General features: G+C 61.8%; 114 protein-coding genes, 1 other RNA gene and 1 riboswitch. Of the genes, 65 read left to right on the top strand and 50 right to left on the bottom strand.

What is annotated here, in order from left to right:
* Positions 1 to 153: 153 nt before the first annotated feature.
* On the bottom strand, positions 154 to 1,431 hold the full coding sequence (locus PG896_RS01275; protein WP_103858557.1) for a cation:proton antiporter: 1,278 nt from the start codon (positions 1,429 to 1,431) through the stop codon (positions 154 to 156).
* Between the two features lie 204 nt (positions 1,432 to 1,635).
* Between PG896_RS01275 and metH the strand changes: the two genes are divergently transcribed.
* From metH to rimK, 4 genes are all read left to right on the top strand, one after another.
* Complete coding sequence (gene metH, locus PG896_RS01270; RefSeq protein ID WP_270835319.1) at positions 1,636 to 5,331, top strand: methionine synthase; 3,696 nt, start codon at positions 1,636 to 1,638, stop codon at positions 5,329 to 5,331.
* A gap of 67 nt (positions 5,332 to 5,398) precedes the next feature.
* Entirely contained in the window at positions 5,399 to 5,806 is a 408-nt protein-coding gene (locus tag PG896_RS01265) for a Gfo/Idh/MocA family oxidoreductase (protein ID WP_221413903.1), read from the top strand.
* Positions 5,807 to 5,878: 72 nt separating this feature from the next.
* Positions 5,879 to 6,466, top strand: coding sequence for a hypothetical protein (locus PG896_RS01260; protein WP_221413902.1), 588 nt, complete (start codon positions 5,879 to 5,881; stop codon positions 6,464 to 6,466).
* Positions 6,467 to 6,670: 204 nt separating this feature from the next.
* Complete coding sequence (gene rimK / locus PG896_RS01255; RefSeq protein WP_010672657.1) at positions 6,671 to 7,567, top strand: 30S ribosomal protein S6--L-glutamate ligase; 897 nt, start codon at positions 6,671 to 6,673, stop codon at positions 7,565 to 7,567.
* 151 nt (positions 7,568 to 7,718) lie between these two features.
* Here rimK and PG896_RS01250 read toward each other — a convergent pair whose 3' ends face one another.
* The gene (locus PG896_RS01250) at positions 7,719 to 8,975 is read right to left on the bottom strand and encodes a sensor histidine kinase (RefSeq protein ID WP_048208915.1); all 1,257 of its coding nucleotides are present in this window, start codon (positions 8,973 to 8,975) and stop codon (positions 7,719 to 7,721) included.
* Complete coding sequence (locus PG896_RS01245; RefSeq protein WP_010672659.1) at positions 8,972 to 9,640, bottom strand: response regulator transcription factor; 669 nt, start codon at positions 9,638 to 9,640, stop codon at positions 8,972 to 8,974. Before PG896_RS01245 ends, PG896_RS01250 begins: the two co-directional genes overlap by 4 nt.
* A gap of 90 nt (positions 9,641 to 9,730) precedes the next feature.
* Here PG896_RS01245 and PG896_RS01240 point away from each other — a divergent pair, with 90 nt between their 5' ends.
* The 9 genes from PG896_RS01240 (at position 9,731) to PG896_RS01200 (ending at position 19,063) form a co-directional block, all read left to right on the top strand.
* Entirely contained in the window at positions 9,731 to 10,159 is a 429-nt protein-coding gene (locus PG896_RS01240; RefSeq protein WP_039040447.1) for a hypothetical protein, read from the top strand.
* A gap of 78 nt (positions 10,160 to 10,237) precedes the next feature.
* Positions 10,238 to 10,726 carry a hypothetical protein gene (locus PG896_RS01235; protein ID WP_039040448.1) on the top strand — a complete coding sequence of 163 codons (489 nt, stop codon included), beginning with the start codon at positions 10,238 to 10,240 and terminating at the stop codon, positions 10,724 to 10,726.
* A gap of 62 nt (positions 10,727 to 10,788) precedes the next feature.
* Positions 10,789 to 10,902: riboswitch (TPP riboswitch) on the top strand.
* Between the two features lie 263 nt (positions 10,903 to 11,165).
* A complete protein-coding gene (gene thiC / locus PG896_RS01230; RefSeq protein WP_069785503.1) occupies positions 11,166 to 13,157 on the top strand; it encodes a phosphomethylpyrimidine synthase ThiC in 1,992 nt (663 codons plus the stop codon).
* Complete coding sequence (thiE, locus tag PG896_RS01225) at positions 13,154 to 14,761, top strand: thiamine phosphate synthase (protein WP_270835318.1); 1,608 nt, start codon at positions 13,154 to 13,156, stop codon at positions 14,759 to 14,761. Before thiC ends, thiE begins: the two co-directional genes overlap by 4 nt.
* Positions 14,751 to 15,530 carry a HesA/MoeB/ThiF family protein gene (locus PG896_RS01220; protein WP_201872587.1) on the top strand — a complete coding sequence of 260 codons (780 nt, stop codon included), beginning with the start codon at positions 14,751 to 14,753 and terminating at the stop codon, positions 15,528 to 15,530. Before thiE ends, PG896_RS01220 begins: the two co-directional genes overlap by 11 nt.
* A 2-nt stretch (positions 15,531 to 15,532) precedes the next feature.
* Entirely contained in the window at positions 15,533 to 15,733 is a 201-nt protein-coding gene (gene thiS, locus PG896_RS01215; RefSeq protein WP_039040452.1) for a sulfur carrier protein ThiS, read from the top strand.
* An 85-nt stretch (positions 15,734 to 15,818) separates the two neighbouring features.
* Entirely contained in the window at positions 15,819 to 16,586 is a 768-nt protein-coding gene (locus PG896_RS01210; protein ID WP_113978250.1) for a thiazole synthase, read from the top strand.
* Positions 16,583 to 17,854, top strand: a complete 1,272-nt coding sequence (gene thiH, locus PG896_RS01205) for a 2-iminoacetate synthase ThiH (RefSeq protein WP_270835317.1) — start codon at positions 16,583 to 16,585, stop codon at positions 17,852 to 17,854. The genes PG896_RS01210 and thiH overlap by 4 nt, the downstream gene beginning before the upstream one ends.
* A gap of 669 nt (positions 17,855 to 18,523) precedes the next feature.
* Positions 18,524 to 19,063, top strand: coding sequence for an REP-associated tyrosine transposase (locus PG896_RS01200; protein WP_201985583.1), 540 nt, complete (start codon positions 18,524 to 18,526; stop codon positions 19,061 to 19,063).
* Between the two features lie 118 nt (positions 19,064 to 19,181).
* Here PG896_RS01200 and PG896_RS01195 read toward each other — a convergent pair whose 3' ends face one another.
* The 6 genes from PG896_RS01195 to PG896_RS01170 form a co-directional block, all read right to left on the bottom strand.
* Positions 19,182 to 19,523 (bottom strand): hypothetical protein, encoded by a 342-nt coding sequence (locus PG896_RS01195; protein ID WP_270835316.1) that lies wholly within the window; start codon positions 19,521 to 19,523, stop codon positions 19,182 to 19,184.
* Positions 19,513 to 19,881, bottom strand: a complete 369-nt coding sequence (locus tag PG896_RS01190) for a hypothetical protein (protein WP_270835315.1) — start codon at positions 19,879 to 19,881, stop codon at positions 19,513 to 19,515. Before PG896_RS01190 ends, PG896_RS01195 begins: the two co-directional genes overlap by 11 nt.
* Before the next feature lie 207 nt (positions 19,882 to 20,088).
* Positions 20,089 to 20,637, bottom strand: a complete 549-nt coding sequence (locus PG896_RS01185) for a GNAT family N-acetyltransferase (protein WP_201985855.1) — start codon at positions 20,635 to 20,637, stop codon at positions 20,089 to 20,091.
* The gene (locus PG896_RS01180) at positions 20,637 to 21,053 is read right to left on the bottom strand and encodes a GNAT family N-acetyltransferase (RefSeq protein ID WP_270835314.1); all 417 of its coding nucleotides are present in this window, start codon (positions 21,051 to 21,053) and stop codon (positions 20,637 to 20,639) included. Before PG896_RS01180 ends, PG896_RS01185 begins: the two co-directional genes overlap by 1 nt.
* 156 nt (positions 21,054 to 21,209) lie before the next feature.
* Positions 21,210 to 21,647, bottom strand: coding sequence for a GNAT family N-acetyltransferase (locus tag PG896_RS01175; protein WP_270835313.1), 438 nt, complete (start codon positions 21,645 to 21,647; stop codon positions 21,210 to 21,212).
* 125 nt (positions 21,648 to 21,772) lie between these two features.
* Positions 21,773 to 22,405 (bottom strand): Vat family streptogramin A O-acetyltransferase, encoded by a 633-nt coding sequence (locus tag PG896_RS01170; protein WP_270835312.1) that lies wholly within the window; start codon positions 22,403 to 22,405, stop codon positions 21,773 to 21,775.
* Positions 22,406 to 22,627: 222 nt separating this feature from the next.
* Here PG896_RS01170 and PG896_RS01165 point away from each other — a divergent pair, with 222 nt between their 5' ends.
* Positions 22,628 to 23,212: a hypothetical protein gene (locus tag PG896_RS01165; RefSeq protein WP_010672673.1), complete on the top strand. Its 585-nt coding sequence runs from the start codon at positions 22,628 to 22,630 to the stop codon at positions 23,210 to 23,212.
* 328 nt (positions 23,213 to 23,540) lie between these two features.
* On the top strand, positions 23,541 to 24,431 hold the full coding sequence (locus PG896_RS01160) for a sensor domain-containing diguanylate cyclase (protein ID WP_042015352.1): 891 nt from the start codon (positions 23,541 to 23,543) through the stop codon (positions 24,429 to 24,431).
* Positions 24,432 to 24,494: 63 nt separating this feature from the next.
* On the opposite strand, the gene PG896_RS01155 is transcribed toward PG896_RS01160, so the two are convergent.
* Positions 24,495 to 25,133, bottom strand: coding sequence for an exopolysaccharide biosynthesis protein (locus tag PG896_RS01155; protein ID WP_010672675.1), 639 nt, complete (start codon positions 25,131 to 25,133; stop codon positions 24,495 to 24,497).
* A gap of 201 nt (positions 25,134 to 25,334) precedes the next feature.
* Between PG896_RS01155 and PG896_RS01150 the strand changes: the two genes are divergently transcribed.
* Complete coding sequence (locus tag PG896_RS01150; RefSeq protein ID WP_270835311.1) at positions 25,335 to 25,949, top strand: outer membrane beta-barrel protein; 615 nt, start codon at positions 25,335 to 25,337, stop codon at positions 25,947 to 25,949.
* Positions 25,950 to 25,994: 45 nt separating this feature from the next.
* On the top strand, positions 25,995 to 26,525 hold the full coding sequence (locus tag PG896_RS01145; RefSeq protein WP_041214334.1) for a GNAT family N-acetyltransferase: 531 nt from the start codon (positions 25,995 to 25,997) through the stop codon (positions 26,523 to 26,525).
* Here PG896_RS01145 and PG896_RS01140 read toward each other — a convergent pair.
* Positions 26,506 to 26,811, bottom strand: a complete 306-nt coding sequence (locus PG896_RS01140; RefSeq protein WP_039040460.1) for a monooxygenase — start codon at positions 26,809 to 26,811, stop codon at positions 26,506 to 26,508. The genes PG896_RS01145 and PG896_RS01140 overlap by 20 nt on opposite strands.
* Before the next feature lie 121 nt (positions 26,812 to 26,932).
* Here PG896_RS01140 and PG896_RS01135 point away from each other — a divergent pair, with 121 nt between their 5' ends.
* On the top strand, positions 26,933 to 27,295 hold the full coding sequence (locus PG896_RS01135) for a winged helix-turn-helix transcriptional regulator (RefSeq protein ID WP_270835310.1): 363 nt from the start codon (positions 26,933 to 26,935) through the stop codon (positions 27,293 to 27,295).
* Here PG896_RS01135 and PG896_RS01130 read toward each other — a convergent pair.
* The 4 genes from PG896_RS01130 to PG896_RS01115 form a co-directional block, all read right to left on the bottom strand.
* A complete protein-coding gene (locus PG896_RS01130; RefSeq protein WP_201957225.1) occupies positions 27,292 to 27,726 on the bottom strand; it encodes an N-acetyltransferase in 435 nt (144 codons plus the stop codon). The genes PG896_RS01135 and PG896_RS01130 overlap by 4 nt on opposite strands.
* Before the next feature lie 174 nt (positions 27,727 to 27,900).
* Complete coding sequence (locus tag PG896_RS01125; protein ID WP_201887976.1) at positions 27,901 to 28,938, bottom strand: acyltransferase; 1,038 nt, start codon at positions 28,936 to 28,938, stop codon at positions 27,901 to 27,903.
* Between the two features lie 176 nt (positions 28,939 to 29,114).
* Positions 29,115 to 29,735: a PepSY-associated TM helix domain-containing protein gene (locus PG896_RS01120; protein WP_270835309.1), complete on the bottom strand. Its 621-nt coding sequence runs from the start codon at positions 29,733 to 29,735 to the stop codon at positions 29,115 to 29,117.
* 65 nt (positions 29,736 to 29,800) lie between these two features.
* Positions 29,801 to 31,843, bottom strand: a complete 2,043-nt coding sequence (locus PG896_RS01115; RefSeq protein WP_270835308.1) for a TonB-dependent receptor — start codon at positions 31,841 to 31,843, stop codon at positions 29,801 to 29,803.
* 271 nt (positions 31,844 to 32,114) lie between these two features.
* Here PG896_RS01115 and PG896_RS01110 point away from each other — a divergent pair, with 271 nt between their 5' ends.
* Complete coding sequence (locus tag PG896_RS01110; protein ID WP_270835307.1) at positions 32,115 to 32,594, top strand: GNAT family N-acetyltransferase; 480 nt, start codon at positions 32,115 to 32,117, stop codon at positions 32,592 to 32,594.
* An 82-nt stretch (positions 32,595 to 32,676) separates the two neighbouring features.
* Here PG896_RS01110 and PG896_RS01105 read toward each other — a convergent pair whose 3' ends face one another.
* Positions 32,677 to 33,735: a porin gene (locus PG896_RS01105; RefSeq protein ID WP_029313567.1), complete on the bottom strand. Its 1,059-nt coding sequence runs from the start codon at positions 33,733 to 33,735 to the stop codon at positions 32,677 to 32,679.
* Positions 33,736 to 33,953: 218 nt separating this feature from the next.
* On the opposite strand from PG896_RS01105, the gene glpX reads away from it, so the two are divergent.
* Positions 33,954 to 34,964, top strand: a complete 1,011-nt coding sequence (gene glpX / locus PG896_RS01100) for a class II fructose-bisphosphatase (RefSeq protein WP_039040467.1) — start codon at positions 33,954 to 33,956, stop codon at positions 34,962 to 34,964.
* Between the two features lie 248 nt (positions 34,965 to 35,212).
* On the top strand, positions 35,213 to 35,464 hold the full coding sequence (locus tag PG896_RS01095; protein WP_010675884.1) for a YkgJ family cysteine cluster protein: 252 nt from the start codon (positions 35,213 to 35,215) through the stop codon (positions 35,462 to 35,464).
* Between the two features lie 163 nt (positions 35,465 to 35,627).
* On the opposite strand, the gene murA is transcribed toward PG896_RS01095, so the two are convergent.
* Genes murA through mlaF form a run of 7 tightly spaced genes read right to left on the bottom strand, consistent with a single transcriptional unit; the run spans position 35,628 to position 40,149 of the window.
* Entirely contained in the window at positions 35,628 to 36,884 is a 1,257-nt protein-coding gene (gene murA, locus PG896_RS01090; RefSeq protein ID WP_182955646.1) for a UDP-N-acetylglucosamine 1-carboxyvinyltransferase, read from the bottom strand.
* Positions 36,885 to 36,903: 19 nt separating this feature from the next.
* Entirely contained in the window at positions 36,904 to 37,161 is a 258-nt protein-coding gene (ibaG, locus tag PG896_RS01085; protein WP_182955630.1) for a BolA family iron metabolism protein IbaG, read from the bottom strand.
* The gene (locus tag PG896_RS01080; RefSeq protein WP_182955627.1) at positions 37,161 to 37,433 is read right to left on the bottom strand and encodes an STAS domain-containing protein; all 273 of its coding nucleotides are present in this window, start codon (positions 37,431 to 37,433) and stop codon (positions 37,161 to 37,163) included. Before PG896_RS01080 ends, ibaG begins: the two co-directional genes overlap by 1 nt.
* On the bottom strand, positions 37,430 to 38,062 hold the full coding sequence (mlaC, locus tag PG896_RS01075; protein ID WP_039040470.1) for a phospholipid-binding protein MlaC: 633 nt from the start codon (positions 38,060 to 38,062) through the stop codon (positions 37,430 to 37,432). Before mlaC ends, PG896_RS01080 begins: the two co-directional genes overlap by 4 nt.
* A 2-nt stretch (positions 38,063 to 38,064) precedes the next feature.
* Positions 38,065 to 38,562: an outer membrane lipid asymmetry maintenance protein MlaD gene (gene mlaD, locus PG896_RS01070; protein WP_010675879.1), complete on the bottom strand. Its 498-nt coding sequence runs from the start codon at positions 38,560 to 38,562 to the stop codon at positions 38,065 to 38,067.
* A 7-nt stretch (positions 38,563 to 38,569) separates the two neighbouring features.
* On the bottom strand, positions 38,570 to 39,349 hold the full coding sequence (gene mlaE / locus PG896_RS01065) for a lipid asymmetry maintenance ABC transporter permease subunit MlaE (protein WP_010675878.1): 780 nt from the start codon (positions 39,347 to 39,349) through the stop codon (positions 38,570 to 38,572).
* Positions 39,349 to 40,149 carry a phospholipid ABC transporter ATP-binding protein MlaF gene (mlaF, locus tag PG896_RS01060; protein ID WP_039040471.1) on the bottom strand — a complete coding sequence of 267 codons (801 nt, stop codon included), beginning with the start codon at positions 40,147 to 40,149 and terminating at the stop codon, positions 39,349 to 39,351. Before mlaF ends, mlaE begins: the two co-directional genes overlap by 1 nt.
* Before the next feature lie 206 nt (positions 40,150 to 40,355).
* Between mlaF and PG896_RS01055 the strand changes: the two genes are divergently transcribed.
* The 10 genes from PG896_RS01055 to npr all read left to right on the top strand — a co-directional run bounded on the left by PG896_RS01055 (position 40,356) and on the right by npr (position 47,167).
* Complete coding sequence (locus tag PG896_RS01055; protein ID WP_270835306.1) at positions 40,356 to 41,351, top strand: KpsF/GutQ family sugar-phosphate isomerase; 996 nt, start codon at positions 40,356 to 40,358, stop codon at positions 41,349 to 41,351.
* Positions 41,351 to 41,905 carry a 3-deoxy-manno-octulosonate-8-phosphatase KdsC gene (gene kdsC / locus PG896_RS01050; protein ID WP_049637178.1) on the top strand — a complete coding sequence of 185 codons (555 nt, stop codon included), beginning with the start codon at positions 41,351 to 41,353 and terminating at the stop codon, positions 41,903 to 41,905. The genes PG896_RS01055 and kdsC overlap by 1 nt, the downstream gene beginning before the upstream one ends.
* Entirely contained in the window at positions 41,902 to 42,462 is a 561-nt protein-coding gene (lptC, locus tag PG896_RS01045) for an LPS export ABC transporter periplasmic protein LptC (RefSeq protein ID WP_039040473.1), read from the top strand. Before kdsC ends, lptC begins: the two co-directional genes overlap by 4 nt.
* Positions 42,449 to 42,967, top strand: a complete 519-nt coding sequence (gene lptA / locus PG896_RS01040; protein ID WP_010675873.1) for a lipopolysaccharide transport periplasmic protein LptA — start codon at positions 42,449 to 42,451, stop codon at positions 42,965 to 42,967. The genes lptC and lptA overlap by 14 nt, the downstream gene beginning before the upstream one ends.
* A 12-nt stretch (positions 42,968 to 42,979) precedes the next feature.
* On the top strand, positions 42,980 to 43,705 hold the full coding sequence (gene lptB / locus PG896_RS01035) for an LPS export ABC transporter ATP-binding protein (protein WP_010675872.1): 726 nt from the start codon (positions 42,980 to 42,982) through the stop codon (positions 43,703 to 43,705).
* Positions 43,706 to 43,770: 65 nt separating this feature from the next.
* A complete protein-coding gene (locus tag PG896_RS01030; RefSeq protein WP_113978266.1) occupies positions 43,771 to 45,210 on the top strand; it encodes an RNA polymerase factor sigma-54 in 1,440 nt (479 codons plus the stop codon).
* Positions 45,211 to 45,230: 20 nt separating this feature from the next.
* Complete coding sequence (gene hpf, locus PG896_RS01025; RefSeq protein WP_005305957.1) at positions 45,231 to 45,518, top strand: ribosome hibernation promoting factor; 288 nt, start codon at positions 45,231 to 45,233, stop codon at positions 45,516 to 45,518.
* A gap of 2 nt (positions 45,519 to 45,520) precedes the next feature.
* Entirely contained in the window at positions 45,521 to 45,967 is a 447-nt protein-coding gene (gene ptsN, locus PG896_RS01020) for a PTS IIA-like nitrogen regulatory protein PtsN (protein ID WP_103858763.1), read from the top strand.
* Between the two features lie 40 nt (positions 45,968 to 46,007).
* Positions 46,008 to 46,874, top strand: a complete 867-nt coding sequence (gene rapZ, locus PG896_RS01015; protein ID WP_010675869.1) for an RNase adapter RapZ — start codon at positions 46,008 to 46,010, stop codon at positions 46,872 to 46,874.
* Between the two features lie 20 nt (positions 46,875 to 46,894).
* Positions 46,895 to 47,167 carry a PTS phosphocarrier protein NPr gene (gene npr, locus PG896_RS01010; protein WP_010675868.1) on the top strand — a complete coding sequence of 91 codons (273 nt, stop codon included), beginning with the start codon at positions 46,895 to 46,897 and terminating at the stop codon, positions 47,165 to 47,167.
* 15 nt (positions 47,168 to 47,182) lie between these two features.
* Here the strand turns inward: npr and PG896_RS01005 are convergent, their stop codons facing one another.
* From PG896_RS01005 to PG896_RS00950, 12 genes are all read right to left on the bottom strand, one after another.
* A complete protein-coding gene (locus PG896_RS01005; RefSeq protein ID WP_103858762.1) occupies positions 47,183 to 49,087 on the bottom strand; it encodes a BglG family transcription antiterminator in 1,905 nt (634 codons plus the stop codon).
* Positions 49,088 to 49,190: 103 nt separating this feature from the next.
* A complete protein-coding gene (dagF, locus tag PG896_RS01000; protein WP_041211846.1) occupies positions 49,191 to 49,931 on the bottom strand; it encodes a 2-dehydro-3-deoxy-phosphogluconate aldolase in 741 nt (246 codons plus the stop codon).
* Positions 49,931 to 51,046 carry a DgaE family pyridoxal phosphate-dependent ammonia lyase gene (locus PG896_RS00995; RefSeq protein WP_270835305.1) on the bottom strand — a complete coding sequence of 372 codons (1,116 nt, stop codon included), beginning with the start codon at positions 51,044 to 51,046 and terminating at the stop codon, positions 49,931 to 49,933. Before PG896_RS00995 ends, dagF begins: the two co-directional genes overlap by 1 nt.
* On the bottom strand, positions 51,030 to 52,169 hold the full coding sequence (locus PG896_RS00990; protein ID WP_270835304.1) for an amidohydrolase/deacetylase family metallohydrolase: 1,140 nt from the start codon (positions 52,167 to 52,169) through the stop codon (positions 51,030 to 51,032). The genes PG896_RS00995 and PG896_RS00990 overlap by 17 nt, the downstream gene beginning before the upstream one ends.
* Positions 52,170 to 52,311: 142 nt before the next feature.
* A complete protein-coding gene (locus PG896_RS00985; RefSeq protein WP_039040480.1) occupies positions 52,312 to 52,962 on the bottom strand; it encodes a DUF4310 family protein in 651 nt (216 codons plus the stop codon).
* Between the two features lie 11 nt (positions 52,963 to 52,973).
* Complete coding sequence (locus PG896_RS00980; RefSeq protein WP_049637183.1) at positions 52,974 to 53,750, bottom strand: DUF4311 domain-containing protein; 777 nt, start codon at positions 53,748 to 53,750, stop codon at positions 52,974 to 52,976.
* Positions 53,751 to 53,775: 25 nt separating this feature from the next.
* The gene (locus tag PG896_RS00975; protein ID WP_041211841.1) at positions 53,776 to 54,072 is read right to left on the bottom strand and encodes a DUF4312 family protein; all 297 of its coding nucleotides are present in this window, start codon (positions 54,070 to 54,072) and stop codon (positions 53,776 to 53,778) included.
* The gene (locus PG896_RS00970) at positions 54,072 to 54,437 is read right to left on the bottom strand and encodes an SFCGS family glycine-rich protein (RefSeq protein ID WP_049637185.1); all 366 of its coding nucleotides are present in this window, start codon (positions 54,435 to 54,437) and stop codon (positions 54,072 to 54,074) included. The genes PG896_RS00975 and PG896_RS00970 overlap by 1 nt, the downstream gene beginning before the upstream one ends.
* Positions 54,438 to 54,800: a transcriptional regulator gene (locus PG896_RS00965; protein WP_043154577.1), complete on the bottom strand. Its 363-nt coding sequence runs from the start codon at positions 54,798 to 54,800 to the stop codon at positions 54,438 to 54,440.
* 308 nt (positions 54,801 to 55,108) lie between these two features.
* On the bottom strand, positions 55,109 to 56,236 hold the full coding sequence (gene degS / locus PG896_RS00960; protein WP_010675858.1) for an outer membrane-stress sensor serine endopeptidase DegS: 1,128 nt from the start codon (positions 56,234 to 56,236) through the stop codon (positions 55,109 to 55,111).
* 89 nt (positions 56,237 to 56,325) lie between these two features.
* Positions 56,326 to 57,684, bottom strand: a complete 1,359-nt coding sequence (locus PG896_RS00955) for a Do family serine endopeptidase (RefSeq protein ID WP_042015057.1) — start codon at positions 57,682 to 57,684, stop codon at positions 56,326 to 56,328.
* 81 nt (positions 57,685 to 57,765) lie between these two features.
* Positions 57,766 to 58,146: a YhcB family protein gene (locus PG896_RS00950; RefSeq protein ID WP_010675856.1), complete on the bottom strand. Its 381-nt coding sequence runs from the start codon at positions 58,144 to 58,146 to the stop codon at positions 57,766 to 57,768.
* A 139-nt stretch (positions 58,147 to 58,285) separates the two neighbouring features.
* Here PG896_RS00950 and zapE point away from each other — a divergent pair, with 139 nt between their 5' ends.
* The 8 genes from zapE (at position 58,286) to PG896_RS00910 (ending at position 64,468) form a co-directional block, all read left to right on the top strand.
* Positions 58,286 to 59,380: a cell division protein ZapE gene (gene zapE / locus PG896_RS00945; RefSeq protein ID WP_262512580.1), complete on the top strand. Its 1,095-nt coding sequence runs from the start codon at positions 58,286 to 58,288 to the stop codon at positions 59,378 to 59,380.
* A gap of 266 nt (positions 59,381 to 59,646) precedes the next feature.
* The gene (rplM, locus tag PG896_RS00940; protein ID WP_005336289.1) at positions 59,647 to 60,075 is read left to right on the top strand and encodes a 50S ribosomal protein L13; all 429 of its coding nucleotides are present in this window, start codon (positions 59,647 to 59,649) and stop codon (positions 60,073 to 60,075) included.
* A 14-nt stretch (positions 60,076 to 60,089) separates the two neighbouring features.
* On the top strand, positions 60,090 to 60,482 hold the full coding sequence (gene rpsI, locus PG896_RS00935; protein WP_005336286.1) for a 30S ribosomal protein S9: 393 nt from the start codon (positions 60,090 to 60,092) through the stop codon (positions 60,480 to 60,482).
* Positions 60,483 to 60,781: 299 nt separating this feature from the next.
* A complete protein-coding gene (petA, locus tag PG896_RS00930) occupies positions 60,782 to 61,372 on the top strand; it encodes a ubiquinol-cytochrome c reductase iron-sulfur subunit (protein WP_010675854.1) in 591 nt (196 codons plus the stop codon).
* Positions 61,373 to 61,374: 2 nt separating this feature from the next.
* Positions 61,375 to 62,592, top strand: coding sequence for a cytochrome b (locus PG896_RS00925; protein WP_010675853.1), 1,218 nt, complete (start codon positions 61,375 to 61,377; stop codon positions 62,590 to 62,592).
* Entirely contained in the window at positions 62,589 to 63,323 is a 735-nt protein-coding gene (locus PG896_RS00920; protein WP_201872170.1) for a cytochrome c1, read from the top strand. The genes PG896_RS00925 and PG896_RS00920 overlap by 4 nt, the downstream gene beginning before the upstream one ends.
* A gap of 87 nt (positions 63,324 to 63,410) precedes the next feature.
* Entirely contained in the window at positions 63,411 to 64,040 is a 630-nt protein-coding gene (gene sspA, locus PG896_RS00915; RefSeq protein ID WP_039040485.1) for a stringent starvation protein SspA, read from the top strand.
* Positions 64,037 to 64,468, top strand: coding sequence for a ClpXP protease specificity-enhancing factor (locus tag PG896_RS00910; RefSeq protein WP_185367287.1), 432 nt, complete (start codon positions 64,037 to 64,039; stop codon positions 64,466 to 64,468). Before sspA ends, PG896_RS00910 begins: the two co-directional genes overlap by 4 nt.
* A gap of 43 nt (positions 64,469 to 64,511) precedes the next feature.
* Here PG896_RS00910 and dolP read toward each other — a convergent pair whose 3' ends face one another.
* From dolP to PG896_RS00890, 4 genes are read right to left on the bottom strand one after another with little or no spacing between them, the layout of a single operon-like run.
* Entirely contained in the window at positions 64,512 to 65,090 is a 579-nt protein-coding gene (dolP, locus tag PG896_RS00905; protein WP_103858098.1) for a division/outer membrane stress-associated lipid-binding lipoprotein, read from the bottom strand.
* Between the two features lie 4 nt (positions 65,091 to 65,094).
* Positions 65,095 to 65,685, bottom strand: coding sequence for a D-sedoheptulose-7-phosphate isomerase (locus tag PG896_RS00900; protein WP_010675848.1), 591 nt, complete (start codon positions 65,683 to 65,685; stop codon positions 65,095 to 65,097).
* Positions 65,686 to 65,694: 9 nt separating this feature from the next.
* On the bottom strand, positions 65,695 to 66,090 hold the full coding sequence (locus PG896_RS00895; protein WP_080770042.1) for a YraN family protein: 396 nt from the start codon (positions 66,088 to 66,090) through the stop codon (positions 65,695 to 65,697).
* Entirely contained in the window at positions 66,008 to 67,798 is a 1,791-nt protein-coding gene (locus tag PG896_RS00890; protein WP_223952598.1) for a penicillin-binding protein activator, read from the bottom strand. The genes PG896_RS00895 and PG896_RS00890 overlap by 83 nt, the downstream gene beginning before the upstream one ends.
* Positions 67,799 to 67,997: 199 nt before the next feature.
* On the opposite strand from PG896_RS00890, the gene rsmI reads away from it, so the two are divergent.
* The 21 genes from rsmI to mutT all read left to right on the top strand — a co-directional run bounded on the left by rsmI (position 67,998) and on the right by mutT (position 92,102).
* Positions 67,998 to 68,831 (top strand): 16S rRNA (cytidine(1402)-2'-O)-methyltransferase, encoded by an 834-nt coding sequence (gene rsmI / locus PG896_RS00885; RefSeq protein ID WP_270835303.1) that lies wholly within the window; start codon positions 67,998 to 68,000, stop codon positions 68,829 to 68,831.
* Positions 68,832 to 68,893: 62 nt separating this feature from the next.
* Positions 68,894 to 69,280: RNase P RNA component class A (gene rnpB, locus PG896_RS00880), an RNA gene on the top strand.
* A gap of 446 nt (positions 69,281 to 69,726) precedes the next feature.
* Positions 69,727 to 70,185 carry a division/cell wall cluster transcriptional repressor MraZ gene (gene mraZ, locus PG896_RS00875; RefSeq protein ID WP_039040489.1) on the top strand — a complete coding sequence of 153 codons (459 nt, stop codon included), beginning with the start codon at positions 69,727 to 69,729 and terminating at the stop codon, positions 70,183 to 70,185.
* Positions 70,186 to 71,124 carry a 16S rRNA (cytosine(1402)-N(4))-methyltransferase RsmH gene (rsmH, locus tag PG896_RS00870; protein WP_109421765.1) on the top strand — a complete coding sequence of 313 codons (939 nt, stop codon included), beginning with the start codon at positions 70,186 to 70,188 and terminating at the stop codon, positions 71,122 to 71,124.
* A 3-nt stretch (positions 71,125 to 71,127) separates the two neighbouring features.
* Entirely contained in the window at positions 71,128 to 71,442 is a 315-nt protein-coding gene (ftsL, locus tag PG896_RS00865; RefSeq protein WP_010675842.1) for a cell division protein FtsL, read from the top strand.
* Positions 71,439 to 73,205 (top strand): peptidoglycan glycosyltransferase FtsI, encoded by a 1,767-nt coding sequence (locus tag PG896_RS00860; RefSeq protein WP_010675841.1) that lies wholly within the window; start codon positions 71,439 to 71,441, stop codon positions 73,203 to 73,205. Before ftsL ends, PG896_RS00860 begins: the two co-directional genes overlap by 4 nt.
* 95 nt (positions 73,206 to 73,300) lie before the next feature.
* Positions 73,301 to 74,785, top strand: a complete 1,485-nt coding sequence (murE, locus tag PG896_RS00855; RefSeq protein WP_210555973.1) for a UDP-N-acetylmuramoyl-L-alanyl-D-glutamate--2,6-diaminopimelate ligase — start codon at positions 73,301 to 73,303, stop codon at positions 74,783 to 74,785.
* Entirely contained in the window at positions 74,782 to 76,137 is a 1,356-nt protein-coding gene (gene murF / locus PG896_RS00850) for a UDP-N-acetylmuramoyl-tripeptide--D-alanyl-D-alanine ligase (protein WP_180907142.1), read from the top strand. The genes murE and murF overlap by 4 nt, the downstream gene beginning before the upstream one ends.
* Positions 76,131 to 77,213: a phospho-N-acetylmuramoyl-pentapeptide-transferase gene (mraY, locus tag PG896_RS00845; RefSeq protein WP_010675838.1), complete on the top strand. Its 1,083-nt coding sequence runs from the start codon at positions 76,131 to 76,133 to the stop codon at positions 77,211 to 77,213. The genes murF and mraY overlap by 7 nt, the downstream gene beginning before the upstream one ends.
* A 3-nt stretch (positions 77,214 to 77,216) precedes the next feature.
* Entirely contained in the window at positions 77,217 to 78,500 is a 1,284-nt protein-coding gene (gene murD, locus PG896_RS00840) for a UDP-N-acetylmuramoyl-L-alanine--D-glutamate ligase (protein ID WP_041211794.1), read from the top strand.
* A complete protein-coding gene (ftsW, locus tag PG896_RS00835) occupies positions 78,497 to 79,681 on the top strand; it encodes a cell division protein FtsW (protein WP_010675836.1) in 1,185 nt (394 codons plus the stop codon). The genes murD and ftsW overlap by 4 nt, the downstream gene beginning before the upstream one ends.
* Positions 79,678 to 80,745: an undecaprenyldiphospho-muramoylpentapeptide beta-N-acetylglucosaminyltransferase gene (gene murG / locus PG896_RS00830; protein WP_270835302.1), complete on the top strand. Its 1,068-nt coding sequence runs from the start codon at positions 79,678 to 79,680 to the stop codon at positions 80,743 to 80,745. Before ftsW ends, murG begins: the two co-directional genes overlap by 4 nt.
* Before the next feature lie 108 nt (positions 80,746 to 80,853).
* Positions 80,854 to 82,308 carry a UDP-N-acetylmuramate--L-alanine ligase gene (gene murC / locus PG896_RS00825; protein WP_041211792.1) on the top strand — a complete coding sequence of 485 codons (1,455 nt, stop codon included), beginning with the start codon at positions 80,854 to 80,856 and terminating at the stop codon, positions 82,306 to 82,308.
* A gap of 97 nt (positions 82,309 to 82,405) precedes the next feature.
* A complete protein-coding gene (locus PG896_RS00820) occupies positions 82,406 to 83,158 on the top strand; it encodes a cell division protein FtsQ/DivIB (RefSeq protein WP_270835323.1) in 753 nt (250 codons plus the stop codon).
* Complete coding sequence (ftsA, locus tag PG896_RS00815) at positions 83,139 to 84,398, top strand: cell division protein FtsA (RefSeq protein ID WP_010675832.1); 1,260 nt, start codon at positions 83,139 to 83,141, stop codon at positions 84,396 to 84,398. Before PG896_RS00820 ends, ftsA begins: the two co-directional genes overlap by 20 nt.
* Positions 84,399 to 84,437: 39 nt before the next feature.
* Positions 84,438 to 85,589, top strand: coding sequence for a cell division protein FtsZ (gene ftsZ, locus PG896_RS00810; RefSeq protein WP_005305686.1), 1,152 nt, complete (start codon positions 84,438 to 84,440; stop codon positions 85,587 to 85,589).
* A 102-nt stretch (positions 85,590 to 85,691) separates the two neighbouring features.
* On the top strand, positions 85,692 to 86,615 hold the full coding sequence (lpxC, locus tag PG896_RS00805) for a UDP-3-O-acyl-N-acetylglucosamine deacetylase (RefSeq protein ID WP_010675831.1): 924 nt from the start codon (positions 85,692 to 85,694) through the stop codon (positions 86,613 to 86,615).
* A 140-nt stretch (positions 86,616 to 86,755) separates the two neighbouring features.
* Positions 86,756 to 87,661 carry a M23 family metallopeptidase gene (locus PG896_RS00800; protein ID WP_039040495.1) on the top strand — a complete coding sequence of 302 codons (906 nt, stop codon included), beginning with the start codon at positions 86,756 to 86,758 and terminating at the stop codon, positions 87,659 to 87,661.
* Positions 87,662 to 87,718: 57 nt separating this feature from the next.
* Positions 87,719 to 90,439 (top strand): preprotein translocase subunit SecA, encoded by a 2,721-nt coding sequence (gene secA, locus PG896_RS00795; RefSeq protein ID WP_041211791.1) that lies wholly within the window; start codon positions 87,719 to 87,721, stop codon positions 90,437 to 90,439.
* Between the two features lie 65 nt (positions 90,440 to 90,504).
* On the top strand, positions 90,505 to 91,689 hold the full coding sequence (locus tag PG896_RS00790; RefSeq protein ID WP_270835301.1) for a tetratricopeptide repeat protein: 1,185 nt from the start codon (positions 90,505 to 90,507) through the stop codon (positions 91,687 to 91,689).
* A gap of 8 nt (positions 91,690 to 91,697) precedes the next feature.
* Positions 91,698 to 92,102, top strand: coding sequence for an 8-oxo-dGTP diphosphatase MutT (gene mutT, locus PG896_RS00785; RefSeq protein ID WP_171864957.1), 405 nt, complete (start codon positions 91,698 to 91,700; stop codon positions 92,100 to 92,102).
* A gap of 55 nt (positions 92,103 to 92,157) precedes the next feature.
* On the opposite strand, the gene yacG is transcribed toward mutT, so the two are convergent.
* The 9 genes from yacG to PG896_RS00740 form a co-directional block, all read right to left on the bottom strand.
* A complete protein-coding gene (yacG, locus tag PG896_RS00780; protein WP_039040499.1) occupies positions 92,158 to 92,352 on the bottom strand; it encodes a DNA gyrase inhibitor YacG in 195 nt (64 codons plus the stop codon).
* Positions 92,353 to 92,362: 10 nt separating this feature from the next.
* The gene (zapD, locus tag PG896_RS00775) at positions 92,363 to 93,085 is read right to left on the bottom strand and encodes a cell division protein ZapD (RefSeq protein WP_270835300.1); all 723 of its coding nucleotides are present in this window, start codon (positions 93,083 to 93,085) and stop codon (positions 92,363 to 92,365) included.
* Between the two features lie 37 nt (positions 93,086 to 93,122).
* Positions 93,123 to 93,737 carry a dephospho-CoA kinase gene (gene coaE / locus PG896_RS00770; RefSeq protein WP_270835299.1) on the bottom strand — a complete coding sequence of 205 codons (615 nt, stop codon included), beginning with the start codon at positions 93,735 to 93,737 and terminating at the stop codon, positions 93,123 to 93,125.
* A gap of 18 nt (positions 93,738 to 93,755) precedes the next feature.
* Positions 93,756 to 94,631, bottom strand: coding sequence for a prepilin peptidase (locus PG896_RS00765; protein WP_119197036.1), 876 nt, complete (start codon positions 94,629 to 94,631; stop codon positions 93,756 to 93,758).
* 77 nt (positions 94,632 to 94,708) lie between these two features.
* A complete protein-coding gene (locus PG896_RS00760) occupies positions 94,709 to 95,950 on the bottom strand; it encodes a type II secretion system F family protein (protein ID WP_010675822.1) in 1,242 nt (413 codons plus the stop codon).
* A gap of 127 nt (positions 95,951 to 96,077) precedes the next feature.
* Positions 96,078 to 97,784, bottom strand: coding sequence for a PilB family type IVa pilus assembly ATPase TapB (gene tapB / locus PG896_RS00755; protein ID WP_041211787.1), 1,707 nt, complete (start codon positions 97,782 to 97,784; stop codon positions 96,078 to 96,080).
* A complete protein-coding gene (locus PG896_RS00750) occupies positions 97,784 to 98,218 on the bottom strand; it encodes a pilin (protein ID WP_282598094.1) in 435 nt (144 codons plus the stop codon). Before PG896_RS00750 ends, tapB begins: the two co-directional genes overlap by 1 nt.
* A gap of 311 nt (positions 98,219 to 98,529) precedes the next feature.
* Positions 98,530 to 99,393, bottom strand: a complete 864-nt coding sequence (nadC, locus tag PG896_RS00745) for a carboxylating nicotinate-nucleotide diphosphorylase (protein ID WP_270835298.1) — start codon at positions 99,391 to 99,393, stop codon at positions 98,530 to 98,532.
* A gap of 3 nt (positions 99,394 to 99,396) precedes the next feature.
* Positions 99,397 to 99,867 carry a retropepsin-like aspartic protease family protein gene (locus tag PG896_RS00740; protein ID WP_042015101.1) on the bottom strand — a complete coding sequence of 157 codons (471 nt, stop codon included), beginning with the start codon at positions 99,865 to 99,867 and terminating at the stop codon, positions 99,397 to 99,399.
* 128 nt (positions 99,868 to 99,995) lie between these two features.
* Between PG896_RS00740 and ampD the strand changes: the two genes are divergently transcribed.
* From ampD to lpdA, 5 genes are all read left to right on the top strand, one after another.
* Positions 99,996 to 100,568, top strand: coding sequence for a 1,6-anhydro-N-acetylmuramyl-L-alanine amidase AmpD (gene ampD / locus PG896_RS00735; RefSeq protein WP_039040507.1), 573 nt, complete (start codon positions 99,996 to 99,998; stop codon positions 100,566 to 100,568).
* 276 nt (positions 100,569 to 100,844) lie between these two features.
* A complete protein-coding gene (gene pdhR, locus PG896_RS00730; protein ID WP_010675815.1) occupies positions 100,845 to 101,609 on the top strand; it encodes a pyruvate dehydrogenase complex transcriptional repressor PdhR in 765 nt (254 codons plus the stop codon).
* 83 nt (positions 101,610 to 101,692) lie between these two features.
* Positions 101,693 to 104,353, top strand: coding sequence for a pyruvate dehydrogenase (acetyl-transferring), homodimeric type (gene aceE / locus PG896_RS00725; RefSeq protein ID WP_270835297.1), 2,661 nt, complete (start codon positions 101,693 to 101,695; stop codon positions 104,351 to 104,353).
* 120 nt (positions 104,354 to 104,473) lie between these two features.
* Positions 104,474 to 106,369, top strand: a complete 1,896-nt coding sequence (aceF, locus tag PG896_RS00720; protein ID WP_052814469.1) for a pyruvate dehydrogenase complex dihydrolipoyllysine-residue acetyltransferase — start codon at positions 104,474 to 104,476, stop codon at positions 106,367 to 106,369.
* 148 nt (positions 106,370 to 106,517) lie between these two features.
* Positions 106,518 to 107,945 (top strand): dihydrolipoyl dehydrogenase, encoded by a 1,428-nt coding sequence (gene lpdA, locus PG896_RS00715; protein ID WP_010675812.1) that lies wholly within the window; start codon positions 106,518 to 106,520, stop codon positions 107,943 to 107,945.
* Positions 107,946 to 108,018: 73 nt separating this feature from the next.
* On the opposite strand, the gene PG896_RS00710 is transcribed toward lpdA, so the two are convergent.
* Both PG896_RS00710 and PG896_RS00705 read right to left on the bottom strand, forming a co-directional pair.
* Positions 108,019 to 108,201, bottom strand: coding sequence for a hypothetical protein (locus PG896_RS00710; RefSeq protein WP_017779057.1), 183 nt, complete (start codon positions 108,199 to 108,201; stop codon positions 108,019 to 108,021).
* Positions 108,202 to 108,344: 143 nt separating this feature from the next.
* Positions 108,345 to 110,255: a methyl-accepting chemotaxis protein gene (locus PG896_RS00705; protein WP_043154121.1), complete on the bottom strand. Its 1,911-nt coding sequence runs from the start codon at positions 110,253 to 110,255 to the stop codon at positions 108,345 to 108,347.
* Positions 110,256 to 110,419 lie beyond the last annotated feature (164 nt).

Below are 110,419 nucleotides of genomic sequence, written 5' to 3'. Positions count from 1 at the left end.
CTGATTAACTAGCCGGCGCGCATTCTCTCCTCGAAATGTGTAAAAAGCAAACACTATTTGTGCGTTCACCCAGTCATTCCCTGTTTTTCACGGCCACGGGGACGGCAAAAGGGCTCCCGAGGGAGCCCTTTTCATTGCCGGTCAGGGACGGGCTCAGGCGTCGCCGCAGGCCTTCTTGGCGGCGGTGATCATGGGGGTAATGGTCATGCCCTGTACCACGATGGAGAACATCACCACCGAGTAGGTCATCACCAGGATCACCTGGCGCAGATCGACGTTGTGCTCCGGGATCATCATGACACCGGATGGCAGTGCCAGGGCCATGGCCATGGCCAGACCGCCACGCAGGCCGCCCCAGGTGAGGATGCGCACCGAGAAGGTGTTGTAGTTGCGGAACTTGCGGAACGCCACATAGGGCAGGGAGACGCTGATGAAGCGTGCAGCCAGGCAGAGCGGCACCGCGATGACCAGCAGGATCCAGTCGCGCCAGTCGAGGTCCAGCAGCACCAGTGCCAGACCGATCAGCAGGAACAGCAGGGCGTTGAGGAACTGATCCATCAACTCCCAGAAGTGATCCAGGTGGTGCTGGCTCTGCTCGGAGAAGCCGGAATGACGGGTCCAGTTGCCGATCATGATGCCGGTCACCACCATGGCCAGGGCGCCGGAGACGCCGATCATGTTGGCGAAGGCGAAGCCCGCGGTCGGGATGCAGAGGGTCAGCAGCAGCTCCAGGGAGCCGTCGTCGGTGGCGCTGATCATCACGTGGGCGATGAGACCCAGCACGGCCCCGAACAGGATGCCGCCGAGAGCCTCATGCAGGAACAGACCGGCCACGCTGCCGAAGGTGGGCTCCACGCCGCCAAAGGCCACGGCAAACACGGTGGCGAAGATGACCAGACCGACACCGTCGTTGAACAGGGATTCCCCCTCGATCTGGATGGCGATCTGGGGTGGCGCCTTCATCTTTTTGACGATGGCCAGTACGGCGATGGGGTCGGTGGGGGAGATCAGGGCACCGAACAACATGCAGTAGACCAGTGGCACATCCCAGCCCAGCAGCTTGGCGATGAACCAGAAGCCGTAGCCGATGAGGAAGGTGGAGAGCAGGGTGGCGGCTATGGCCAGAATGGTGATTTCCCACTTCTGGCTACGCAACGCCTTGAGGTTGATGCCAAGCCCGCCGGCGAACAGCAGGAAGCCCAGGATCCCCTTCAACAGGAAGTTCTGGAAGTCGATGCTCTCCATGGTCTTGATGGCGAGAGGCTCCAGATTGAACCAACCCAGTTTGCCAAACAGCACCAGCAGCGCGGAGATCAGCATGGAGCCCGCAGTGATGGCGATGGTGGTCTGGATCTTCACAACATACTGGTTGGCAAAGGCGATGAAGATCGCCAACGCTGCCAGGAAGCAGAGTGTGTAGTAGACGCTCATAGTTATTTTTCTCTTTGGTAAACAGCAAGCACGTATCCCTCTTGAGGACGGGCATAGGGTACTCCCGGGTTAGATCATGCTCATTACCTATTTATGGTTATATTTAATCGTCATCACGGACAGATAGACGGCTAGATTTCCATTTGATTTGATTGCTGCTAGGATGGGCATCACGCAGTTGCATGGATGTAAGGGGTACGAGCGGTGTCGAGCAGAGAGTCGAACAAGAAAGCGGATGTCACAACCAGGCTGGAAGCCTGTCTCAAGGAGCGGATCCTGATTATCGACGGGGCCATGGGCACCATGATCCAGGGTTACAAACTCGGTGAGGCGGACTATCGGGGGGAGCGGTTTGCCGACTGGCATACCGACATCAAGGGCAACAACGACCTGCTGGTGTTGAGCCGTCCCGCCGTCATTCGCGAGATCCACGACCAGTATTGTGCCGCCGGGGCCGATATCCTCGAGACCAACACCTTCAACGCCACCCGCATCGCCATGGCGGACTACGAGATGGAAGCGCTCTCGGCCGAGATAAACCGGGAGGCGGCCCGCCTGGCCCGCGCCGTGGCGGACGAGTGGACAGCCAAGGACCCGGCCAGGCCGCGCTTTGTGGCGGGGGTCCTGGGTCCCACCAACCGTACCGCCTCCATCTCGCCGGACGTGAACGACCCGGGCAAGCGCAACGTCACCTATGACGAGCTGGTGGCCGCCTACACCGAATCAACCCATGCCCTCATCGAGGGCGGTGCCGACATCATCCTGATCGAGACCATCTTCGACACCCTCAACGCCAAGGCGGCCGCCTTCGCGGTGGACCTGGTGTTCGAGGAGCTGGGTTACAGCCTGCCGGTGATGATCTCCGGCACCATCACGGACGCCTCCGGTCGTACCCTCTCGGGCCAGACCACCGAGGCCTTCTACCACTCCCTTCGCCACGTCAAACCGGTCTCCTTCGGCCTCAACTGTGCGCTGGGGCCGGACGAGCTGCGCCAGTACGTGGAGGAGCTCTCCCGCATCAGCGAGACCCATGTCAGCGCCCACCCCAACGCCGGTCTGCCCAATGCGTTTGGCGAGTACGATCTGGACGCGGTAGAGATGGCGGAGCATATCCGCGAGTGGGCCCAAAGCGGCTTTCTCAACCTAGTGGGCGGCTGCTGCGGCACCACCCCGACCCACATCCGCGCCATGGCGGACGCCGTGGCGGGCATCAAGCCCCGCGCCCTGCCGGATCTGCCGGTGGCCTGCCGGTTGTCGGGCCTGGAGCCTCTCATCATCACGGCGGACTCCATGTTCGTGAACGTGGGTGAGCGGACCAACGTCACCGGCTCGGCCAAGTTCAAGCGCTTGATAAAAGAAGGGCTCTACGACGAGGCCCTGGATGTGGCCAAGCAGCAGGTGGAAAACGGCGCCCAGATCATCGACATCAACATGGATGAGGGGATGCTGGACGCCGAGGCGGCCATGGTGCGCTTCCTGAACCTCATCGCCGGGGAACCGGACATCGCCCGGGTGCCGGTGATGATCGACTCCTCCAAGTGGGAGGTGCTGGAGGCGGGCCTCAAGTGCGTGCAGGGCAAGCCGGTGGTCAACTCCATCTCCATGAAGGAGGGGGAGGACAAATTCATCGAGCAGGCGAAACTGCTGCGTCGCTACGGCGCCGCCGTCATCGTCATGGCGTTCGACGAGGTGGGCCAGGCTGATACCCGTGCCCGCAAGTTCGAGATCTGCCAGCGCGCCTACCGCATTCTGGTGGACCGCGTCGGCTTCCCGCCGGAAGACATCATCTTCGACCCCAACATCTTCGCGGTGGCGACCGGCATCGACGAGCACAACAACTACGCGGTGGACTTCATCGAAGCGGTGAAGGACATCAAAACACACCTGCCCCACGCCATGATCTCCGGCGGCGTCTCCAACGTCTCCTTCTCCTTCCGTGGCAACGAGCCGGTGCGCGAAGCCATCCACGCTGTCTTCCTCTACCACGCCATCAGGAACGGCATGGACATGGGGATCGTCAACGCGGGCCAGCTTGCCATCTACGAAGACATCCCTGCCGAGCTCAAAGAGAAGGTCGAGGCGGTGGTGCTGAACCTCAACGACAACGCCACCGAGGCGCTGCTGGCCATCGCCGAGAAGTATCGCGGCGCGGGTGCCCAGGCGGAGGATCCGCGGGATCAGGAGTGGCGTAGCTGGCCGGTGGGCAAGCGGCTCGAACACGCCCTGGTCAAGGGGATCACCGACTTTATCGAGGAGGATACCGAGGAGGCGCGCGCCCAGGCCGAGAAGCCGCTGCACGTCATCGAGGGGCCGCTGATGGACGGCATGAACGTGGTGGGCGATCTGTTCGGCGCCGGCAAGATGTTCCTGCCCCAGGTGGTGAAGTCGGCCCGGGTGATGAAGCGGGCGGTGGCCTACCTGCAACCCTACATCGAGGCGGAGAAGTCCGGCGGTTCCAGCAACGGCAAAATCGTGCTGGCCACCGTCAAGGGTGACGTGCACGACATCGGCAAGAACATCGTCGGGGTGGTGCTCCAGTGCAACAACTTCGAGATCGTGGATCTCGGGGTCATGGTCTCCTGCGAGACCATCCTCAAGACGGCCCGGGAAGTGAACGCCGACATCATCGGCCTGTCGGGCCTCATCACTCCGTCCCTGGACGAGATGGTGCACGTGGCCAAAGAGATGGAGCGTCAGGGGTTCAAGCTGCCGCTGCTCATCGGCGGAGCCACCACTTCCAAGGCCCACACCGCGGTGAAGATAGAGCAGAACTACTCCGAGCCCGTGGTCTATGTCTCCAACGCCTCCCGCGCCGTGGGGGTGGCCCAGAGCCTGCTGAGCCCGGAGCTCAAGCCCGCCTTCGTCGCCCGCATCGACAAGGAGTACGAGATTGCCCGGGATCAGCATGCCCGCAAGCAGCCGCGCTCCAAGCCGGTCAGCCTGGCCCATGCCCGCGCCAACCGCCATCAGCTGGACTGGGTGGGCTATGAGCCCCCGGCGCCCCGGGAGCCCGGCGTGCAGACCTTCGAAAACGTGCCCATCTCTGTGCTGCGCCCCTACATCGACTGGACGCCGTTTTTCCTGAGCTGGGAGCTGGCGGGCAAGTTCCCCCGCATCCTGGAAGATGAGGTGGTGGGGGAGGAGGCGACGCGCCTCTACGCCGACGCCAACGCCATGCTGGACCAGCTGGAGAAGGATCAGAGCGTGCGTTGCGCCGGCATCGTCGGCCTGTTCCCCGCCAACGCCGTGGGGGACAGCATCGAGGTTTACACCGACGAGACCCGCACCCAGGTGCGCAAGGTGCTGCACCACCTACGCCAGCAGAGCGAGAAGCAGGGCTTCCCCAACTACTGTCTGGCGGACTATGTGGCGCCGAAAGAGAGCGGCAAGCCCGACTGGATCGGCGCCTTCGCGGTGACCGGCGGCATCGGCGAGGAGGCCATCGCCAAGGCCTACAAGGCGGACCACGACGACTACAACGCCATCCTCATCCAGGCGGTGTGCGATCGCCTCGCCGAGGCCTTTGCCGAATACCTCCACGAGCAGGTGCGCAAAGTGCACTGGGGCTATGCCCCGGACGAGGCGCTCAGCAACGAGGAACTGATTCGCGAAAATTACCAGGGGATACGTCCGGCGCCGGGCTACCCGGCCTGCCCGGAGCACACCGAGAAGGGGAGCATCTGGGAGCTGCTGGACGTGGAGCAGGCCATCGGCATGCAGCTTACCGAGTCCTACGCCATGTGGCCGGGGGCGGCGGTATCCGGCTGGTACTTCTCCCACCCTGAGAGCAAATACTTCGCCGTGGCCCAGATCCAGCAGGATCAGGTGGAAGACTACGCCATGCGCAAGGGGATGACCCTGGCAGAGGCCGAACGCTGGCTGGGGCCCAACCTGCATTGATCCCCGTCTGCCCCGCCTCACACGGTGCGGGGCAGACGCCGGGTACGCACGCCATATCGAGGTTGCCATGAAGATTGGATTTGTCGGTCTGGGGGCTGTGGTGCAGACAGCCTATCTGCCTGCACTCGCCGCACTGGCGGAAAATCCCAAGATATGGGGTTTTGATCCCGCCATCACCCTGCCCGGCGTCATGTCTGCGCCGACCCTGGAAGCCCTGCTGGCCGAACCCCTAGATCGGCTGGTGATCGCCACGCCTTCCCTGCTGCATCTGCCCGTGTTGGAGCAGGCACTGGCCAGCACCATTCCCCTCATCCTGGTGGAGAAACCCGTGGTGGCCACCCTGGCCCAGCGCGATCGCCTGCGCGCCCTGCTGGCGGACCCCGAGGTCGCAGCCAGGGTGCTGGCGCTGGATCACTGGATGGCCCGCAATGCCGTCCAGCAGTTGCTGCTGAGCGGCAAACTGGATGAAGGCTAGCAGCCTCGGGAATCAGACGGCGCCGGGGGCGGGCTGGCCACCCTCGCCGATATCAGCGCGGTGGAGGGCTTTTTGCTGGAACCCTGCGGCCTGGACGAGGCGGGGGAGCCCTATGCCCTCAACTTCGCCACAGGGGAGCCGGATCGGCGGGTCCTGCGCCATCCAGACGGGGTGATCCTCGACATCGGCACCCATCTGCTGGCGATGATCCGGGAGCTGCTGGTGGCCCTGGGTGGGGACGACCGCCTGCACCTGATCGCGGAGGGCGTCTGCGACCGGCTGGGGCAGCCCATCCGGCGCGGGGATCTGGAGACCGCCGAGGGGCGGGCCTGCCTGCGCGGCGAGGCGGCAGGGGTGCCCCTGACCCTCTGGCTCGACAAGTATGCCGGTCCCGGGGTGGAGAAGAAGGGGCTTTGCCTGCACTTCAAAGACGGGCGGCGCATCGAGCTGCTTCGCCGCGGCAACCTGGAGTGGCTGCACCATCACGACGTCGACGGGATGCGGGGCTGGCAACATGAGGGGCCCCTCTATCGCCACTGTATCGCCCAGACCCTGCTGGCCCCCGTGCCTTTGGGAGGCTGGGCCGGCACCACGGCGCGCCGTTTGCAGGAGGTCGCCCTGCTGCTTGAGTTGCAACAAGGGCTGCGCGGCCCCCATTGACGTCGCTGGCGCCATCGGACATGAGGGCTGGTGGCTGGCGCCGTCTTGCAGAGCGGTCCCTGGCTTTGGTCCGTTCTTGAGTGCGGCACCCTCGGTTTTTGCCCGTTCTTGCAGAACCGCGCATGGTGAGGGGAAAGGATTGGCGTTGCCAGTCGTTCATGGCACCTTATACTCTCCAGTCCGATTATCAGGTCTGCCATTTCCATGAATATTGCCATTTTATCCCGTGAGCCCAACAACTATTCCACCCGCCGTCTGGTCGAGGTGGCCCGGGCCCGTGGGCATCAGGTCGAGGTGCTCGACACCCTGCGCTGCTACATGAACATCGCCTCCCACAGCCCCTCCATCCATTACGAAGGACGGGAGCTGGAGAGCTATGACGCCGTGATCCCGCGCATCGGTGCCAGCATCACCTTCTATGGCACCGCCGTGCTGCGCCAGTTCGAGATGATGAGCACCATGGCCCTCAACAGCTCGGTGGCCATCTCCCGCTCCCGGGACAAGCTGCGCGCCATGCAGCTGCTCTCCCGTCACGGCATCGGCCTGCCGGTGACCGGCTATGCCCACAGCACCCACGACGTACCGGATCTCATCACCATGGTGGGGGGCGCCCCCCTGGTGGTGAAACTGCTGGAGGGCACCCAGGGGATTGGCGTGGTGCTGTGCGAGACCCAGAAGGCCGCCGAGAGCGTCATCGAGGCCTTTATCCAGACCAACAACAACATCCTGGTGCAGGAGTACATCCGCGAGGCCAACGGCGCCGATATCCGCTGCCTGGTGGTCAACGGCAAGGTGGTGGCCGCCATGCGCCGCCAGGCCCAGCCGGGGGAGTTTCGCTCCAACTTGCACCGGGGCGGCACCGCCGAAGCCATCAAGATCACGCCGGAAGAGCGTGCCACCGCCGTGCAGGCCGCCAAGATCATGGGGCTGGACGTGGCCGGGGTGGATATTCTGCGTAGCGCCCGCGGCCCGCTGGTGCTGGAGGTGAACTCCTCCCCCGGCCTGCAAGGGGTGGAAGCCGCCTCCGGCAAGGACGTGGCGGGCAAGATCATCGAGTTCCTCGAGCTCAAGGCGAGCCGCAAGCACAAGCCGGCGGAATGAGTCCCAAACGAGTGTCAGACAGGTAAACACAGGGCGCCCTCGGGCGCCTTGTTGCTATCTGGGGGGGCTGGAAGGCAGCGGGCTTGCCGGGAAGTGTCTCCCTTCTCCCACTCTGTTGAACAGCCGGGAAGAAGGGCCGGGAATGAGGGGGTTATGCCGCCCCGGGGGCGCCGGGGATCATCACCAGCCGGGCGCTGAAGACCCCCTCCACCAGATGGGTCTCAATCTGCCAGCCCAGCTTCTCGCAGATGCGCTGGATGATGGTGAGGCCGCAGCCGTAGCCGAGGATCTGATCCGGCGCGGCGGCGGTGGGGTTGCTGATGGTGAGCACCTGCTCATGCAGGGTGATCTCGATGTGGCCCTCGGCGTAGCTCAGGGCGTTTTTCAAGAGGTTGCCGAGGGCGATGGCGAGCAGGGAGAGGGGGGCCTGCACCTCGCTCTCCTCGTCCAGTTGCAGGCGAATGTCCAGCGTCTCCCGTTGCAGCAGGGGGGCGAGGCGGGTCAGCTCCCGGCGAATGAGCGGCGCCACCTGCTGGGGCGGGCGCTCCACGGCCTCCTTGCGTCCCAGCAGCAGGAAGGTTTCCGTGAGCAGGGCCATCTCGTCGGCGGCGGCGCGGATGCGGCTGACGGCGCGGGCTGCCGGGGCGGGCAGGTCATTCACCTTGCCGAGCAGGGCCGCGGATCCCTGGATCACCATGTTGGGGGTGCGCAGCTCGTGGCTGGCAAAGCGGCTGAACTCCTGTTCACGGGCAAACACGGCGGCCACCTCGTGCTTGCCCGCCAGCAGCGCCTGCTCTATCTCTCTCAGCTCCTGCCAGGGGGCATCGGGCACGAAGTCCCCCTGATCCGGGGTGAGGTGGGCGACCCGCTGGCGCAGCCGCTCCAGCGGCCTGGTGATGTGACGCACCAGCCAGATGCCGAAGGCGAGGCTCCCCAGCAGCAGGGCCAGGCCGATGAGGCGGGTCACCAGATGCAGCTTGGCTTCGTAAGGGTCGAGGTAGTCGTCCGCATCGTCGTTGAACACCAGATAGAGCAGCCCCTGACCCGAGGGGTGGGCGCGTACCAGGAAGTGCTTGTCTTCCCGGCCCAGCTGATGCTCGAAGAAGCCGGGGCTCTGGTAGGCCTTGAGCCAGGCGGGCAGGCGGCCCGCCTCTGTCCAGTAGCTGGAGAACTGGCGCGGGCTGGGGGCGGGGGCCGCCATCCCGAGGCGCAACCAGTCGTCGTCATAGCGGGTTGCCTCCGCCTCCAGCCAGTGGCGCAGGCTCAGCTCCTCCATCTTGTTCTCGGCCACCACCATCAGCAGGCTCAGGATCACCAGCAGCAGCAGACCGGCCCCTCCCAGCGCCAGCACCAGGCGCCGGCGCAGGCTCGGCAGGCCGGAGGCAAGGGGCGGCGTCGGGTTCGTCATGGGGTCACCAGCCGGTAGCCCTGGCCGTGCAGGGTCTCCAGCATGGGGGTGGGGAAGGGCTTGTCGAGGGCGCTGCGCAGGGCATAGATGTGGCTGCGCAGGGCGTCGGAGTCGGGCTCCTCGTCGCCCCAGACGGTGTCGAGCACCTCCTGGCGCGTCACCAGCTGGGGCGCGCGCTTCACCAGCAGGGTGAGGATCTGGAACGGGATCTTGCCGAGTTTGAGCTCCACCCCGGCGCGGGTGGCGCGGCCGCTGGCGGGATCCACCGTCAGATCGCCAAAGCAGAGCACGCCCATGTCCCCTCTGGGGCCACGCAGGCTGAGGGCCTCCAGGCGCACCTCCAGCTCCTCCATGGCGAACGGCTTGACCAGATAGTCGTCGCCCCCCGCCCGAAAGCCTGCCAGCTTGTCCTCCAGGCTGTCACGGGCGGTGAGAAAGAGCACCGGGGTCGCGATGCCGTCCGCACGCAGCCGCTCCACGGTACGCAGGCCGTCGAGGCGCGGCATCATGACGTCCATGATGATGACGTCGAAGCGCTCCTGGGCCAGCAGTTGCAGCGCGGCCTGGCCATGATAGGCGCAGTCCACCCTGTGCCCGGCCAGCGCCAGATAGTCCATGATGGTCTCCGCCACCTGGGGACTGTCTTCCACCACCAGTATTTTCATGCTCTGATCTCCTGGTCTGTGCCGCTATTTCACGGCCATTTCACACCGGATGGGTCATCCTGTGTGCCAGTGTAACCCCGAGGATCCCCGATGAAGAAGTCTCTCCGCGCCTTCTGGTTATTGATTCTATTGCCTTTTGGTCTGGTGCAGGCGGCCGAGTTCAAGCTCACGGGCCGCACCACCTGGCAGCTTGGCCAGTTGATGGTCAACGGCATTCCCTTCGTGATCGATGAGCGCACCCGCTTCAAGGATGGCCTGGATGAGGATGATCTCGGTGGGACCTGGGTCGATCTGGAAGGGGTCGTGCAGGAGACGGCGGCAGGGGCGCGGCGGCTCGTTCGCGAGGTGGAGGCGCTGGAAGAGGAGGACGAGATGGAACTGGAAGGGCCGGTGGAAGGGGGACGGATCTGGGGCTATGTCACCTCGGATGGGAGCCTCTCCCCGTTCGAGGGACGCTGGCTGGAGCTGGAGTGCAAGTTTGACGGCATGCGCCTGAGCCAGTGCCGGGAGGATGACTGACCGGTCAGGGCGGACCGGGAAAAATTGCCCGTCCGGGGCCATAGTTAAACCTCACCCCGTGACCCCGGACCGCCTGCCATGACCCGAACCGCACTCTGCCTGCTGCTGTTGCCCTTCTGCACCCTTGCCGACGACGCCGAGCTCTGGCTGGTGGAGCTGGAGCACAACGACGGGGTGCGCCTGCAATTCCAGGGGGCTGAGCTGGAGCTCGGCAGTGCCGAACTGCACGGCGTGGCGCAGCCGGACGGGCTCGTGCCCGGTATGCACCTCGCGATCCAGAGCCGCTACGGCGTCGCCGAGACGATCCGGGTGCTCGACGGGGCGCCGGATCCGGCGCTCGGGGCCAGCTGGCGGCGGGCGGAGGATCGACTGCTCACCCATAATCAGCAGGCATTGCTGCTACAGGATCTCGGTGTGCTGGTGTTTGATGCTGACACTCGCTGGATCAACGGCAGCGCCGCCGATCTGCAACCGGGTCGCCGCCTGGTGCTGAGCCGGGATGAAGAGGGCCGCCTCACCGATATCCTCATTCCTGACCCCGAGGATCCCCTCGACGCCGAAGAGTGAGACCTCTCTCCCTTTCCCCTTGTTAATGGCTTGTACTTTAAATTTCCCCACTTATACTGGCGCACATCTTGTCGGAGTGCTGACCGTCGAACGACGCTAAGCTGAGACCGTTAATTCGGGATCCGTGGAACCTGATCAGGTTAAGACCTGCGAAGGGAAACAAGGGTAACTTGCGGGTTACCGCGCCGGGGAAGGCACACCTTCCCGCCAGCCAGAGGCAGACCGCCTCTGGCTGGCACAGGCGCACAGGGGGAGGTTGTCCCGTCCGGTTGTCCTTAGGGCGCCGGGTTTCCAGACTAGGGAAACACCGGGACGGCAGAGCAGGGAAGATCCATGCCCGGCTCACTCCCCCCAGCACACCCCGCCGCAAGTTCATCTTCTCCTCGAACTCCAGACAAGCAAACACCCATAACTTCAACCAGTTAATGTGAGTTTTGCTATGTCTACCAATGTTTCTGATACCACCAAATCCAGCCGCCGCGAGCAGCGCTCCAGCGCCCAGACCTTTATCGACAACCTGAAGGGGATGGCTCACCCCAATTCCCGCCGTATCTTTATCCAGGGTTCTCGCCCCGACATCCGTGTGCCTCTGCGGGAGATCCAGTTGGCCGACACCTTCGTCGGCGGCACCAAGGAGGCTCCCCAGTTCGAGCCCAACGAGCCGGTGCCGGTTTACGATACCTCGGGCCCCTATGGGGAAGAGGCCGCCCCCATCGACGTGCGCCGCGGTCTGCCGCGCCTGCGCGAAGCCTGGGTGCTGGAGCGTGCTGACACCGACGCGCTGGACGGGCTGAGCTCCACCTTCACTCAGGAGCGGCTGGCGGACGAGGGGCTGGATCACCTGCGTTTCGAACATTTGCCGAGCGCCCGCCGCGCCAAGCCGGGCCGCCGGGTCACCCAGCTGCACTATGCCCGCCAAGGCATCGTCACCCCCGAGATGGAATTTATCGCCATCCGCGAGAACATGGGCCGCGAGCGAGTGCGCTCCGAGCTCCTGCGCACCCAGCATCCGGGTCAGGGCTTTGGCGCCAGACTGCCCCAGAACATCACCCCCGAGTTCGTGCGCGATGAAGTGGCCGCCGGTCGCGCCATCATCCCCAGCAACATCAACCACCCGGAAGCGGAGCCCATGATCATCGGCCGCAACTTCCTGGTGAAGATCAACGCCAACATCGGCAACTCGGCGGTCACCTCCAGCATCGAAGAGGAGGTGGAGAAGCTGGTCTGGTCCACCCGCTGGGGCGCCGACACCGTGATGGATCTCTCCACCGGCCGTTACATCCACGAGACCCGCGAGTGGATCCTGCGCAACAGCCCGGTGCCCATCGGTACCGTGCCCATCTATCAGGCGCTGGAGAAGACCAACGGCATCGCCGAAGACCTCACCTGGGAGCTGTTCCGCGATACCCTGCTGGAGCAGGCCGAGCAGGGGGTGGACTACTTCACCATCCACGCCGGCGTCTTGCTGCGCTTCGTGCCCATGACTGCCAAGCGCCTCACCGGCATCGTTTCGCGCGGTGGCAGCATCATGGCCAAGTGGTGCCTGTCGCACCACAAGGAGAACTTCCTCTACGAGCACTTCCGCGAGATCTGCGAGATCTGCGCCGCCTACGACGTGAGCTTGTCGCTGGGTGACGGTCTGCGTCCGGGCTCCGTCTATGACGCCAACGACGAGGCCCAGTTCGCCGAGCTGCGCACCCTGGGCGAGCTCACCAAAATTGCCTGGGAATACGACGTGCAGGTGATGATCGAGGGGCCCGGCCACGTACCCATGCACATGATCGAGCGCAACATGACCGAGCAGCTGGAGCACTGCCACGAGGCGCCCTTCTATACCCTGGGCCCGCTCACCACCGACATTGCCCCGGGGTACGATCACTTCACCTCCGGCATCGGCGCCGCGCTCATCGGCTGGTACGGCTGCGCCATGCTCTGCTACGTGACTCCCAAGGAACACCTGGGCCTGCCCAACAAGGAGGACGTGAAGCAGGGGCTCATTACCTACAAGATCGCCGCCCACGCGGCTGACCTTGCCAAGGGCCACCCGGGCGCCCAGATCCGCGACAACGCCATGTCCAAGGCGCGCTTCGAGTTCCGCTGGGAGGATCAATTCAACCTGGCCCTGGATCCCGACACCGCCCGCGCCTACCACGACGAGACCCTGCCTCAGGAGTCCGGCAAAGTGGCCCACTTCTGCTCCATGTGCGGGCCCAAGTTCTGCTCCATGAAGATCACCCAGGACGTGCGCGATTATGCGGCGAAACTGGAAGCCGTGGAGATCAAGCTGGTCGGCATGGACGGCCAGCAGGAGCGGGTGGTGGCCGAGGTGGAGAGCGGCATGGCCCGCATGGCGGAAACCTTCAAGGAGACCGGCGGCGAGATCTACCATCAGGCGGCGACCCTGAAGCAGGCCGCAGGGGAGGAGGCGTGAGCAGCGAGCGCGGGGCTGTCAGCCCCGCCGACCTGTCGCCTGTGACGCAGGCCCGCCCCGTGGTCTGGACCATCGCCGGGTCCGACTCCGGCGGCGGGGCCGGCATTCAGGCCGACTTGCACACGATGCATGACCTCGGCGTGCACGGCTGCTCCGTCATCTCCGCCATCACGGCCCAGAACTCGGTGGCGGTGAAGATGGTCGACCCCGTGCTGATGCAGACCTTCGCCGCCCAGATCGATGCCCTGGGGCTGGATCTGCCACCCGCCGCCATCAAGATCGGCCTGCTGCCGACCCGGCTGCATGTGGAGGTGCTGGCCCGTCGCCTGGCAGCCACCCCGGCCCCCTTCGTGGTCTACGACCCGGTGGCCATCGCCAGCACCGGCACCCCCATGGCGGAGCCCGGCATGCTGGTGGCGGTGCGCGAGCACCTGCTGCCACGTCTGTCGCTCATCACCCCCAACGGTCCCGAGCTGGAGGCCCTGACCGGCCTGCCCGCCACCAGTCCCGAGCTGGTGCGCCTCGCCGCCCGGCGGCTGTGCGAACTCGGCGCCCGTGCCGTGCTGGTCAAGGGGGGCCACCTTGAATGGGGCGGGGATCTCTGCCTCGACTACTACCAGGACGAGAGCCGCGAATTCTGGCTCGCCGCGCCGCGCCTCGATACCCGCCACGGTCACGGCACCGGTTGCGCTTACGCCAGCGCCATCGCCGCCGTGGTGGCGCAGGACTATCCGGTGGAGGACGCCATCACCCTGGCGCGCGCCTACCTGCAACAGGGCTTGGCGGCGGCGCAAGGGGTGGGGGCAGGCCCGGGGCCCATCGCCCATCTCGGCTGGCCTGCCGATCTTGCCCACTTCCCCCGTGCCGTGCTGGCGGGCTCACCGCTCGATCGCCGCTTTGGATTGTATGAAGCGAGCAGCGCCCGTCTGCCGCAGGGCCCCTTTGCGCCGACCGAACACAACCTCGGCCTCTATCCGGTGGTGGACTCGGTCAAGTGGCTCAAACGCCTGCTGGGGGCCGGGGTCAAGACCATCCAGCTGCGGATCAAGAATCTGCCCGCCACAGAGGTGGCGCCGGCCATTCGTGATGCGGTAGCGCTCGGTCGCCGCCATGGGGCGCGGCTCTTTATCAACGACTACTGGCAGCAAGCCATCGAGGCGGGCGCCTGGGGCGTGCATCTGGGGCAGGAGGATATGGAGACCGCCGATCTCGCCGCCATTCAGGCGGCGGGGCTGCGTCTTGGCATCTCCACCCACGGCTACTTCGAGCTGATGCGGGCCCGCGAGCTGGCCCCCTCCTATATCGCGCTGGGCCATATCTTCCCGACCAACACCAAAGCGATGCCTTCGCGCCCCCAGGGGCTGGCGCGGCTGCACCACTACCGCGCCCTGATGTGCGACTGGCCGACGGTGGCCATCGGTGGCATCAGCGAGGAGCGGGTGGCGGCGGTCAAGGCAAGCGGGGTCGGCAGCATTGCGCTGGTCTCGGCCATCACGGCGAGCGATGACTGGCAGGGCGCGACCGAGCGGCTGCTCGCTGCCGTGGGGGCGGGGGATGAACCGCGCTCGGCCTGCGTGATACGGGAGGCAGAACATGCGCTCTGATGCCGCTTCTCTTAGTGACAAAGAGTATCTGAGATACGGCCGCCAGCTGATGCTGGCGGAAGTGGGGGAAGCCGGTCAGGCGCGGCTGAAAGATAAGTCTGTGCTGATCGTGGGCCTCGGCGGGCTCGGCTCGCCGCTCGCCCTCTATCTGGCGGGGGCCGGGGTGGGCACTTTGTGGCTGGCCGATGGCGATACGGTGGACTCCAGCAATCTGCCGCGCCAGATCCTGTTCGATAGCGAGGCGGTCAACCACTCCAAGGCGGAGCTGGCCCGCGAGCGCTTGTCCGCCCACAACCCGCTGGTGGAGCTGATTGCCATCAATCAGCGACTCGATGCCGCCAGCCTGCCGGAGTTTGTGACCGAGGTGGATCTGGTTGTCGACTGCTGCGACAACCTCGCCACCCGCCAGGCCATCAACGCCGCCTGCGTGGCCCAGGGCAAGCCCTGGGTCTGTGCCGCCGCAGTGGGCTGGCAGGGGCAGCTGATGGCGCGCACCAGCAGTGAGCACGCCTGCTACGCCTGCCTCTATCCGCTGGATACCGAGATCAGGGAAAGCTGCGAGACCAGCGGCGTCACCGGCCCGCTGGTGGGGGTGATGGGCTCTTTGCAGGCGCTGGAGGCACTGAAACTGCTGCTCGGGATGCCGAGCCCGGTGGCGGGCACATTGCGCCGGTTTGATGCCCTGACCCATCAGTGGCAGACCCTCACGCTGGCTCCCGATCCCGATTGCCCGGTCTGCGGCAGCACCCACCCGGCCCTGGAGAATTAACCATGAAGATCCGATTGAACGATATCGAGCTGACGCTGCCCACCGGCCAGCGCCTGACTGAGCTGCTGGCGGTGCAGGAGATTCCCCCTCAGGGGGTAGCGGTGGCCCTCAACGGCGCCGTGCTGCCCCGTGGCCGCTGGGCCGAGACCCGTCTCAATGACGGGGACGAACTCCACCTCTTCACCGCCATTGCCGGAGGCTGACCCATGATGCTCGCAGTCCCATCTTCGCGCGCCCTGCCTTGCGGCGGGGCCTCATCTCTTCTTATCGCAGTGGCGGGAGGCTGACATGCTCAAGATTGCCGATCACACCTTCTCTTCGCGCCTCTTTACCGGCACCGGCAAGTTTGCCCGCCCGGAACTGATGGCCGCCGCCATCGAGGCGAGTGGCTCCCAGCTGGTCACCATGGCCATCAAGCGGCTCGAACCGGGCAAGGCCCACGACGATATCCTCACGCCCCTTCGGCAACTCGGGGTCAAGCTGCTGCCCAACACCTCGGGGGCCAAGACCGCCGCCGAGGCGGTATTTGCCGCCCACCTCGCCCGCGAGGCGCTGGGGACGAACTGGCTCAAGCTCGAGATCCACCCCGATCCGCGCTACCTCTTGCCCGATCCCATCGAGACGCTCAAAGCCGCCGAGCAGCTGGTGAAAGAGGGCTTTGTGGTGCTGCCCTACTGCGGCGCCGACCCCGTGCTGTGCAAGCGGCTCGAAGAGGTGGGTTGCGCCGCCGTGATGCCGCTGGGCGCCCCCATCGGTTCCAATCAAGGGCTGGTGACCCGGGAGTTTCTCTCCATCATCGTCGAGCAGGCCAATGTGCCCGTGGTGGTGGATGCGGGGATCGGTGCGCCGAGCCATGCCGCCGCCGCCTTTGAGCTGGGGGCCGATGCCGTGCTGGTCAACACCGCCATTGCCGTCAGTGGCGACCCGGTCGCCATGGGCCGCGCCTTTTCACTGGCCTGCACTGCCGGGCGCAGTGCCTATGAAGCCGGTCTCGGCGCCCGCGCCCTGCAGGCCCAAGCCTCCAGCCCGCTTACCGATTTTCTGGGGGCGTTATGAGTCAGCATGCCAATGACCCCACCCCGACCCTCCCCTTGCCAGGGGAGGGAGTGTCGACTCCGCCCTCTTGTGAAGTAGGAGATCGGGGGGGCGGATTAACACCTCCCCCTTGTGAAGGGGGAGGCCGGGAGGGGGTTGAGAGAAAGTCGGAGAGTTTTCTCGATAGATGGCTCGAGCTGGGGTGGGACGATATCGGCATGCAGATCCGCGCCAAAACAGCGGCAGATGTAGAGCGGGCGCTGACTACCTCCCGCCGCACCCTGGCGGACTTTATGGCGCTGATCTCCCCGGCCGCCGAGGCGTATCTGCCGCAGATGGCGGCCGAGGCCGAGCGGCTGACCCGCCAGCGCTTTGGCAACACCATCGGCTTCTATGTGCCGCTCTATCTGTCGAACCTGTGCGCCAACGACTGCACCTACTGCGGCTTCTCCATGAGCAACCGCTTGAAGCGCAAGACCTTGAATAGCGAGGAGATTGAGCGCGAGTGTCTGGCCATCAAGGCGCGCGGTTTTGACAGCGTGCTGCTGGTGACCGGCGAGCACGAGCACAAGGTGGGGCTCGCCTATTTTCGGCAGGTGTTGCCCATCATCCGCCGTCACTTCAGCACGGTGGGGATGGAGGTGCAGCCCCTCTCGCAGGATGAATATGCCGAGCTGAAGACCCTCGGCCTCGATTCGGTCATGGTCTATCAGGAGACCTACCACGCCCCCACCTACGCCCGCCATCACCTGCGCGGCAACAAGCGGGACATCGCATGGCGCCTCGCCACGCCGGATCGGCTCGGCCGCGCCGGTATCGACAAGATAGGGCTGGGGGCGCTCATCGGTCTCTCCTCGGACTGGCGTGCCGACAGCTACTTTGTCGCCGAGCACCTCGCCTGGCTTGAGCGCCACCACTGGCAGAGCCGCTACTCCCTCTCCTTCCCGCGCCTGCGCCCCTGCACCGGTGGGCTGGAACCTGAAGTGGTCATGTCGGATCGCCAGCTGGCCCAGCTTATCTGCGCCTGGCGCCTCTTCTCGCCCACGCTGGATTTGTCGCTCTCCACCCGCGAGTCGGCCACCTTTCGCAACGGCGCGGTGCGCCTTGGCATCACCCAGATGTCGGCCGAGTCGCGCACCCAGCCGGGTGGCTATGCCGAGGGGGATAAAGAGGAGCTGGAGCAGTTCGCCATCCACGACGACCGCCCGGTGGGGGAAGTGGCCGCTGTCGTGCGACAGGCGGGGTTGCAGCCGGTGTTCAAGGATTGGGAGCCCTTCCTGGGCCGATAGGGGCGGCCACGCCCCCCTTTACCGGCGGCGCCCGGTATAACGATTGGGCGCCGTTCGGCCACACACCTTGCTGGTGGCGACCCTTTGGCTCCCTCCCCTGCGAAGGGGAGGGCTGGGGAGGGGTCTTTATGCGGCATTTCATTGCCATCGTAGGGTCGATTAGCCGTCAGGCGTAATCGTCCGTTCCGAGGCATGGTGTTGGCGGCAGGAGCCGTTGTGTGGTGGCACGGCCTTGCCGTGCAGGACGCGAGGCCGCTGGCCTCGAAGGGGTTTCGCCCGCCCTTCGGGCTTGGGCGAGTGACTTTGGAAAGACCCAAAGTCACCAAAGGTCTTCTCCCCCGCCAATCCGACCGCTACGCGGTTTCCCTCGGGTCAGGAACAAGGTCGGACGGACCGCCGCAGACGGCACATCCCTGTGCCGGCTGCGTCTGCGCCATCATCCCTGATGGCGCTCCTGACCTTTCACCTTCCCCTCGGCGGATTGGAGGGGGAGCCCAAACCGTGCCCTCCATAACCTCAGGGCGTTGTCGTAGTCGTAGGGTGCAATAAGCGGAGCGCATTGCACCGCTATTGTGATGAGAGGTGCAATTCACTTCGTTCATTGCACCTTACGTTTTGCTTCGTTTGAACCACATTTAACAACATGGTTGATTGTCGGTTGGGCAAAGCATGGCGAATTACATACGGGCATGGCGACCGGGGGGAACCTGGTTTTTTACGGTCGTGCTGGCTGAACGCCAGAACAACCATCTACTGGTCGAACGGATCGATCTGTTGAGGAAGGTTGTCAGGGAGGTGCAAGAGAATCATCCATTCCGGATCCACGGCTGGGTTGTCTTGCCCGAACATCTGCATGCCTTGCTGGAATTGCCGGAAGGGGATACCAATTTTCCGTTGCGCTGGCGCCAAATAAAAAGCAAGTTTTCACGATCAATCCCCAATTCGGAGGCTCGCTCAGAATCTCGTTGGCAGCGTGGTGAGCGGGGTATTTGGCAGCGACGTTATTGGGAGCATTTGATCCGCGATCAGGAAGATTTCAATCATCATCTCGATTACATCCATATCAATCCCGTCAAACATGGATTGGTAACAGCCCCGAAAGATTGGCCATATTCCACCTTCCATCGCTGGGTACAACAGGGCCGGTATCCATTATCTTGGGGAGATACCGCCACGCCAGAAGATGCAATACCACATAACAATAAATAATCGGAATTAACGTGGTTAACGTAGGGTACAATAAGCGGAGCGCATTGCACCGCTTTCATTATGATAGTTGTGAAGATAGAGGTGCAATTCACTTCGTTCATTGCACCCTACGGTATTATCACTCATGTTCTTCTTTTCCCGTCTGCTGTGTTTTTGATATTTCATTAGCTATATCAAGAACTGCTTTTGCATCGTATGGTTGCAAGTAATCAATTAGTGTTAACTTTTTTGTGACACCATTTAATGAGGTTCCCATAACTATTCCTTTTTTGTTGTCTGCATCAAGCCAAAACCTATCATGAATTTCATCTGTTCTGATGTCTTTTATTATTATGTCTGAATTAATGGATTTTAATATGTTGTGCATGGCATTTGGGCTGCGCTTTTTAGCGTCTTTAGGTTTGGGCTCTTGAGTGAAAAATGTGATGCTTTGCAGTGAGTCAGATAGCTCAATTATCATTTTTTTTAAACAGATTCAGAACGCTTTCTTCGTTTGAGTAGAAGAATGCATCGATAATCATTAGGTTTTTCACACCTTTCAATGTACGGATAAATCCAAGAATTACGATCTCAACTTCATCTACAGTTATACCTGGGTGTAAGATAGAGTCACAGGTTATATGGTATCGGAATAACGATGATGGCCCATTCTTGATGAACTCTTCACGTAAAAGATCTTGAATGTGAGTGGTGTTTAGTCGAGTTAACATGAAATCTCGACTTAAATCTGGATTGTCATAAAAGCGTTGAAAAATATCTCTGCTATTAACTCCGTTGCTAGCGTGGCATGCAATGATTGTTATTTCCTTATCGCTCATAATGTCTCTTTTTAATAATTAATGTGGTAGTTTTGGTTGTTGGCTAGTGTACAGTCACCTTGGCAAAATTATCAAACTCTGAGTATTACATCGTGATAATTAGCGCGTCACGATATATCAGGGCTCAGGGGTTGTTGTGATAAAAATAGCCATAGTCTTCATCTGTTCACATGATAGAGAACGATAGTATTCGCTTTGCTACAGAAATCAGCCTGATGGCACAAGAGAATAAATAAGTGCATCAATAGGCTGGCCATGGAGGAATATACGGTTCCTTGCCCGACACTCAAAGGCGGCCCCGGCAGCGATGGCGACGTCTTCGCTGGCGCTGTTGCCAATTCCCATCACGATCTCCAGCCGAAATAGGCCCAACTGCTGAAAGCCAAAGTCACGGAGCAGGGCGACCGCCTGACGGGCGATGCCGCAGCCTTGGCGAGATTGCCTCACCCAATAGCCGATATTGCCGTAGCGATGATGGGGCGACAGCTGGTTGATACCTGCGCCACCCAGCAGTTGGCCGGTGGTGGCGCAGAAGATGCCCATGTCAAAGGCGCGTCCCGCCGCGCGATCCTGATCGCAGGTCGCAAACCATCCCATCGCCTGCTCCCGGTTGAACGAGGGAGTGCACCAGCTCATCCATTTGCCGACCGTCTCGATGGATTCGTGGGCCGCGCGGACAAACTCGTCGGCATCGCCCGCTTCGAATGGACGGATCATGAGTTTGGCGTTGGCATTGGCAAGACGCTGGAATGGCATCACTTATCCTGCTTCTTCAAGAAATAACTCACATGCCCCGGCGGCATATCGGGCAGCTGGCCAAAGACCTCGTAACCCTGCTTCTGGTAGAAGGGGAGGGCCTGAAAACTGGTGGTTTCCAGATGGTAGTTGGTGATGCCCTTGCTTTGGGCGTACTGCTCCATGGCGCTGAGCAGGCGGGCGCCCCAGCCGTCGCGGCGGATGCGTTCGTCGATCCAGAGCCAGTCGACGTGCAGCCAGCCCCACTTGATGTCGGCGATGATACCGCCCTGTACCTTGCCCTCTTCATCCTTGATAAAGCTGGCGATCCGCTCGCGCAGATGGGTGCCGGCGTGATCCTTGTTGTAGCCCGAGAGACCAATGCGCAGCGCTTCGATCTCATCGTCCTGAGGCGGTTGGGGTGGGGTGAGTTGCATGGTGCTTCCTGTTTGATGATGGCTGGGGGATGGCTTCCTGCACGGCTATCTGTCCGCGGCTGTTCAGTGTCACCTGCGGGCTGACCTGTGTCACCGGGCAGACAAGAAGGCGGATATCCCAACATGACAGTCCTGGGTATGAAGGTGATTGATTGGTCAGGACTTTTCGGCGGCAATCCGCTTAAGCCCCATACCAAGACTGGCAGGCGCCGTGAGCGAGAAACCGAATTGTTGATAGAGTCGGTAAGCCTCCCCATCTGCCAGCAAGCTGACATAGCCTGACTCCGGTACCTCGCGGGCGATATAGTCGGCGATCTCCGTCATGATCTTTTTGCCTACCCCTTGACCCTGATATTCAGGTAGCACTGCAATATCAACCACTTGATAAAATGTCCCGCCATCTCCGATGATGCGGCCCATGCCGATGGCGGTCTGGCCGCAAAACACCTGGACGGCAAACAGCGTATTGGGCAGACCACGCTCTGCGGCTTCAAGCGTCTTTGGGCTGAGCCCGGCAGCGGTTCGAAGATAGCGATAGGTTTCGACGGGCGGCGTTGAGTGGACGACAGTGAAAACGGGTGTTGGTGCGGTCATTCGGGTAACTCCATGTAGGGCCTGATTGTTTTAAATGCCCATGTAACGCACTGATCTGGTGATGGACCCGTGCTCTCCAGGGCTGTAGGGGGAGGTTCTTATCAATGTCTCCAGGTGGGCAGCCATCACCCCGCCCTCTCCAACTCGTCCATTTCCCCGCCGCCGATCAAGTTCAAATTCCGGCTGATCCGCTCCACCGGCCAGTCCCACCAGGCGAGGGCGCCCAAACGGGCGATGGTGTCGTCGTCAAAGCGATAGCGGATCACCTTGGCGGGGTTGCCGCCGACCACGGCGTAGTCGGGCACGTCCGTGGTGACCACGGAGCGGGCGGCGATGATGGCGCCGTTGCCGACCTTGACCCCCGGCATGATCAGGGCGTCATAGCCTATCCAGACATCGTTGCCGATGACGGTATCCCCCTTGTAGGGGAGGCTGCCCGGGGCAGGGGCGGCACTCTCCCAGCCGTTGCCGAAGATAAAGAAGGGGTAGGTGGAGAAGCCGGAGGTCTGGTGGTTGGCGCCGTTCATGATGAACTTGACCCCGCGGGCGATGGCGCAGAACTTGCCGATGATGAGCTTGTCGCCGATGAAGGGGAAGTGGTAGAGGACGTTGCGCTCGAAGCCCGCCGCATCCTCCGGGTCGTCGTAATAGGTGTAGTCACCCACCTCGATATTGGGCCCCTTGATGGTGTTCTTGATAAAGCACACCTGGGGGAAGCCGTTCATGGGGTGGGGGTTGGCGGGATCGGGTCCGTGCATGGGGGCTCCTCTGGGGTCCGGGCTCTGGCTACCCTAACGGAATCGGGTGGAGCCTTGCCACCCTTTTGTGCCCTCCGCTTCGCCAGTCTCTGTCGCCCCCTGCCCATGTGCGCATCGACCCGGGGCGGGTTTGTCTCTAGCATGGAGGGGCGGCGGAGTCTGGCTCCGTCAAAATGGATGATGGACGAAGTGCGCTTTGCACACTTCTGGCGGAGAGAAAAGATGAAGCTGCGTTCCTTGTTGATGGTGGGTGCCCTGCTGCTGGGCGGATGTGCGGTCAATCCCTATGGGGGGACGCCTGCGCCGGTCGGCGAGCCGGACAAGCCGGTGACCAAACCAGAGAAACCCGTGGCCGAGCCTGACAAGGCCGAGCCGGTGCCTGCTCCCAAACCCGTGGCACCGACGGGGCTGGCGGTCGCCCTGGCCGATGACTTCCTGAAGGCCGCCGATGTGCAGGCGCTGGCGGGCAGCAGCCCGGTACTGCTGCTGATGGCGCCCCAGAACGGTACAGGTGAGCCCTTCAGCACCCAGCCCCTGGCGGTGGCCATGATCCAGCGCATTCAGGCCAATAGCGGCTTTCGTTTCGCAGACCCGGGCCAGGTGGCGGCCATCACGGGTCAGCTCGAATACCAGCAGGGGGGCATGAACCCCGCCTCCCTGGTGCGTCTGGGTCGCCAGACCGGGGCGGGTTACATGCTCTACGGGGATCTCCTCTCTGAAGGGGGCCGCTACCGGCTCGCCATGAGCCTGATGGATCTCAAGAGCGGTGAACTGCTCTGGAATGCCAGCCGATCCGCTGCCCGCTGATGCCGGCTCGCCGGATCCCTCTTGACCGGGATCCGGCCTTGCCCCCCTTGTCCGGGGGCGGGAATACCCCTGTGGCGCCCCTGACGTCACAGGGGTTGGCATGTCGCACTGCCTGAAGGCAAAAAAACCTTCCTGACTGTCTGACAGCTCTGGTTCTGACAGCATCCCCGATTGCTACCATTCACTTTGCCGGAGGCTTGTCCGGTGAGCACGTCACCGACCGCATCCTTCCCGCCCGGCAGGCAGCTTTCTGCCCCTGTGCGATACTCCATGAGTCTTGTATAACAGGAGTACAGGGACCCACTCCCACGGATAGCAAGGAGCTCGGATGGCGCTCTCAGTGGCACAACTCTACGAAGTGATGGCCCAGTTGCCGGATCCCGTTTTCATCCTCAGCGAAGATGGCTACTACATCGAGTACATCGGCGGGATGGAGCAGCAGTCCTACCAGAACGGCAACCCGCTGATCGGCAGACAACTGCTGGACGTGCTGCCCGAGGACAAGGCGCAGTGGGTGATGGCGCAGGTGGCTCAGGCCCTCGCCAGCGGCCAGGTGCAGGTGGTGGAGTATGACCTCTCCCCCGCCGAGGTGGACGGCATCGACGCCGACGCCGGGCCCCAGGGAATGCAGCGTTTCGAGGGCAAGATAGCGCCCTTGCCCTCTTTATATGAGGGGAAGCGGGCGGTGGCCTGGATGACACGCAGCATCACCCGCCAGCACGAGCTGCAACAGCGGCTCAAGCGGCTCGGGGAGACGGATCAGCTCACCGGCCTCTACAACCGCCACTTCTTCTTCGACCAGTATCACCACAGGGTGCAGGGGCAGCATCTCACCGGCCTCATCATGCTGGATCTCGATCACTTCAAGCAGATCAACGATCGCTTCGGCCACCAGACCGGTGACAAGGTCTTGTGCCGGGTCTGCGAGTGCGTCTCTGCCCAGTTGCGGGGGGAGGATCTCTTCGTGCGCAGCGGTGGCGAGGAGTTTCTGATCCTGCTGCCGCAGATCGACGAGGGGATATTGCTGAAGGTGGCGGAGCGGATCCGCGCCGCAGTGGCGGCCATGGCGCCGGATCCCGCCCCGGTGACCGTGAGCCTGGGCACCACCCTGATCCGGCCGGGAGAGGATCTTGGCACCGTGCTGGCCCGGGCGGACGAGTGGCTCTATCGGGCCAAGCGGGGCGGGCGCAACCGGGTGGCCCACGATGGGGCACCCTGAGGGGCGCAGTGAACAGGAAAGAGGGCGACCCGGGGTCGCCCTCTTTCATTTGGCCTGGCCAGATCAGCCAAACAGGGTCGAGATATTCTGCCCCGCCATCAGCAGGCCGATGGCCAGGGCGCTGAACCAGACCAGGGTGGCGGCGACCAGAGCATAGCCGAGGGCGACGAAGAGCCCGTCCCGCTGCAACATGCCGATGGCCAGCAGCAGGATGGCCCAGGCGGGCATGGCGTTGGTGAAGGGAATGGCGCCCAGCGGCAGCATCAGCAGCAGGGCGGCCAGCATGATGAGCAGGCCGTTGCAACGGTTGATGGTCACGCTGCCGGTCAGGATGAGCAGGCGCGGGCGGATGAAGCGGTCGATGCGGGCCAGCAGATCCGCCCCCTTGTGCAGGGTCGGCTTGAGGTGCTCGGCGGCGAAGCGGCGCTCCATCAGGAAGGCGGGCAGCCAGGGCACCCGGTTGAGGGTGATGCCGATGCCGATGAAGAGGATCAGCAGGCCAAAGGGGGTGCTGACGCCGGGAATGGAGACCGGCAGCAGGAAGGGAACCGTGAGCAGCACGCAAAACAGCAGCATGCCCTGCTCGCCCACCAGGGCCAGCATCTGGCGCAGGCTGATGTGGCTCTCCTCGATGGCGTGGGCGGTGGCCCTCAGGGTATCGGAGAGCGTGCTTTGGGGGTCGTTGAGTTGCGCGGCAACCATTCCTGAGATCCTCGTCTGTTGATGCCACCGCTGTGGCGCTGCCAGCTTACGGGGGCGAGGTTAATCCCGGATGAATAACCCCGGGGAGCACAGATTTTTCCATCGGGAGCGGGGCAATGGGGCTGGTACAGCCCCCGTCCAGTGTGGGAGACGGGCGCTCTGATATGCTTTGCGCAGGTCTTTTCACCAAAGGATGAGCACATGAGAGGAGCGATGGGGATGGTGCCGGGGCTGCTGCTGCCCCTGGCGGGCTGGGCAGCCGAGCCCCCGGCGACGGGCTGGCAGCTGACTCCCTTTGCGGGATACAGCTCGGCCATCGACTTTCGGGCCATGGACGAGCCGGCCCCCACGCCGCACGGGAGCGACATCGACACCTTGCAAGGGGAGCGCTCCGGCAGTTGGGGGCTCTTCATCAGCAGGGAGGTGGATGACCCTGGCATGATAGAGCTGCTCTACAGCCACCAGTCGACCCGGGTGTCCCCCGAACTGCCCGACAGGCTGACGGTGGACACCCTGCAGTTTGCCGGGGCCCTGACTCTCTCGGACAACCTGATGGCCCCCTATATCGGTGCCGGGATAGGGGTCACCCGCTTCGATGCCTACGACAGCGAGACGGCCCCTTCCATGTCCCTGGCCCTCGGGGTGCAGCCGCGCCTGACCGAACATCTGGCTGTGCGGGCCGAGGTGCGCGGTTATGGTGCCCTGGTCAACGACGACAGCCAGTTTCTCTGCAACCCCGAGATCTGCGCCTTTCGGGTGCGAGGGGAGCTGATCACCCAGTGGCAGGCCAACATCGGCTTGACCCTGAGGTTCTGAGCCTCATGATAGGACTCCTTTGACCAGACAAGGCGATACGACTCCGTGCCATCCCTGCCCCGTGAACTGCCCGTACTGCTGACCCCAAGGGGGCGACTGCGCCCCTTCGATGGGCGGGATGCTGCCGATCTCTTCGCCATCTACGGGGATCCCCTGGTGATGCGCTTCGTCGGGGAGCCGCCGTTTCCCTCCCTTGCCACCGTGTCGCAGATGCTGGCTAGCGTCGAGCGGTTGCTGGCTGGCGGCGAGTCGCTGGAGTGGGGGCTGGTGTTACGCGGCAGCGGCCGCCTGGTGGGTACCTGCGGCTTGCACAGCTTTGCGGCCGGCGCCAGCCTGCGCCAGGCGGAGGTGGGCTGCATGCTGGCCCGCAGCCACTGGGGACAAGGTCTGATGGGGGAGGCGCTGAGCGCCCTGATCGCCTATGCCCGCCAGCTTGGCATCGTCACCCTGCTTGCGGATATCGAACCGGACAATCTGCCCAGCCAGCGGCTATTTGAGCGGCTGGGCTTCATCTGGCAGCAGGATACCTGCTACCGGTTGCTGCTGGGCGAGGAGATCACACCAGACCGCGCGTGACGCGGCTGAGGGGCTCGTTGACGTCGAACACCTTGTACTGCACCGCGCTGGCGCCCATGGCGAGCACCCGCTGCTCGTGCATGGTGGCGTAGGCGAGGGCACTCCCCTCATCCTCGAACAGATAGATGCCGCCCGCCTCGCCGGTGCGCGGGTTTTCGGTCCAGATCTTGGAGATGAAGCCCGGCTCCCGGGTGATGGAGTCGGCCAGCGGCATGGCCGCAGCAGTGAGGGCTGGTCCCATCATCTCGGCGGGGAAGTTGAAATGGATCTGCAGCAGGCTGGGCATGATAAACCTCTCGTGGGTGTTGATTGACGGAATCCGCATCATAGGAAGCCGGCATCTTGGCTGCAAGAAGGCACATTTTCGTGGCATAGTTACCGCAAAGTAACCACTCACGAGCCATACCGTGCCCTCACTGCCCTGTCCCGCCTATCAGGTATTGCGCCTGCTGACCGGCAAATGGAAGCCGGCCATTCTGTTTCATCTGCGCGAACAGACCCGGCGCTTCGGCGATCTGCGCCGCTGCCTGCCCGAGGTGAGCCAGAAGGTGCTCACCGCCCAGCTCAAGGAGCTGGAGAGCGACGGTGTCATCATCCGCACCCTCTACCCCGACGTACCGCCCAGGGTGGAGTACAGCCTGAGCCCCCTTGGCGTCGCCCTGATCCCCCTGCTCCAGCAGATGCACGATTTTGCGCTGAACCACGGCGACCTGCTGGTACTGAGTGACGCGGCGACGCGCAAAGAACCCCATCCCGCCGAGCCAAGTTAATTCCGCGCCGACCAGACCATTACCCACTCGGCGCAGCCGGTGTGGGGATCCACGGCGTCGGCCGTCACCTGAAATCCTTGCGAGCGATAGAAGTCGCACGCGGTCCGGTTCTGCTGATAAACCTGCAGCCGCAGGGTCGGCAACTGCCCCTTGGCGTGCTCGAGCAGGGCCTTGCCCAGCCCTTTCCCTTGCTGCGCGGGGGCCACGAAGAGCGCGGCCAGGGCGCCCTCGTGCAGGGAGTAGAAGCCAAGCAGCTGATCACCCAGGCAGAGTACCTGGCTGTCGGCGGCGGGCAGGTAGATCTCTCGCATCGGCGCCAGGTTGGTGTGCCAGTAGGCGGGCTCGATGAAGTGGTGGGCCTGCAGGGAGGCTTCGAGCCAGATGGCGAGGATGGCCTCGGTGTCGGCCGGGGTGAAGGGGCGGATTTGCATAGGTGTCTCGTCTGGATTCGTCAAAAGAGGGGCATGGTAGCAGCACAGGCCCCGTCGTCACCCGCCAGCGGGCAAAAGTGGACCCCTTGTAACAAAAAAGGCGACCCTAAGGTCGCCTGTTGCCGTGAGCCGGTGTAGGGGAGGGAGCTGCCTCCCTCCGATCCCTTGCCCCCTTCAGCGAGCCCGCAGCAACCAGCGGCTGAGGGCGGTGGCCGCCAGCAGTCGGTAGCCGAGCAGAGTGAGCGCCAGCAGCGCGGGTACCTTGAGGAGTTCCCACCACACCTGCTTGCCCTGGGGGCCGAAGATCATCAGCCACACCACCAGCATCATGTGCAGACAGTAGAGGCCGAGCACCTTGGGGGCCTGGCGCTCCAGCCAGCTGCCCTTGCCCCATGCCGGGTTGGCCAGCAGCAGGCCGAACAGCCCCAGTGCCCAGGGGAGCGAACCCAGCAGGAAATCGTGACGAGCGAGGGGGACGGCGGCAACGCGCAGCAGACCTGCGGCCTCCAGGGCGTAGAGCCCCATCCCCGCCATCATCATCAGGGCGCAGCGCCTGGCGTCCGGCTGCCAGGCACGCAGGCGCAGCTCGGCGCCAAGCGCCACGAACAGCAAGGAGAAGAAGGGGCCGTTGCGGGTCAGCAGGGCCCACTCGCCCCCCGGCAGCAGCGGGCCATAGGAGCCGCCGATCAGGGCCAGGGCGTAGAGCAGGGCCCCCAGCAGCAGGGCCAGCCTCGGCAGGCGGACCTGCTGGCAGAGCCCCAGGATCAGCACCGCCACCATCAGGGCGGGCAGGAACCAGAGGTGGATCATGCCGCCCACCCACCAGACGTTGAGCGGATCCCCGAGCTGCATCTGCCACTGGCCTGCCATGGCGGGCAGGTAGCCCTCGCTCACCGCCGCGAGCGGGTTGAACGGTATCAGCACGTAGAGCAGGCTCCACGCCAGCCAGAGCCCCAGCAGGGGTCGGCAGTAGCGCAGTGCGACCGTCAGCGGATGGCCAGCGGCGAGGGCGGGTTGCAAGAAGTAACCGGCGCACAGGAAGAACAGCGGCACCGCGAAGCGGCAGAGCTGGTTGATGACGGCCCCGACCAGAGGGTAGGGCGTGCCGTCCCACAGGGCGGGGTCGAAGGGGTTGCTGAAAGGGGAGAGATGGATGGTCATCACGGCCAGGATGGCCACCACTCGCCCGCATTCGATGCTGGAGATGCGCATGATTCCTCGCGGCGTTCGGGAGTTGGGCGCACCCTATCAGCCGCAGGCGTTCCCTATCCAGCCGCCTGGTCGCCAACTGTGACCCCCATCGGCGGCCGGTTACCCTTTGTTACCCGAGGTGCGGGCAAGGTTACCGCCGCCGGGAGCGGGATCCCGTTTTGGTGTCGGTAAAAGGGCTAGAGCAGGGCCACCAGCACGGTGACCAGGGCGCCCAGCAGCAGCAGGGTGATGCCGCGACCGGCGGGGCCGTGCAGCTTGTTCCACATCAGCAGGCTGGTGAGGGCCAGCAGCAGCATGGCCAGGGCCGCCAGATCTCCCACCAGTTGCCAGGGCTGGCCGGTGCCCATGCCACGGTGCAGCCGGTTGAGGCTGGCAGCGAAGTTGGCCTGCTGCAGCTCGGTGCGCACCAGCAGAGTGCCTTCCACATAGCTGGCGGTCACGCTCTGGCTGAGGGTGACGCCGCGCAGCTCCCAGCGGGCCGGCAGGGTGAGGGCGCCGGATGGTGTGGGCAGGGTCTGGGGCGGGGTGATCTGGGGTCGCCCCTCCTCGAACATGTCTGCATAACGCTGTTGCAGCAGGGCTTTCAGTTCATCCGGGCTGGCCAGCGGCGTGCTCAGTACTATCTCTTCGCTCGATTTGGCGGTGTGGGGACCGGGCAGGGGCAGCACGGCCCTGTGTTGCAGCCAGAGGCCGGTGAGGCCGTAGAGCAGCATCAGGGTGAGGGTGGCAAAGCCTGCCCAGGCGTGGATGCGGCGCACCCACTTGTTGTTGTGCAGGGGGAGTTTTCTGCGTGTCATCGTTCGGTGCTTCATAACAATCTGGCCAGCGAACGCTGGCCAGAGGGGTCGGTAAACAGGGAGGATCAGAAGCGGTAGGCGGCGGTCAGGTGCAGCTGACGGGGCGTGCCCGGCATGATCTGGGCCGCGCTGGTGGCGCTGACGAAGTAGTCGTGATCGGTCAGGTTCTCCACGCTCAACTGAGCTTCCCACTGGGGCCAGCGATAGCCGGCACGGGCGTCGAAGCGGGCGTAACCGGGCAAGGTGGTTGTGTTGGCGTTGTCGGCGAAGCGATCCCCCACCGCCGTCACCCCGGTCTCGCCGAACCAGCCCTGCTTGCCGCTCTGGTAGCCGGCGAACAGCTGGCCGTTCTGGCGGGAGACGTTCATCGGCCGCTTGCCTTGCAGGTCCGCGTCTGCCTTGACCTGCTCGGCATCCTGGATGGCGACGCCGCCGCGCAGATAGATCTCGTCGGTCAGCTGGGCACGGGCGCTCAGCTCGATGCCGTCGGTGCGCTGCAGACCGGTGAGGATCACCCGGGTGGGATCCAGCGGATCCTTGCTGCGCTTGTTGTACATCTCCAGCCGGTAGAGGGAGAGGGTGGTGGCGAGGCGGCCGTTCAGCCAGTCGCTCTTCACGCCCCCTTCATAGAGCCGGGTGTGCTGGGGATCCAGGTTGTTGTTCTTGTCCCCCGGGGTGATGCCGATAAGCTCACCGCCCACCGGGGTGAAGGTCTTGCTGTAGGAGGTGTAGAAGGCATGCTCCTCGATGGGGTTCCACACCAGGCCCAGGCGCGGACTCAGGCTGGTGACCGAGAGGGTCTCTTCCTTGTCGAGGTCGTTGCGGCGGCTGGTGACGGTGAAGTCGTCGCGGCGCAGGCCTGCCAGCAGGTGCCAGTCGCCCAGGCTGAGCTGATCCTGCACATAGAGGCCGACACCGCGCACCCTGTGATGGGCGTCGCTGGAGAGTTTCATGGCGCCGTCGTAGGTGGGCAGGGAGCCCGGATCATAGAGGTTGCCTGCCGGGATCGGGTTGGCGTTCTGGTAGAGCTTGGGGGTGCGATCCTGCCAGCCCTGCTCCAGACCCACCAGCAGACGATGGGCGATGGGGCCGGTTTGCAGCTGGCCTTCCGCCTCGGTGTTGCTGGTGAGGCTGCTGGCCTTGAGATCCTGCTGCCAGCGGGCGCGGGTCACCTTGTCACCCTTGACGCTGGTGACATAGGTATTGTCGAACTGGCTGTCGAGGGTGGTGTAGCCGAGCTGCTGGCGCAGTTGCCACTGATCGTTGATGTCCCAGGTGAAGCGGGAGCGGGTGGACTGGGCCACATCGTCGATGAAGTCGCGGCGTGTGTCGCTGTAGACGCTCTCGATGGGGACATCCGCCGGGCGACCATCGACGCCGGGAATGCCGCGATCCGGGGTGCGATCGTGCTCGTTGCGCTCGTATTGCACCAGCCAGTTCAGGGTGTCGGTGATCTCCCAGTTGACGGAGGGAGCCAGCAGGGTGCGCTTGCTGGTCACGTCGTCGCGAAAGCTGTCTTTGTCTTCCTGGGCCAGGTTCAGGCGCACCTGTACCCGCTCTCCTGCCTCGCCGTTGAGATCGGCGGCGAAGCGTCGGCTGTCGAAGCTGCCGACCTGGGCGCTGACGCTGGAGGCCTGCCCCTTCTGGGGAACCTTGCTGACCCGGTTGACGATGCCGCCCGTGCTGCCACGGCCGTAGAGCACGGCGGCGGGGCCCTTGAGCACTTCGACCCGTTCGATATTGCCAAGGTCGCGGGTGTATTGCATGTCGTCGCGCAGGCCGTCGAGGTAGAAGTCGTTGCTCGCGCTGAAACCGCGGATGGTGACGCCGTCAAAGCGGGTGTCGCCGCTGGCGTTGACGCCGGGGATGCCGGTCAGGGCTTCACTCAGGGTGGGCTGGCCGAAGGCGGTCAGCTCGCTTGCCTTGACGGTCTCGATGCTCTGGGGCACCAGCTTGGCCGGGGTGGCGGTGCGGGTCGCGGTGGCGACCTCTTCATGTTGGCTGCGTTTGCCGACCACGGTCAGGGTTTCGTCTTCGGCACGGGGGCTGGTGCAAACCGCCAGCAAGGCGACGCCCAGCAAGGCGCGCGGGGAGTTGGAATGGTTCATCTGGGTGTGACTCTTTGTCGACCAATCGGCCTGAACTTGTTGATTTAATTGTAATTATTGATTTCTCTCATCGAGAGAGGTTGCTAATGATATTGATTTTCATTTGCCTTGCAAGGAGAAGATGCAAGAAAAAGAGATCATTGGCGGCAGGCACTGAGGGGGCTGGAACCTCGGGGAAAAGGCCGGGGGAACCTTGGTTCGGTTCGGAGGGGACGCTACCATGGTGGCCTCGCGCCTTGGCGCACCATCCGGAACACACAGGGAGAGAAACATGGTCGAGATCATCAGGGCGGATCTGCACAACCCTCGCCACGGCGAGGCGCTGATCGCGATGCTGGACGAATACGCCAGGGACGAGATGGGGGGCGGCAATGCACTGGCGGACGAGGTGAAGGCGAATCTGGCCGACGCCCTGGCCGCGCGACCCGGTGCTCATGTGCTGCTGGCCTGGGTCGATGGGGAGCCCGCTGGCGTTGCCACCTGCTTCGAGGGTTTTTCGACCTTCGCCTGTCAGCCGCTGCTCAATATCCACGACATGGCGGTGCACCCTGCCCATCGCGGCCAGGGCATCGGCAAGCGGCTGTTGGCGGAGGCGGAGCGGCTCGCCCGGGAACTCGGTTGCTGCAAGCTGACCCTGGAGGTGCTGGAGGGGAACAAGGTGGCGCAGGCTGCCTATCGCGCCAGCGGCTTTGCGGGTTATGAGCTCGATCCCGAGGTGGGCCGAGCCATGTTCTGGCAGAAGAAGCTCTGAGCCTCAGTGACAACGCGATCATCCCAAATGAAAAACGGCGCGCAGAGGGATCTGCGCGCCGTGTCGTCAGGTGGTTGCCGACTTAGAAGTCGTAGCGGGCCGCCAGCTGGAAGTCATCCTTGGTGTTGAGCTTGCCGCTGTCATGGCTGTCGAGGTTGTTGATGCGGTACTCGCCGATGACGCGCAGGTTCTTGTTGAACTTGTACTGGGCACCCAGGGTGTAGTAGTCGATGGAGTCGTAGTCAGACTTGCCAGCCTGCTCCACCTTCTGCTTGTTCCACAGGGCCATCAGGCCGAAGCCGCTCTCGAAGTTGTAACCCAGCGCCCCTTCCCAGCCGGTGTGATCCTTGCCAGTGGCCAGGAAGTCGCTGCCGTCGGCATAGCTCAGGGCGGCGTAGAGGGCCTTGTTGTCGTACTTGGCGGAGAGCAGCCACAGCTTGGCATCCTCTTCACCGCTCTTGTCGCGGATGCCCACGTTGTAGGCGGTCCCCAGGGAGAGGTTGAACGGGAAGGTGTAGGCCACGGCGGCACCGTAGGCGGCATCGCTGTCCTTGCTGGAGGTTTCTTCGGTGTCACCGCCATCGAACTTGTAGCTGGTATCTACCTGGAAACCGTTGAACAGGCCGGAGTACTTCAGCACGGAGCCGGCGCGGTTGGTGGCGAAGGTGTCGGTCTTGGCGCCCAGTGCCTCGTTGCCGTAACCGTCGGAGAGGGAGACATCAGTCCAGTCCGCCAGGAAGCCAGGAGCCCCCTTCTGGCGACCGAAGGTGACGGTCCCCCAGTTGGCGCCGACACCGGCGAACGCCAGACGGGTACGCAGGTTGTCGGAGTTCTCGCTGACGGTCTTCTCGCTGTCGTTGATGTACATCTGCAGTTCGTACTGGGCCAGCGCCTTGAGACCCGGGTTGATCTCGCTCTCTACCTTGGCGCCCAGACGGACAAACTGGTTGGCCCCCTGCTTGTCGCTGTATTCGTTTTTGATGTCACCGTTGGCGTCCAGCTCTTTCTTCTCGCCGAAGAACTGGCCGGCGTAGATGCGGCCGTAGAGGTCGAGCAGGGTGCTCTCGTTTTTGTACACTTCGACGGCTTGAGCCTGGAAGGCGGCGGTAAGAGCCAATGCTACTACTGTCAGCTTTTTCATCATGATCCCTTGTGTTGCAAGCTTTTGTTTTAAAAGACGGGGCCATGCTAGAAGTGACAGATGACAGTCGGGTGACCGTGCAATGAACAAACCGTGTCGGTTCCATGTCAGCGGGATGAAAACCGGGATTTATGTGGCTGGTCGCCACTTTTACGCGCAAAGGTTTGCCCTTGTGGTAGAATGCCGCCCGTTTTCGAGCTCCTAAGGTTGGATATGCGATGAGACGTGAACTGGCAATCGAATTTTCCCGAGTGACGGAAGCGGCTGCACTGGCTGGCTACAAGTGGCTCGGACGTGGTGACAAGAATATCGCCGATGGCGCGGCCGTGGCGGCCATGCGTCACATCCTCAATCAGATCCAGATCGATGGCGAGATTGTGATCGGCGAAGGGGAGATCGACGAAGCCCCCATGCTCTACATCGGCGAGAAGGTGGGCACGGGTCAGGGCGACGCCGTGGACATCGCGGTCGACCCCATCGAGGGGACCCGCATGACCGCCATGGGTCAGGCCAATGCCCTGGCCGTGCTGGCGGTGGGCGACAAGGGTTCTTTCCTGAAAGCGCCTGATATGTACATGGAAAAGCTGATCGTGGGCCCCAAGGCGAGAGGCGCCATCGATCTCGATCAGGCCCTGGAGCTGAACCTCAAGGCCGTGGCCAAGGCGCTCGGCAAGCCCCTCTCCCGTCTGACCGTCATCACCCTGGCCAAGCCGCGTCATGACAAGGCGATCAAGGAGATGCAGGGCCTGGGGGTGCGGGTGTTCGCCATTCCCGACGGTGACGTGGCCGCCTCCATCCTCACCTGTCTGCCGGACAGCGAAGTGGACATGCTCTACGGCATCGGTGGCGCACCGGAAGGGGTGATCTCGGCGGCGGTGATCCGCGCCCTGGACGGTGACATGCAGGCTCGCCTGATCCCCCGCCACCAGGTCAAGGGTGACAGCCCCGAGGTTCGCGCCCTGGGTGAACAGGAGATCGCGCGCTGCGAGGAGCTGGGCATCGACGTGAGCAAGGTGCTCAAGCTCGAAGATCTGGCCAAGAATGACAACGTCATCTTCTCGGCCACCGGCATCACCAAGGGTGATCTGCTGGAAGGGATCACCAGCGACGGCGTCATGGCGACCACCGAGACCCTGCTGATCCGCGGCAAATCGCGCACCATCCGTCGTATCAAGTCGATCCACTTCCTGGATCGCAAGGACAGCGTGGTACGCGACATTATCCTGTAAGCCGGAGGATGGCGGTGGCGGCAAGTCACGTACTCTCATGCCGTCGCATCAAGTCGATCCACTTCCTGGATCGCAAGGACAGCGTGGTGCGCGACATCATCCTGTGATGTGCTGACTTCCGCAGCAAAAAGCCCGGCACTGCCGGGCTTTTTGCGCTCTGCAGGGCGCCAGGGTGCCCGGGCAGGGATAAGGCTTAGGAGAAACCGGACTCCTTGCTACACTGCGGTGCCCCACAGAGGAAAAATCACATGGAATGTCGTCAGGGATGCGGTGCCTGCTGCATCGCCCCCAGCATCAGCAGTGCCATTCCCGGCATGCCGGATGGCAAGCCCGCCGGTGTGCCCTGTGTGCAGCTCGATGCGCACCTGGGGTGCAAGATCTTCGGCCAGCCGGAGCGCCCGGCGGTGTGCGGCGGCTTTCGCCCCATGGCGGACGTGTGCGGCTCCCATCGCCAGGAGGCCATCTGGCTTATCGGCGAGCTGGAGCGGCTGACCGCCTGAGCCCTTGACCCTCTCCCTTGGGGAAAGGGTGTCTGCTTGTCCTCCTCATCCCCGCCCCTTCTCCCGCAAGGGGAGAAGGGGCTGCCGCCATTCGGAGTCATGAAAAAGGCCCCCTCGCCTGGCGAGGGGGCCTTTTTTATCGTCGGCTCATGGTGAAGCCAGCTTATTCCTTGATGCGCTCGATGCGACCACCCAGGCCTTGCAGCTTGTGCTCGATGTCTTCGTAGCCACGGTCGATGTGATAGATGCGATCGACGATGGTGGCCCCTTCGGCCACGAAGCCGGCCAGCACCAGGCTGGCGGAGGCGCGCAGATCGGTCGCCATCACCTGGGCACCCTTGAGCTGCTGGGTGTCGCGGCAGATGGCCACATTGCCCTGCAGTTCGATGTCGGCACCCATCCGTACCAGCTCGGGCACGTGCATGAAGCGGTTCTCGAAGATGGTCTCGGTGACCATGCCGGTGCCCTGGGCGACCGCGTTCAGCACGGTGAACTGGGCCTGCATGTCGGTCGGGAACGCCGGGTAGGGGGCGGTCTTGATGGTGACAGGTTTCAGGGTGCGACCTGTCATGTCGAGGGTGATCCAGTCGTTACCCTTTTCAATCAGGGCGCCAGCCTCTTCCAGTTTGACCAGTACGGCTTCCAGCAGGCTGGGGTCGGTGTTGCGGCAGGTGATCTTGCCACCGGTCACGGCGGCGCCCACCAGGAAGGTGCCGGTCTCGATGCGATCGGGCTGCACGCTGTAGCTGCCACCGTGCAGACGTTCTACGCCGTCGATGGTCAGGGTATCGGTGCCGGCGCCCTGGATCTTGGCGCCCAGCGCGTTGAGGAAGTTGGCCAGATCGACCACCTCCGGCTCACGGGCGGCGTTTTCGATCACGGTGCGACCGTCAGCCAGGGTGGCGGCCATCATCAGGTTCTCGGTACCGGTCACGGAAACCATGTCCATCAGGATGTGGGCACCTTTCAGGCGGCCGTCGACGCGGGCTTTGATGTAGCCCTCTTCGATGACGATCTTCGCGCCCATCAGCTCCAGGCCGTGGACATGCAGGTTGACCGGGCGGGCACCGATGGCACAGCCGCCGGGCAGGGAGACGTCTGCTGCACCGAAGCGGGCTGCCAGCGGGCCCAGGGCCAGGATGGAAGCACGCATGGTCTTCACCAGCTCGTAGGGGGCGACATGATTGTTTACCGCACCGGTCAGCACGGTCACGTTGCCGTTGACCTTGGTGGTGGCGCCCAGCATCTCCAGCAGCTTGAGGGTGGTACCCACGTCTTTCAGGCGCGGTACGTTGGAGAGTTGAACCTCTTCGTCACACAGCAGGGTGGCAAACAGGATGGGCAGGGCGGCATTCTTGGCGCCAGAGATGGTCACTTCACCGGAGAGGGTGCAGGGGCCGGTGATCTTGAATTTGTCCATGGTTTACTTCTTTACCAAATCAGGAGGGCAGCAGGAATTTACGCTCGCGTTTCCACTCGGCGTCGGTATAGGCCTTGATGGAGAGAGCGTGGATCTCGTTGGTGGCGATCTTGTCCATCAGCGGGGCATAGATGGCCTGTTGTTTCTTGACCCGGCTCATGCCGTCAAACATGTCGCCGACGGCGATCACCTGGTAGTGACTGCCGTCCCCTTTGACATGGACTTCGGACAATGGCAAAGCCTCGAGGAGTATCGCTTCAATTTCAGAGACTTGCATTATGAGTCCTCAGTTGTGAGCGGGGTTGAATGAAAGAGGCTGGCCACCCCGTAGAGGTTGGCCAGTGTATGGAAATCGTTGGAGGCACCCACCAGTGTCGGAGTGGCACCCCGTGCCAGTGCCGCCTTGGCCCACTTGACCAGCAGGGCAAGGCCGGCGGAATCCAGGGTAGTGACGGCACCGAGTTCGAGCCGGTCGTCCTGCCACCAGTCGGCGCGGCGTTGCCACAGATCGTTGACCTGCGGGGCCAGCAAGTCACCGCTCAGGATCATGACTTGATCACCAGCGGCTTGGCGTTGTGTTCACGCAGCTGGGCGATCACCGCATCGATGCCGTTCTGGCGAATGAGGCCGCCCAGCTCGTTCTGCTTGGCAGAGAGCAGGCTGATCCCTTCGGCAACCATGTCGAAGGCTTTCCACTCGCCGGTCTTGTTGTTCTTGCGCAGCTTGAACTCGAGGAAGATGTCCGGCTTGCCGGCCTCTTTCACGCTGACGTTGACGGCGGTGATGTTGCTCTCGGCGGCTTTGCCGGGCTGGACCTTGACGGTCTGCTTGTCAAAGTGTGCCAGGGCGTCGGCGTAGGAGCTCACCATGTACTCGGTGAAGACGTCCACAAAGGCGTCACGCTGGGCAGGGGTTGTCTGTTTGATCTGGTTGCCGAGCACCTTGTAGGCGGCGAAGCGGTTGTCCACGTAGGGCAGCAGCTCCTCGCGGATGATAACGCGCAGGTGATCTGGGTTGCTCTTTACCTGGGCCTGATCGGCTTTCAGGCGGGCAAAGGTCTGCTGGGCGGCCTGATCCACGAGGGCATAGGGGTCCGAAGTGTTGACATCCGCACGGGCGACGAGGGAGAACAGCATGCTGGTCATCAGACCCAGCATCAGGGCGATCTTCTTGAACATGGTTACTCCTTGGTTGCGGGTGTGTTGGCCGGAGAGGACTGGCTGTAGAGGAACTTGCCAATCAGATCTTCCAGCACGATGGCGGACTTGGTGTCTTCGATCATGTCGCCATCCTTGAGCATGCTGGTGCCCATCTCCTCATCGCTGAACCCCGGTGCCAGACCGATGTACTGCTCACCGAGCAGGCCAGAGGTCAGGATGGAGAGGGTGCTGGTCTCGGAGAACTCGCCGGCACTCTTCTGCATCTGCAGGGAAACGATGGGGACCTGGCTCTTGGGATCCAGGGTGATGTCGCTGACACGACCGACGACGACGCCGCCGACCTTGACCGGCGAGCGTACTTTCAGGCCGCCGATATTATCGAAATGGGCGCGCAGGGTATAGGTTTCTCCTTCCGGTTTGAAACTCAATCCCGCCACTTGCAGTGCCAATGCCAGAATGGCCGCGATGCCAGCCAGCATGAAGGCGCCAACCAGAAATTCTACTTTGCTGAACTTCATCTTTCCCTTATCCAAACATGACTGCGGTGAGTATAAAATCCAGACCGAGCACGGCCAGGGATGAGTGAACCACGGTACGGGTCGTCGCCTGACTGATCCCGGCCGAGGTCGGTTTGGCATCATAGCCGTTGAAGAGCGCTATCCAGGTCACCACCAGGGCGAAGATCAGGCTCTTGATAGCGCCTTGCATGATGTCGTCCTGCCAGTCGACGGAGGCCTGCATGGCGGACCAGAAACTGCCTTCGTCCACCCCCAGCCAGTCGACACCAACCAGCTTGCCGCCAAAGATGCCGATCAGGCTGAACATGAAGGCCAGCAGCGGCATGCTGATGACCCCGGCCCAGAAGCGGGGCGCCACGACCCGACGCAGCGGATCGACCGCCATCATCTCCAGGCTGGAGAGCTGCTCGGTGGCCTTCATCAGGCCGATCTCGGCGGTGAGGGCGGAGCCCGCACGACCGGCGAACAGCAGGGCGGTGACGACCGGGCCCAGCTCACGGAGCAGGGAGAGGGAAACCAGAGGCCCCAGGCTCTGCTCTGCGCCGAAATCCTTCAATACGTTGTAACCCTGCAGGGAGAGCACCATGCCGATGAAGAGGCCGGACACCAGTATGATGGCGACGGATTGCACTCCCACCACATACAGTTGCTGCACCAGCAGCGGGAAGTGCTTGCGTGGCTGGGGTCGTCCTGCCAGTGCATGAAACAGCATGATGGTTGCCCGGCCGACGGCGTTGATGAAACGCACACCGCTGCGGCCCAGCTTGCTTATCTGACTTGTCAACATCACAGATCCTGTAGCAGGTCGCCTGCCGGAAAATGAAACGGAACAGGACCGTCGGGCAATCCCTTGAGGAACTGCTCGACTTCGGGATTGTGCTCCTCGCGCAGCTGCTCCGGTGTGCCGTGTGCCACTACCTTGCGGTTGGCGATGATGTAGGCGTAGTCGGCGATGCTCAGCACCTCCTTCACGTCGTGGGTGACGATGACGGAGGTGATGCCGAGGGCATCGTTGAGCTCCTTGATGAGCTTCACCAGCACCGCCATGGTGATGGGGTCCTGCCCCACGAAGGGCTCGTCATACATGATGAGATCCGGATCCAGCGCGATGGATCTCGCCAGGGCCGCGCGACGCGCCATGCCACCGGAGAGCTCTGACGGCATCAGCTTGGCCGCCCCGCGCAGACCGACAGCCTGCAGTTTCATCATGACGATGGTGCGGATCAGCTCTTCCGGCAGGCCGGAGTGCTCCCGCAGCGGGAAGGCCACGTTGTCGAAGACGGTCATGCCGGTGAACAATGCGCCACTCTGGAACAGCATGCTCATCCGTTTCCGCACTTCATACAGGCGCGAACGGGAGAGAGTGGGAATGTCTTCCCCGTCAAACAGGATATGACCGGACTCAGGCTTGAGCTGGCCCCCGATCAGGCGCAGCAAGGTGGTCTTGCCGATCCCGCTCGGACCCATGACGGCGGTGACCTTGCCACGGGGAATGGTCAGGTTGATCCTGTCGTACAGCAGCCGATCCCCGTGACTGAAGGTCAGGTCGGAGATGGTGATCAGGTCATCGTTCAAACAATTGTCCATCCGGTATAAATGAAGAGCGAATTTTATGGGCTAGTCTAGGTCTAAGCAACAGCGAGGAACAACTATTGAGCGGGTTTCCCCCCCAAGTACGCGACAGTTTTATGTAACAACCTGCGTCAATGACCGCCCATTCCGCATCCGATTCGCTTATCTCGGCAGACTTTTTTATAATCCCGCAGCAAATTTCGGCCCGGAGCTGTGCCTTTATGTCTGTAAAGCCTGAAAAAGTGTCTGAATTGTTCGATTTCCGTCGCAGCGCCCGAGCGGTGCTGGACATAGAAAAACAAGCCATTGATGGACTCTACCAGTACCTTGACGAGGCGTTCGAGCGCGCCTGCGAGATGGTGCTGCGCTGTGGCGGCAAGATAGTGGTGACCGGCATGGGCAAGTCGGGTCATATCGGCAACAAGATTGCCGCGACCCTGGCCAGCACGGGAACGCCCGCCTTCTTCCTGCACCCGGGCGAGGCGAGCCACGGGGATCTCGGCATGATCTCAGCCGGGGATCTCATCATCGCCATTTCCAACTCCGGCGAGAGCGACGAGATCCTGGCCCTGCTGCCGGTGCTCAAGCGCCGCGGCATTCCACTCATCTGCATGACTGGCAATTCGGCTTCCACCATGGCGAAAGAGGCCAACGTGCACCTGTGCATCAAGGTGGAGAAAGAGGCCTGCCCCCTCGGTCTGGCCCCGACATCCAGCACTACCGCCACCCTGGTGATGGGGGACGCGCTGGCCGTGGCCCTACTGGAGGCCCGTGGCTTCACCGCCGATGACTTTGCGCTGTCGCATCCGGGCGGGTCCCTCGGCAAGCGGTTGCTGTTGCGAGTGGGCGATCTGATGCACAGCGGCGAGCTGTTGCCCAAGGTGGGGATAGATGCCACCATCAGCCAGGCGCTGCTGGAAGTGAGCCGCAAGGGGCTCGGCATGACGGCGGTGGTGGACGATCAAGGGCTGCTTGCCGGTCTGTTCACCGATGGTGACCTGCGCCGCATTCTGGACCTGCAGGTGGACATCCATCACACCCCCATCAGCCGTGTCATGACGGTGAACTGTGTTACCGTAGGGCCTGAGATGATGGCGGCCGAGGCCGTCAAGCTGATGGAAACCAGGAAAATCAACGGGTTGTTGGTTGTGGATGGAGAGAGACACCCGCTGGGTGCCTTCAACATGCATGACCTGCTGAAAGCCGGAGTAATTTGATGCAAGACGTACCGACCCTCTATGGTCTGGTGACGCGCAGCCAGTACGAGAAGGCGGCGCAGATCCGCCTGCTGGTGTGCGATGTGGATGGGGTGCTCTCCAACGGCTTCATCTATATGGGCAATAACGGCGAAGAGCTGAAGACTTTCTGCACCCGTGATGGTGCCGGCATGCGTGCCCTGCTCAATGCGGGCATCGAGATTGCCATCATCACGGGGCGAAACTCCCGCATCGTCAGCGATCGCATGAGGAGTCTGGGAGTCCAGCACCTGGTGCAGGGTGCAGACAAAAAGCTGCCCCACTTCGAGGCCTTGCTGACCAAGCTCGGGCTGGATGGATCGCAAGCCGCCTATATGGGAGATGACACCATCGATCTGCCGGTGATGCAGGCTTGCGGCCTGGGTATCGCCGTTGCCGACGCCCATCCGCTTGTGCTGGCGAAGGCGGATCTGGTGACGCGGCTTGGCGGTGGCGTCGGGGCCGTGCGCGAGGTGTGCGACCTGATCTTGCAGGCCCAGGGATTGGCTGACTATCAACCCGAGGCGTCGCGATGAACAAACAGACTGTGCTGTTCGGCCTGCTGTTTCTGGCTGCGCTGGCGGCCTGGCAGCTGGGGGAGATCGAGCTGGTCCCCGAGCCGACCACCAAGACGGAAAATTTTCAACCGGACTTCACCGCCAGAGAGTTGGTGACGACCCGCTTCAACGAGCAGGGCAAGCGCACCGAGCGGCTGGAATCCGAATATGCGGAGTACTACCAGGTGCTCGAGCAGGCCACTTTCACCAAGCCGGTGGTCTACATGTTCGATGACAAGGGCGCGGCCGAATGGAAGCTGACGGCCGAAACCGGGGTGCTCAACACCGATGACAATGTGATCCTCCGTGACAAGGTGCATCTGGACGGTCTGCTGCCCGCCTCCTTCATCTCCACGCTGGATACCTCCTATCTGGAGCTGGATCTGGTGACGCAGGGGATGAGAAGCAACCAGCACATCAGCATTGTGGGCCAGGAGTTCCAGACCGAGGGCGTTGGCCTCAAGGGTCACCTGGAACGTAAATATTTCGAGTTACTGGATAAAGGCCATGCCACTTATTTCAATGAAAAACGTTAATCTGGCCCTCACGGCCCTGTTGCTGTGCGGTTCCCTGAATGCCAAAGAGTCCGACTTTGCCGAGAAGGTCTATGTGGATGCGGTCAAGCAGGTGGCGGAGATGCAGGACAACCGCATTACCTTCAGCGAGGATGTCATCATCACCCAGGGCACCATCAAGATTAAGGCTGACAAGGTGGTGGTGATCCGCTCCGGCGACAAGGGCGCCGAGGTCATGACCGCGTATGGCAACCCAGCCACCTTCTTCCAGGTGCTGGACAACGGCAAACCGGTTAATGCCCATGGCAACAGCATCCGCTACGAGCTTAAGAACCGGCTGGTGACCATCACCGGCAATGGCCAGCTCAAGCAGGAAGACAGCCAGGTGACCGGCGATCTCATTCGCTACGACATCGTCAAGCAGAAGATGATTGCCGAGAGCAAGGGGCCCACCCAGCGCGTCAAGACGGTGTTCCTGCCGGATCAGGTGGAGAACTTTGACAAACCCGCCGATCAGAAGAAGTAGGAAACAACAGCCATGGCAGTGTTAAAAGCAACGGGTCTGCAAAAGAGCTACAAGCGCCGCATGGTGGTCAGCGATGTGAGCCTGGAGGTGGGAACGGGCCAGATCGTGGGCCTGCTCGGCCCGAACGGTGCGGGCAAGACGACCTCCTTCTACATGATCGTGGGCCTGGTGCAGCGAGATGCCGGCCTCATCACCATCGACGAGCAGGACATCAGCCTGCAGCCCATGCATATCCGTGCCCGCAATGGCATCGGCTATCTGCCTCAGGAGGCCTCCATCTTCCGGCGCCTGTCGGTGTTCGACAACTTGATGGGGGTCATGCAGACCCGCAAGGGGTTGAGCCGCGAAGAGCGGGAGGATAAGGTCGAACAGTTGCTGGAAGAGTTCAATATCACCCATATCCGCGACAGCCTGGGCCAGAGCCTCTCGGGTGGGGAGCGGCGCCGGGTGGAAATCGCCCGGGCGCTGGCGGCAGAACCGAGATTTATTCTGCTCGATGAGCCTTTCGCAGGTGTTGATCCTATTTCAGTCATCGATATCAAAAAGATCATCCAGCATCTGAAAGAGCGCGGGTTGGGTGTGCTGATTACGGACCACAACGTCAGAGAGACGCTGGATGTGTGCGAGAAGGCCTACATCGTCAGCCACGGCAAGATGATTGCCGAGGGCGCGCCGGCCGATATCCTCGCCGATGAGCAGGTCAAGCGCGTCTATTTGGGCGATCAATTCAGTCTATAGTAAGGGGGCACCCCTCATTTTTGTTAGGTGACTGCCTCGCTGAACATAAGGATATCCCGACGTAGATGAAGCCGACATTACAGTTGCGTCTCGGTCAGTCCCTGACCATGACGCCACAATTACAACAAGCGATTCGTCTGCTCCAGCTCTCCACCCTGGAACTCCAGCAGGAAATTCAGCAAGCGCTCGACAACAACCCTTTGCTGGAGCAAGAGGAGAACGAGGCGCAGGAAACCAGTCAGGCAGAGACACAGGACGCCAGTCAACTCGACTCCAGCGATGCCATGGCCCAGGAGAGCATGCCGGATGAACTGCCGGTGGACACCACCTGGGACGAGGTCTACTCGGCCGGTACAGCTCAGAGTGCAGGCCCCATCCATGACGGGGAAGACAGCGTCTATCAGGGGGAGACCACCGAGAACCTGCAGGACTACCTGCTGTGGCAGATGCGGCTCACCCCGTTCAGTGATGTGGATGCTGCCATCGCGCTTGCCATCATCGATGCCATCGACGAATCCGGGTATCTGACTGCCACCCTCGAGGATATTCAGGCTGCAGTCAGCAGCGAGGAGGTAGAAGTCGAACTGGATGAGATCGAAGCCGTGCTCAAGCGGGTGCAGCATTTCGATCCGGTCGGCATCGCCGCCCGTTCGGTGCAAGAGTGTCTGCTGATCCAGCTCGGCCAGTATTCGCCGGACCTGCCCTGGCTCGAGGAAGCCAGAGAGGTGATCCGCGAACACATGGACCTGCTCGGCAATCGCGACTACCGCACCCTGGCTCGCAAGACCCGCCTCAAGGAGAGCGATCTCAAGGAGGTGCTGGATCTCATCCAGCAACTGGAGCCCAGACCCGGCAACGGCATCATCCAGAGTGAATCCCAGTACGTGATCCCGGATGTGTCCGTGGTCAAGAAGGGCAGCAAGTGGGTGGTTGAACTCAATCCGGATTCTGCTCCGCGCATCCGTGTCAACGAGGCCTATGCGGCCATGGCGCGCAATGCCCGCAGCAGCACGGATACCCAGTTCATCCGTTCTCATTTGCAGGAGGCCAAGTGGTTCATCAAGAGCCTGGAGAGTCGTAACGACACCCTGCTCAAGGTGGCCAGCTGCATCGTCGAGCAGCAGCAGGGCTTTTTCGAGTACGGCGAAGAGGCCATGAAACCCATGGTACTCAACGACATCGCGGAAGCGGTGGAGATGCATGAGTCGACCATTTCACGGGTCACGACCCAGAAGTACATGCATACGCCCCGCGGCATTTTTGAACTGAAGTTTTTTTTCTCCAGTCACGTCAATACGGAGGGAGGAGGAGAGTGCTCATCGACCGCTATTCGCGCCCTGATCAAGAAGCTGGTGACGGCGGAAAACCCCGCCAAGCCGCTTAGTGATAGCAAGATCGCGGATTTGCTGGCCGAACAGGGTATTATGGTGGCGAGACGCACGATCGCAAAGTACCGTGAATCCTTGTTGATCCCGCCATCCAATCAGCGCAAACGCCTGGTTTAGGCAAACAAAAGGAAGACGTTATGCAAATTAACCTGACCGGACACCATGTCGAGATTACCGAAGCTCTGCGTGATTATGTGAACAACAAATTTGCCAAACTCGAGCGTCACTTTGACCATATCAACAACGTACACGTGGTGTTGAGCGTCGAAAAACTGAACCAGATCGCCGAAGCCAAGCTGCATGTCAGCGGGGGAGAGGTGTTCGCCAATTCGCAGCATGCCGACATGTATGCGGCGATTGATACCCTGCTGGATAAACTGGATCGGCAGATCATCAAGCACAAAGATAAGTTAAATCAAAAATAACTATGCAACTTGAACACATACTGAGTCGGGACTGCACCAAGAGTGCGGTCCCTTGTACCAGCAAGAAACGCGCGCTCGAGATCATCAGTGAACTGGCCGCAGAGCGCCTCGGCGCTTCCCGCCAGGTCCTGTTTGAAAGCCTGCTGGCGCGAGAAAAGATGGGCAGTACCGGGATCGGAGCCGGTATCGCCATCCCCCACGGCCGGATTGACGACGCCTTCGCGCCGACCGCCGTGTTGATGACCTTCTCCGAGCCCATCCCTTTCGATTCTATCGACAATCAACCGGTTGACCTGCTCTTTGCATTGCTGGTGCCGGAAAGCGAGTGCAAGCAGCACCTCAAGACTCTTTCCCTGATGGCATCCAAACTGGCTGACAAGGCCGTCTGCCGCCAGTTGCGCCAGGCGACCAGCGACGAAGAACTCTATCAGATCATGACGTCGGCCTGAGGCCGGGTCTGACACAGCCACGTTGGCGTGAGGGGACAAGATGCAGTTAATAGTAGTAAGCGGTCGTTCGGGCTCCGGCAAGACGGTGGCCCTGAGGGTGCTCGAGGATCTCGGGTACTACTGCGTGGACAACCTGCCGGTCAACCTGCTGCCCCAGTTGATCGTGTCGGTGGAGAGCCAGTATGACAAGCTGGCGGTCAGCATCGATGTGCGCAACCTGCCTGCCCAGGCAGACAGGCTGGAGAACCTGCTGAGCCAGGTGCGCAACGAGGGGCGAGTCAAGTTTTCGAGCTTCTTCTTCGATGCGGACAACGCGACCCTGCTCAAACGCTACGGTGAGAGCCGCCGTCTGCACCCTCTGTCCCGCAACAAGCTTTCGCTGGACGAGGCGATCCGGGAAGAGACCCACCTGCTGGCACCACTCTCCTCGACCGCCGACCTGCGCATCGACACCACCAACCTCAGCATCCACGATCTCAGCGAGCTCATCAAAACCCGGGTGCTCGGCAAGAAAGAGAACGAGCTGGTGCTGGTGTTCGAGTCGTTCGGTTTCAAGTACGGCATTCCCAAGGATGCGGACTTCGTGTTCGACGCCCGTTTCCTGCCCAACCCGCACTGGATCCCGGAGCTCAAGCCCTTCACCGGCAAGGATGAGCCCGTGGCCAACTACCTCTCCAGCCAGCCGGATGTCATGCTGTTCATCCAGCAGATCGAGAATATGCTGGGGACCTGGTTGCCCCACCTGGAGCGCAACAATCGCAGCTATGTGACCGTCGGGATTGGCTGTACCGGCGGACAACACCGCTCGGTGTTCATCGCCGAGCGGCTGGCCAGCGCATTCCGGTTGCTTGGCAAGAACGTGCAGATCCGCCATCGCACGTTGGACAAGCGTTCAAACCCCGCCTGACAGATCCACAGGATGCTCAGATGACCGTTTCCGCCTCGGTAGAAGTCAAAAACAAGTTAGGCATTCACGCCCGACCGGCCATGATGCTGTTCGAGCTGGTGCAGGGGTTCGATGCCCACGTGCTGCTGCGCAACGAAGAGGGAGTCGAGGCCGACGCGGACAGCGTGATCGGCCTGCTGATGTTGGACTCCGCCCAGGGCAAACAGGTGGAGGTGCAGGTGGAGGGCCCCGAAGAGGTGGAGGCCCTGGCCGCCGTGGTGGCGCTGTTCACCTCGGGCTTCAATGAGGAGTAATACGCCTCGGCGTGCTCAAGGTGCGCTGCGAGCCAGCGCCTTGAAAGCGGCAAAATCCCGACAAGCCAGCAGACTTCTGCTGGCTTTTTCGTTCATCAGTGCCAGAAACAGATCATAAAGTCCCATGGCTTCCTCATAATCCGCCTTGGCGATGGCCAGCACGAAGATGAGGGTAGCGCTCTCGCCGTTTCCCCAATCGATCCCCTGGGGGGCCAGCACGGTATAGACCAGGGTGCGGCGCGCCAGCAGGCCGAGGGAGTGGGGCAGAGCGATGCCGTCCCCCAGCAGGGTGGAGACGATCCGCTCCCGCTCCTGCAAGGATCCCCGGAATCCGCTCTGCACCAGATCCTCCGCCTCAAGCTGGCTGCAGATGCGATCAAACAGCATCCCCTGGCTGATGGGTTCATCAAGCACCATGAAGTGGTCGGCATCGAAATACTTGTCGAGCAGATAGGGACGGGTGCGATCGACGAGCACCAGCTTGCCGAGCTGCTCCAGCTGGTATTGGGTCGGGAAGGGGGAGACCTGTACCACGGGAGCATTCTTCTCGCTCACCTTGAGGGTGCTGATGACGAAATCCTGCTCGACTCGCACCAGTCCCTCATAGTCCCGCACCGACTCCAGCGTGGTCAGCTGCAGTTGGGGGTATTCCCGCCGGATGCGTGCTTCCAGCACCCGGAAGGTGGCGTTGCCCGCATCGCACAGCAGCAGCGCCTGGGGGCGCCGGGTGTAACCGATGTCGTAGTGGCGCTCCAGGCCGACTCCGATGTGGATCACCAGGTAGCCGATCTCGTGATGGGTCAACCGGTAGGGGGTCTGCCTGATCCACTCAGAGATGGCCGCCAGGGTGATGTCGTAGGCGAGGGGGTAATACTGCTTGATGTGGTCCGCCAGGGGATTGTGGCTACCAATCTGGTATTTGACCCGCAGCAGCATGGCGCCGATGTGGGTCTGCAGGTCGGCTCGCAATTGCGGGTCGCCGCGCAGGTCATAGGGGTAGTGCTGGTGGATGTAACCCAGCAGGTGCGCCGTCAGCTGCTCGCTCTCGGCCGCCATGGCCGGGCTGAGCAGGGGCGTCTCTGCAGTGAGGCGAGCCTGGATCTGGATGGCGAGACAGGCGATCTCTTCCTGCCCCGGTGAAGTCAGGGTCGGCAGCTCGGCATAGATGTCGCGGGCCACCACTGCCAGGGGCGGGGTGATGTCGTCGCTGGCAAACTGGCGCAACTCGTGACCAGACGCCTGGCGAAGCAGGGCGACGGCACAGTAGACGGTGACTTGCTGCAGGCTCTCGTCGGCCAGGCGCAGCTGATGGCGACCGAGTTGCTCGTGAATGTGGTTGCCCACTACCTCCAGCGTCTTGCTGGGGCAGAGGGTGGGCAACAGGCTCTGGAGCGGATGCTGGTGCAGCAGCTCCTGGCAGAGCAGTTGGGTGAGGCAGGCGCGGATCGCCATCTCGCTTCCCGCAATGCGCATCCCCACCCTGGGTTTGCTGTCGATGGTGAGCCCGAAGTGGGCGAGCCGCTCCCGCACCTCCGTCATGTCCCCTTGTAAAGCCGCCCGGCTTAGATACCAAGTGTCCGCCAGCTCGTCGAGTTTGATCCCCTGTTCCGCCGTCAGCAGCAAGACCTGGAGGTGCAGCACCCGCTCGCGGCTGGTGCGAGGCAGGGGGCTCTCCTGCCCCTGGGCGGCCAGCAGCGCATCGAACAGTCCCTGATTGTAGATCTTGAGCTGGTAACCGCTGCCCCGCTGATGGATCAGGTGGGCGCCCCGGGTGGCAATGAGCTCGTTCAGGGTCGCCACGTCGGTACGCACCGTGCGGGTGGAAACATTGAGACGGCGGGCCAGCTCCTCCTGTGGCAGAGGCTCGGCGTGAAGCAGGGCGAGCAGTTGCTGGAGTCTGGGGTGGGGCAGCTTGGTCATGAGGGGGTGAGGACTCCTGTCGCGCATGGTGGGTCGATGTTAACAAGGGGGTCATTAACAAGCCAGGCACCGCCCAGTGATCGGACCGGTGCCTGTGGGGTTGCTATGCCAGCAGTGCCTTCACCATGGCGAGGAGGGTACGCACATCCTCCGGCCGGGTCTGGCTGCTCTCGCTGTCGATGATGGAGCTGTAGACATGGGGGATCACCTTCTCGACTCCTGCCTCCAGCGCGATCCGCACTATCTCCTCGAAGTTCTCAAGATCGATGCCGCCGGTGGGCTCCAGCCAGAAGCCGTGTCGGGCACAGGCCTCGGCCACTGCCTGATACTCGGCGCGGCAGGCGAGTCCCCCCATGGGGAAGAATTTGACCGAGCTGCCGCCCATGTCCTTGAGCAGGGCAATGGCGGTATCGATGGGGACGATGCCGTCAGCCTGCTGCGCGCTGAGGGGGCCGGTGGAGATCTTCACCATCCCCGGCGTGCCGGTGGGGGAGACAAGGCCATTGATGAGGGTGTCAGCTTGACCGAGCAGCGCCCGGCTGGCCCCGACCCCGGTGAACACCTGATTGACATGCTGAGGCTGCAACTGGCGGGCCAGCTCGGCCACCATGGCGGACTGGCGCGGATCACCTGCTCCCAGCCCGATGGAGAGGGCGTTGTCGATAAGTTTGGCGTAGGCCTGCATGTCGGCGACGGCAGAGGGGATGTCCGGGTAGTTCTTGGAGAGCACACCGACCAGGACGTGGCCCTCGGCGGCCTCATAAATGTCGACGGCATTCTCTTTGGAACCTGCCAGCACGTTGAGGCAGACCCGATCGCGGTAGTAATTGGGGGTAAGAGACATCAGTTGTTCTCCTGAACGAGGTGGGCAATGGCGGAGTGGATCTGGTCGAGCTGGGGCAGGGTGACGCTGCGCACATCTATCTCGATGTGCCCCTCGTTGGCCTTGTAGCCGCGGCAGTAGATGGCGGGGGTACCCTGTTGCAGACGGGAGACCACCTGGACCGTGGTCATGCCGAGGCGCTCATGGTCGAAGGCGATGTCGGTGCGGGCGATGTCGCGCCCCGCGCTGTCCCACACCACCTTGGCGGTGACGCCGGGCAGCTGGTTGAGGCGCTCGATGAAGGGGGTCATCTTGGCGACCATGGCGGTGCCGCTCTCCTTCTCTTTGGCCAGGTAGCGCTCGATGGCGTGGGTCAGGCCGAGGATCCCCTCCTTGCCCACCTTCATGGCACGGCCGATGCCGCCCGCCTGCTGCTTGACCCACTCAACATACTGACGCCTGCCGAGCACCAGGCCGCTGGTGGGCCCTTCGATGGCCTTGGCGCCGCTGTAGATGACCAGATCTGCACCCTGGTTGTAGTAGAGACGCAGATCCTCTTCGGCCGCTGCATCGACGATGAGCGGGATCCCGTGGGCCTTGGCCACCTCGGCCGCCTCGGCCACCGACAGAATGCTCTTCTGCACGCAGTGGTGGGACTTGATGTAGAGGATGGCGGCGGTATTGGCATGGATGGCGGCGGCCAGCTGAGCGGGTGAGCACTCGTTGGCGTAGCCTGCCTCCACCACCCTGCCGCCCCCCAGGTTGACCATGGTGCCGACGGGGGCACCAAAGTTCACGTTGTGGCCCTTGGGCAGCACGATGTCGCTCGGCACGTCGTGGGCATGAGCATGCAACTGCTCGAGGCGATAGGGGTCGCCGCGCACGATCACGGCGGCCACCGACTGGGCGATGCCGGCGCTGGCGCAGGAGACCACTACCACATCTTCAACACCCAGCAGTTCGGCCAGGTAGGTGCCGGTCTTGTTGACCAGATCCTTCACCTCGAAGTAGTGGCCGAGGCCGAAGTTGACCGCATCGACCACCTCCTGCTCGGGGGTGGAGACGCCGAGGATGGTCATGCGCCCGGAGGCGTTGATCACCGGTTTGAGCCGGTATTTCTCATACACAGAAGGCATGGTGTGATTTCCCGTAGTGAGTCAGAACCAGTTCGCCGCCCACCAGGGCGGCGAGAGGGAGCAGTTGCCGGTCACCGTTGCGGGTGCCGGCCTCGGTATCGGTAAAGAGAGTGGGGCCGCAGCTCACCTCGAACAGGGTGATGTCTGCATCGGCGCCCACCTCGAGTCGCCCCTTGCCGAGCAGGCGCAGGGCATCGGCGGCCTGGTGAGTGACGCAGGCGAGCACCTGCTCCAGGGTCATGCCGATGGCGAAGAACTTCGACATCACGTGGGCCAGACTGTAGACGGGCCCCTTGATGCGGTTCTTGCAGTAGATGTCTGAACTGATGGTGTGGGGCAGGATCCCCTGAGCAATGGCCAGCTCCGCCACTTCGAAGCTGAAGCTGGCGCCGCCGTGGCCGATGTCGAGCAAGAGCCCCCGCCGCATCGCCTCACGCACCGCCTGGCGCAGTTCGCCGGCCGGGGTCAGGATGCGGTTGGGCTTGCCGTTGAAGCAGTGGGTCAGCAGATCGCCCTCCCCCAGCAGGGCGACGATCTCGTCCAGATCCGGCGGCGTGTTGCCCACGTGCACCATCAGCGGCAAGTTGCCATTGGCCTGCTGGATCTGCTTGGCCATGCGCAGGGGTTGCAGACCGCTTTCACCCACCACGCTGCCGCTCATGCGCGCCTTGATGCCGACGATGAAGCCGGGATGGCGCCGGATGGCCGCTTGGGCGAGGACGGGATCGATGTCTGCCGGATCCGCCAGCTCGTTCTGACGCAGCAGACCGATGCGGGAGATGTTGAGCAGGGCATGCACCCGGGTCTTGCAGGTGGCGGCGAGACGCTGGAAGTCGTCCACATCGTCGGCTCCGGTGCTGCCGGCGTCGATGACGGTGGTGACGCCGGATTCCACGCCCACCTTGTCCGGCTCATCGTGATAGATGGGAGAGGCGGGGTAGCAGTGGGTGTGGCCGTCGATCCAGCCGGCGCTCACATGGACCTGCCCGCCCAGAGTGAGGGTTTGCTTCGCCTCCGTGCTCCCTGGCAGCGAACCCAGCGCCGCTATCTTGCCATGCTTGATGGCGACGTCGACAAGCTGCCCGTTTCCCAGGCGTCCCGCCCTGATGATCATGTCGTACATGCTGATATCCCTCTTGGAACCTGCTTGTGCTCTTACTGCGAGGCTGCTTCCAAGGCTCATGTGTTGCTCTTCACCTTGCTGACGACCTCTCGCGACAGAGCGCAAACAGGTTCTTGAATGCCGCCGAAGAGACGGCCTTGGATTAAGCCAGGGCGATGGGGAAGACGGTCCCGAACAGCATGGCCCCCAGAATGGCGCCGCCCGTGATGGGCTTCTCCCAGATGTAGAACAGCAGGGCACCCAGCAGGGAGCCTATCCCGATGGGAATGGAGGCGCCCATGGCGGAGAGGATGATGAGGGGACCGAGGAAGCGGCCGGAGCTGTTGCCAGCCCCCATCATGACGTCCGCCCCGTAGGTGGAGTTGCTCTGGTTGATGGTGAACTTGCGCGCCAGGATGATCACGTAGCCGATGGCCATCCCAATCCCCATGCCGGTGATCAGGGAAGCGGTGAAATTTTCCACCGGATAGACAATGCCGGCCCCCAGCAGCAGGGCGGGCACCCCTAGGCCGACTCCGGTCTGGATGGCGCCGCCGATGTCGAGGATCCCCACCAGGGAGCCCTCGATGATGCGGGCGAACAGGAAGCTGGCACCGAAGGCGGCGACTGCACCATAGGCCCCCGTGTCCATACCGGCCTTGAGCATGGCAACGAAGGCCACCTCGTTGAAGGCGCCGACCCCGTAGAGGTAGAACATGTGGGTACCGGCGAAGACGCCGGAAGAGAGCAGACCGACAAAGATGGGGAAGGACCAGTCGGCATACCAGAAGTTGTTTCTCAGTTTCTCATCCATGGTGTGCTTCCTTATTTGCCGCTCATGAGGTTGTGGACGTTTTCCAGCCACAGGGGAACGCCCAGGTGGAAGGATTCAATGAGTTTCATGTCAAAGCCGCGGAAGAAGCCGCTCAGCACGAACAGCAGGACGATGGCACTCATCATCACCTTGGTGACGTGGTTCCAGCCGCTCTCTTCCACCCCCTTGCCGATCAGGATGCCAAGCACCAGGCCCGGTACCGCGTTGCCCATGATGAGCTGGGCCAGACCGCCGAAGATGGTGGCCCAGAAGCCGGACTTCTTGCCTGCCTCGATGGCGGCCAGCCAGAAGATCACCGGCATGACGGTGTTGACCAGCAGGTTGGCGGCGGGCACCAGCACCTTGACCGCGGTCACCTGCAGGGCGGCAGGTACGGCGGCGGCCGTGCTGTTGAGGAAGGCGACCACGATGGCACCAATGATGCCGCAGGCGATGGCCATCTTTTTGGGATCATGGAGGGTGGTGGCGAGATCCCGGTTCTTGATCATCAGGGTCGCTGCACCCCAGTTCGGCAGGATGCGGTGATCCACGTCCTGGGTGAAGGCGCCGGCCGCGACCGTGGAGGCCCAGGCGTTGAAGAAGAAGCCCAGACCGAACGAGAAGTGGGAGGCGGGGTCCCCTTCGCAGGAGTTGAGCTCGCCCAGGGTACGGAACGCGCCCATCCCCTGTACGGTCGGGGCGTGGAACATCCGCGCCGCGCCAGCCCCCACCCCGACGCCTACCAGGCCGCCGATGATGAGTGACTTCATCAAAATGATTAGAAACATCCAACTTGTCCTTTTGGTTGTGGGGTCAGGCCCGGGTGAAATCCACCTTGTCGACATCCAGGCTGGTGACCTTGACGGTGATCGCCAGCCGGACCCGGAACTCGTGGCGCTGGCGTGGCAGGAAGAAGAACAGGAACTTCTCCACCCGTACCGACTCCTCGGCCTCGAGCACCTCGACCTCGAGGGGTTCGATGCGCAGCATCACCTTGGGGCTCTCCTTGAGCAGGCTGGGTTGCACCTGGCTGAGGGCTGCAGCGAACGCCTGCTGGCGAGTCGCCCCCTTGCCGTTGACCGTGATCCGGGTGGTGAAGTGTTCTTTCATCAGGTGCGCCCGTGTTTCTTGGCGAAGGCTTCGATCAGCTTCTGGCCCAGCTCTTCCTTGTCCATGAAGCCGAAGCCCAGTACCACGCACCCCTCGTTGATGGCGGTGACACCCTCCTCGATGGATCGCATGCCGTAGCGGCACTTGTAGCCGTACTTGGTCTGGGCCGTGATGGCGCCCGCGCCACCGCTGCCGCAGAAGGAGATGCCAAGGTCGGCCTGCTCCTTGTTCATCACATCACCGAGCTTCATGTCGGCGGCCATGCCGGGGATGACGGTCACGGTGGCGCCGGCGGCTTCTGCGCCTGCCCCCACTTTCTGACCCTTGCCGAGACGATCTCCAATCACGAGTTTGATGGCAGTCATTTAGCTTTCTCCTTTTACTGAGCTGAGTTCGTTTTCTTTGGCCACTTCAAAATGGACGGACAAGAGGTGCGCCTCCTCGTAGGCGAGGCGGTCGAGCCAGGCGACGACCTGCTCTGCCAGGCGCAGGGAAAGGGGGGAGATCTCCTCGAACAGGTTGAGGTCGACCTCCGGCAGGGATTCCCCGCTGTAGGAGCGCCACACCATGGCCTTGACGTGGGAGGCCAGCATCTGCTGCTGCACGTCGTTGGGGCGTATGCCCTGATCCGCCAGCAGGTTGTGAATGCGGGCCAGGGTCAGGTCGGTCTTGCGCAGCAGTGCCGGGCTGTCCGGGGTCAGGGGGGCGTCATGGGTGTCGGTATTCAAGGTCTGCTCTCCAGGCTGGCAGAAAGGATGGGATCACCATAAAGCGGAGGAGAGTGCGGGAGGAGGCAGGTTTTTTCCGATTCGAAGTGGAAATTTGGAGGGAAAGGCATCAAAAGAAGCCCTTTTGGCGATCAAGGAGAGGAAAGGAGCGGACTGGCTGCAAGGGAGTGTGATCGGTGGCGGGTTTTGACGGCGTCTTCGCCCGATTGCCCATTGGCGCAATGTGTGAGCTGTCTCACGCACAGGTGGGAGCCGGAGGAAAGCGGGCACAAAAAAGGGCCTTGTCGGGCCCCGCGAGGATCCGCCCTTCAGGTGGCGGGTGCCGCACTGCTGGTCGGCAGGGTCTGATTCTGGTAGCGCAGGTCCTCTTCGATGATGACATCGACGTCCAGCGGCTTGCCGTTGCGGATCACCGAGATGGTGAGCTTGGTGCCGGGGCGGCTCTCGACGATCTTGTCCATGACGGGACGCACGCCGGTGATGGCCTCTCCGTTGATCTTGAGCAGCACATCCCCACGTTTGAGACCGGCCTTGGTGGCTGGGCCATTGGGATCCAGGCTCTCCACCACCAACCCCTGCAAGTCCCCCAGGTTCAGCATGCGCGCGACGATGGGATTGATCTCGACGCTGGAGATGCCGAGGTAGCCGCGGATGACCCGACCGTTGGCGATCAGCTCGTCCATGATGCGCTTGGCCAGCTTGTAGGGGATGGCAAAACTGATGCCATAGCTCTCCTGATTGCCGTTGAGGTGGTAGGCGGCGGTATTGATACCCACCAGATCGCCACGGCCATTGACCAGGGCGCCTCCGGAGTTGCCCTCGTTGATGGCGGCATCGGTTTGCAGCAGATCCTGCCGGCCGTTGCTGTCCGGCCCCATGCTGGAGAGGCCGATACGCCCGGTGGCGCTGATGATGCCCTGGGTGATGGTCTGGCCGACGTTGTAGGGGTTGCCGATGGCGAGCACCACGTCTCCCACGTCCGGCAGACGATCCGGGTCCTGAGGGATCACCGGCAGGTTGTCCGATTCGATGTAGAGCACCGCCAGATCGGTCAGTTTGTCGGTGCCGACCAGCTCTGCACTGAATACCCGACCATCTTGCAGGGCGACGATGATCTGGTCCGCATCGGCGATGACGTGATAGTTGGTGAGCACGTGACCGCGCTGGTTCATGATGACGCCGGACCCCAGCCCCTGGGGTCTGAGTTCGGCTTTTTCACCGCGATTGCCGGCGAAGCTGCGGGTGTAGATGTTGACGACGGCAGGGCCGGCACGATGGGCCGCGTAGGAGAAGCTCAGCTCGCGGGCATTGGTGATGAGGCCCGGCAGGGGGGCGCCGCCGCGAAAATTGGGAAACACCAGCAACAAAAGCGCAGCCATGGCGAGGCCAAAGCCGACGGACTTGCCCAAGTAGCTGATCAGAGGTGGGATTTTCATGTCTTTCTCGTCCGTACAGGCTGCGGGCAGAGAATAACATTATCGATGGATAAAAATCACCCGCGGCGGTTGCCGCGGGTGTGAGGGGCTTAACGGATCACCAAATAGAGCGAGGAGTCACCGCGCTGGATGTTCAGCGCCAGGACTTCCGGCTTGTTTTTCAACACCTTGGTCAGTTCACCCATGGAGTTGATGCGCTGGCGGTTGACCCCGATGATGATGTCGCCCTTTTGCAGGCCGGAGGCGGCTGCCGGTGAGCGGGGATCGATGTCGGAGACGGCCACGCCGGTCACGGGGTCCGTGGTGGTGCTCAGCTTGGCCCCTTCCAGTGCCGGATGCAGGGCGCTGGCCAGGATCTCGCTGTCATCCGCTTTCTTCAGGGTGACCTTGACGGTCTGCTCCTTGCCGTCACGGATGAGGCCGAGCGAGACCTGCTTGTCGGCCCCCATGGTGGCGATTTTGGCACGCAGCTCGCCGAAGGAGCGGATGGGCTTGCCATCGATGCTGATGATGATGTCGCCTGCCTTGATGCCTGCCTTGGCGGCAGCGGAGTCAGGCATGACCTGGTTGACGAAGGCACCGTCCTTCTTGTTGTAGCCGAAGGTCTTGGCGATTTCGCTGGTGAGCTCGGTGCCGGTAATCCCCAGCTGGCCACGGCGCACTTCGCCGTATTTCACGATCTGCTCGGAGAGATCGCGCACCATGTTGGACGGGATGGCAAAGCCGATGCCGATGTTGCCGCCGTTGGGGCCCAGGATGGCGGTGTTGATGCCGATCAGCTCCCCGCGCAGGTTGAGCAGGGCGCCGCCCGAGTTGCCGGAGTTGATGGCCGCATCGGTCTGGATGAAGTTCTCCAGATTTTCGATGTTGAGGCCGCTGCGACCCAGGGCGCTGACAATGCCGGAGGTGACGGTCTGGCCCAGGCCGAACGGGTTGCCGATGGCCAGCGCGTAGTCACCGACTCTCAGCTCGTCGGAGTCGGCGAACTTGATCTGCACCAGATCCTCGGCCTTGATTTGCAGCAGGGCGATATCCGACTGTTTGTCTTCCCCTATTTTCTTGGCCGCATACTCACGGCCATCCTTCAGGTTGACCTTGATCTCGTCCGCCTCGTGGACCACGTGGGCGTTGGTGATCACGTAGCCTTTCTTGGCATCGATGATGACGCCGGAACCAAGCGCCTGGAAGGGCTGCTCGCTCACCTGCTCGTCAGGCATGTTGGGGCCGAAGAAGAAGCGGAATTGTTCCGGCAGGCGCTGGCGGGTGATCTTCTTGCCAGAGACAGAGATGTTGACCACGGCAGGGGTCACCTGCTCGAGGACGGGGGCCAGGCTCGGCATCTCCTGGTTGTTCGCCATCAGGGGCAGTGCGGCCTGCGCCGGTGCTGAGGACATGGCGATACCGACACTGAGGGCTAAGACACTGAATACAGAAAGAGATTTACGCATATGAGAAACAGCTCCCAGAAAAAGTTGCAGTGCAATCGTCAAGGTCTGACCACGATAAAGCGTAATTAGTTCAACCGACGATCAGCCCGGCTGCTTGAGCAGGCCGGACGCACCGGCGTAATCGCGGGGAGGAAGGCCCGGCTCCTCGCTGTTGGCGGCATCGCCTGTTTCTTCCACTTCGGGTTCGCGGAACAGTGGTTCCTGTACCTTGGCCAGGAACTTGCTCTGTTCCGCCATATGGCGATAAAGGGTCTGGTACTGTTCGGCCAGTTGCTCCATCAGGGCTGCGCTGTCGGCGAAGTGGGTGGTGATCTGCCCTTGGTAGCTTTCCAGCTCCTTGTGGGCTTTTTTCAGCTCCTGTTCCAGGCGTCCGGCATCCCGGCTACGGACAGAGAAGCGGCCGATCAGCACGCCGATGATCAGGGCGGCGATCGCCAGCAGGATCCCGTTAAACAGAGTCATAGAAGCTCCTTGTTACAGCTAACACGATGAATTTGAAGCGGTCGGATGGACCGCAACGCCTCGTTGGCACTATACCGTGCCCCCCGAGAGCGTGATACCATTTTGTCCCTCATTCAGGGACTTGGAGGCGGTTTACAGGATGACCCCGCAGCAAAAATATCAGCAGGATTTGCAGCGCCCCGGCTTTGTGGCCGATCCGGCCCAGGCCATGGCAGTCGCCCGCCTGGAGCGACTCTATCAGGATCTGTGCGCAAGCCCGACTCCGACCAGATCCCGTGGCCTGCTGGGTTGGCTGCAAAAGCCGAAAACCCGTGACCCCGTCCAGGGGTTATATATGTGGGGCGGTGTGGGCAGAGGCAAGACCTGGCTGATGGATACTTTTTTTGAGAGCCTGCCGGGGGAGCGCAAACTGCGCATCCACTTCCACCGTTTCATGCACCGGGTGCACTATGAGCTCAAAGGGCTGACCGGTCAGTCCGATCCGCTCAAGCTGATCGCTCGCAAGCTGGCCGATGAGACCGACGTCATCTGCTTCGACGAGTTTTTCGTCTCGGATATCACGGATGCCATGCTGCTCGGCACTCTGTTCCAGGAACTCTTTGGCCATGGCGTGGTGCTGGTGGCCACATCCAACATCCCCCCTCAGGATCTCTACCGCAACGGGTTGCAGCGTGCTCGCTTCCTGCCTGCCATCGCGCTTATCGAGCGCCACTGCGAGGTGATCAATGTCGATGGCGGTGTCGATTACCGGTTGCGAACCCTGGAACAGGCAGAGATCTATCACTTCCCGCTGGATGATCAGGCCAGGAGCAACCTGGATCGTTATTTCAGCCAGTTGACCGGGACTGGGCCGGTGACTGCCGCCGCACTGGAAGTCAATCATCGCCAACTGAGTGCACTGGGCGTGGGGGAAGGGGTGCTTTATATGGAGTTTGAACAGCTGTGCTGTACTCCACGGTCCCAGGGCGACTACATCGAACTGGCCCGTGAGTTCCACACCGTCCTGCTGGCCAATGTGCAACCCATGGGCAGCGGCACGGATGACGCGGCCCGCCGCTTCATCGCCATGGTGGACGAGTTTTATGAGCGGCACGTCAAGCTCATCATATCGGCGGCGGTCCCCATGACCGGGCTCTATGGCGAAGGCTTGCTGAATTTCGAATTCAAGCGTTGCCTTTCACGGCTTCAGGAGATGCAATCGCACGAATACCTTGCCAGAGTGCACCTTCCTTAGTCACAATACCGCGCCTGCCAGTCGGATGGGCATCTGCGGCAGGTAGGGCCGGGCGACATTTGCTAGCTTCATGGCAGTGAAATTAGCAGGTGATATTTAAGGCAACTTCACTTATAATCGCCCGGCCCACGTTACAGCTGTCGATAAGACAGCAACACTTTAAGCTTTACTTGTATTCGAAGGGGTACAGGTAGGCCATCGTTTGTTGTTTGTGGGAGAGCCCCCATAAGCAATTGGGTCTGTAACAGGTAATTGGGTTTAACTTAATGAAAACTTTCGTTGCCAAGCCAGAAACCGTAAAACGTGACTGGTACATTGTGGACGCAGAAGGTAAAACTCTGGGTCGTATCGCAACCGAGATCGCTGCTCGTCTGCGTGGTAAGCACAAAGCCGAGTACACTCCGCACGTTGACACCGGTGACTACATCATCGTTGTAAACGCTGAGAAGGTACACGTAACCGGTAAGAAATTTACCGACAAAATGTACCACGCTCACTCCGGTTTCCCGGGTGGTATCAAGTCCATCAGCTTCGACAAGCTGATTCAGCGTAAGCCGGAAATGGTAATCGAAGCTGCCGTCAAGGGCATGCTGCCGAAGGGCCCGCTGGGCCGTGCCATGTTCCGTAAGCTGAAAGTTTACGCAGGCGCAGAGCACGCTCATGCTGCTCAGCAACCTCAAGTACTGGATATCTAACGGGAACTGGCAACATGGCAGAAAATCAATACTACGGTACCGGCCGTCGCAAAAGCTCCACTGCTCGCGTATTCATCAAAGCGGGTAGCGGTAAAATCGTAATCAACCAGCGCTCCCTGGAGCAATACTTCGGCCGTCCGACTGCCCGCATGGTAGTTCGTCAGCCGCTGGAACTGGTCGAGATGACCGAGAAACTGGATCTGTACATCACCGTTAACGGTGGTGGCATCTCCGGTCAAGCTGGTGCGATCCGCCACGGTATCACTCGTGCTCTGATGCAGTACGACGAGACCCTGCGTTCCGAACTGCGTAAAGCTGGCTTTGTTACTCGTGATGCCCGTAAGGTTGAGCGTAAGAAAGTCGGTCTGCACAAAGCGCGTAAGCGTCCGCAGTACTCCAAGCGTTAATTCGCTTTTGGTACGCACTCTCAGGAGTGTCAAAAAAGCCTGGCAATTTGCCAGGCTTTTTTTATTGGTAATGTTACATGTGACAATGCTAAGCATACGTCACAAAAGACAAAAAATTGTGTATTTATTGTTTTTGCCCATCGACTCCCTTTCTTGTCAAATTGTTATCTTTTCTTTAAAATTTCCATGGTCTTTCTGTGTCAATTGCCACTCCGCTTCCATTGCAGTTGTCAGAGGGAGAGGAGAAGTAAACAGGGACACTATAAGAATGAGCGGAGTCCACATGGGAGAGTTTTTGGATGAGCAATGCGCCAGTTGATACCGGTCGCCGCAGATTTCTTACCTGGTCAACGGTTGCCGTTGGCGGTGTAGGAGCTGCTTTTACCGCAGTGCCGTTTATTAAGTCATGGAATCCGAGTGCCAAAGCCAAGGCGGCAGGCGCCCCGGTTGAAGTGGATATCAGCAAGCTGGAGCCGGGTCAGCTAATCCGCGTCGAGTGGCGTGGTAAACCGGTCTGGGTGGTGAAGCGTACCAAGCAGACGCTGGATGCTCTGGCTGCACACGATGACAAGCTGCGGGATCCTGCGTCAGACGAGCCACAGCAACCGGACTATGCCCACAATGGCTACAGATCCATCAAACCGGAAATCTTCGTGGCCGTTGGCATCTGCACTCATCTGGGATGCTCCCCTTCCTATCTGCCCGACAGCTTCGGCGAGCAGGTTCAAGGGGTAACTTCCGGCTTCTTCTGCCCCTGCCATGGCTCCAAATTCGACATGGCTGGTCGAGTGTTCCAGGGCGTCCCCGCACCGCTGAACCTGGTCATTCCGCCATACCAATTTCTTAGCGACACCACCATTCTGGTCGGTGCCGATGGCAAGGAGGCCTGACCATGTTTGCCAAACTCATGGGCTGGATCGATGATCGTTTCCCGCTCACGGCCATGTACAACGACCATATGGCCAAGTATCCGGCGCCCAAGAACCTGAACTTCTGGTACTTCTTCGGCTCGCTTGCCATGTTGGTGCTGGTCAACCAGATCATCACCGGCATCTGGCTGACCATGAACTACAACCCCTCGGCGGAAGGTGCCTTCGCTTCCGTGGAATACATCATGCGGGATGTGGATTACGGCTGGCTGCTGCGTTACATGCACTCAACCGGGGCATCCGCCTTCTTCATCGTGGTCTACCTGCACATGTTCCGCGGCATGATCTACGGCTCTTACCAGAAGCCACGGGAACTGCTGTGGATCTTCGGCATGCTGATCTTCCTGGTACTGATGGCCGAGGCCTTCATGGGTTACCTGCTGCCCTGGGGGCAGATGTCGTTCTGGGGGGCCCAAGTCATCATCTCGCTGTTCGGTGCCATCCCCGTTATCGGTGACGATCTGACCCTGTGGATCCGGGGGGACTATGTCATCTCGGGTGCAACCCTGAACCGCTTCTTTGCCCTGCACGTCATCGCTCTGCCGCTGGTGCTGGTGATGCTGGTGGCCATGCATATCCTGGCGCTGCACGAGGTGGGCTCCAACAACCCCGATGGTATCGACATCAAGAAGCACAAGGACGAGAACGGCTGGCCACTGGATGCGGTCGCATTCCACCCCTACTTCACCGTGAAGGACATGATCGGGGTAGCCGGTTTCCTGTTCTTCTTCTGTGCCATCATCTTCTTCAAGCCGGACATGTGGGGCTATTTCCTCGAGAAACCGAACTTTGAGGTGGCCAACGGCCTGAAGACACCGGCGCATATCGCTCCGGTCTGGTACTTCACCCCCTTCTACGCCATCCTGCGTGCGGTGCCGGACAAGCTGCTGGGGGTCATCATGATGGGCCTCTCCATCGTGGTGCTGTTCCTGTTGCCCTGGCTGGATCGCTGCAAGGTGCGCTCGGTGCGTTACCGCAGCACCCTGCACAAGCTGAACATCGCCCAGTTCGTGGTCTGCTTCATTATCCTGGGGGTGCTGGGCGTGCTGCCATCAACCCCGACCCTGACGCTGATTGCACAACTCTGTACTCTGGGTTATTTCGGATTCTTCGTCCTGTTGTTCTTCTACAGCAAGAATGAGAACACCAAGCCGCTGCCGGAGAGGGTGACATTCAAATGAAAAGAATAATTTTTGCAGTGCTGGCCCTGCTGCCTGGTCTGGTGTTGGCCTCTGGCGGTGGCTTCCCCCTCGACAAGGCGGAGTACGATCTGAGTGACAAGGCATCCCTGCAACGGGGGGCCGCCACCTTCATGAATTACTGTGCCGGCTGTCACTCCACCCAGTACCAGCGTTATAACCGGGTGGCGGCCGACATCGGTATTCCGGACGATCTGATGAAGGAGAACCTGGTCTTCACCGGCGCCAAGATCGGCGATCTGATGAAGAGCACCATGTCCGAGAAGGATGCTGCTCGCTGGTTCGGTGCGCCGCCCCCCGACCTGACCCTGGTTGCCCGGGTGCGTGGTGCAGACTGGATCTACACCTATCTGCGTTCCTTCTACGTGGACGAAACCCGTCCATTCGGGGTGAACAACGCCGTCTTCCCGTCCGTGGGTATGCCCCATGTGCTGGAGCCGTTGCAGGGGACGCCCCGCGCCGAGTTCGAGACGCACACCCTGGATGGCGTGGAGATGCAGCAAGTCGTCAGCATCAAATCTGACGGCAACGGTGAAATGAACAACGAAGAATATGATCAGACGGTACTGGATCTGGTAAACTTCTTGGTCTACTCGGCTGAGCCGGTGCAGCAGGAGCGCGAACGCATGGGCTTCTGGGTACTCGGATTCATCGCTATCTTCTTCATCTTCACTGTGCTGTTGAAGAAGGAATTCTGGCGCGACGTTCACTAAGCGACCAGATCGGAGTAATATGACGCACGGCAATGAAGACAGACATGCTTCATTGCCGTTTCTGCTTTTTAATGACGGGAGGGTTCAATGGCTGTAGCTGCCAATAAGCGTTCGGTAATGACGCTGTTTTCCGGTGCCAACGATATGTTCAGCCATCAGGTGCGTATTGTCCTGGCGGAGAAGGGTGTTAGCGTGGATATCTGCCAGGTTGATCCTGCCAACCTGCCGGATGAGCTGGCCGAGCTGAACCCGTACAACACTGTACCGACTCTGGTGGATCGCGAGCTGGCGTTGTACACCTCGCGCATCATCATGGAGTATCTGGACGAGCGTTTCCCGCATCCGCCCCTGATGCCGGTTTATCCGGTCGCGCGCGGCAACAGCCGTCTGATGATGCACCGCATCGAGCTGGACTGGTACTCTCTGGCCGACAAGATCATGGCGGGCACCGATACCGAAGCCGCCCGTGCCGAGCTGCGTGACAACCTGCTGGCCATCGCCCCCATCTTCGGCGAGATGCCCTATTTCATGAGCGAAGAGTTCGGTCTGGTCGACTGCTACATGGCGCCGTTGCTGTGGCGTCTGCCGAGCCTGGGCATCGATTTCACCGGCCGTGGCGCCAAAGAGCTGAAGGCTTACATGGTACGCCTGTTCGAGCGTGAATCCTTCCAGGCTTCCCTGACCGAGGCCGAGCGCGAGATCCGTGCCGGCGTATGAGCATGGAACCGACAATGACACCCAGTCGCCCGTATCTGCTGCGGGCGTTTTTTGACTGGTTGCTGGATAACGATCTGACACCCCATCTGGTGGTCAATGCCAACATTCCCCATGTGATGGTACCGATGCAGTTCGTGCAGGATGGCCAGATTGTTCTGAACATAGCCCCCCGGGCCGTGGGCCAGTTCCACATGGACAATGACGCTGTCAGCTTCAGCGCCCGTTTCGGTGGCGTATCGCAGCAGGTCTATATCCCCATGGCGGCCGTACTGGCCATCCATGCCAGGGAGAACGGAGTGGGGACCCTGTTCCCGCCGGAGCCCGGGTATGACCTCTGGCTGGAACAGGCACAGTCACCCACGTCGGTTGACCCCGAGCCGGAACCACCGCGCCCGAGCGGTCGCCCGACCCTGAAAGTCATCAAATAAAAAACGCAGCCTGAAGGCTGCGTTTTTTCATCCTGCCAGATGGTCAATTCTGGGCAAACTCGAAGGCTTTGATCACCTGCTTAACGCCGCTGACGTGGCGGGCGATTTCCACGGCCTGATCCCCTTCCTGGCGAGTGACCAACCCAATGAGGAACACCTCGCCATTCTCGGTGACAACCTTCACCTTGGCGCTATCGAAGTTCTTGGTGCCCAGCATGTCGGCCCGCACCTTGGAGGTGATCCAGGTGTCATTGCTGCGCACGCCGATACTGACTGGTTTGCCAAGGCGCAGCTCGTTGTAGACATGGCGAACCCCTTCAATCCGGCTCACGATTCTGCCCGCTTCCTGTTTGTAAGCGTCAGAGGGTGTCTGACCCACCAGCAGCACACGGCCGTTGTTGCTGTAGACACTGATCTTGCTGGCGGCGCTCAGGGGCTTGTTGTCGGCCAACAGGTTGGCGGCTTTCAGCTCTATGGTCTGATCGTCCCACTGGGCACCCAGGGTGCGGCGATCGCCGCTCGCCTTGGCGGTGCCAGCCGCGCCACCGACCACCACGGCAGCACAGCCTTGCAGCAGCAGGACGCCGGTCAGCAGGACAAGAGCGAGAATAGGCTTCTTCATGGTTTCAGTCTTCCTGTTGCGGGAAAAGTGTCTGGTCGATGAGATCACAGAGACAGTGCAGGGTCAACAGGTTCACTTCCAGAATACGAGGACGGCGAGCGGAAGGAACGCGGATCTCCACGTCATTGGGGCCCAGCAGACCGGCGATCTCTCCCCCGTCTCCGCCACCGAGAACAATGATGGTCATGTCGCGGGAGAGGGCGGCCTCCGCAGCCTTGATGAGGCTGCGGCTGTTGCCTGTCGTGGTGATGACCACCAGGATGTCGCCTGGTTGTCCCAGAGCACGTATCTGTTTGGCATAGACCTCTTCGAAACCGTGATCCGTGGCGATGGCGCTGATGGTCGCCATGTCGGGCGTCAGGGCGAGACCGGGCAGGGACGGGCGAGGCGTTTCATAGCAGTTCACCAGTTCGGAAATGAACAGCTGTGCCAATGCCGAGGAGGGACCATTGCCACATGCCATCACCTTGTGGCCATTGAGCAGGCAGATGGTCAGCATCTGGGCTGCCGTATGGATGGCATCCGGCAGTGCTTCGGCGGCAGCTATCTTGGTCTGGATGCTCTCGGTGTAATTCTCTTTGATGGGATCAGTCATGGGGTCCTCTTAAAACGCGTTCTGGATCCAGTCCGGCTGGTCGCCCTCGAACGCGATCACATCGAATCGACAGGCCTGGTTGGCCTCATTGATGGCATGTTGCTTGAAATAGTGGCGCGCGGCCAGCACGATCTTGTGCTGCTTGCGCCGGGTGACCGAGCTGGCGGCACCGCCATGAGTGGCGTTGGCGCGATATCTCACTTCAACGAACACCAGGGTCTCCCCCTGGCGCATGATGAGATCGATCTCGCCGCCACGGCAGCGGTAGTTGCGGGTCACGGGTTGCAGGCCGCGGGCCTGCAACCAGCGTTCCGCTATTTGCTCAAAGTGTTGTCCCTTGCTCGTCGCTGCCGACGGCAACAGGTTCAACCACTGCTGGTGAAGTTGTGTCAGTAGCCTCTTCATGAGTCGCATCCTCCAGCTGGGGGGCGGCGCTGTCGCTGACCAGCTTGCCATTCTGGTAGGTGGCCCAGTCCAGCATGCGCACTATGTTGCCCTGGGGATCCACGCTCAGCTGGCCGCTCATGCCGGGTTGCTGCATGGCATTGACCTTGCGCATTTGCGGCAGGTTGCCTGCCAGGCTGACGGCATCGTAGCCGAGGGCGAACAGGCGCAGCAGGTCGCCCTGGGTCTGGGGCCAGAGCAGGGCAATCTGTTCACGCTGCGTCTCGAAGCCACCCAGCAGCAGTGGCATGTCGGAGATATGCATGCCGTTGAGCTCGGATGCCACCTCGGTCGTCCCGCCGTCGTATCCCCGCGAGCTGCTGTAGATGGGCAGGCTGCCCATGGGATTGACCGAGATGTCCACATAGGGCTTGATCATCCGGGTCTCCAGGCTGTTGGCCACCACATAGACGGCGTCGATGCTGCGCGGCGCGGCATCAGACAGCTGGACAATCTCCCCGGCTCGTGCGGTGGAACGGCCGCTCAGAGCGTTCTTGACCATGCCCTGCACTTCGTTGCGCGCCCCGAAGGTGGCAACCACGGGCTTCTCCTGGCTGACGCCGGCCCAGGCCTGCTCAAACGCCTTGATACTGCTGTAGCCAATCCGGCCTTGTGCCGCGATCAGCAGCGGCTTGCGGTAGCCCTGACCATAGAGGTACTGGGCCGCCTGGCTCGCATCGGCAGCGGCGGAGAGTGAGAAATAGAAGGTGTTGTCGTTGACGATCGGCTTGTCCAGCTCGTTGAGCGCCAGCACCGGCACGGTCGGATTCGACTTGAGCAGCTCCTCCACCTGATCCTTGAGCAGGGGGCCGATGATCATGTTGGCCCCTTCCTGAATGGCCTGCTTGTAGAGGTCCCCCATCGCCTTGCCCTGGGTATCATAGAAGTTCAGGGTGAACTGGCTCTGATTTTCCTTGTAGGACATCAACATGCCGTTGCGGATGGCGGCGCCCTGGGCTTCCAGGTTGCCGGAGAGCGGCAGGAAGACGGCGATCTGCTGCAGCGAACCGTTGTCCGTGATAGCGAGATCCCCAAGGCCGGCAGGCATGTCGCTCTGGGCAGGGTGGTTAGGGAAGCTCTGCTTCCAGCCGGCAAGCTGGCGGGCCAGCTGGCTCGGCTGTGCCCCGAATTCGTTCACCAGCGCCGCAAGACGCAGCCAGCCGGTGGTCACATCGGGAGCTGGCTCCTCTTCGAGCGCCTGCAGGGTGGAGGGGGTCATGCTTTTCAGCAGTGACCAGATCTGCTGGTGATTGGTGGCCAGCTCATTCTTGGCCAGATAAGGTTCCAGCAGGATCAGCGACTTGGCCGCACCAAACTTGTTGTTGATGTCGAGCTGCAGCACCACACGCTGGCGGTACCAGTCCTTCTGGGTATCGGCATCCAGCACCACATCCGGCTTGCCTTCCAGCAGGATCAGCGCCTGGTTGGCGTTGCCCTGGGCGAGCAGCAGGTGTGCCTGCAGCAGTTGCAACTGCGCCTGCTGCTCCGGGCTCTTCGCCTGCTTCTGCAACTGCTGATACAGGGCGGCAGCCGGTTTGGCCTGGCCGAGCGCCAGATAGCTGCGCGCCGCCATCATCTGCCACACGAAGGCCTCTGCCGGTTTGGCGGGATCCACCTGCTCCAGATACCACTGGGCATTCTTGGTCAGATCCGAGAAGGCTGACGGCATGCCGGGTTGTCCGGAAGATTGATTGGGCTCCGACGCACAGGCGGCGAGCAGGACTGCCGCGAGTAGGATGCCGAAGAGTCGTGATACACTTAGCTGCTTTGTAACCCGGTTCAAGTTCATTCCCCGACCAGTGTTGAAATTCTCCATAGTGTAAACGGGCCAATATGGCGACACAATTGTCGGGACGCTCGGAGATCCCATGAGTGACATCCCAACCCTGTATATAGTCCCCACCCCCATCGGCAATCTGGCGGATATCACCCAGCGAGCATTGGACACTCTGCGCCGCGTCGATCTGGTGGCCGCCGAGGATACCCGGCACACCGGCATCCTGCTCGGCCACTACCAGATCTCGGTGCCGACCTTCGCCTTGCACGATCACAACGAGCAGCAGAAGGCGGACGTGCTGATCGGCCGGATCAAGGAGGGCAAGAGCGTGGCCCTGGTCTCCGATGCGGGCACGCCCCTCATCAGCGACCCCGGCTATCATCTGGTCACCCGTTGTCGCGAGGCCGGGGTCAAGGTGGTGCCGCTGCCCGGCCCCTGCGCCGCCATCACGGCGCTCTCGGCGGCCGGCCTGCCCACCGACCGCTTCGCCTTCGAGGGTTTTCTGCCCGCCAAGGCCAAGGGGCGGGATGATCGCCTGCAAGCCGTCATCGAAGACACCCGCTCCCTGGTGTTCTATGAGTCTCCGCGCCGGGTGCAGGAGACGGTGGAGGCCATCGCCCGCATCCTGGGGGAGCGCCAGGTAGTGGTGTGCCGCGAGCTGACCAAGACCTTCGAGTCCATTCACGGGCTGCCCGCCTCCGAGATGCTGGCCTGGCTCGGAGAGGACGATAACCGCTGCCGCGGCGAGATCGTGCTGGTGGTGGCGGGGGCCAGCAAGGAAGAAGAGGAGCTGCCGGCGGAGGCGATCCGCACCCTGGGGCTGCTGGTGGCCGAGCTGCCGCTCAAGAAGGCGGCGGCCCTCACCGCCGAGATCCACGGGGTGAAGAAGAATGCCCTCTACAAGTACGGTCTCGAGCATCATTAATTGCCGTAATCGGGAATTGCCGGTTTACCCCGTCCGCTTCACGAGGCTATAATCCGCGCCTCGGAGTTGGCTGGGCAATCGCTGCTTCGTCGTTGTGTCCCTCGGGACAGACGGGCGGAGGAGAGGAAAGTCCGGGCTTCATAGGGCAGGGTGCCAGGTAACGCCTGGGGGGCGCGAGCCTACGACCAGTGCAACAGAGAGCAGACCGCCGATGGCCCGCAAGGGATCAGGTAAGGGTGAAAGGGTGCGGTAAGAGCGCACCGCGCGACTGGCAACAGTTCGTGGCACGGTAAACTCCACCCGAAGCAAGACCAAATAGGCCCCTATTGGCGCGGCCCGCGTTGGGGGCGGGTAGGTTGCTTGAGCCAGTGAGCGATTGCTGGCCTAGAGGAATGATTGCTACCCGGGGCAACCCGGTACAGAACCCGGCTTACAGGCCGACTCCGACCTCTTTCCTGAAGAGCCTTGCGATTTATCGCAAGGCTCTTTTTATTAACCATAAAGTACTGCCTCGGTTGACTCGTGATATTTACTGTTGGGCTAGCTATGTTTAACAAATGTATTTTATATCAATCTGTTATGTGGAATTTTTCCATGTTCTGAATATCGTGATGGCGCTGGAGAAGCGCGGCCTGCATGGCTGATGTTTATTCGTGCAATTTGTCAGTTTTTTAATTGCTGAAAATTAATCGAGTTGCGGGTAACACAAATAACTTGTGGAAAATCAATTCATTTAATCGGTAGTCTCATCACGCTGCGTCAATATGTTCCCCATGCCCGAGATCCTTGCTTGAAAAGCCCCCTGCTCGTCCTTAAACTTCATGGTGGAGAAAAGTGGATCAAAGTGGTTTTATTGGGCATCTAGCCCCCATAACTCACCTTCGGGGACTGCAATTTGTTGCGTGGCGCTCACGCCATCAGCCTGGACAGCAAGGGGCGGTTGGCGATTCCGACCAAATTTCGTGATTGGCTGCGCGACGAATGCGACGGCCAGCTGGTCTGCACCATCGACATCGCCCATCCCTGTCTGCTGCTTTATCCCCTGAATGAATGGGAAGAGGTGGAGCGCAAGCTGAAGACCCTTTCCAGCACCAACCCGGCGGAACGCCGCCTGCAGCGTCTGCTGCTCGGCCACGCGGCCGAATGCGAACTGGATGGCAATGGCCGTCTGCTGCTCAGCCAGCCGCTGCGCAGCCATGCCGGGCTGGACAAGAAAGTCATGCTGGTGGGCCAGCTCAACAAATTCGAGCTGTGGGATGAAGCCCGCTGGCAACAACAGATCAACGACGACATCCTGGGCCTGCCCGAGGACGACTGGGCAAGTTCACCACGACTACAGGATTTTTCTTTATAAATGACCCAAGCCGCTGAACACATCACAGTGCTGTTGCACGAAGCCGTCGAAGGGCTGGCCATCAAGCCGGACGGTATCTACGTCGACGGTACCTTTGGCCGGGGTGGTCACTCTCGTCTCATTCTCCAGCATCTGGGCCCGAACGGCCGTCTGATCGCCATCGACCGGGATCCCCAGGCCATTGCCGAGGCGGCCAAGATCCAGGATCCCCGTTTCGAGATCGTGCACGGTCCCTTCTCCGGCATCACCCGCTATCTGACCGAGCGCGGCCTGCTGGGCAAGGTCGATGGCTTCCTGCTGGATCTCGGTGTCTCCTCCCCCCAGCTTGACGATGCCGAACGTGGCTTCAGCTTCATGAAGGACGGCCCGCTCGACATGAGGATGGATCCCACCTCCGGTCAGAGCGCCGCCGAGTGGCTGGCCCGTGCCGATGTGGACGACATCGCCTGGGTGCTGAAAACCTTCGGTGAGGAGCGCTTCGCCAAGAAGATTGCTCGCGCCATCGTACACGATCGGGTGACCGAGCCCTATGTGCGCACCCGCCAACTGGCGGAGATGATTTCCCGGGTCAACCCGAGCAAGGAGAAGGGCAAGCACGCGGCGACCCGCAGCTTCCAGGCCATCCGCATCTATATCAACAGCGAGCTGGACGAGATCGAAACCGCCCTCAACGGCGCGCTGGACGTGCTGGCTCCTCACGGCCGTCTCTCCGTCATCAGCTTCCACTCTCTGGAAGATCGGCTGGTGAAACATTTCATTCGCAAGCACGAGAAAGGTCCTGAAGTACCCCACGGCATCCCCCTGACTGAAGCCCAGCTTGCCGGTGGTCGCAAGCTGAAGTCGATCGGCAAGGCGCTCAAGCCTTCCGACCACGAGGTCAATGAAAACACCCGGTCCCGCAGTTCGGTGCTGCGGGTCGCAGAGCGTCTTGCGGAGTAAACGATGAGCGACGTGCGCGTTCACCTCGCCAGGGAGATCGTTGCGGATCTCTGGCGCCACAAGTTGCAGGTCCTGTTGACCGTCGCCGTGCTGGTCACCGCCTTTGCGGTGATCCTGGTGACCAACATGACCCGGGGTCTGACGGCCAAGCAGAACGATCTGATGGCGGAGGAGGACAGGCTCAACATCGAGTGGCGCCACCTCTTGCTGGAACAGGGCACATTGGCTGAGCACTCCCGGGTGGCGAGTCTGGCCATGGACAAGTTGCAGATGGCTCGTCCCCTGGTGACCACTGAAAAGGTAATTACACAACCATGACACGCAAGGCCGCCACCAAGGCTCCGGCAAAGGACAAAGCCAAGGCGAAAGCACCCTCACTCTACCCGTGGCGCTTTCGTACCCTGGTTTTCTTCATCGGCATCGCGTTTGCGGGGCTGATCCTGCGGCTGGCCTGGATCCAGGTGATCGATCCGGACAGACTGCGCCAGGAGGGGGATATGCGCTCCCTGCGCACCACCTCCACCCAGGCGGTGCGCGGCATGATCACGGACCGCAATGGCGAACAGTTGGCGGTATCCGTGCCGGTCGAAGCGGTCTGGGCCGATCCCAAGACGGTGCACGAGTCCGGTGCCATCCACAACGAGCGTGCCTGGCTGGCACTCTCCGCCGTGCTCAAGCTCGACATCAACACCCTCAAGCATCGCATCGCCAACCCGAGCAAGCGCTTCGTCTATCTGCAGCGACAGGTGACGCCTGCGGTGGCCGAGTACATCAAGGGGTTGAAGCTGGGGGGCATCTATCTGCGCCCCGAGGCGCGCCGTTTCTACCCGACCGGCGAGATAAGCTCCCACCTGGTGGGGGTGACCAACATCGATGGCAGCGGCATCGAGGGGATTGAGCGCAGCTACAACGAGTGGCTGACCGCAACCCCTGGCGAGATGCGGGTGCGCAAGGACAGGCAGGGCCGCGTCATCGAGCGCCTGGGCCTGGTGAAAGAGGGCAAGCACGCCAACGATCTGCAACTGAGCATCGATCAGCGGGTGCAGGCGCTGGCCTATCGCGCCCTCAAACGGGCTACCGACGAGAACAAGGCCACCTCCGGCTCCATGGTGATGCTGGATGTGAAGACCGGCGAGGTGCTCGCCATGGTCAACACCCCCTCCTACAACCCGAACAACCGCGGCCAGTACCAGAGTTTCCGGGTGCGAAACCGGGTGGTGACCGATACCTATGAGCCGGGCTCCACGGTCAAGCCATTGATTTTGCTTAGTGCCTTGCAAGCCGGTGTCACCAGCTGGAAGGACTTCATCCCGGGCGGCCCCCTCTTTATCGGGGCCAAGCAGATCCGTGACGTGAGTATCCACAAGGCGACCAACCTGTACGACATCCTGCGCTACTCCTCCAACATCGGCATGTCGCGCATCGCGCTGCGGATGCCGGCCCAGGAGATGATCAATACCCTGAGCATGGTGGGATTCGGCATGGACACCGGCAGCGGCCTGATGGGGGAGAGCAGCGGCATGCTGCCCCAGCGTCGCCGCTGGTCCGACATCGAGCGAGCCACCCTGTCGTTCGGTTATGGTCTGCGAGTGACCCCGCTGCAGCTGGCCTCCGCCTACGCCACCCTGGCCAACAAGGGCAAGCGGGTGCCGCTCTCCATCATCAAGGTGACCAAGCCGCCCAAGGGTGAGCAGGTCATCGATCACAACAACGCCGCTGCCATGTTGCAGGCGCTGGAGTACGTGGTCAGCAATGCCATTCCCAAGGCCCAGATCCCCGGTTATCGGGTCGGTGGCAAGAGTGGTACCGCCAAGGTGGCCGTGGCTGGGGGCTATGGCAAGGACTACATGGCCTGGTTTGCCGGTTTCGCGCCAGCCAGCAATCCCCGTTTCGTCATGGTGGTGGTGATCAACGAGCCCAAGGGGGATGCCTACTACGGCGGTGCCGTGGCGACCCCGCCCTTTGCGGAGGCCATGGGAGGCGTGTTGCAGCTCTTCAACATCCGTCCCGATGCGATCCCGCCCGAGGTGCCCGCCAAGCTTGCCCGCACGGAGGCCAACAATGGCGCACCGCGTACTTGACGGGCATCCGGTTTTTTCCATCGGCCCCGCTGCTGTCGGGGCGTTTTCCATGGCGTGTACGAGCGCCCGCATTCCCGCATTTTCGGAGGCTTCCCATGCCGCCCCGCACACTTGATCAACTGATGAGCCGCTTCGGCATCGATGCCCCGGCGCTTTCCCTCAACGATCTCCAGCTCGACAGCCGGCGGGTCGGTCCCGGCTCGCTCTTCGTGGCGATTCGTGGCCATCAGGTGGATGGCAGGCGCTTCATCGAACAGGCGGTGGCTCAGGGAGCGACCGCCGTGCTGTTTGAGGAGGACGGAGAATTCGTCCCTCCGGCGACCCAGATCCCCTGCATCGGCATGAGGGATCTTCCCGCTCGTCTCTCCGAGCTGGCCGGCCATTTCTACGGTCACCCTGCGCAAAAGTTGCAACTGGTGGGCATCACGGGCACCAACGGCAAGAGCACCACGGCCCTGCTGGTGGCCAACTGGCGCACCCTGCTGGGGGGCAAGGCCGGGGTCATGGGCACCATAGGCAACGGTCTGTTTGGCGAGCTCATCGAAGCAGAGAACACCACGGGCAGCGCGGTCCAGGTGCAGGCCAATCTGGCCGCCTTGCAGCAGCAGGGGGCCGATCTGGTGGCGATGGAGGTCTCCAGCCACGGTCTGGTGCAGCATCGCGTGGCGGCCCTGCCGTTTGCCTCGGCAGTCTTCACCAACCTGAGCCGGGATCATCTGGACTATCACGGCACCATGGAGGCCTATGCCGCCGCCAAGGAGGAGCTGCTGAAGCTGGTGGATGAGCCTTGCGCCGTCATCAACGCCGATGACCATCTGGGACGGCAATGGCTGGCGACCTATCCCGGTGCAGTGGCCTTCGGGGTTCATGGTCCGATTGAAAACCATGCCGGACGACAACTGACGGCGCAGGATCCCCACTTCCACCAACAAGGTTTTGATACGCGCATTAACTCCAGCTGGGGGAATGGTGTATTATCCGCCCCCTTGCTCGGCCGCTTCAACGTCAGCAACGTGCTGGGCGCCATGGGTGCCATGCTGGTGCTCGGCTACGACTTCGATGACCTGCTGGCGACGGCCCCCAGACTGCAACCGGTGACCGGTCGCATGGAGTGCTTCGGCGGTGGCGATGCGCCGCTCGCCGTGGTCGATTACGCCCACACCCCGGATGCGCTGGAGAAGGCATTGCAGGCCCTGCGGGTGCACTGTCACGGCCGGCTCTGGTGCCTGGTGGGATGCGGCGGCGACAGGGATCGCGGCAAGCGTCCCATGATGGCTGCCATGGCGGAGCAGCATGCGGACTGCGTGATCCTGACCGACGACAATCCCCGTACCGAGGAGCCGGCCCGGATAATGGCCGACATGGTGGCGGGTCTTCGCGATCCCGGCGCCGTGCAGATCGAGCACGACAGGACCAAGGCAATCCAGTTGGCACTGAGCCAAGCGAGCAAAGACGACATCATCCTGGTGGCCGGCAAAGGCCACGAGGATTATCAGATCATTGGAACCGACAAGCGGCACTACAGCGATAGGGAAACCGTCGCAGCCGCCTTGCACACATTAATGGAGTCATTCAAATGATGACCCTCAGGCTTGCCGACCTGGCGCAGGTGCTCGATGCCCGTCTGATCGGGGGCGACCATGAGATCACGGCGGTCAGCACCGACACCCGTACTCTGGGCGCGGGGGCGCTGTTCGTGGCCCTGCGCGGCGAGCGTTTCGACGCCCACGATTTCTGCGACCAGGCGGTTGCCGCCGGCGCCAGTGCCCTGCTGGTGGAGCGCGAATTGCCGCTGGCCATTCCACAACTGGTGGTGGGCGACACCCTCAAGGGGCTTGGGCGTCTGGGCAGGCTGGTGCGCGAGCGCATCAATCCGAAAGTGCTCGCCATCACCGGCAGCTGTGGCAAAACCACGGTGAAGGAGATGGCGACGGCCATCCTGCGTTGTGAAGGGGAGGTGCTGGCCACCGCCGGCAACTTCAACAACGAGGTGGGGGTGCCGCTGACCCTGCTGCGCCTCGAGCCGCAACACCAGTTCGCGGTGATGGAGCTGGGAGCCAACCACCCGGGCGAGATCGCCTGGACCACGTCGCTCGCCAGACCCGACGCCGCCATCATCAACAACGTCGCTGCCGCGCACCTGGAAGGCTTTGGCTCCCTGGAAGGGGTGTTCCATGCCAAGAGCGAAATCTTCGAAGGGTTAGGCGAGGGCGGCACCGCCATCGTCAATGCCGACAACGAGTTCTGGCCGAAGTGGCGTGAAAAGGGCATCCACTGCGCCTTCTCCCTTGAGGATCCGCGTCAGCCGTTCCACGCCCGCGACATCGTGCTCAACGAGCAGGGTTGTGCCGGGTTCGTGATGGTGACGCCCCAGGGAGAAGTGAATCTGACCCTGGCCATTCCGGGTCGCCACAACGTGGCCAACGCCCTGGCTGCTGCCGCCGGTACCCTGGCCCTGGGCGCATCGCTTGCGTCCGTCAAGGCGGGGCTGGAGCAGATGGCGCCGGTCAAGGGCCGTTTCTGCGTGCAACGCTGGGGTGGCCTCACTCTGGTGGATGACACCTACAACGCCAGCGTGGAGTCCGTGCTGGCGGGTATCGATGCCCTGACCGCCATGAACGGCTACAAGGTGCTGGTATTCGGTGACATGAAAGAGTTGGGTGAGGAGTCCGCCGCGCAGCATGCCCGGGTCGGACACCACGCCCGTGAGCAGGGCCTCGATGCCGTGCTGACCGTAGGGGAACAGAGTCGCCACACCGCAGATGCCGCGGCTGGCCGACATTTCGATAACAAGGCGTCGTTGTTTGAAGTGCTTGCGCAAATGATAAATACACATCAAGAAATCGCGATCTTGGTCAAGGGTGCCCGCGGCTCCCACATGGAAGATATCGTCGAGATGGTCAAGGGCCATCAGGAGTCAGCCACATGCTAGTCTGGCTGGCGGAACTGCTCACCCCGCACTTCACCTTCTTCAACGTCTTCTCCTACCTGACGTTTCGCGCCATCTTGTCGATCATCACCGGTCTGGTGGTGGCGCTCTGGATGGGGCCGCGCCTCATCCGTCGCCTGCAGATCATGAAGTTCGGCCAGGTGATCCGCAACGACGGTCCCGAATCCCACCTCAGCAAGAAGGGCACCCCGACCATGGGCGGCCTGATGATCATTGCAGCCATTTTCACTTCTGTGCTGCTCTGGTGCCGCCTCGACAACCCCTATGTCTGGCTGGTGCTGTTCGTGCTGGGGGCCTATGGCGCCATCGGTTTTGCCGATGACTATCTCAAGGTGGTGCGCAAGAACACCGATGGCCTCATCGCCCGCTGGAAGTACTTCTGGCAGTCCGCGGTCGCGCTGGGTGTGGCAGTCTTCCTCTACGCCACGGCCACCCACGATGGTCAGACCCAGCTGGTGGTCCCCTTCCTCAAGGATGTGATGCCCCAGCTCGGCCTGATGTTCATCCTGCTGACCTACTTCGTCATCGTCGGTACCTCCAACGCGGTCAACCTGACCGATGGCCTGGATGGCCTCGCCATCATGCCCACCGTGATGGTGGCGGGGGGCTTCGCCCTGATCGCCTGGGCGACCGGTAACGTCAACTTCGCGAACTACCTGCACATTCCCTACGTGCCCTACACCTCCGAACTGGTGATCGTCTGTACCGCCATCGTGGGCGCGGGCCTGGGCTTCCTCTGGTTCAACACCTACCCGGCCCAGGTCTTCATGGGGGACGTGGGTTCCCTGGCCCTGGGCGGCGCGCTCGGTACCATAGCCGTGCTGGTGCGCCAGGAGTTCCTGCTGGTGATCATGGGGGGCGTCTTCGTGATGGAGACCGTCTCGGTGATCCTGCAGGTCGGATCCTACAAACTGCGCGGCGTGCGGATCTTCCGCATGGCCCCCATCCATCACCACTATGAGAAGAAGGGCTGGCCGGAGCCGCGCGTCATCGTGCGCTTCTGGATCATCACCCTCATGCTGGTGCTGCTTGGCCTCGCCACCCTGAAGGTGAGGTAAGCCATGGTCATCATCATCGGACTCGGCAAAACCGGACTCTCCTGCGTCGATTACTTCCTCGACCGCGGCGTCACGCCGCTGGTGATGGACACCCGTGCCAACCCGCCGGGCAAGGACGAGCTTCCCCCCGAGGTGGAGCTCATCCACGGGCTGGACGCGGAGCGGCTCAAGCAGGCGCACATGATAGTGGCCAGCCCGGGCATCGCCCTGGCGACTCCGGAGTTGAAGGCCGCCGCCGAGTTCGGGGTGCGCATCGTCGGTGACATCGAACTGTTCGTGCGTGAAACCCAGACGCCCGTCATCGCCATCACCGGTTCCAACGGCAAGAGCACGGTCACCACCCTGGTGGGTGAGATGATCGCCGAGGCGGGACTCAAGGTCGGTGTGGGGGGCAATATTGGCACCCCGGCGCTGTCACTCCTCAAGCAGCCCATGGATCTCTGCGTGCTGGAGCTCTCCAGCTTCCAGCTCGAGACCACCTACAGCCTGCGGGCCGCCGCCTCCGTGGTCCTGAACCTCAGTGAAGATCATATGGATCGCTATGCCGGCATGGCGGATTACCGCGCCGCCAAGATGGAGATCCATCAGCACTCCCAGCACATCCTGATCAATCGCGACGATCCCCAGACCCTGCCCGATGTGGGTCAGGTGTGGCAGAGTTTCGGCCTCGACTGCAACGGCTACGGTCGCTGCGAGCTGGAGGGCCGTCACTGGCTGACCTTGCACGGCGAGCCGCTCCTGGCGGTGGACGAGATGAAGATAGTGGGTGCCCACAACCAGGCCAATGCCCTGGCGGCCATGGCCCTGTGCGATGCGGTGGGCATTCCCCGCGAGGCACAACTTGCCGTGCTGCGCCGCTTTGAAGGCCTGCCTCACCGTGCCCGCTTCGTGCGGGAGGTAAATGGGGTGCGCTGGATCAACGACTCCAAGGCCACCAACGTGGGGGCGACCCTGGCCGCCGTGGCCGGGGTACGTGAAGCGGTCAAGGGCCGCCTGCTGCTGCTGGCCGGTGGCCAAGGCAAGGGGCAGGACTTCGGCCCGGTGCAGGCCCTGCTCGGCAGCCAGATCGATCACATGTACTGCTTTGGCCAGGATGCCGAGGTGCTGCTGGCCTTGGGCGAACAGACCGAGCGGGTTGCCGATCTTGACGCTGCTGTCGCCAAGGCGGCGGTCGATGCCAGGCCCGGTGACTGGGTGCTGCTGGCGCCGGCCTGCGCGAGCCTGGATCAGTTCAAATCCTTTGAAGCGCGCGGCGATCGCTTCACCGAACTGGTGATGGGCTTATGAACGCCCTGCGCGTGGTTGCGGGATTCTTGCAGCGCTGGTTGCTACCGGCGCGCCCCGCCGGTCTCTACGATCGGCAGCTGGTGGTACTGGCTCTCGCCCTGATGGGCGTCGGGCTGGTGATAGTGGCGTCAGCTTCCATTCCTGAGGGGATCGCCATCAACAACGATCCCTTCATGTTCGTGAAGCGCCACGGCATGTTCCTGGTGATGGCGCTGGGTATCTCCTGGTTCGTGTTGCAGGTACCCATGGCACGCTGGCAGCACTACAACGGCCCCATGTTGTTGCTGGCCATCGTGCTGCTGGTGATGGTGTTGCTGGTGGGCCGCAGCGTCAACGGTTCGGTACGCTGGCTGCCGCTTGGCCCCTTCAACTTGCAGCCGGCTGAGTTCGGCAAGCTGGCGCTGTTCGTCTATCTGGCGGGCTATCTGGTGCGCCGCCAGAGCGAGGTGCGCGAACGCTTCATCGGTTTCATGAAACCCATGGCGGTGCTGTTCGTGGTGGCCATCCTGCTGCTGGCCCAGCCGGATCTCGGGTCAGTGGTGGTGATGTTCGTCACCTCCCTCGGGATGCTGTTCCTGGCCGGTGCCCGGCTGGTGCAGTTCATCGGTCTCATCCTGGTGGGGGTGAGCGCCGTGGTGACCCTGATCATCGCGGAGCCCTACCGGATGCGGCGGGTGACCTCTTTCCTCGACCCCTGGGCCGATCCCTTTGGCAGCGGCTATCAGCTGACCCAGTCCCTGATGGCCTTTGGTCGGGGGAGCTGGTTTGGCGAGGGGCTCGGCAACTCCATCCAGAAGATGGAGTACCTGCCGGAAGCCCACACCGACTTCGTGTTCGCCATTCTGGGCGAAGAGCTGGGCTACGTGGGGGTGCTTGGCGCACTCTTCCTGATTTTTGCGCTGGCGGTGAAGGCGCTCAAGCTGGGTCACCAGGCGCTGGTGGCCGAGCGGCTCTATGAAGGTTATCTGGCCATCGGCATCGGCATCTGGTTCAGTTTCCAGACTTTCGTCAACGTCGGTGCCGCCAGCGGCATGATGCCTACCAAGGGGCTGACCCTGCCGCTGGTCAGTTATGGCGGCTCCAGTCTCATCATCATGATGGTGGCGGTGAGCATGTTGATTCGTATCGATTTCGAGTTGCGCCAGGCGAGTGCCCAGGCGCGCGTGCGGGAGGTTGCGTGAGCAAGACGTTACTGGTGATGGCGGGTGGTACCGGGGGCCATGTGTTCCCCGGCCTGGCCGTCGCCGATCGCCTCAAGGCCCAGGGCTGGACCATCCACTGGCTCGGCACTGCCGACCGGATGGAGGCGGAGCTGGTGCCTGCCCATGGTTATCCCATCTCCTTCATCGACATCCAGGGGGTGCGTGGCAACGGCATCAAGCGTCTGCTCGCGGCGCCCTACTGTGTCATCAAATCCGTGCTGCAGGCCCGCCAGGTGCTCAAGACCATCCAGCCCGATGTGGTGCTGGGCATGGGGGGCTTCGCCTCCGGCCCGGGTGGCGTGGCCGCCTGGCTGTCCGGCATTCCGCTGCTGCTGCACGAGCAGAATGCCGCCGCCGGCCTGACCAACAAGCTGCTGGCCCGTATCGCCAGGCGGGTACTGATGGCCTTCCCCGGTGCCTTCGCCCCCAATGTCCGTACCGCCGTGGTGGGCAACCCGGTGCGCCCCGAGGTGGTGGCGCTGCCGGATCCCCAACTGCGCAGCAGCAGCGATCCTCTGCGCCTGCTTGTGGTCGGTGGCAGCCTGGGGGCCCGGGTCCTCAACGAGCAGGTGCCTCCTGCGGTTGCAGCTGCCGGTGTGCCCATCGAGGTGCGTCACCAGTGCGGCAAGGGCAACGGGGAGGCCGTGGCTGCTTCCTATGCCGGGCTGGGGGTCGAGGCCGAGGTGAGTGAATTTATCAAGGACATGGCGGATGCCTATGCCTGGGCGGACCTGGTGGTGTGCCGCGCCGGCGCATTGACCGTCTCCGAAGTGGCCGCCGCCGGTGTGGCCGCCATCTTCGTGCCCCTGCCCCATGCGGTGGACGATCACCAGACCCGCAACGCCCTGACCCTGGTCGACGGCGGTGCGGCCGAGTTCCTGCCCCAGTCCGAGCTGACGCCGGCGGCGCTGGCCGCCCGTCTCTCCTGGCTCGCCGGGCGCAGGGAAACCCTGTTGAACATGGCCCAGGCCGCGCGCCGGGTCGCCATCATCGATGCCGCCGAACGGGTTGCCGATGAGTGCAAACGGCTCGCGACAGGGTGAGTCGAACGAGATTGACGGACGGGGTGCTGGCCAAAGCCACCCACCCGCTCCTCGAATACATGTGTCACCGAATGAAAGTGGCCTGTGGCCGCGAATTGAGAAAGAACTATGACCAAGGTTGAACTGGCAAAACTGCGTACCGTTATCCCCGAAATGCGCCGCGTGCGTCGCATCCACTTCATCGGCATCGGTGGCGCCGGTATGGGCGGTATTGCGGAAGTGCTTGCCAATGAAGGGTATCAGGTGACCGGCTCGGATCTGGCCCGCAACGGGGTGACCGAACGCCTGGCCTCTTTGGGCGCACACATCTTTGTCGGTCACAGTGCCGAGCATGTGGACGGTGCCAGCGTGGTGGTGGTTTCCACCGCCATCAAGCAGGACAACCCCGAACTGCTGGCTGCCCGCGAGCTGCGTATTCCCGTGGTGCGCCGCGCCGAAATGCTGGCGGAACTGATGCGCTTCCGTCACGGTATCGCCATCGCCGGGACCCACGGCAAGACCACCACCACCAGTCTGGTGGCGAGCATCTATGCAGAGGCGGATCGCGACCCCACCTTCGTCATCGGCGGTCTGCTCAACAGCGCCGGCACCAATGCCCGCCTGGGCAGCAGCCGTTATCTGATTGCCGAGGCGGACGAGAGCGACGCCTCCTTCCTGCATCTGCAACCCATGGTCTCCATCGTGACCAACATTGAAGCGGATCACATGGATACCTATGGCGGCGATTTCTCCAGGTTGAAGGCCACCTTCATCGATTTCCTGCACAACCTGCCGTTCTACGGCCTGGCCGTGGTGTGCGTGGATGACCCCGTGATCCGCGGTATGCTGCCGGAGATCGCCCGTCCTACCCTCACCTACGGTCTGAGCGATGATGCCGATGTGCAGGTGCTGGACTTCGTGCAGACCAGCAATCGCAGCCGCTTCCGGGTGCGCCGTGCAGGGGCGGGTGAGCTGGAGGTGACTCTCAACCTGCCCGGTATCCACAACGCCCTCAACGCCGCCGCCGCCATCGCGGTGGCAACCGAAGACGGCATCGGCGACGAGGCCATCATCCAGGCACTTTCCAAGTTTGAAGGGGTGGGGCGCCGCTTCCAGCAATATGGCGAGTTTGAAACCGGCCGTGGCAAGGCCATGCTGGTGGACGATTACGGCCATCACCCGAGCGAAGTGAAGGTGACCATCAACGCCGCTCGTGCCGGCTGGCCCGAGAAGCGGCTGGTGATGGTGTTCCAGCCGCACCGCTACAGCCGGACCCGGGATCTCTACGAAGATTTCGCGGACGTGCTCTCCAAGGTGGACGTGCTGGTGATGCTGGAGGTCTATGCCGCCGGTGAGGAGCCCATCCCCGGTGCCGATGGCCGTGCCTTGTGCCGTTCCATCCGCTCCCGCGGCACCCTGGAGCCCATCTTTGTCGCAACGCCGGATGATGTGCCCGCGGTGCTGGCCGACCTGATTGGCGAGGGGGATCTGGTATTGACCCAGGGGGCGGGTAACGTCGGTGCGCTGGCCCGTCGTCTCGGCGAGATGAAATTGAGCGTGGATAGCATGAAATCCGGTGCCTGAGGGCCCAATGAGTATTTTGACCGCCAAGCCGAGGCCTATATAATGGCGAACCGGTCTGCAAGTGGCCGGCATGGCGCGTTTTACGGGGATCGATCGGGTGGAGGCAAGGGCACAAGGGCGCACCAAGGGGGGCTTCATCGCCGGGGTGGCATTTTTCATCCTGGTCATGTGGGGGTTCTACCAGACTGCGCTGGATGTTAAAGACTGGCTGACGGATGCCAGTCGGTTGCCCATGAGCGAGCTGTTGCTGCAGGGGCAACACGAATATTTGAAGGCCGATGAGTTGCGTGCTGCCGTGCTGGATGGTGCCGAACTTCGCAACTTCTTCGAGCTGGATGTGAACGAATTGCAGGCGCGTCTGAACGCTCTGCCCTGGGTGGCCCAGGTCTCGGTACGAAAGAAGTGGCCGAACAAGATAAAGGTCTATCTCACGGAACAGGATGTGGCGGCTCGCTGGAACGGCAACGGCTTCGTCAACACCAAGGGTGAGGTATTCAGTGCCCCGGACAGGGTGAAGAAGCCCCTGATGCAGTTGTCCGGGCCCGATGATCAGGCCGCCAAGGTGCTGGAAGCCAGCCATCAGTACGAAACGCTGCTGGCGGCCAAGGGATACAAGTTGCTGGGGGTGAATCTGACCCCCCGCCATGCCTGGGAACTGACCCTGGATGGCAACATTCAGCTGTTTGTGGGGCGCTCGGATATCGCGCTTCGTCTGCAGCGGTTTATCGATGCCTTTCCGGTCATCGAGCCCCGTGAGCGGGTTGCTTACGTGGATCTTCGATACGACACCGGGATGGCAGTTGGCTGGAAGAAAAGCGAAGAGAAAGTGAATGACCAACACCGCAGATAGAAATTTGATTGTCGGACTGGATATCGGCACGACCAAGGTGGCGGTACTGGTTGGCGAAGTATTGCCTGATGGCGAACTCAATGTCATCGGCATGGGCAGCCACGCTTCTCGCGGTATGGAGAAGGGCGGGGTCAATGACCTCGACTCCGTGGTCAAGTCCCTGCGCCGCGCGGTGGAAGAGGCCGAGATGATGGCAGACTGCCAGATCAGTTCTGTCTATCTGGGGCTGTCCGGCAAGCACATCGATTGCCGCAACGAGACCGGCATGGTGCCCATCTCCGACGAAGAGGTGACCCAGGAGGATGTGGACAACGTCATCCACACCGCCAAGTCGGTGCGGTTGTCTGACGAGCTCCGGGTGCTGCACGTGCTGCCCCAGGAGTTCGCCATCGACTATCAGGAAGGGATCAAGAACCCGGTCGGCCTCTCCGGCGTGCGGATGGCAGCCAAGGTGCATCTCATCACCTGCCACAACGACATGGCGCGCAACATCGAGAAGTGCGTTGAGAAGGTGGGTCTGCGGGTGGATCAGCTGATCTTCTCCGCCCTGGCCTCCAGCTACGCCGTGCTGACCGAAGACGAGAAGGAGCTTGGTGTCTGCGTGGTGGACATCGGTGGTGGCACCATGGACATGTCGCTGTTTACCGGCGGCGCCCTGCGCCACACCAAGGTGATTCCCTATGCGGGCAGCACGGTGACCAGCGACATCGCCTATGCCTTCGGCACGCCGCCGCTGGATGCGGAGGCGATCAAGGTGCGCTATGGCTGTGCCCTCGGCCGCCTGGTCAGCAAGGAAGACAATATCGAAGTGCCCAGTGTCGGCGGTCGCCCGGCGCGCAGCCTGCAACGGCAGACACTGGCGGAAGTGATTGAACCCCGTTACACCGAGTTGCTCTCCATGGTGAATGACGAGCTGGTGCGGGTGCAGAGCGAATTGAAGGCACAGGGGGTCAAGCATCAGCTGGCCGCCGGTGTGGTCTTGACCGGTGGCGCGGCCCAGATCGAAGGCATTGTGGAGTGCGCAGAGCAGATCTTCCAGAGCCAGGTCCGGGTGGGCGAGCCCATGAATATCCGGGGATTGAGTGACTACGTACAGGCACCGGTGTACTCGACTGCGGTCGGGTTGTTGCAGTACGGCCGCACCAACCAATCCACCGGCAGTAACAAGGAATATGCCGCCAAGGCAAGCGTAGGTGGGCTGGTCAAACGGGTCAGCAACTGGTTGCGTGGCGAGTTCTAAAGATTTTGCTGAGTCAGGCAAATAAAGCGGAGAGACAACATGTTTGAATTTATGGATAGCCACACTGACGAAGCCGTCATCAAGGTGATAGGTGTGGGTGGCGGCGGCGGCAACGCAGTCGAGCACATGGTTCGTCAAAACATCGAAGGTGTCGAGTTCATCACCGTGAACACCGACGCCCAGGCACTGCGCAACTCCAGTGCCAATACCACCTTGCAGATCGGCGGTGGCATCACCAAGGGTCTGGGTGCCGGGGCCAACCCGGAAGTGGGTCGTGACGCCGCCATGGAAGACAGGGAAGCGCTGCGCGAGCTGCTGACCGGTTCCGACATGGTGTTCATCGCTGCCGGCATGGGTGGTGGTACTGGTACAGGTGCTGCCCCGATCGTGGCCGAAGTGGCCCGCGAGATGGGTATCCTGACCGTTGCCGTCGTGACCAAACCGTTCTCCTTCGAAGGGAAGAAGCGGATGGGCTTCGCCGCTCACGGCATCGAAGAGCTCTCCAAGAACGTCGACTCACTGATCACCATCCCCAACGACAAGTTGCTGAAGGTGCTGGGTCGCGGCATCTCCCTGCTGGACGCCTTCAAGGCGGCCAACGACGTTCTGCTGGGTGCAGTACAGGGCATCGCCGAGCTGATCACCCGCCCGGGCCTCATCAACGTCGACTTCGCGGACGTGCGTACCGTGATGCGCGAGATGGGTACCGCCATGATGGGTACCGGCTCCGCCTCCGGTGACGACCGTGCCGAAGAAGCGGCCGAGAAGGCCATCTCCAGCCCGCTGCTGGAAGACGTGGATCTGGCCGGTGCCCGCGGCATCCTGGTCAACATCACTGCTGGCATGGACATGACCATCGAAGAGTTCGAGACCGTGGGTAACGCGGTCAAGGCCTTCGCGTCCGAGAACGCCACCGTGGTGGTGGGTACCGTAATCGACCCGGAAATGCACGACGAACTGCGCGTTACCGTAGTGGCGACCGGTATCGGTGCCGAGCGCAAGCCCGACATCACTCTGGTCAAGAACAACATGGTTCAAGAGCGTCCGGCCCGTCAGCCCCTGATCAGCGAAGCCCTGCAGTCTCGCGTGATGGAAGAGGCCCCGGCCAAGGTGGTGAACGCCGAGCCGCAAGCTCGTCGCGAACCGGATTATCTCGATATTCCTGCGTTCCTGCGCAAGCAGGCAGACTAAGCCTCTGATGGCTCTGGTTTGTTTGTTGCTTAAGGATTGTGCTAAGATGGCCCGGCAACGACCATCTGGTCAGGAATTTGAGCTGTTAAAGCGGATACGCCCATGATTAGACAAAGAACCTTGAAAACGAGTGTCCAGGCCACCGGTGTGGGCCTGCATTCGGGCCGGAAAGTCACTATGACGTTCCGTCCGGCGCCTGTTAACACAGGGATCGTTTACTTGCGTACCGATCTGAATCCTGTGGTCGCGCTGCCAGCCAACGCCGATCAGGTGCGTGATACTGTGCTTTGTACCGCTCTGGTGAACGAAGCCGGTGTTCGCGTGTCGACCATCGAACATCTGTCTGCCGCTCTGGCCGGGATGGGCATCGACAACCTCTATGTCGAGGTTGATGCCCCCGAGATCCCGGTAATGGACGGCAGTGCGCATCCGTTCATCTATCTGCTGCAGGAAGTGGGTATTCGTGAACAGAACGCGCCCAAGCAGTTCGTGCGGATCAAGCAGAGCATCCGGGTTGAAGACGGCGACAAGTGGGCGGAATTCCACCCCTATCGCAACGGCTTCAAGATGGATCTCGAGATCGATTTCCAGCATCCGGTGTTTGAAGGCCGCAACCAGCGTTGCGTGCTGGACTTCTCCGGCAGCTCCTTCGTGAAAGAGATCAGCCGTGCCCGTACCTTCGGCTTCATGCGTGATATCGAGTACCTGCGTTCCCAGAACCTGGCACTGGGCGGCAGCCTGGAAAACGCCGTGGTGCTGGATGACTACCGGGTGCTGAACGAAGATGGTCTGCGCTACGAAGACGAGTTCGTGAAGCACAAGATGCTGGATGCCATCGGCGATCTGTACATGTGCAATCGCAGTATCATCGGTGAATTCCGTGCCTACAAGACGGGCCATGCCCTGAACAACAAGCTGCTGCGTGCCCTGCTGGCCCAGCAGGAGGCCTGGGAACTGGTGACCTTCGAGGGTGAGGGCGACAAAGCGCCTATCGCTTACTACGACAACGGTCTGGTTCTGGCCTGATAGCTGTGCAACAGGACGTCGGTCATCTCTCCGCACCGACGTCCTGTCATTTGTTTATTCCATCCTTTAATACCGATTATCTCCCGGTTTTATTGCCCGTGCAGGCCTTTGGCCTCACCTGACCGAGAAGACAGATTTCTATGAGTATTACCCTGATCCTCCACGGTAAGCAGCGCCGCAGGTTGCACTTACCCAAACAACGGCTGGCCTGGGTCGGCGGTATTCTCTTCACTGTATTGGCCTTGGGGGGCGGCTGGCTCTGGCAGAGCTGGCAGCAGAAAATGGAGGCGCTGGAAGTGGCGCTGACCCTGGCGCAGCAGCAAAAATCCACGCAAGGGGCCGATGAAGCCCGCGAACAGCTTGCCATGCTGGCCGCCCAGGTGGGCACCATGCAGGGACAACTTGGTCGCCTCAACGCCCTCGGCGAGCGCCTGACCGAGAAGGCGGACCTCGATCCCGAGGAGTTCAACTTCAAGGAGCTGCCCCCGATGGGCGGCCCTTCCTACGATGCAGACCTGGAAGTCAGCCTGGGTGAACTGCAAGATTCCATGGAACACCTCAGCCGTCAGCTCAGCAGCCGCGAAGAACAGCTGTCGGTACTTGAATCCTTCATCATGAACCACCATATCACCGATGCGGGTTTCATCCCCGGCTCACCGGTCAAGCAGGAGCGTGTCTGGATCTCCTCCGGTTTCGGTGGGCGGGTCGATCCGTTCAACGGTCGCGCCAAGATGCACAAAGGGGTGGATTTCCGCGGCAGGCCCGGCACCCCCATCCTGGCGACAGGCAAGGGGATTGTCAGCTGGGCGGGGCGCCATCCGGAGTTTGGCAACATGGTGGAGATTGACCATGGCAATGGTCTGGTCACCCGCTATGCCCACAATTCCAAGTTACTGGTGGATGTGGGCACCCTGGTCGATGAGGGCCAGAAGATTGCCCTGATGGGGCGAACCGGTCGTGCAACCGGAGTTCATTTGCATTACGAAGTGTTGAAAGATGGTCGTCAGGTCAACCCCGCGCGCTTTCTGAATGCCAGACGGGGTTAGGTTTTTTCTTCAGGTTCCAGTGACGGAACGCTTATATAACCAAAACAGTTGGTACCCATGATTAGCACACTGCTCACCAAGATTATCGGCAGCCGGAATGACAGAACGCTCAAGGCTTTGCGCAAAATTGTAAAACAAATCAATGCGATGGAGCCTCAGTTCGAGGCACTGTCCGATCAGGAACTGCAGGCGAAGACCGCCGAGTACCGTCAACGTCTGGAGCAGGGCGAAACACTGGAGCAGTTGCTGCCGGAGGCGTTCGCCACCGTCCGTGAAGCCTCCCGCCGTGTGTTCGGCATGCGTCACTTCGACGTCCAGCTGATCGGCGGCATGGTGCTGAACTCCAACCGCATCGCCGAAATGAAGACAGGTGAAGGTAAAACCCTGACGGCCACCCTGCCGGCCTACCTGAACGCCCTGACCGGCCGCGGTGTGCACGTCGTGACGGTGAACGACTATCTGGCCAAGCGTGATGCGGAAGCCAACCGCCCGCTGTTCGCCTTCCTCGGCATGACGGTGGACTGCAACGTGCCCGGCATGGATGCGTCCCAGAAGCGCGATGCCTACGCTGCCGACATCACCTACGGTACCAACAACGAATTCGGTTTCGACTACCTGCGCGACAACATGGCATTCTCGCCGGAGCAGCGTGTACAGCGTCCGCTCAACTACGCGCTGGTGGATGAGGTGGACTCGGTGCTCATCGATGAAGCCCGCACCCCGCTCATCATCTCCGGTCCGGCGGAAGACAGCTCCGCCATGTACACCCAGATCAACAAGTTGATCCCCCTGCTGGTCAAGCAGGACAAGGAAGACTCCGAGGAGTACACCGGCGACGGCCACTACACGGTGGACGAAAAGAACCGCCAGGCGCTGCTGACCGAGAACGGCCAGATCTTCGTGGAAGAGCTGCTCAAGAAAGAGGGACTGCTGGCCGAGGATGACTCCCTGTTCTCCGCCACCAACATCAGCCTGCTGCATCACGTCAATGCCGGCCTGCGCGCGCACACCCTGTTCGAGCGCAACGTCGACTATATCGTCCAGAAGGACGAGATCGTCATCGTCGACGAGCACACCGGCCGCACCATGCCGGGTCGTCGCTGGTCAGACGGTCTGCACCAGGCGGTTGAGGCGAAGGAAGGGGTCAAGATCCAGAACGAGAACCAGACCCTGGCCTCCATCACCTTCCAGAACTACTTCCGTCTGTACGACAAGCTGGCGGGCATGACCGGTACTGCGGATACCGAAGCCTTTGAATTCCAGCAGATCTATGGCCTGGATACCGTGGTCATCCCGACCAACAAGCCGATGGTGCGCAAGGACATGGGCGATCTCGTCTACCTGACCGCCCAGGAGAAATACGCGGCCATCGTGCAGGACATTCGCGAGTGCGTGAAGCGCGGCCAGCCCGTGCTGGTCGGTACCGTCTCCATCGAGAACTCCGAGCTGCTCTCCGGCATCCTGACCAAGGAAAATATCCCGCACAAGGTACTGAACGCCAAGTTCCACGCCATGGAAGCGGAGATCGTCGCCCAGGCCGGCCAGACCGGCGCCGTCACCATCGCCACCAACATGGCCGGTCGTGGTACCGACATCGTGCTGGGCGGCAACTGGCAGGCGGAGATCGCCCAGCTGGAAAACCCGTCAAGCGAGCAGATTGCCGAGCTGAAAGCGGCCTGGCAGGTGCGTCATGACGAAGTACTGGCGGCCGGTGGCCTGCACATCATCGGTACCGAGCGTCACGAATCCCGCCGTATCGACAACCAGCTGCGCGGCCGTTCCGGTCGTCAGGGTGATCCGGGTTCCTCCCGCTTCTACCTCTCCATGGAAGATACCCTGATGCGGATCTTCGCCTCCGACCGCGTGACCGGCATGATGAAGAAGCTGGGCATGGAAGAGGGCGAGGCCATCGAGCATCCCTGGGTGACCAAGGCCATCGAGAATGCCCAGCGCAAGGTGGAAGGTCGCAACTTCGACATCCGTAAAAACCTGCTCGAGTTTGACGACGTGGCCAACGATCAGCGCAAGGTGGTCTACGAGCAGCGCAACGAACTGCTGGACACCAACGACATCTCCGAGACCATTCACGTCATCCGTGACGACGTCTACGGCGCCATCATCGATGAGTACATCCCGCCCCAGTCCCTGGAAGAGATGTGGGACGTGCCGGGTCTGGAAGCGCGTCTGAAGTCCGATTTCGCCCTGGATCTGCCGCTGCAGCAGTGGCTGGCGGAAGACGACAAGCTGTATGAAGAGAAGCTGCGCGAACGCATCCTGGATGAAGCCACCAAGCTCTATGCCCACAAGGAAGAGCTGGTCGGCAAGGAGGTGCTGCGCAACTTCGAGAAGGCGGTGATGCTGCAAACGCTGGATGGTCTGTGGAAGGAGCACCTGGCGGCCATGGATCACCTGCGCCAGGGCATCCATCTGCGCGGCTACGCCCAGAAGAACCCCAAGCAGGAGTACAAGCGCGAATCCTTCGATCTGTTCACCCAGATGTTGGAGACCCTCAAGCGCGACGTGGTCAGCATCCTGAGCCGGGTACAGGTGCAGGAGCGGGATGTGGAGGCGATGGAAGAGCAGCAGCGCCAGCAGGCCGAAGCCGCTCCCCGTACCTACACCCATGCCACGGCCGAAAACCAGCTGGCTGACGAGGATACGGGTGGGGCCGAGGGCCATACCACCTTCGTGCGCGACGAGCAGAAGATCGGGCGCAACGATCCCTGCCCCTGTGGTTCGGGTAAAAAATACAAGCACTGTCACGGTCAGCTGACCTGACACCCTGCCATGATGAATACACCGCCTCCGGGCGGTGTATTCATTTTCGGACCAAGGAGGGGACGATGAGCAGATTGCCGGCGGGATGGGATGGGGAGGCACATGGGCACTGGCTGCAGGAGAGACGCCAGGAGGCGATCCGTTGTGTGCTGAGCAGGCTGAACGCAGAGACGAACAAATCTGTTCCCCTGCAACTGCAGTTTGCCTATTACCTCTTTTTGTCCGGCGATCCCGCCTCGGCGGCCCAGGTGCTGACGCTGGCGTACCGGTCCGCGCCCGATAACACTGAGGTGCTGCGCAATCTCTGTGTCTGCCTCTCGCGCTCCGAACAACATGAGCGGGCCGTGATGCACCTGGTCGAACTGGTGCGGCGCGAGCCGGATGATTATCTGGTCCATGACGGGCTTTGCACTTCCCTTGCCAAGCTAGGACGCCATGAAGAAGCGGCACAAGCGGGAACCCGTGCCCTGACTCTCAAGGATGAGGCCGTCTCGCAGCCTGTCGCGGGGTGGGTGCTGCCGGCAGAGGGGCCGGATGACTGGCTCGCGGAGCAGGGGGAGAAGCAGGCAGTCATCGCCTTCTCCTTGTGGGGAGTACAGCCCCGCTATTTGCGGGGAGCGCTCGACAATGTGCTGGCCGCAGCTTACCTCTATCCGGGCTGGCGGGTGCGTTTTTATGTGGATGGCAGTGTCCCTCAGGGGTTTCTGGCCTGCCTGCAAGAACATGGCGCCGAGATAAAGGTGCAGCCCGATGGCCAATCCCAGCGTCAGCGCCTCTGCTGGCGCTTCCAGGTCGCCAATGATCCCGGAGTGGGGCGCTTTCTTGTGCGCGATGCGGACTCCGTGCTGAATCTGCGGGAGCGGCTTTCGGTCGATGACTGGCTTGCATCGGGGCGCTGGTTCCATATCATGCGTGACTGGTGGAGCCACACCGATCTGGTGCTGGCCGGCATGTGGGGCGGTGTGGCCGGTGTGCTGCCTCCCCTTGCGCCGCTGATGGCGAGCTATCAGCCCAGTACCATGGAAACACCGAACATCGACCAGTGGTTCTTGCGAGACTGTTTATGGCGCTATCTGCGCCAGAGCGCGCGGGTACACGATCGTTGTTTCACTCCGCCCGGTGCGGTGCCCTGGCCGCAGGTTGCGCCGCCGGGCAATGAGCATGTCGGGCAGGATCTCTTCAGGGCCCGGGGGGATCAGCAGGCCATTCGGCTTGCCCCCTGGATCGCCCGTTTGCCGTGTTTACGCTGAGGACAATGATGGAACAGAAGAAACGGATCTGGGTGGCGGTGGGCGTCATCGAGAACGAACGGGGCGATATCTTCATCGCCAAACGCTCAGCCGATCGCCATCAGGGGGATCGCTGGGAGTTTCCCGGTGGCAAGGTGGAGTCGGGGGAGGATCTGCTCACCGCGCTGGACAGGGAATTGTGGGAAGAGATAGGGATCCGGGTACAGGACTGCGCCCCCTTCATGGAGCTGCACCACGACTACCCCGACAAGCAGGTCTTGCTGGATATCTGGAAGGTGACCCGCTTCCACGGCGAGCCCTTTGGCAAGGAGGGGCAGGAGTGCCGCTGGGTGCCACTGGCCTCGCTGCACGAATACCGCTTCCCGGATGCCAACGGCCCCATCGTCGCGCGGTTGCAGGCCTCGCTTGCCTGAAAGGATCGATACCAACGAAAAAGGGCCTGAGGGCCCTTTTTTGATCGTGAAGTGTTTATTGCCAGGGATCGCCCTGTTCCGGGTCGGGCAGCAGATCCGGGTTGATCTCGCCCGGGATACGCTTCTGTTCATCCGCCCACTCGCCGAGGTCGATCAGCTGGCAGCGCTTGCTGCAGAAGGGGCGAAACGGGCTCTGCGGACCCCATTCGATCTCGCTCTGACAGGTCGGGCACTTTACCTTGGTCACCATGGGGCGCTCCTCAACAACAGGCGAGCTGAAAAGAGACGTCGCCGATCTGCTGTTCCGTCGTCGGCAGGAAGCGCAGGGCGAAGCGGTTCTTGTGGCCGCTCAGGGTCGGATAGCAGGGCTGGGTGCCCGCCAGACGGATGCGGATCAGTTCAGCCCCTTCGGCGGTATCCTGGAAGAAGCCGTTGGTGGCCACCTGGTCGCTGAAGTTGCCCGACTCGCGCCACAGGCGCAGCAACAGGGAGATGGCGTTCATCAGCAGGGTGATGTCACTCAGCCATTGCTGCATCTGCTGGTGGCGGGTGACGGCCGGGTTCGCCAGCCAGTGGTGCAGTTGCGGCACATCGAAGGCGCACAGACCACCCGGAATGGAGAAGCGCTGACGAATGGAGCCGAGCAGGCGATCCTCTTTCAGACGGGCGCCGGGGCGCGGGGAGTTCAGCAGGTTGCGGGAGAGCTGGGTACTCTCCTGCTGCATCCGCTGGATCTGCTCGAGATCGACGTCAGGCAGACTGGCCCAGTGGCTCAGGCGTTGGCCGAGGCGCTCCAGATCCTTGATGAGATCGGCGCGCAGGTCACCACGCTCCAGCAACTCCTGCAAATCGAACAACCCCTTGAAGAAGGCGATATGTGCCCAGGACTGGTCACTCTCCAGATTGTCGCGGATCTGGGAAAACAGGGACTCCAGACGAAGATAGGTCCGGCTTTTTTCATTGAGGGGAAAATCGTAAATCATGCCTAATCCTGGCCAGCCATAAACCGGCCTAGTGTACTCACAGTTGGTGGGCTTGTTGAGAGACAAATGCCAGATATGTCTGGTGCAGGGCGAAAATTCGCTGCCCGATGGTCTCACTCGTACCACTCTGGTTGTCCAGGACGTCGTCGGCCATCGCCAGGCGCTCGCTGCGGCTCGCCTGGGACGCCAGTATCGCCTGGGCCTGTTCCCGACTGACGCCATCGCGGCGGCAGGTACGCTTGATTTGCGTCGCTTCGTCCACATCGATCACCAGTACCCGATCGGCGAGGGAAGTGAGCCTGTTTTCCACCAGCAAGGGGACGACCAGCAGGCAGTAGGGGGAGCGGGTTGCCGCACACTGGCGCAGCATCTCGCTGCGGATGAGGGGATGGAGCAGGGCATTGAGCCACTCCTTGGCCTGTGAGTCGGTGAAGATCCGCTCTCGCAGCCGGCGGCGATCGAGCTGGCCATCGGGGGCAACGACATCCGGGCCAAAATGGGCGGCGATGGCAGCCAGAGCAGGGGTGCCGGGCTCCACTACCTCGCGGGCGATGATGTCCGCATCCACCACCTCGATGCCCAGCTCGGCAAAGCGGTTGGCAACCGTGGTCTTGCCGCTGCCGATTCCCCCTGTGATTGCGACTACATACATGGGTCAGAGATCCTTTTGCTAGAGCACGACATCAAGATACCAGCGGGTGATGCTATCGCCCCACAGCAGCGTTATCCAGCCCGCGATGGCGAGATAAGGGCCAAAGGGAATGGGTTTGCCCTGGTGGTGGTTGCGCAGCAGGATGAGACCGATGCCGATGATGGCGCCCGCCAGCGAAGAGAGCAGCAGCACGATGGGCAAGGCTTGCCATCCCAGCCAGGCTCCCAGCGCCGCCAGCAGTTTGAAGTCGCCGTAGCCCATCCCTTCCTTGCCGGTCAGCAGCTTGAAGGCCCAGTAGAGGCTCCAGAGCACCAGATAGCCCGCCATGGCGCCGACCACCGCATCGGCCAGGGGCACGAAACCGCCCGCCAGATTGAACAGCAGGCCACCCCAGAGCAGGGGCAGGGTGAGCTGATCCGGCAAGAGCATCTTGTCCAGGTCGATGAAGGTCAGTGCGACCAATGTCCAGGTGAGCAACAAAGCGGCAAGAGTGCCCCAGCCGGGGGCAAGCGCGGCTGCTACCGAGACCGACAGCAGGGCGGTGAGCAGCTCGACCAGGGGATAGCGAGCCGAAATGGGGGCGTGGCAGTTGCGGCAGCGCCCCCTGAGCCATAGCCAGCTCAGCAGGGGAATGTTCTCCAGCGCCCCTATGGGGTGGTCGCAGTGGGGGCAGCGGGAGCGAGGTACCATGAGGTTGTATCGTCCGGTTGCAGGAGGAGTCTCTTCACCGTCACCGAAATAGTCGCTGTATTCGGCATGCCAGGCCCGCTCCATCATGATGGGCAGGCGATGGATCACCACGTTCAGGAAGCTGCCCACCATCAGGGAGAAAAGGAAAATCAAGGAGAGATAGAGCCAGGGCAAGCCCTGGGCCAGTTCGATCAAAGGCACCATAGATCAATCGCTTGTGTCGGGAACGGGGATGACAGATGGCCGGGGGAAATGCACCGCCCGGCCCTCTGTCGAGGTGGTCAGTGTATCACAGAGCCCAGCTTGAAAATGGGGAGGTACATGGCTACTACCATGCCGCCGACCAGCACCCCGAGCACCACCATGATGATGGGTTCGAGCAGGCTGGTGAGGCCGTCGACCATGTCGTCCACCTCCTGTTCGAAAATGGCGGCGACCTTGGAGAGCATGTCGTCGATGGCGCCGGATTCCTCACCGATCATCACCATCTGGGTCACCATGTCGGGGAAAAGATCCACGGTGCGCATGGCGACGTTGATCTGCATGCCGGCCACCACCTCGTTGCGAATGGCCATGGTCGCAGTGCGATAGACATAGTTGCCGGATGCTCCGGCCGCCGAGACCAGGGCATCCACCAGCGGGATACCGGCGGAGAAGGTGGTGGAGAGGGTGCGGGCAAAACGGGCCATGGCCGCCTTGTGCAGTATGTTGCCCACCACGGGAATGGTGAGGATGAACTTGTCCGTGTTGTCCCTGACCTTCTGGGATTTTCGCCAGGCCCGCACATAGAGGAAGACGGCGAGAGCAGCGCCGCCAAAGATGGCGTACCACCACTCCTGCATAAAGCGGGAGATGGCGATGACGAACCGGGTAAAGGCGGGCAGCTCGGCACCGAAGCTCTTGAAGATATCCTCGAACTGGGGAATGACGAAGAGCAGCAGGATGGAGGTGACGACGATGGCCACCAGAATGACCATGGACGGATAGAACATGGCCTTCTTGATCTTGGATTTGAGGGCTTCGTTCTTCTCGCGGTAGATGGCGATACGGTCGTAGATGGTCTCCAGGGCACCGGATTGCTCCCCGGCCTCGACCAGGTCGCAATAGAGGTCGTCGAAGTGGCGAGGATGGCGGCGCAACGCCTCCGAGAGCGGGGTGCCTGTTTCCACATCGGCGGCGATCTGGCCGATGAGCTCGCGCACCGCCGCTTTCTCGTGGCCGCGAGCAATGATCTGAAGACTCTGCACCAGAGGCACGCCGGCGGAGAGCATGGTAGTGATCTGGCGGGAGATGACGGCGATGTCCATCGGCTTGATCTTGGCGCCGCCCTTGGAGAAGAGCCCCTGGCTCTGCTTGCTGACCCTGGTGACGTTGACGCCCTGCTTGCGCAGCTCGGCCTTGACGGTGGTGATGCTGTCGGCTTGCAGCTCGCCGGAGACCTTCTGTCCCTTGCGGTTGACGCCGTGCCAGCGGTAGGAGAAGACTTTTTTCGGTGCGTTGCGTTTTTGAGCTAATGTGGCCATCACTGCATCCTGCAATTGGGCGACGGTGGCCGGATGCTGCTGCCTGTCCGGCTCATCTTGGCTTGAAGAAGGTCATCGGGGTGATTACAGCGGCTTCACCCGGCGAGATGACTCGGGCACTGCGAACTCAGTTGGTGGTGATCCTGTTGATTTCGGCCAGACTGGTGACGCCAAGACGCGCTTTCTCGAGGCCGGATGTGCGCAGGGTGCGCATCCCTTCCTTTTGGGCTATTGCGGCAATCTGCAGCGAGTTGGCTCCCTGCATGATGAGTTTGGCGATGTTGTCGGACATCAGCATGATCTCATAGATGCCGACCCGGCCTCTGTAGCCTCCCGAGCACTCCTTGCATCCCACGGGCTTGAACAGCCGCAACCCGGCGGCCAGTTGCTGCTGGGTGAAGCCCAGCTCCAGCAACTCGGCTTCCGGCACCACTTCCGGCGCCTTGCAGTGATCGCAGAGTTTGCGGGCAAGGCGCTGGGCCATGATGAGGGTGACCGAAGAGGCGATGTTGAAGGCCGGCACCCCCATGTTCATCATCCGGGTAAGCGTTTCTGCCGCCGAGTTGGTGTGCAGGGTGGAGAGCACCAGGTGACCGGTCTGGGCGGCCTTGATGGCGATCTCGGCGGTTTCCAGATCCCGTATCTCCCCTACCATAACGATGTCGGGATCTTGGCGCAGGAAGGAGCGCAGGGCGCTGGCGAAGGTGAGCCCTGCTTTGGGATTGATCTGCACCTGGTTGACGCCGGGCAGGTTGATCTCGACCGGATCTTCGGCGGTGGAGATATTGACCTCGCTGGTGTTGAGGATGTTGAGGCCGGTATAGAGTGACACCGTCTTGCCTGACCCCGTCGGGCCGGTCACCAGGATCATGCCCTGAGGTTTGGAGAGGGCGTGCAGGTATTGCGTCTTCTGCCGGTCGTCAAAGCCGAGCTGATCGATATTGAGCCGGGCGGCCGAGGAGTCCAGCAACCGGATCACGATCTTTTCGCCCCACATGGTGGGCAGGGTGTTGACCCGCATGTCCATGGATCTGTTGCGTGAGATCTTGAGCTTGATCCGGCCATCCTGGGGCAGGCGCCGTTCGGCAATGTCGAGCCGCGCCATCACCTTGAGGCGAGCCGCGAAGCGGTTGGCCAGGTTGACCGGCGGCGTGGCGACTTCGTGCAGTATGCCGTCTACCCGAAAGCGGATCCGGTACTTGGTCTCGTAGGGTTCGAAATGCAGGTCGGAGGCCCCGCGCTTGATGGCATCCATCATGATCTTGTGGATGTATTTGACGATGGGGGCGTCATCGTCCGCGGTGTTGACGCTCTCGTCGAGGCGGGAACTCTCGTCGGAGACCTCGAGTTCGGAGATCTCGGCCTCGTCGATATGATCCATGCCCAGGGTATCCTGCTCGCTCTCCATCAGCTTGCCGATGGCGGCGGTCAGCTTGCTCTCTTCAACCAGCAGGGCTTCTGTATGCAGGCCGAAGCTGAAGCCAAAATCTTCCAGAGCCGACACATTGGTCGGGTCCGACATGGCGATATAGAGGGTGTGGCCTTGCGTGTAGATAGGCAGCACATGGTGCTTTTCAATCAGCTTCTGATTGAGGTACTTCTGTGGGATCTCGGCCAAGTCGAAGGCGGCAAGATCCAGCAGAGGTACCCCATATTCCAGCTCGCAGAAATCGGCGAGGGCTTTGCTGTCGAGGATGTCGTTTTCAATCAGGAAGGTGACAAAGGGCTTGCGCTGCGCCCTGGCCTGGCTCAGATAGCGCTGTGAGTCTGGCTCACTGAGGAGGGAAGAAGCGGCCAGGCTGGTGGCCAGGCCGCTATTGAGGCTAGAGGTCATTAGTTAGGGCAGTAATCAGTCTGAGCGGTAGCGCCTTTTTCGCACTTTCCTGCCCAAAGAACGACACCACCACTTACTGTCCCCTCGAGGATATATTCGTCATCATCAGCTAAAGGAGATAACACAGTGCCATCCTTTGGATCTGCCTGAATTGTATATTGAGGGGCGCTAGCTGAACTGGTTGCTGTGAGCGTAACGTTACCAACTGCACCTGATGGGCTAGCGAAACCATTACAGCCAGTCCCTGCTTGAGTACATATTTCTGCAGAGGTTTTTAGTGATCCCGTTGCGGCTACTAGCTCGGTCATTTTGGCTTTTTTGGTATAGGTCTGATAGGCCGGCATTGCAATGGCTGCCAGGATGGCGACGATCGCGACCACTATCATCAATTCAATAAGGGTAAAGCCCGACTGTTTCTTCATGTCTCTGTTCATGTCAAATATCCTTTTTTCCATGGTTCCTGAGAAGTGCCGGTGGAAATCTATCCACACTCCAGCATCTTATCCGAGCGCTTCGGGTTGGCAACAGAGGCGGGGACCTTGTTAGCCACTTTTATGTCATTTAGTGAAATGTGTAGAAAAATCAAAGATTAAATGGCTTCCATTGGCACTTGTCATGAGGCGGGAGGGCCCATCTTCACACTCCTTATGTCGTGGGATCCTGCATAAAGAAAAGGCGCCGATGGCGCCTTTTGCAAGTTTCGAGCCCTGTAATATTTTGGGCACGAGCAACGGATGGGGCTTGCTCAAGCCGCGACAAAGCGCATGGAGAGATCCAGTGCCCGCACATGCTTGGTCAGCGCTCCCACCGAGATGAAGTCGATCCCGGTCGCGGCGTATCCGGCAAGGGTATCGAGGGTGACGTTGCCGGAGACTTCCAGCTTGGCTCTGCCCTGATTGAGGCGAACGGCTTCCTGCATCATGGGGATGTCGAAGTTGTCCAGCATCACGATGTCGGCCTCGGCCGCCAGAGCCAGTTCCAGTTCGGCCAGCGATTCGACCTCCACTTCTACCGGTTTGCCCGGGTTGAGGTGACGCGCCTGGGCGATGGCTTCCTGAATGCCCCCGCAGGCCAGGATGTGGTTCTCCTTGATGAGATAGGCATCGAACAGCCCGATACGGTGGTTCTTGCCACCACCGCAGGTGACGGCATATTTCTGTGCACTGCGCAGGCCCGGCAGTGTCTTGCGGGTGTCGAGCAGGCGGCAGTCGGTGCCTTCCAGCTCGGCCACATAGCGGGCGGTGAGGGTGGCGACGCCACTCAGGGTCTGCACGAAGTTCAGCGCATTGCGCTCGCCAGTCAGCAGCACGCGGGCGGGGCCATGGAGGCGGAACAGCTCCTGATTGGGGGCAAGGCGTTCACCATCTTGCACTTTCCACTCGACCTTCACTTCGCCACCGAGCTGGGCAAACACCTCGTCGACCCAGGGCTGGCCGCAGAAGACGCCCGCCTCGCGGGTGATGACTCGCGCGGTCGAGATGCGATCGGCCGGGATCAGCTGGGCCGTGATGTCGGCGCTGGCATCCGGTTGATCCAGCGCGGTGAGGGCATCGCCCAAGTCTTCGAGAAGTGCGGCGCGCACGGCGCGGCGGATGTCCTGTTGTAACATGCCTTATTCCTGCAAGGGTCTGAGAAGCAATTGCCTGTCTTTCTGGCGCAATTCCAGCCTGCCCAGGGCATTCATGCCCACCAGGATCTCCTCCCCGTCGGCAGCCGGATTGATAAAGACGGACAAATCGTACAGGGTCAGCGGACCCATCGCCAGACTTTCGATCCGGCCGGTTTCGACCTGGATCTCTCCGGCTGCCGTGTTGACACGGCTGCGGCCCGTGGCGACGAGGCCGAGCCGGGCGGCCACCTGGCTCGGTATGGTCACCCGGGTTGCTCCTGTGTCCAGCAGCAGTTGCACCGGCTGGTCGTTGATGGCACCCTCCAGACGATAATGGCCGCTGGCATCGGCCCTGAGCAGCAGATCGCCGCTGGCGGTCACCGACGGTTGTTCACGGCCATGAAAGTAGAGGGTCAGCAGACCCAGCAGCGAGAGCCAGGCGAGCAGCCAGAGACGGCGTGCCATCGGGTGCATAGTGTGTCCCATATCGCGCGAGTGAATGGCTCAGCCTAACATAGCGTTATCCATGAATTCAGAGACTTGTTCCCAGTTTTCCCATCCCGCCAGAGGCACATCGCTTCCATTTGTGAGTCGAGCAGACGATGACACAACCCACAACCCTGTTTTCCATCGATCGTGAAGGATGGTGCGAGCAGGCCCGCAAGGTGCCTTCCCCCCATCACAATGAGAGGCTCAGCCCGGAGGATGTCTCCTTGCTGGTGATACACGGCATCAGCCTGCCCCCCGGGCAGTTTGGTGGCCCCTTTATCGACGATCTGTTTCTGGGGCGCCTCGATCCCGGTGCTCACCCCTATTTCGCCGGTATTCACCAACTGAGGGTCTCGGCCCACTGCCTGATCCGCCGCGATGGGGAACTGGTACAGTACGTGCCTTTTGGCGCCAGGGCATGGCATGCGGGAGTCTCGAGCTGGGAGGGGAGGGAGGCGTGCAACGATTTTTCCATCGGGATCGAACTGGAAGGGACCGACGAGCTTCCCTACAGCGACAAGCAATACGAGGTGCTGTCGGACCTCAGCCGGGCGATTGTTCACCGTTATCCCGCCATCACGGCGGACCGTATTGTCGGCCACTGCGACATCGCGCCGGGCCGCAAGACGGATCCGGGTGACAGTTTCGAATGGCCTCGCTATCGGGAAAAGCTTCACTTTGAGTGAAAAATCTAAAAATTATTTTGTGTTTTTAGAATCAATGGCTTGCCTTGTCTGGCAAGCCATTTTTCATGCTGTTGAATAAATGTTATCGGTGAGCAAGCTCACAAATATTGGTCAGACCATTTTCTATGAGCTATATCATGATTCCGCGTTTTTACCCCCAAAGTGGCAACCGAGCTTCTTGATTCAGATCATCTTTTGGGTGGACTTTTTTCAAGTCCTCTGCTAATTTTCGCCCCAACCATAAAATTGGTAATACCAATTTAACAAAGTAGCCTCATGCCCTATATCAAGATAACTCAGCCCAAGCTGGCCGACGCCATTGTCGCCGAGCTGGAAAGCATGATTCTGGAAGGCAGCCTGCAGCCGGGCCAGAAGTTGCCGCCCGAGCGGGAACTCGCCATCCAGTTTCAGGTGTCGCGCCCTTCCTTGCGCGAAGCCATCCAGCGCCTGGAAGCGAGAGGACTCTTGTATCGTCGTCAGGGCGGTGGCACTTACGTACAAAATGCCCTGAGCAAGGGGATCGCCGACCCCCTGTTCGAACTGCTCAGCACTCACCCGGAAGCCCAGTACGACCTGCTGGAGTTTCGTCACGCGCTGGAAGGCATCTGTGCCTACTATGCTGCGCTGCGGGGCACCGAGGCTGATTTCGAACGGATTCGCCTGGCGCAAGCCGCCATCGAAGAAGCCGGCCAGCAAGGCTCGCTGGTGGTCGAATCGGCCGCCGTGACCCAGTTCTATCTGGCCGTGGCCGAGGCCTCCCACAACGTGGTGCTGCTGCACCTGTTGCGGGCCATGGGCCCCATGCTCGAGCAGAACATTTTACGCAATAACGAAATTTTGAATCGCCGTCCGGGAGTGGTCGCCAAGATCCGTCGCCATCGTGCGAGCCTGATCGAGGCTATCCTGTCGGGGGCTCCGGAGCGGGCCAGGGCTGCTTGTCATGAGCACCTGGCCTTTATCGAGGACACCTTGTTGGATATGCAGAGGGAAGACAGCCGGATCCAGCGATCCATGCGTCGGATCCGTCAGCAGGAAAACTAATCCCACAAGGCTTTCTTAATTGTCGAATGCTTGCGCCCTTCGCCGTGCAATGCCGTGCAATCACAACAACATAGGAACCAGCCATGTCTGATATCCTGAAGAACGATGTGGACCCGATAGAAACGCTGGAGTGGCTTGCCTCTCTGGAATCCCTGCTGCGTGAAGAGGGTCCGCAACGCGCTCAGTTCATCCTTGAACAGTTGGCCGAGAAAGCCCGCGCAAGCGGTGTGGACGTGGCTGCCAAGGCAAACCGCGACTACATCAACACCATCCCGTCCAGCGACGAACCGGCTTACCCGGGCGACCTGGAAATGGAACGCCGCATTCGCGCCATCATCCGCTGGAACGCCATGATGATCGTGCTGCGCGCCTCCAAGAAAGACCTGGACCTGGGTGGTCACATGTCTTCCTTCGCTTCTTCCGCGACCATCTATGAAGTCTGCTACAACCACTTCTTCCGTGCCCGCAACGAGAAGGACGGTGGCGATCTGGTCTACTTCCAGGGTCACATCTCCCCGGGCATCTACGCCCGTGCATTCGCCGAAGGTCGCCTGACCGAAGAGCAGCTGGACAACTTCCGTCAGGAAGTGGATGGCAAGGGTATCCCTTCCTACCCGCACCCGAAACTGATGCCGGAATTCTGGCAGTTCCCGACCGTTTCCATGGGTCTGGGCCCCATCGCCGCCATCTATCAGGCGCGTTTCCTGAAGTACCTGACCGACCGTGGCATCAAGGATTGCTCCGAGCAGACCGTTTACGCCTTCCTGGGTGACGGCGAGATGGACGAGCCGGAAGCCAAGGGTGCCCTGACTGTTGCCGTGCGTGAAAAGCTCGACAACCTGGTGTTCGTGGTCAACTGCAACCTGCAGCGTCTGGATGGTCCGGTTGTCGGCAACGGCAAGGTCATCAACGAGCTGGAAGGCCTGTTCGCCGGCGCTGGCTGGGACGTGACCAAGGTCATCTGGGGTCGCAAGTGGGATGAGCTGCTGAAGAAAGACACTTCCGGCAAGCTGATCCAGCTGATGAACGAGACCGTGGACGGTGACTACCAGACCATGAAGTCCCGTGACGGTGCCTACGTGCGCGAGCACTTCTTCAACCGTTACCCGGAAACCGCCGCGCTGGTCAAAGACATGACCGACGAGGAGATCTTCGCCCTGAACCGCGGTGGTCACGACCCCCGCAAACTGTTCGCCGCCTTCTCCAAGGCTGCACAGACCAAGGGCAAGCCGACCGTGATCCTGGCCAAGACCATCAAGGGCTATGGCATGGGCGAAGCGGCCGAAGGCAAGAACATCGCTCACCAGGTCAAAAAGATGGATCTGGGCTCCGTGCGTCACCTGCGCGATCGTTTCAACCTGCCGGTCACCGACGAGCAGCTGGAAAACCTGCCGTACCTGAAGATCGAAGAGGGTACCGAAGAGCACAAGTACCTGCACGCCCGCCGTGCCGCACTGAAGGGCTATGTACCGACCCGTCTGCGCGAGAGCACCACCAAGCTGGAAATCCCGGCGCTGGATGCCTTCGGTCCGCTGCTGGGTGAACAGGCGCGCGAAATCTCCACCACCATGGCGTTCGTGCGTTCCCTGAACGTGATGCTGAAAGACAAGTCCATCGGCAAGCGCATCGTCCCGATCCTGGCTGACGAAGCCCGTACCTTTGGTATGGAAGGCCTGTTCCGCCAGATCGGTATCTACAGCCCGCACGGTCAGCAGTACACCCCGCAAGACCGCGACATCGTCTCCTACTACAAGGAAGACAAGCAGGGTCAGGTTCTGCAAGACGGTATCAACGAGCTGGGCGCCATGTCCTCCTGGCTGGCTGCTGCCACCTCTTACAGCACCAACGACTGCCCGATGATCCCGTTCTACATCTACTACTCCATGTTCGGCTTCCAGCGGATCGGCGACATGGCGTGGGCAGCCGGTGACCAGCAAGCCCGTGGCTTCCTGCTGGGTGCGACCTCCGGTCGTACTACCCTGAACGGCGAAGGTCTGCAGCACGAAGATGGTCACAGCCACATCCTGGCGAACACCATCCCGAACTGCATCTCCTACGATCCGTCCTACGCCTATGAAGTGGCGGTGATCGTACAGGACGGCCTGCGCCGCATGTACGGTGAGAACCCGGAGAACGTGTTCTACTACATCACCACCCTGAACGAGAACTATGCCATGCCGGCCATGCCGGAAGGCGCCGAGGAAGGCATCCGCAAGGGTATCTACAAGCTGGAATCCATCGCCGGTGCCAAGGCGAAAGTTCAGCTGCTGGGTTGTGGTTCCATCCTGGGTCACGTGCGCACTGCCGCCCAGATCCTGGCCAGCGAGTACGGCGTGGGTTCCGACGTGTTCAGCGTCACCTCCTTCAACGAACTGGCTCGTGACGGTCAGGACGCGGATCGCTGGAACATGCTGCACCCGACCGCCGAAGCGCGTGTGCCCTACATCGCTCAGGTACTGGGTTCCGAAGCCACCATCGCTGCGACCGACTACATGAAGTCCTTCGCCGATCAGGTGCGTGCCTTCGTTCCGACCGAGAACTACCGTGTCCTGGGTACCGACGGTTACGGCCGCTCCGACAGCCGTGCCAACCTGCGTCGTCACTTCGAAGTGAACGAGTTCTACGTAGTGGTTGCTGCCCTGACCGAACTGGCCAAGCGCGGCGAGGTAGACAAGCAGGTTGTGGCCGAAGCCATCGCCAAGTACGGCATCGATGCCGACAAGGTCAACCCGCTGTACGCGTAAGAGGATTGAGTGTCGCGCCGGGTATCCGGCGCGACCTTGCCTGGGTTTAAACGGATAACGCGGGATGCGCGTGGTGATGCTCAGGCAGCCACGCGGATGCACGCAAGAGGATAAAGCGCAATGTCCAAACAGATTATGGTGCCGGATATCGGTGCCGATGAAGTTGAAGTCACCGAGATCATGGTGGCCGTGGGTGACAAGGTCGAGCTGGACCAGTCCCTGATCGCCGTGGAAGGTGACAAGGCCTCCATGGAAGTCCCGGCTCCGGCCGCCGGTATCGTCAAAGAGATCCTGATCAAGGTGGGCGACAAGGTTGCCACCGGTTCCCAGATCATGGTCTTCGAAGCCGAGGGTGCTGCCGCACCGGCTCCGGCCCAGGCTGCTGCCCCGGTTGCTGCCGCGCCGGCCGCCGCTCCTGCTGCTGCCGCTCGCCAGGACGTCAACGTGCCGGACATCGGTGGTGACGAAGTCGAAGTAACTGAGATCATGGTTGCCGTGGGCGACATGGTTGAAGCCGACCAGTCCATCATCGCCGTGGAAGGTGACAAGGCCTCCATGGAAGTGCCGGCACCGTTCGCCGGTCGCGTGGTCGAGATCAAGGTTGCCGCCGGCGCCAAGGTTTCTACCGGCTCCCTGGTGATGGTCTTCGAAGTGGCGGGCGCAGCCCCGGCCGCTGTTGCTGCGCCGGCTCCTGCTGCTGCCCCCGTGGCTGCCGCTGCTCCGGTTGCCGCCGGTGCCAAGGACGTCAACGTGCCGGACATCGGCGGTGACGAAGTGGAAGTGACCGAAATCATGGTCGCCGTGGGTGACAAGGTTGAAGCCGACCAGTCCCTGATCACCGTGGAAGGCGACAAGGCCTCCATGGAAGTGCCTGCGCCGTTCGCCGGTGTGGTCAAGGAGATCAAGGTGAAGGCGGGTGACAAGGTCTCCACCGGTTCCCTGATCATGGTATTCGAAGTGGCGGGTGCCGCTCCGGCTGCCGTGGCTGCTCCGGCTCCTGCCGCAGCGCCTGTTGCTGCCGCTCCGGCTGCCGCCGCTCCTGCGCCGGTTGCCCAGGCTGCTGCCGCCTCCGATTTCGTCGCCAACGACGCCTATGTCCACGCCTCCCCGGCTGTACGCCGTCTGGCGCGCGAGTTCGGTGTCAACCTGGCCAAGGTGAAAGCCTCCGGTCGCAAGGGTCGCATCGTCAAAGAAGACGTGCAGGCTTACGTGAAGGATGCGGTCAAGCGCGCCGAGTCCGCTCCGGCTGCCGGCACCGGCACTGGCAACGGCATGAGCGTCGTGGCCTGGCCGAAGGTTGATTTCAGCAAGTTTGGCCCTGTCGAAGAGCTGGAGCTGACCCGTATCCAGAAGATCTCCGGTCCTGCCCTGCACCGCAACTGGGCCATGATCCCCCACGTCACCCAGTTCGACGAAGCCGATACCACGGATCTGGAAGCGTTCCGCAAAGAGCAGAACATCCTGGCCGAGAAGCAGAAGCTGGACGTGAAGATCACCCCGCTGGTGTTCATCCTGAAGGCGGCCGCCAAGGCCCTGGAAGCCCATCCGCGCTTCTGCAGCGCCCTGTCCGAAGACGGCAGCAAGCTGATCATGAAGAAGTACATCCACATCGGTGTGGCGGTGGATACCCCCAACGGTCTGGTGGTTCCGGTGGTTCGCGACGTCAACAAGAAGGGCATCCACGAGCTGTCCCGCGATCTGGCCGAGATCTCCAAGAAGGCCCGTGCCGGCAAGCTGACCGCTGCCGACATGCAGGGCGGTTGCTTCACCATCTCCAGCCTGGGTGGCATCGGCGGTACCAGCTTTACCCCGATCGTCAACGCGCCGGAAGTGGCCATCCTGGGCGTCTCCAAGTCCGAGATGAAGCCGAAGTGGAACGGTAAAGAGTTCGTGCCGCGCCTGATGCTGCCGCTGGCTCTGAGCTACGACCACCGCGTCATCGATGGCGCCGACGGTGCCCGCTTCATCACCACCCTGAGTGGTGTGTTGTCCGACATTCGTCGACTGGTCCTGTAAGTGAGAGGGCGGGCCCAGAGCCCGCCCTTTTTGCTTCTCATTTCGTTAACAGGATTGTAAACTTGCCCCGTTTTTTTCACGGCTGCAGCGGCCTTGTTTGGCATAAGACTGTGCTGTCCGGGGATATAAGAACGACAAAGAGGTCATGATGAGTAAAGAAATCAAAACCCAGGTCGTAGTACTGGGTGCTGGCCCTGCCGGTTATTCCGCTGCCTTCCGTGCGGCTGACTTGGGTCTGGATACCATTATCGTCGAGCGTTACTCCACCCTGGGTGGCGTCTGCCTGAACGTGGGTTGCATCCCGTCCAAGGCACTGCTGCACGTCGCCAAAGTCATTGAAGAAGCCAAGGCGCTGGCCGAGCACGGCATCGTCTTCGGTGCCCCGCAGACCGACATCGACAAGGTGCGTCTGTGGAAAGAGAAGGTCATCAACCAGCTGACCGGCGGTCTGGCTGGCATGGCCAAGATGCGTAAAGTCCAAGTCGTGAACGGCTTCGGCAAGTTCACCGGTCCGAACACGCTGGAAGTGGAAGGCGCCGACGGCAAGACCACCGTCACCTTCGACAACGCCATCATCGCCGCCGGTTCCCGTCCGGTGAAGCTGCCGTTCATCCCCCATGACGACCCCCGCGTATGGGACTCTACCGATGCGCTGGAACTGACGACCGTTCCTGGCAAGCTGCTGGTCATCGGTGGCGGCATCATCGGTCTGGAGATGGGTACCGTGTACTCCTCCCTGGGTTCCGAGATCGACGTGGTGGAATTTGCCGACCAGCTGGTACCGGCTGCCGACAAAGACATCGTCAAGATCTACACCAAGCGCGTTGCCAAGAAATTCAACATCATGCTGGAGACCAAGGTCACCGCCGTTGAAGCCCGTGAAGACGGCCTGTACGTCTCCTACGAAGGTAAGCACGCCCCGGCCGAGCCGGTTCGCTACGACAACGTGCTGGTTGCCGTAGGCCGTGTGCCGAACGGCAAGATGCTGGATGCCGAGAAGGCCGGTGTTGCCGTCAACGAGCGCGGTTTCATCGAAGTCGACAAGCAGCTGCGTACCAACGTGGCCCACATCCACGCCATCGGCGACATCGTCGGTCAGCCCATGCTGGCCCACAAGGGTGTACACGAAGGCCACGTGGCGGCCGAAGTCATCGCCGGCAAGAAGCACTACTTCGACCCGAAAGTGATTCCGTCCATCGCCTATACCGAGCCTGAGATGGCCTGGGTGGGTCTGACCGAGAAGGAAGCCAAGCAACAGGGTCTGAACTTCGAAGTCGCCACCTTCCCGTGGGCTGCTTCCGGTCGCGCCATCGCGTCCGACTGCTCCGACGGCATGACCAAGCTGATCTTCGACAAGGAGAGCGGCCGCGTCATCGGTGGTGCCATCGTGGGCACCAACGGCGGTGAACTGCTGGGTGAAATCGGTCTGGCCATCGAGATGGGTGCCGACGCCGAAGACATCGCGCTGACCATCCACGCTCACCCGACTCTGCACGAGTCCGTGGGTCTGGCTGCCGAAGTGTTCGAAGGCTCCATCACCGACCTGCCGAACGCCAAGGCCAAGAAGAAAAAATAATCTTCTGCCCGTTTCATAAGAAAAGCCGCTCCATGGAGCGGCTTTTTGTTGTCTGTCTTTCGGCACCCAGCGGTCAGCAGCGCCCCTTCTTGGCCTGTCCCGGTGGGCAGAAGGTACCGTAGCCTCCGCGATCCCCGTCGCTGACCCGGATCCGGGTATCGTCCACGCTCACATCGGCCCCGTGCACCCGCACGGGCCCGCTGCTGCAGGCACTGAGCAGCCCCCCCAGCACTATCATCACGACCAGCTTGCCCATCATACCTCCTCGCGTTTTCCTGATTATGAGGCATGTGGCAGGGCGGTGGGAGACGACGTATCCCCCGTGCGTCACGGCTTGCCGTGGTCATGAAGAAGGGCGCCGAAGCGCCCTGGTGCGGGTCAGGAAGAGGTGCCGGACGCTCAGAGGCGGAAGTTGCCGACCAGCTTGTCGAGCTCGCCGGAGAGGTGCTGCAGGTTGCGGCTCGACTCGGTCAGGTGATGGGCGATATCGGCGGTCTCCATGGTGAGCTGGTTGATGTCCTCCACGTTGCGGTTGAGTTCGCCCACCACGCTCGACTGCTCTTCGGTGGCGGTGGCGACCTGGATGTTCATGTCGCTGATCTGGGTGATGTGTCCGGTGATCTGGTCGAGGGCGCCGTTGGCCTCGTCGGCCTGGGTCACCACCCGCAGGCTCTGGTTGCGGCCCTGGGCCATGGCGCTGACGGCGCGGGCGCTCTGCTCCTGGAGGCTGTTGATCATGCTCTGGATCTCGGCGGTGGAGGCGGCGGAGCGGCTGGCGAGGTTGCGCACCTCGTCGGCCACCACGGCGAAGCCACGGCCCTGCTCGCCGGCACGGGCGGCCTCGATGGCGGCGTTGAGGGCCAGCAGGTTGGTCTGCTCCGAGATGCTGCGGATGGTGTCGAGGATGCTGCCGATGGAGTCGGTCTGGCTCGCCAGGGACTCGATGACCCCGGCGACCTGTTCGATTTCACCGGAGAGGCCGACGATGCCGTGACGGGCCTGGGCGACGACCTGGGCCCCCGCATCGGCCTGCTCGTTGGCCTGCTTGGCGACGTCGGCTGCCAGGGATGCATTGCCGGCGATCTCGCTGACGGTGGCTCCCATCTCATGGATGGCGGTGGCGACCTGGACGGTGCGATCCCGCTGGGCGGTGCAGTTGTGCTGGGTGAGCTGGGCTTTGGCTGCCACCTCGTTGGCGGTGGCGGCGAGCTGGCGGGAGTTGCTCGCCACCTGTTCGATGGAGCCGTGGATCTTGGCGACAAAGTTGTTGAAGCCGGTCGCCACCTGGGCCAGTTCGTCACGGCCATCGACCTTGAGGCGATGGGTGAGGTCGCCATCACCGCTGCCGAGTTCGCGGAACAGGCGGGCCAGTTCGTTGAGGGGGCGGCTCACGGAGCCCGCCAGGAGAACGCCGAGCAGCCCCATGCCGACGGCGATGGCCAGGCTGACCAGCACCATGTGCAGGCGCGCTCTGTCCAGTTCGGCATAAATCTCGGCCTCCGGCACCTGGGCCACCAGATACCAGTCGAGCAGGGGGATGTAGCTGCTGGCCAGGATTACTGGCTGGCCGTCGACCTCGGCATGGGTGGCGGCAAAGGGCTGCTTGTTGAGCAGGTTGGTGCTACTGCCGCTGGCCAGCTGGGTCAGGTTGTCCCGATCGATGCGGGCGGCGTCGGGGTGCAGCTTCACCTTGCCGCTGCCGTCTGTCATGAAGACGAAGCCGCTGTCGCCGATGCGGAAGTTGGCGAGCATGCTGACCATGCTGTCGAGGGATTTGGCGAGGCCGGCGAGGCCGCGTCCGTCGAGTTGCTGGAAGTTGACGAACAGTTTCACCTCGCCGTTGCTCTCCCGAAAGATGCTAAGCATCAGATCCTGGCGGCTCTTGGTGTAGTCATAGAACCAGTTGTCCTGCTCGTGGTTCAGGATGCGCAGAAAACCGTCCTGGTTGTAGTAGGCGGCACTCTGACGATCGGCGAAGGAGGCGGTGACCAGACCATACTGGCTCGTCATGTCCTTGAGCTGGTTTATGAGGATGGACTCCTGCTCCTTGGGCATGCCGCGCTCGACCCAGTCCAGCACGAAGCGGTCGTTGGCAAGCTGTCTGGCGGCATTGGCGACCGAGGTGAGATCCTTTTCGATCTCCTTGCCGATGCGCTGGGTCAGGTTGGGCAGCTCCTGCTCGAACATGCGGTCCTCGATCAGCTGCTGGGCAGAACGCTGGCTGAAATAGCCCACCAGCAGGCAGGAGAGGGCCACGGCGAGGATGACGGTGGCCAGAATTTTCTGTTTCAGTGTCAGGCTTGCGAACATAAGGGTGACTCGTAAGTGTGAACCAGGGTTGAACTCATAATAGCGGCTGATTTGGCGCGCTCTTGAGGCGGTGGGGGCCTTTATTGTGGTTCTTCGCGGGATCTTGGGGAAGTGGAAGTTGACAGACAGGGTGCTGGTAAACTGGCTGTCTCCAAACACACCAC

Source organism: Aeromonas sp. QDB30, from assembly GCF_027707645.1.
GTDB lineage: Bacteria > Pseudomonadota > Gammaproteobacteria > Enterobacterales > Aeromonadaceae > Aeromonas > Aeromonas caviae.
This window is presented reverse-complemented; position numbering and strand designations above follow the sequence as displayed.

Excerpts from the sequence above, each read along its gene's own strand:
- PG896_RS00980 (WP_049637183.1), bottom strand. The coding sequence starts at position 53,750 with ATGTTTCTAATCATTTTGATGAAGTCACTCATCATCGGCGGCCTGGTA.
- PG896_RS00790 (WP_270835301.1), top strand. The coding sequence starts at position 90,505 with ATGAGCAGATTGCCGGCGGGATGGGATGGGGAGGCACATGGGCACTGG.
- PG896_RS01080 (WP_182955627.1), bottom strand. The coding sequence starts at position 37,433 with ATGATCCTGAGCGGTGACTTGCTGGCCCCGCAGGTCAACGATCTGTGG.
- ampD (WP_039040507.1), top strand. The coding sequence starts at position 99,996 with ATGACACAACCCACAACCCTGTTTTCCATCGATCGTGAAGGATGGTGC.
- PG896_RS00890 (WP_223952598.1), bottom strand. The coding sequence starts at position 67,798 with ATGCCGTCAGCCTTCTCGGATCTGACCAAGAATGCCCAGTGGTATCTG.
- PG896_RS01200 (WP_201985583.1), top strand. The coding sequence starts at position 18,524 with ATGGCGAATTACATACGGGCATGGCGACCGGGGGGAACCTGGTTTTTT.
- coaE (WP_270835299.1), bottom strand. The coding sequence starts at position 93,737 with ATGTATGTAGTCGCAATCACAGGGGGAATCGGCAGCGGCAAGACCACG.
- rsmH (WP_109421765.1), top strand. The coding sequence starts at position 70,186 with ATGACCCAAGCCGCTGAACACATCACAGTGCTGTTGCACGAAGCCGTC.
- PG896_RS01120 (WP_270835309.1), bottom strand. The coding sequence starts at position 29,735 with ATGACACGCAGAAAACTCCCCCTGCACAACAACAAGTGGGTGCGCCGC.
- aceE (WP_270835297.1), top strand. The coding sequence starts at position 101,693 with ATGTCTGATATCCTGAAGAACGATGTGGACCCGATAGAAACGCTGGAG.
- PG896_RS01055 (WP_270835306.1), top strand. The coding sequence starts at position 40,356 with ATGTCTGTAAAGCCTGAAAAAGTGTCTGAATTGTTCGATTTCCGTCGC.
- rimK (WP_010672657.1), top strand. The coding sequence starts at position 6,671 with ATGAATATTGCCATTTTATCCCGTGAGCCCAACAACTATTCCACCCGC.
- PG896_RS00800 (WP_039040495.1), top strand. The coding sequence starts at position 86,756 with ATGAGTATTACCCTGATCCTCCACGGTAAGCAGCGCCGCAGGTTGCAC.
- kdsC (WP_049637178.1), top strand. The coding sequence starts at position 41,351 with ATGCAAGACGTACCGACCCTCTATGGTCTGGTGACGCGCAGCCAGTAC.
- PG896_RS01185 (WP_201985855.1), bottom strand. The coding sequence starts at position 20,637 with ATGCCATTCCAGCGTCTTGCCAATGCCAACGCCAAACTCATGATCCGT.
- ftsL (WP_010675842.1), top strand. The coding sequence starts at position 71,128 with ATGAGCGACGTGCGCGTTCACCTCGCCAGGGAGATCGTTGCGGATCTC.
- dolP (WP_103858098.1), bottom strand. The coding sequence starts at position 65,090 with ATGAAGAAGCCTATTCTCGCTCTTGTCCTGCTGACCGGCGTCCTGCTG.
- mlaF (WP_039040471.1), bottom strand. The coding sequence starts at position 40,149 with ATGGACAATTGTTTGAACGATGACCTGATCACCATCTCCGACCTGACC.
- PG896_RS01130 (WP_201957225.1), bottom strand. The coding sequence starts at position 27,726 with ATGCAAATCCGCCCCTTCACCCCGGCCGACACCGAGGCCATCCTCGCC.
- PG896_RS01235 (WP_039040448.1), top strand. The coding sequence starts at position 10,238 with ATGACCCGAACCGCACTCTGCCTGCTGCTGTTGCCCTTCTGCACCCTT.
- PG896_RS00990 (WP_270835304.1), bottom strand. The coding sequence starts at position 52,169 with ATGTACGACATGATCATCAGGGCGGGACGCCTGGGAAACGGGCAGCTT.
- PG896_RS01210 (WP_113978250.1), top strand. The coding sequence starts at position 15,819 with ATGCTCAAGATTGCCGATCACACCTTCTCTTCGCGCCTCTTTACCGGC.
- lpxC (WP_010675831.1), top strand. The coding sequence starts at position 85,692 with ATGATTAGACAAAGAACCTTGAAAACGAGTGTCCAGGCCACCGGTGTG.
- PG896_RS01265 (WP_221413903.1), top strand. The coding sequence starts at position 5,399 with ATGAAGATTGGATTTGTCGGTCTGGGGGCTGTGGTGCAGACAGCCTAT.
- PG896_RS01140 (WP_039040460.1), bottom strand. The coding sequence starts at position 26,811 with ATGCCCAGCCTGCTGCAGATCCATTTCAACTTCCCCGCCGAGATGATG.
- PG896_RS00995 (WP_270835305.1), bottom strand. The coding sequence starts at position 51,046 with ATGCCTTCTGTGTATGAGAAATACCGGCTCAAACCGGTGATCAACGCC.
- mraY (WP_010675838.1), top strand. The coding sequence starts at position 76,131 with ATGCTAGTCTGGCTGGCGGAACTGCTCACCCCGCACTTCACCTTCTTC.
- rplM (WP_005336289.1), top strand. The coding sequence starts at position 59,647 with ATGAAAACTTTCGTTGCCAAGCCAGAAACCGTAAAACGTGACTGGTAC.
- PG896_RS01250 (WP_048208915.1), bottom strand. The coding sequence starts at position 8,975 with ATGACGAACCCGACGCCGCCCCTTGCCTCCGGCCTGCCGAGCCTGCGC.
- zapD (WP_270835300.1), bottom strand. The coding sequence starts at position 93,085 with ATGATTTACGATTTTCCCCTCAATGAAAAAAGCCGGACCTATCTTCGT.
- PG896_RS00925 (WP_010675853.1), top strand. The coding sequence starts at position 61,375 with ATGTTTGCCAAACTCATGGGCTGGATCGATGATCGTTTCCCGCTCACG.
- PG896_RS01245 (WP_010672659.1), bottom strand. The coding sequence starts at position 9,640 with ATGAAAATACTGGTGGTGGAAGACAGTCCCCAGGTGGCGGAGACCATC.
- PG896_RS00985 (WP_039040480.1), bottom strand. The coding sequence starts at position 52,962 with ATGGATGAGAAACTGAGAAACAACTTCTGGTATGCCGACTGGTCCTTC.
- ftsZ (WP_005305686.1), top strand. The coding sequence starts at position 84,438 with ATGTTTGAATTTATGGATAGCCACACTGACGAAGCCGTCATCAAGGTG.
- rpsI (WP_005336286.1), top strand. The coding sequence starts at position 60,090 with ATGGCAGAAAATCAATACTACGGTACCGGCCGTCGCAAAAGCTCCACT.
- yacG (WP_039040499.1), bottom strand. The coding sequence starts at position 92,352 with ATGGTGACCAAGGTAAAGTGCCCGACCTGTCAGAGCGAGATCGAATGG.
- PG896_RS01125 (WP_201887976.1), bottom strand. The coding sequence starts at position 28,938 with ATGCGCATCTCCAGCATCGAATGCGGGCGAGTGGTGGCCATCCTGGCC.
- thiS (WP_039040452.1), top strand. The coding sequence starts at position 15,533 with ATGAAGATCCGATTGAACGATATCGAGCTGACGCTGCCCACCGGCCAG.
- murD (WP_041211794.1), top strand. The coding sequence starts at position 77,217 with ATGGTCATCATCATCGGACTCGGCAAAACCGGACTCTCCTGCGTCGAT.
- PG896_RS00765 (WP_119197036.1), bottom strand. The coding sequence starts at position 94,631 with ATGGTGCCTTTGATCGAACTGGCCCAGGGCTTGCCCTGGCTCTATCTC.
- PG896_RS00955 (WP_042015057.1), bottom strand. The coding sequence starts at position 57,684 with ATGCGTAAATCTCTTTCTGTATTCAGTGTCTTAGCCCTCAGTGTCGGT.
- lptC (WP_039040473.1), top strand. The coding sequence starts at position 41,902 with ATGAACAAACAGACTGTGCTGTTCGGCCTGCTGTTTCTGGCTGCGCTG.
- rapZ (WP_010675869.1), top strand. The coding sequence starts at position 46,008 with ATGCAGTTAATAGTAGTAAGCGGTCGTTCGGGCTCCGGCAAGACGGTG.
- PG896_RS01095 (WP_010675884.1), top strand. The coding sequence starts at position 35,213 with ATGGAATGTCGTCAGGGATGCGGTGCCTGCTGCATCGCCCCCAGCATC.
- degS (WP_010675858.1), bottom strand. The coding sequence starts at position 56,236 with ATGAAAATCCCACCTCTGATCAGCTACTTGGGCAAGTCCGTCGGCTTT.
- PG896_RS00910 (WP_185367287.1), top strand. The coding sequence starts at position 64,037 with ATGAGCATGGAACCGACAATGACACCCAGTCGCCCGTATCTGCTGCGG.
- PG896_RS00975 (WP_041211841.1), bottom strand. The coding sequence starts at position 54,072 with ATGAAAGAACACTTCACCACCCGGATCACGGTCAACGGCAAGGGGGCG.
- ftsW (WP_010675836.1), top strand. The coding sequence starts at position 78,497 with ATGAACGCCCTGCGCGTGGTTGCGGGATTCTTGCAGCGCTGGTTGCTA.
- ftsA (WP_010675832.1), top strand. The coding sequence starts at position 83,139 with ATGACCAACACCGCAGATAGAAATTTGATTGTCGGACTGGATATCGGC.
- PG896_RS00895 (WP_080770042.1), bottom strand. The coding sequence starts at position 66,090 with ATGAAGAGGCTACTGACACAACTTCACCAGCAGTGGTTGAACCTGTTG.
- PG896_RS01110 (WP_270835307.1), top strand. The coding sequence starts at position 32,115 with ATGGTCGAGATCATCAGGGCGGATCTGCACAACCCTCGCCACGGCGAG.
- tapB (WP_041211787.1), bottom strand. The coding sequence starts at position 97,784 with ATGACCTCTAGCCTCAATAGCGGCCTGGCCACCAGCCTGGCCGCTTCT.
- nadC (WP_270835298.1), bottom strand. The coding sequence starts at position 99,393 with ATGTTACAACAGGACATCCGCCGCGCCGTGCGCGCCGCACTTCTCGAA.
- PG896_RS01165 (WP_010672673.1), top strand. The coding sequence starts at position 22,628 with ATGAAGCTGCGTTCCTTGTTGATGGTGGGTGCCCTGCTGCTGGGCGGA.
- mlaD (WP_010675879.1), bottom strand. The coding sequence starts at position 38,562 with ATGAAGTTCAGCAAAGTAGAATTTCTGGTTGGCGCCTTCATGCTGGCT.
- npr (WP_010675868.1), top strand. The coding sequence starts at position 46,895 with ATGACCGTTTCCGCCTCGGTAGAAGTCAAAAACAAGTTAGGCATTCAC.
- PG896_RS00920 (WP_201872170.1), top strand. The coding sequence starts at position 62,589 with ATGAAAAGAATAATTTTTGCAGTGCTGGCCCTGCTGCCTGGTCTGGTG.
- PG896_RS00710 (WP_017779057.1), bottom strand. The coding sequence starts at position 108,201 with ATGGGCAAGCTGGTCGTGATGATAGTGCTGGGGGGGCTGCTCAGTGCC.
- PG896_RS01030 (WP_113978266.1), top strand. The coding sequence starts at position 43,771 with ATGAAGCCGACATTACAGTTGCGTCTCGGTCAGTCCCTGACCATGACG.
- PG896_RS00970 (WP_049637185.1), bottom strand. The coding sequence starts at position 54,437 with ATGACTGCCATCAAACTCGTGATTGGAGATCGTCTCGGCAAGGGTCAG.
- ptsN (WP_103858763.1), top strand. The coding sequence starts at position 45,521 with ATGCAACTTGAACACATACTGAGTCGGGACTGCACCAAGAGTGCGGTC.
- PG896_RS01160 (WP_042015352.1), top strand. The coding sequence starts at position 23,541 with ATGGCGCTCTCAGTGGCACAACTCTACGAAGTGATGGCCCAGTTGCCG.
- rsmI (WP_270835303.1), top strand. The coding sequence starts at position 67,998 with ATGAGTGACATCCCAACCCTGTATATAGTCCCCACCCCCATCGGCAAT.
- mlaE (WP_010675878.1), bottom strand. The coding sequence starts at position 39,349 with ATGTTGACAAGTCAGATAAGCAAGCTGGGCCGCAGCGGTGTGCGTTTC.
- murF (WP_180907142.1), top strand. The coding sequence starts at position 74,782 with ATGATGACCCTCAGGCTTGCCGACCTGGCGCAGGTGCTCGATGCCCGT.
- murE (WP_210555973.1), top strand. The coding sequence starts at position 73,301 with ATGCCGCCCCGCACACTTGATCAACTGATGAGCCGCTTCGGCATCGAT.
- PG896_RS01115 (WP_270835308.1), bottom strand. The coding sequence starts at position 31,843 with ATGAACCATTCCAACTCCCCGCGCGCCTTGCTGGGCGTCGCCTTGCTG.
- PG896_RS01240 (WP_039040447.1), top strand. The coding sequence starts at position 9,731 with ATGAAGAAGTCTCTCCGCGCCTTCTGGTTATTGATTCTATTGCCTTTT.
- pdhR (WP_010675815.1), top strand. The coding sequence starts at position 100,845 with ATGCCCTATATCAAGATAACTCAGCCCAAGCTGGCCGACGCCATTGTC.
- mutT (WP_171864957.1), top strand. The coding sequence starts at position 91,698 with ATGGAACAGAAGAAACGGATCTGGGTGGCGGTGGGCGTCATCGAGAAC.
- PG896_RS00950 (WP_010675856.1), bottom strand. The coding sequence starts at position 58,146 with ATGACTCTGTTTAACGGGATCCTGCTGGCGATCGCCGCCCTGATCATC.
- PG896_RS01150 (WP_270835311.1), top strand. The coding sequence starts at position 25,335 with ATGAGAGGAGCGATGGGGATGGTGCCGGGGCTGCTGCTGCCCCTGGCG.
- PG896_RS00860 (WP_010675841.1), top strand. The coding sequence starts at position 71,439 with ATGACACGCAAGGCCGCCACCAAGGCTCCGGCAAAGGACAAAGCCAAG.
- murC (WP_041211792.1), top strand. The coding sequence starts at position 80,854 with ATGACCAAGGTTGAACTGGCAAAACTGCGTACCGTTATCCCCGAAATG.
- PG896_RS00900 (WP_010675848.1), bottom strand. The coding sequence starts at position 65,685 with ATGACTGATCCCATCAAAGAGAATTACACCGAGAGCATCCAGACCAAG.
- petA (WP_010675854.1), top strand. The coding sequence starts at position 60,782 with ATGAGCAATGCGCCAGTTGATACCGGTCGCCGCAGATTTCTTACCTGG.
- sspA (WP_039040485.1), top strand. The coding sequence starts at position 63,411 with ATGGCTGTAGCTGCCAATAAGCGTTCGGTAATGACGCTGTTTTCCGGT.
- zapE (WP_262512580.1), top strand. The coding sequence starts at position 58,286 with ATGACCCCGCAGCAAAAATATCAGCAGGATTTGCAGCGCCCCGGCTTT.
- murA (WP_182955646.1), bottom strand. The coding sequence starts at position 36,884 with ATGGACAAATTCAAGATCACCGGCCCCTGCACCCTCTCCGGTGAAGTG.
- PG896_RS01275 (WP_103858557.1), bottom strand. The coding sequence starts at position 1,431 with ATGAGCGTCTACTACACACTCTGCTTCCTGGCAGCGTTGGCGATCTTC.
- PG896_RS00750 (WP_282598094.1), bottom strand. The coding sequence starts at position 98,218 with ATGAACAGAGACATGAAGAAACAGTCGGGCTTTACCCTTATTGAATTG.
- thiC (WP_069785503.1), top strand. The coding sequence starts at position 11,166 with ATGTCTACCAATGTTTCTGATACCACCAAATCCAGCCGCCGCGAGCAG.
- hpf (WP_005305957.1), top strand. The coding sequence starts at position 45,231 with ATGCAAATTAACCTGACCGGACACCATGTCGAGATTACCGAAGCTCTG.
- PG896_RS01005 (WP_103858762.1), bottom strand. The coding sequence starts at position 49,087 with ATGACCAAGCTGCCCCACCCCAGACTCCAGCAACTGCTCGCCCTGCTT.
- PG896_RS00760 (WP_010675822.1), bottom strand. The coding sequence starts at position 95,950 with ATGGCCACATTAGCTCAAAAACGCAACGCACCGAAAAAAGTCTTCTCC.
- dagF (WP_041211846.1), bottom strand. The coding sequence starts at position 49,931 with ATGTCTCTTACCCCCAATTACTACCGCGATCGGGTCTGCCTCAACGTG.
- PG896_RS01155 (WP_010672675.1), bottom strand. The coding sequence starts at position 25,133 with ATGGTTGCCGCGCAACTCAACGACCCCCAAAGCACGCTCTCCGATACC.
- PG896_RS00705 (WP_043154121.1), bottom strand. The coding sequence starts at position 110,255 with ATGTTCGCAAGCCTGACACTGAAACAGAAAATTCTGGCCACCGTCATC.
- lptA (WP_010675873.1), top strand. The coding sequence starts at position 42,449 with ATGAAAAACGTTAATCTGGCCCTCACGGCCCTGTTGCTGTGCGGTTCC.
- mlaC (WP_039040470.1), bottom strand. The coding sequence starts at position 38,062 with ATGTTCAAGAAGATCGCCCTGATGCTGGGTCTGATGACCAGCATGCTG.
- glpX (WP_039040467.1), top strand. The coding sequence starts at position 33,954 with ATGAGACGTGAACTGGCAATCGAATTTTCCCGAGTGACGGAAGCGGCT.
- PG896_RS01195 (WP_270835316.1), bottom strand. The coding sequence starts at position 19,523 with ATGATAATTGAGCTATCTGACTCACTGCAAAGCATCACATTTTTCACT.
- lptB (WP_010675872.1), top strand. The coding sequence starts at position 42,980 with ATGGCAGTGTTAAAAGCAACGGGTCTGCAAAAGAGCTACAAGCGCCGC.
- lpdA (WP_010675812.1), top strand. The coding sequence starts at position 106,518 with ATGAGTAAAGAAATCAAAACCCAGGTCGTAGTACTGGGTGCTGGCCCT.
- PG896_RS01170 (WP_270835312.1), bottom strand. The coding sequence starts at position 22,405 with ATGCACGGACCCGATCCCGCCAACCCCCACCCCATGAACGGCTTCCCC.
- PG896_RS01105 (WP_029313567.1), bottom strand. The coding sequence starts at position 33,735 with ATGAAAAAGCTGACAGTAGTAGCATTGGCTCTTACCGCCGCCTTCCAG.
- PG896_RS01190 (WP_270835315.1), bottom strand. The coding sequence starts at position 19,881 with ATGAGCGATAAGGAAATAACAATCATTGCATGCCACGCTAGCAACGGA.
- secA (WP_041211791.1), top strand. The coding sequence starts at position 87,719 with ATGATTAGCACACTGCTCACCAAGATTATCGGCAGCCGGAATGACAGA.
- thiH (WP_270835317.1), top strand. The coding sequence starts at position 16,583 with ATGAGTCAGCATGCCAATGACCCCACCCCGACCCTCCCCTTGCCAGGG.
- PG896_RS00740 (WP_042015101.1), bottom strand. The coding sequence starts at position 99,867 with ATGCACCCGATGGCACGCCGTCTCTGGCTGCTCGCCTGGCTCTCGCTG.
- ibaG (WP_182955630.1), bottom strand. The coding sequence starts at position 37,161 with ATGCAAGTCTCTGAAATTGAAGCGATACTCCTCGAGGCTTTGCCATTG.
- PG896_RS01180 (WP_270835314.1), bottom strand. The coding sequence starts at position 21,053 with ATGCAACTCACCCCACCCCAACCGCCTCAGGACGATGAGATCGAAGCG.
- aceF (WP_052814469.1), top strand. The coding sequence starts at position 104,474 with ATGTCCAAACAGATTATGGTGCCGGATATCGGTGCCGATGAAGTTGAA.
- PG896_RS01175 (WP_270835313.1), bottom strand. The coding sequence starts at position 21,647 with ATGACCGCACCAACACCCGTTTTCACTGTCGTCCACTCAACGCCGCCC.
- PG896_RS01220 (WP_201872587.1), top strand. The coding sequence starts at position 14,751 with ATGCGCTCTGATGCCGCTTCTCTTAGTGACAAAGAGTATCTGAGATAC.